110 protein-coding genes, 2 pseudogenes and 1 riboswitch are annotated in these 107,506 nt (G+C 68.2%); of the genes and pseudogenes, 58 read left to right on the forward strand and 54 right to left on the reverse strand.

Annotated elements, in window-relative coordinates:
- Window positions 1-299: 299 nt before the first annotated feature.
- Window positions 300-1,583: a thymidine phosphorylase gene (locus NM1_RS05325; RefSeq protein ID WP_211339384.1), complete on the reverse strand. Its 1,284-nt coding sequence runs from the start codon at window positions 1,581-1,583 to the stop codon at window positions 300-302.
- 186 nt (window positions 1,584-1,769) lie between these two features.
- Here NM1_RS05325 and NM1_RS05330 point away from each other — a divergent pair, with 186 nt between their 5' ends.
- Entirely contained in the window at window positions 1,770-2,042 is a 273-nt protein-coding gene (locus NM1_RS05330) for a hypothetical protein (RefSeq protein WP_147288938.1), read from the forward strand.
- A 70-nt stretch (window positions 2,043-2,112) separates the two neighbouring features.
- Here NM1_RS05330 and NM1_RS05335 read toward each other — a convergent pair whose 3' ends face one another.
- Window positions 2,113-2,520: a cytidine deaminase gene (locus tag NM1_RS05335; protein WP_068014689.1), complete on the reverse strand. Its 408-nt coding sequence runs from the start codon at window positions 2,518-2,520 to the stop codon at window positions 2,113-2,115.
- A 309-nt stretch (window positions 2,521-2,829) separates the two neighbouring features.
- Between NM1_RS05335 and sdhC the strand changes: the two genes are divergently transcribed.
- The 5 genes from sdhC to NM1_RS05360 all read left to right on the forward strand — a co-directional run bounded on the left by sdhC (window position 2,830) and on the right by NM1_RS05360 (window position 6,624).
- The gene (sdhC, locus tag NM1_RS05340; protein ID WP_084519179.1) at window positions 2,830-3,231 is read left to right on the forward strand and encodes a succinate dehydrogenase, cytochrome b556 subunit; all 402 of its coding nucleotides are present in this window, start codon (window positions 2,830-2,832) and stop codon (window positions 3,229-3,231) included.
- A 1-nt stretch (window position 3,232) separates the two neighbouring features.
- Window positions 3,233-3,664 (forward strand): succinate dehydrogenase hydrophobic membrane anchor subunit, encoded by a 432-nt coding sequence (locus NM1_RS05345; RefSeq protein ID WP_068014528.1) that lies wholly within the window; start codon window positions 3,233-3,235, stop codon window positions 3,662-3,664.
- Window positions 3,665-3,698: 34 nt separating this feature from the next.
- The gene (sdhA, locus tag NM1_RS05350; protein WP_068014693.1) at window positions 3,699-5,465 is read left to right on the forward strand and encodes a succinate dehydrogenase flavoprotein subunit; all 1,767 of its coding nucleotides are present in this window, start codon (window positions 3,699-3,701) and stop codon (window positions 5,463-5,465) included.
- Window positions 5,465-6,238, forward strand: a complete 774-nt coding sequence (locus NM1_RS05355; RefSeq protein ID WP_068014530.1) for a succinate dehydrogenase iron-sulfur subunit — start codon at window positions 5,465-5,467, stop codon at window positions 6,236-6,238. Before sdhA ends, NM1_RS05355 begins: the two co-directional genes overlap by 1 nt.
- A 203-nt stretch (window positions 6,239-6,441) precedes the next feature.
- Window positions 6,442-6,624 carry a type II toxin-antitoxin system VapB family antitoxin gene (locus NM1_RS05360; protein ID WP_068014532.1) on the forward strand — a complete coding sequence of 61 codons (183 nt, stop codon included), beginning with the start codon at window positions 6,442-6,444 and terminating at the stop codon, window positions 6,622-6,624.
- Window positions 6,625-6,649: 25 nt separating this feature from the next.
- Here NM1_RS05360 and NM1_RS41920 read toward each other — a convergent pair whose 3' ends face one another.
- The gene (locus NM1_RS41920) at window positions 6,650-7,585 is read right to left on the reverse strand and encodes a hypothetical protein (protein ID WP_147288939.1); all 936 of its coding nucleotides are present in this window, start codon (window positions 7,583-7,585) and stop codon (window positions 6,650-6,652) included.
- A gap of 254 nt (window positions 7,586-7,839) precedes the next feature.
- Between NM1_RS41920 and NM1_RS05370 the strand changes: the two genes are divergently transcribed.
- Both NM1_RS05370 and NM1_RS05375 read left to right on the forward strand, forming a co-directional pair.
- Window positions 7,840-8,424, forward strand: coding sequence for a DUF4396 domain-containing protein (locus NM1_RS05370; RefSeq protein ID WP_068014536.1), 585 nt, complete (start codon window positions 7,840-7,842; stop codon window positions 8,422-8,424).
- Between the two features lie 190 nt (window positions 8,425-8,614).
- A complete protein-coding gene (locus tag NM1_RS05375) occupies window positions 8,615-9,514 on the forward strand; it encodes a phenylalanine 4-monooxygenase (protein ID WP_068014538.1) in 900 nt (299 codons plus the stop codon).
- Between the two features lie 52 nt (window positions 9,515-9,566).
- Here the strand turns inward: NM1_RS05375 and NM1_RS05380 are convergent, their stop codons facing one another.
- Window positions 9,567-10,202, reverse strand: a complete 636-nt coding sequence (locus tag NM1_RS05380) for an acyl-CoA-like ligand-binding transcription factor (RefSeq protein WP_068014541.1) — start codon at window positions 10,200-10,202, stop codon at window positions 9,567-9,569.
- Complete coding sequence (locus NM1_RS05385; RefSeq protein ID WP_084519194.1) at window positions 10,192-11,754, reverse strand: MFS transporter; 1,563 nt, start codon at window positions 11,752-11,754, stop codon at window positions 10,192-10,194. The genes NM1_RS05380 and NM1_RS05385 overlap by 11 nt, the downstream gene beginning before the upstream one ends.
- Before the next feature lie 313 nt (window positions 11,755-12,067).
- Between NM1_RS05385 and NM1_RS05390 the strand changes: the two genes are divergently transcribed.
- From NM1_RS05390 to NM1_RS05400, 3 genes are all read left to right on the forward strand, one after another.
- The gene (locus tag NM1_RS05390; RefSeq protein WP_068014543.1) at window positions 12,068-13,369 is read left to right on the forward strand and encodes a D-alanyl-D-alanine carboxypeptidase family protein; all 1,302 of its coding nucleotides are present in this window, start codon (window positions 12,068-12,070) and stop codon (window positions 13,367-13,369) included.
- A gap of 91 nt (window positions 13,370-13,460) precedes the next feature.
- Entirely contained in the window at window positions 13,461-13,661 is a 201-nt protein-coding gene (locus tag NM1_RS05395) for a hypothetical protein (RefSeq protein ID WP_068014545.1), read from the forward strand.
- Window positions 13,662-13,779: 118 nt separating this feature from the next.
- Complete coding sequence (locus tag NM1_RS05400; protein ID WP_246011085.1) at window positions 13,780-14,685, forward strand: aminoglycoside phosphotransferase family protein; 906 nt, start codon at window positions 13,780-13,782, stop codon at window positions 14,683-14,685.
- Between the two features lie 82 nt (window positions 14,686-14,767).
- Here the strand turns inward: NM1_RS05400 and NM1_RS05405 are convergent, their stop codons facing one another.
- On the reverse strand, window positions 14,768-15,235 hold the full coding sequence (locus NM1_RS05405) for a DUF6194 family protein (RefSeq protein WP_068014550.1): 468 nt from the start codon (window positions 15,233-15,235) through the stop codon (window positions 14,768-14,770).
- A 62-nt stretch (window positions 15,236-15,297) separates the two neighbouring features.
- Here NM1_RS05405 and NM1_RS05410 point away from each other — a divergent pair, with 62 nt between their 5' ends.
- Window positions 15,298-16,020 (forward strand): MerR family transcriptional regulator, encoded by a 723-nt coding sequence (locus NM1_RS05410; protein ID WP_068014551.1) that lies wholly within the window; start codon window positions 15,298-15,300, stop codon window positions 16,018-16,020.
- Between the two features lie 35 nt (window positions 16,021-16,055).
- Here NM1_RS05410 and NM1_RS05415 read toward each other — a convergent pair whose 3' ends face one another.
- Window positions 16,056-16,274 carry a hypothetical protein gene (locus tag NM1_RS05415; RefSeq protein ID WP_068014553.1) on the reverse strand — a complete coding sequence of 73 codons (219 nt, stop codon included), beginning with the start codon at window positions 16,272-16,274 and terminating at the stop codon, window positions 16,056-16,058.
- Between the two features lie 165 nt (window positions 16,275-16,439).
- On the opposite strand from NM1_RS05415, the gene NM1_RS05420 reads away from it, so the two are divergent.
- The 3 genes from NM1_RS05420 (at window position 16,440) to NM1_RS05430 (ending at window position 19,392) form a co-directional block, all read left to right on the forward strand.
- Window positions 16,440-17,360, forward strand: coding sequence for an NADP-dependent oxidoreductase (locus tag NM1_RS05420; protein WP_211339375.1), 921 nt, complete (start codon window positions 16,440-16,442; stop codon window positions 17,358-17,360).
- Window positions 17,361-17,552: 192 nt separating this feature from the next.
- On the forward strand, window positions 17,553-17,822 hold the full coding sequence (locus tag NM1_RS44575; protein WP_373864023.1) for a response regulator transcription factor: 270 nt from the start codon (window positions 17,553-17,555) through the stop codon (window positions 17,820-17,822).
- Between the two features lie 265 nt (window positions 17,823-18,087).
- Entirely contained in the window at window positions 18,088-19,392 is a 1,305-nt protein-coding gene (locus tag NM1_RS05430; protein WP_169814196.1) for a pentapeptide repeat-containing protein, read from the forward strand.
- A 14-nt stretch (window positions 19,393-19,406) separates the two neighbouring features.
- Here NM1_RS05430 and NM1_RS05435 read toward each other — a convergent pair whose 3' ends face one another.
- Window positions 19,407-19,895 (reverse strand): DUF2867 domain-containing protein, encoded by a 489-nt coding sequence (locus NM1_RS05435; protein WP_084519182.1) that lies wholly within the window; start codon window positions 19,893-19,895, stop codon window positions 19,407-19,409.
- 137 nt (window positions 19,896-20,032) lie between these two features.
- On the opposite strand from NM1_RS05435, the gene NM1_RS05440 reads away from it, so the two are divergent.
- Window positions 20,033-20,350, forward strand: a complete 318-nt coding sequence (locus NM1_RS05440) for a hypothetical protein (RefSeq protein WP_068014561.1) — start codon at window positions 20,033-20,035, stop codon at window positions 20,348-20,350.
- A 55-nt stretch (window positions 20,351-20,405) separates the two neighbouring features.
- Here NM1_RS05440 and NM1_RS05445 read toward each other — a convergent pair whose 3' ends face one another.
- Window positions 20,406-20,702 (reverse strand): HNH endonuclease, encoded by a 297-nt coding sequence (locus tag NM1_RS05445; protein ID WP_068014699.1) that lies wholly within the window; start codon window positions 20,700-20,702, stop codon window positions 20,406-20,408.
- A gap of 164 nt (window positions 20,703-20,866) precedes the next feature.
- Here NM1_RS05445 and NM1_RS05450 point away from each other — a divergent pair, with 164 nt between their 5' ends.
- On the forward strand, window positions 20,867-21,259 hold the full coding sequence (locus NM1_RS05450; protein ID WP_068014701.1) for a hypothetical protein: 393 nt from the start codon (window positions 20,867-20,869) through the stop codon (window positions 21,257-21,259).
- Window positions 21,256-22,059 carry an LLM class flavin-dependent oxidoreductase gene (locus tag NM1_RS05455; protein WP_068014563.1) on the forward strand — a complete coding sequence of 268 codons (804 nt, stop codon included), beginning with the start codon at window positions 21,256-21,258 and terminating at the stop codon, window positions 22,057-22,059. The genes NM1_RS05450 and NM1_RS05455 overlap by 4 nt, the downstream gene beginning before the upstream one ends.
- Before the next feature lie 13 nt (window positions 22,060-22,072).
- Here the strand turns inward: NM1_RS05455 and NM1_RS05460 are convergent, their stop codons facing one another.
- Both NM1_RS05460 and NM1_RS05465 read right to left on the reverse strand, forming a co-directional pair.
- The gene (locus NM1_RS05460; RefSeq protein WP_068014564.1) at window positions 22,073-22,573 is read right to left on the reverse strand and encodes a cupin domain-containing protein; all 501 of its coding nucleotides are present in this window, start codon (window positions 22,571-22,573) and stop codon (window positions 22,073-22,075) included.
- Window positions 22,574-22,761: 188 nt separating this feature from the next.
- Entirely contained in the window at window positions 22,762-22,965 is a 204-nt protein-coding gene (locus NM1_RS05465; RefSeq protein ID WP_068014703.1) for a cold-shock protein, read from the reverse strand.
- 479 nt (window positions 22,966-23,444) lie between these two features.
- Between NM1_RS05465 and NM1_RS05470 the strand changes: the two genes are divergently transcribed.
- Window positions 23,445-23,861 carry a MerR family transcriptional regulator gene (locus tag NM1_RS05470; protein WP_246011087.1) on the forward strand — a complete coding sequence of 139 codons (417 nt, stop codon included), beginning with the start codon at window positions 23,445-23,447 and terminating at the stop codon, window positions 23,859-23,861.
- 131 nt (window positions 23,862-23,992) lie between these two features.
- Here NM1_RS05470 and NM1_RS05475 read toward each other — a convergent pair whose 3' ends face one another.
- Entirely contained in the window at window positions 23,993-24,175 is a 183-nt protein-coding gene (locus NM1_RS05475; RefSeq protein WP_068014566.1) for a hypothetical protein, read from the reverse strand.
- Between the two features lie 394 nt (window positions 24,176-24,569).
- On the opposite strand from NM1_RS05475, the gene NM1_RS05485 reads away from it, so the two are divergent.
- On the forward strand, window positions 24,570-25,106 hold the full coding sequence (locus tag NM1_RS05485) for a hypothetical protein (protein ID WP_147288940.1): 537 nt from the start codon (window positions 24,570-24,572) through the stop codon (window positions 25,104-25,106).
- 16 nt (window positions 25,107-25,122) lie between these two features.
- Here the strand turns inward: NM1_RS05485 and NM1_RS05490 are convergent, their stop codons facing one another.
- The 4 genes and pseudogenes from NM1_RS05490 to NM1_RS05505 form a co-directional block, all read right to left on the reverse strand.
- On the reverse strand, window positions 25,123-25,494 hold the full coding sequence (locus tag NM1_RS05490) for a hypothetical protein (RefSeq protein ID WP_246011096.1): 372 nt from the start codon (window positions 25,492-25,494) through the stop codon (window positions 25,123-25,125).
- A 122-nt stretch (window positions 25,495-25,616) separates the two neighbouring features.
- Entirely contained in the window at window positions 25,617-26,651 is a 1,035-nt protein-coding gene (locus NM1_RS05495; protein ID WP_147288941.1) for a hypothetical protein, read from the reverse strand.
- Window positions 26,652-26,850: 199 nt separating this feature from the next.
- Window positions 26,851-27,054, reverse strand: coding sequence for a DUF397 domain-containing protein (locus tag NM1_RS05500; protein ID WP_068014574.1), 204 nt, complete (start codon window positions 27,052-27,054; stop codon window positions 26,851-26,853).
- Window positions 27,051-27,929 (reverse strand): annotated as a pseudogene (locus NM1_RS05505) (helix-turn-helix domain-containing protein). The gene NM1_RS05500 and the pseudogene NM1_RS05505 overlap by 4 nt, the downstream one beginning before the upstream one ends.
- A gap of 220 nt (window positions 27,930-28,149) precedes the next feature.
- On the opposite strand from NM1_RS05505, the gene NM1_RS42925 reads away from it, so the two are divergent.
- Genes NM1_RS42925 through NM1_RS05530 form a run of 4 tightly spaced genes read left to right on the forward strand, consistent with a single transcriptional unit; the run spans window position 28,150 to window position 31,260 of the window.
- Window positions 28,150-28,518, forward strand: a complete 369-nt coding sequence (locus NM1_RS42925) for a hypothetical protein (protein ID WP_169814197.1) — start codon at window positions 28,150-28,152, stop codon at window positions 28,516-28,518.
- Window positions 28,515-29,150 (forward strand): DUF3558 domain-containing protein, encoded by a 636-nt coding sequence (locus NM1_RS40815; protein ID WP_169814198.1) that lies wholly within the window; start codon window positions 28,515-28,517, stop codon window positions 29,148-29,150. The genes NM1_RS42925 and NM1_RS40815 overlap by 4 nt, the downstream gene beginning before the upstream one ends.
- Before the next feature lie 2 nt (window positions 29,151-29,152).
- Window positions 29,153-30,541: a hypothetical protein gene (locus NM1_RS41925; protein WP_157123846.1), complete on the forward strand. Its 1,389-nt coding sequence runs from the start codon at window positions 29,153-29,155 to the stop codon at window positions 30,539-30,541.
- Complete coding sequence (locus NM1_RS05530; protein ID WP_068014585.1) at window positions 30,538-31,260, forward strand: ESX secretion-associated protein EspG; 723 nt, start codon at window positions 30,538-30,540, stop codon at window positions 31,258-31,260. Before NM1_RS41925 ends, NM1_RS05530 begins: the two co-directional genes overlap by 4 nt.
- 79 nt (window positions 31,261-31,339) lie before the next feature.
- Here NM1_RS05530 and yhjD read toward each other — a convergent pair whose 3' ends face one another.
- Entirely contained in the window at window positions 31,340-32,350 is a 1,011-nt protein-coding gene (gene yhjD, locus NM1_RS05535; RefSeq protein WP_068014587.1) for an inner membrane protein YhjD, read from the reverse strand.
- 36 nt (window positions 32,351-32,386) lie between these two features.
- Window positions 32,387-33,412, reverse strand: coding sequence for a tryptophan--tRNA ligase (gene trpS, locus NM1_RS05540; RefSeq protein ID WP_068014589.1), 1,026 nt, complete (start codon window positions 33,410-33,412; stop codon window positions 32,387-32,389).
- 177 nt (window positions 33,413-33,589) lie between these two features.
- Here trpS and NM1_RS05545 point away from each other — a divergent pair, with 177 nt between their 5' ends.
- A complete protein-coding gene (locus tag NM1_RS05545) occupies window positions 33,590-35,755 on the forward strand; it encodes a phosphocholine-specific phospholipase C (RefSeq protein WP_084519186.1) in 2,166 nt (721 codons plus the stop codon).
- On the opposite strand, the gene NM1_RS05550 is transcribed toward NM1_RS05545, so the two are convergent.
- Together NM1_RS05550 and NM1_RS05555 are read right to left on the reverse strand one after the other, a co-directional pair.
- On the reverse strand, window positions 35,742-36,848 hold the full coding sequence (locus tag NM1_RS05550; protein WP_211339376.1) for a serine hydrolase domain-containing protein: 1,107 nt from the start codon (window positions 36,846-36,848) through the stop codon (window positions 35,742-35,744). The genes NM1_RS05545 and NM1_RS05550 overlap by 14 nt on opposite strands.
- Window positions 36,849-37,310: 462 nt before the next feature.
- Window positions 37,311-38,243 carry an oxygenase MpaB family protein gene (locus NM1_RS05555; protein WP_068014593.1) on the reverse strand — a complete coding sequence of 311 codons (933 nt, stop codon included), beginning with the start codon at window positions 38,241-38,243 and terminating at the stop codon, window positions 37,311-37,313.
- A gap of 108 nt (window positions 38,244-38,351) precedes the next feature.
- Here NM1_RS05555 and NM1_RS05560 point away from each other — a divergent pair, with 108 nt between their 5' ends.
- A complete protein-coding gene (locus tag NM1_RS05560; protein WP_246011098.1) occupies window positions 38,352-38,987 on the forward strand; it encodes a TetR/AcrR family transcriptional regulator in 636 nt (211 codons plus the stop codon).
- Between the two features lie 89 nt (window positions 38,988-39,076).
- On the opposite strand, the gene NM1_RS05565 is transcribed toward NM1_RS05560, so the two are convergent.
- From NM1_RS05565 to NM1_RS05575, 3 genes are read right to left on the reverse strand one after another with little or no spacing between them, the layout of a single operon-like run.
- On the reverse strand, window positions 39,077-39,553 hold the full coding sequence (locus tag NM1_RS05565) for a barstar family protein (RefSeq protein ID WP_246011100.1): 477 nt from the start codon (window positions 39,551-39,553) through the stop codon (window positions 39,077-39,079).
- Window positions 39,554-39,573: 20 nt separating this feature from the next.
- Entirely contained in the window at window positions 39,574-40,059 is a 486-nt protein-coding gene (locus NM1_RS05570) for a guanyl-specific ribonuclease (RefSeq protein ID WP_068014598.1), read from the reverse strand.
- Window positions 40,056-40,892 carry an exodeoxyribonuclease III gene (locus NM1_RS05575; protein WP_255286163.1) on the reverse strand — a complete coding sequence of 279 codons (837 nt, stop codon included), beginning with the start codon at window positions 40,890-40,892 and terminating at the stop codon, window positions 40,056-40,058. The genes NM1_RS05570 and NM1_RS05575 overlap by 4 nt, the downstream gene beginning before the upstream one ends.
- A gap of 285 nt (window positions 40,893-41,177) precedes the next feature.
- Here NM1_RS05575 and ephH point away from each other — a divergent pair, with 285 nt between their 5' ends.
- Window positions 41,178-41,996, forward strand: a complete 819-nt coding sequence (gene ephH / locus NM1_RS05580; protein WP_246011104.1) for an epoxide hydrolase EphH — start codon at window positions 41,178-41,180, stop codon at window positions 41,994-41,996.
- A gap of 81 nt (window positions 41,997-42,077) precedes the next feature.
- On the opposite strand, the gene NM1_RS05585 is transcribed toward ephH, so the two are convergent.
- The 6 genes from NM1_RS05585 to NM1_RS05610 all read right to left on the reverse strand — a co-directional run bounded on the left by NM1_RS05585 (window position 42,078) and on the right by NM1_RS05610 (window position 47,745).
- Window positions 42,078-43,328, reverse strand: a complete 1,251-nt coding sequence (locus NM1_RS05585) for an acyl-CoA dehydrogenase family protein (protein ID WP_068014600.1) — start codon at window positions 43,326-43,328, stop codon at window positions 42,078-42,080.
- A 24-nt stretch (window positions 43,329-43,352) separates the two neighbouring features.
- Window positions 43,353-44,222: an SDR family oxidoreductase gene (locus NM1_RS05590; protein WP_068014601.1), complete on the reverse strand. Its 870-nt coding sequence runs from the start codon at window positions 44,220-44,222 to the stop codon at window positions 43,353-43,355.
- A 38-nt stretch (window positions 44,223-44,260) separates the two neighbouring features.
- Window positions 44,261-45,136, reverse strand: a complete 876-nt coding sequence (locus NM1_RS05595) for a MaoC/PaaZ C-terminal domain-containing protein (RefSeq protein ID WP_068014603.1) — start codon at window positions 45,134-45,136, stop codon at window positions 44,261-44,263.
- Window positions 45,133-45,567: a type II toxin-antitoxin system Rv0910 family toxin gene (locus NM1_RS05600; protein WP_068014604.1), complete on the reverse strand. Its 435-nt coding sequence runs from the start codon at window positions 45,565-45,567 to the stop codon at window positions 45,133-45,135. The genes NM1_RS05595 and NM1_RS05600 overlap by 4 nt, the downstream gene beginning before the upstream one ends.
- Window positions 45,568-45,691: 124 nt before the next feature.
- Entirely contained in the window at window positions 45,692-46,897 is a 1,206-nt protein-coding gene (locus tag NM1_RS05605) for a lipid-transfer protein (protein WP_068014606.1), read from the reverse strand.
- Window positions 46,898-47,100: 203 nt separating this feature from the next.
- The gene (locus NM1_RS05610) at window positions 47,101-47,745 is read right to left on the reverse strand and encodes a TetR/AcrR family transcriptional regulator (protein WP_068014607.1); all 645 of its coding nucleotides are present in this window, start codon (window positions 47,743-47,745) and stop codon (window positions 47,101-47,103) included.
- Between the two features lie 349 nt (window positions 47,746-48,094).
- Here NM1_RS05610 and NM1_RS42930 point away from each other — a divergent pair, with 349 nt between their 5' ends.
- The 13 genes from NM1_RS42930 to NM1_RS05675 all read left to right on the forward strand — a co-directional run bounded on the left by NM1_RS42930 (window position 48,095) and on the right by NM1_RS05675 (window position 60,376).
- The gene (locus NM1_RS42930; protein WP_169814199.1) at window positions 48,095-48,556 is read left to right on the forward strand and encodes a nuclear transport factor 2 family protein; all 462 of its coding nucleotides are present in this window, start codon (window positions 48,095-48,097) and stop codon (window positions 48,554-48,556) included.
- The gene (locus NM1_RS05620) at window positions 48,553-48,981 is read left to right on the forward strand and encodes a nuclear transport factor 2 family protein (protein WP_068014609.1); all 429 of its coding nucleotides are present in this window, start codon (window positions 48,553-48,555) and stop codon (window positions 48,979-48,981) included. The genes NM1_RS42930 and NM1_RS05620 overlap by 4 nt, the downstream gene beginning before the upstream one ends.
- Window positions 48,982-49,043: 62 nt before the next feature.
- Window positions 49,044-50,312 carry a beta-ketoacyl-[acyl-carrier-protein] synthase family protein gene (locus NM1_RS05625; RefSeq protein ID WP_068014611.1) on the forward strand — a complete coding sequence of 423 codons (1,269 nt, stop codon included), beginning with the start codon at window positions 49,044-49,046 and terminating at the stop codon, window positions 50,310-50,312.
- Window positions 50,309-51,574, forward strand: a complete 1,266-nt coding sequence (locus NM1_RS05630) for a beta-ketoacyl synthase N-terminal-like domain-containing protein (protein ID WP_068014613.1) — start codon at window positions 50,309-50,311, stop codon at window positions 51,572-51,574. Before NM1_RS05625 ends, NM1_RS05630 begins: the two co-directional genes overlap by 4 nt.
- A 5-nt stretch (window positions 51,575-51,579) precedes the next feature.
- Complete coding sequence (locus NM1_RS05635) at window positions 51,580-51,852, forward strand: acyl carrier protein (protein WP_068014717.1); 273 nt, start codon at window positions 51,580-51,582, stop codon at window positions 51,850-51,852.
- Window positions 51,842-52,636, forward strand: coding sequence for an SDR family NAD(P)-dependent oxidoreductase (locus NM1_RS05640; protein WP_068014615.1), 795 nt, complete (start codon window positions 51,842-51,844; stop codon window positions 52,634-52,636). The genes NM1_RS05635 and NM1_RS05640 overlap by 11 nt, the downstream gene beginning before the upstream one ends.
- Before the next feature lie 28 nt (window positions 52,637-52,664).
- Entirely contained in the window at window positions 52,665-53,573 is a 909-nt protein-coding gene (locus tag NM1_RS43490; RefSeq protein WP_068014618.1) for an aromatase/cyclase, read from the forward strand.
- Complete coding sequence (locus tag NM1_RS43495) at window positions 53,570-54,505, forward strand: MBL fold metallo-hydrolase (RefSeq protein ID WP_068014620.1); 936 nt, start codon at window positions 53,570-53,572, stop codon at window positions 54,503-54,505. Before NM1_RS43490 ends, NM1_RS43495 begins: the two co-directional genes overlap by 4 nt.
- 14 nt (window positions 54,506-54,519) lie before the next feature.
- On the forward strand, window positions 54,520-56,103 hold the full coding sequence (locus NM1_RS05655) for a class I adenylate-forming enzyme family protein (protein ID WP_068014622.1): 1,584 nt from the start codon (window positions 54,520-54,522) through the stop codon (window positions 56,101-56,103).
- Window positions 56,100-56,798, forward strand: coding sequence for a dienelactone hydrolase family protein (locus tag NM1_RS05660; protein WP_068014624.1), 699 nt, complete (start codon window positions 56,100-56,102; stop codon window positions 56,796-56,798). Before NM1_RS05655 ends, NM1_RS05660 begins: the two co-directional genes overlap by 4 nt.
- A 12-nt stretch (window positions 56,799-56,810) precedes the next feature.
- Window positions 56,811-58,352, forward strand: coding sequence for an acyl-CoA carboxylase subunit beta (locus NM1_RS05665; RefSeq protein WP_068014625.1), 1,542 nt, complete (start codon window positions 56,811-56,813; stop codon window positions 58,350-58,352).
- Between the two features lie 23 nt (window positions 58,353-58,375).
- A complete protein-coding gene (locus NM1_RS05670) occupies window positions 58,376-58,573 on the forward strand; it encodes an acyl-CoA carboxylase epsilon subunit (protein ID WP_068014627.1) in 198 nt (65 codons plus the stop codon).
- Window positions 58,574-58,600: 27 nt separating this feature from the next.
- Window positions 58,601-60,376: an acetyl/propionyl/methylcrotonyl-CoA carboxylase subunit alpha gene (locus NM1_RS05675; RefSeq protein ID WP_068014629.1), complete on the forward strand. Its 1,776-nt coding sequence runs from the start codon at window positions 58,601-58,603 to the stop codon at window positions 60,374-60,376.
- Window positions 60,377-60,575: 199 nt separating this feature from the next.
- Here NM1_RS05675 and NM1_RS05680 read toward each other — a convergent pair whose 3' ends face one another.
- Window positions 60,576-61,631, reverse strand: a complete 1,056-nt coding sequence (locus tag NM1_RS05680; RefSeq protein ID WP_068014631.1) for an Lrp/AsnC family transcriptional regulator — start codon at window positions 61,629-61,631, stop codon at window positions 60,576-60,578.
- 108 nt (window positions 61,632-61,739) lie between these two features.
- On the opposite strand from NM1_RS05680, the gene NM1_RS05685 reads away from it, so the two are divergent.
- Genes NM1_RS05685 through NM1_RS05695 form a run of 3 tightly spaced genes read left to right on the forward strand, consistent with a single transcriptional unit; the run spans window position 61,740 to window position 64,258 of the window.
- A complete protein-coding gene (locus tag NM1_RS05685; protein ID WP_068014633.1) occupies window positions 61,740-63,308 on the forward strand; it encodes an MFS transporter in 1,569 nt (522 codons plus the stop codon).
- A gap of 36 nt (window positions 63,309-63,344) precedes the next feature.
- Window positions 63,345-63,764, forward strand: a complete 420-nt coding sequence (locus NM1_RS05690) for a DUF4267 domain-containing protein (RefSeq protein ID WP_068014635.1) — start codon at window positions 63,345-63,347, stop codon at window positions 63,762-63,764.
- Window positions 63,765-63,808: 44 nt separating this feature from the next.
- Complete coding sequence (locus NM1_RS05695) at window positions 63,809-64,258, forward strand: anthrone oxygenase family protein (protein WP_169814200.1); 450 nt, start codon at window positions 63,809-63,811, stop codon at window positions 64,256-64,258.
- A 2-nt stretch (window positions 64,259-64,260) separates the two neighbouring features.
- Here NM1_RS05695 and NM1_RS05700 read toward each other — a convergent pair whose 3' ends face one another.
- The 4 genes from NM1_RS05700 to NM1_RS05715 form a co-directional block, all read right to left on the reverse strand.
- The gene (locus NM1_RS05700) at window positions 64,261-65,256 is read right to left on the reverse strand and encodes an AraC family transcriptional regulator (RefSeq protein WP_068014639.1); all 996 of its coding nucleotides are present in this window, start codon (window positions 65,254-65,256) and stop codon (window positions 64,261-64,263) included.
- A gap of 402 nt (window positions 65,257-65,658) precedes the next feature.
- Window positions 65,659-66,861 carry an MFS transporter gene (locus NM1_RS05705; protein WP_246011186.1) on the reverse strand — a complete coding sequence of 401 codons (1,203 nt, stop codon included), beginning with the start codon at window positions 66,859-66,861 and terminating at the stop codon, window positions 65,659-65,661.
- A gap of 616 nt (window positions 66,862-67,477) precedes the next feature.
- Window positions 67,478-68,695: an NADP-dependent isocitrate dehydrogenase gene (locus NM1_RS05710; RefSeq protein ID WP_068014641.1), complete on the reverse strand. Its 1,218-nt coding sequence runs from the start codon at window positions 68,693-68,695 to the stop codon at window positions 67,478-67,480.
- 396 nt (window positions 68,696-69,091) lie between these two features.
- Complete coding sequence (locus NM1_RS05715) at window positions 69,092-70,585, reverse strand: MFS transporter (RefSeq protein ID WP_068014643.1); 1,494 nt, start codon at window positions 70,583-70,585, stop codon at window positions 69,092-69,094.
- A gap of 134 nt (window positions 70,586-70,719) precedes the next feature.
- Here NM1_RS05715 and NM1_RS05720 point away from each other — a divergent pair, with 134 nt between their 5' ends.
- The 3 genes from NM1_RS05720 (at window position 70,720) to NM1_RS05730 (ending at window position 74,332) form a co-directional block, all read left to right on the forward strand.
- Window positions 70,720-71,379 (forward strand): TetR/AcrR family transcriptional regulator, encoded by a 660-nt coding sequence (locus NM1_RS05720; RefSeq protein ID WP_068014645.1) that lies wholly within the window; start codon window positions 70,720-70,722, stop codon window positions 71,377-71,379.
- Window positions 71,380-71,451: 72 nt separating this feature from the next.
- Window positions 71,452-71,562, forward strand: a riboswitch (SAM riboswitch).
- A gap of 253 nt (window positions 71,563-71,815) precedes the next feature.
- A complete protein-coding gene (gene metX, locus NM1_RS05725; protein ID WP_068014720.1) occupies window positions 71,816-72,928 on the forward strand; it encodes a homoserine O-acetyltransferase MetX in 1,113 nt (370 codons plus the stop codon).
- Window positions 72,929-73,396: 468 nt separating this feature from the next.
- A complete protein-coding gene (locus NM1_RS05730; protein ID WP_068014647.1) occupies window positions 73,397-74,332 on the forward strand; it encodes an EamA family transporter in 936 nt (311 codons plus the stop codon).
- 147 nt (window positions 74,333-74,479) lie between these two features.
- On the opposite strand, the gene NM1_RS05735 is transcribed toward NM1_RS05730, so the two are convergent.
- Window positions 74,480-74,725, reverse strand: a complete 246-nt coding sequence (locus NM1_RS05735) for a DUF3017 domain-containing protein (RefSeq protein ID WP_068014722.1) — start codon at window positions 74,723-74,725, stop codon at window positions 74,480-74,482.
- Window positions 74,726-74,848: 123 nt separating this feature from the next.
- Between NM1_RS05735 and NM1_RS05740 the strand changes: the two genes are divergently transcribed.
- Window positions 74,849-75,325 (forward strand): tRNA (cytidine(34)-2'-O)-methyltransferase, encoded by a 477-nt coding sequence (locus NM1_RS05740; RefSeq protein ID WP_068014649.1) that lies wholly within the window; start codon window positions 74,849-74,851, stop codon window positions 75,323-75,325.
- A 25-nt stretch (window positions 75,326-75,350) separates the two neighbouring features.
- Here the strand turns inward: NM1_RS05740 and NM1_RS05745 are convergent, their stop codons facing one another.
- From NM1_RS05745 to NM1_RS05780, 8 genes are all read right to left on the reverse strand, one after another.
- On the reverse strand, window positions 75,351-75,563 hold the full coding sequence (locus NM1_RS05745; RefSeq protein WP_373864021.1) for a DUF167 domain-containing protein: 213 nt from the start codon (window positions 75,561-75,563) through the stop codon (window positions 75,351-75,353).
- 599 nt (window positions 75,564-76,162) lie between these two features.
- Window positions 76,163-77,206, reverse strand: coding sequence for a DUF4349 domain-containing protein (locus tag NM1_RS05750; protein ID WP_114699507.1), 1,044 nt, complete (start codon window positions 77,204-77,206; stop codon window positions 76,163-76,165).
- Between the two features lie 58 nt (window positions 77,207-77,264).
- Complete coding sequence (locus NM1_RS43500; RefSeq protein ID WP_211339377.1) at window positions 77,265-78,923, reverse strand: glycoside hydrolase family 19 protein; 1,659 nt, start codon at window positions 78,921-78,923, stop codon at window positions 77,265-77,267.
- A complete protein-coding gene (locus NM1_RS05760) occupies window positions 78,920-79,231 on the reverse strand; it encodes a hypothetical protein (RefSeq protein WP_147288942.1) in 312 nt (103 codons plus the stop codon). Before NM1_RS05760 ends, NM1_RS43500 begins: the two co-directional genes overlap by 4 nt.
- A 183-nt stretch (window positions 79,232-79,414) precedes the next feature.
- Window positions 79,415-82,780, reverse strand: coding sequence for an error-prone DNA polymerase (locus NM1_RS05765; protein ID WP_068014656.1), 3,366 nt, complete (start codon window positions 82,778-82,780; stop codon window positions 79,415-79,417).
- A gap of 79 nt (window positions 82,781-82,859) precedes the next feature.
- Window positions 82,860-83,612: an MBL fold metallo-hydrolase gene (locus NM1_RS05770; RefSeq protein ID WP_068014658.1), complete on the reverse strand. Its 753-nt coding sequence runs from the start codon at window positions 83,610-83,612 to the stop codon at window positions 82,860-82,862.
- A gap of 16 nt (window positions 83,613-83,628) precedes the next feature.
- Window positions 83,629-84,444: a fumarylacetoacetate hydrolase family protein gene (locus tag NM1_RS05775; RefSeq protein WP_114699535.1), complete on the reverse strand. Its 816-nt coding sequence runs from the start codon at window positions 84,442-84,444 to the stop codon at window positions 83,629-83,631.
- Window positions 84,445-84,578: 134 nt separating this feature from the next.
- Window positions 84,579-85,907 (reverse strand): alpha/beta hydrolase family protein, encoded by a 1,329-nt coding sequence (locus NM1_RS05780; protein ID WP_246011116.1) that lies wholly within the window; start codon window positions 85,905-85,907, stop codon window positions 84,579-84,581.
- Window positions 85,908-86,012: 105 nt separating this feature from the next.
- On the opposite strand from NM1_RS05780, the gene NM1_RS05785 reads away from it, so the two are divergent.
- From NM1_RS05785 to NM1_RS05800, 4 genes and pseudogenes are all read left to right on the forward strand, one after another.
- Window positions 86,013-86,627: a TetR/AcrR family transcriptional regulator gene (locus NM1_RS05785; protein ID WP_068014660.1), complete on the forward strand. Its 615-nt coding sequence runs from the start codon at window positions 86,013-86,015 to the stop codon at window positions 86,625-86,627.
- 103 nt (window positions 86,628-86,730) lie between these two features.
- Window positions 86,731-87,693: pseudogene (locus tag NM1_RS05790) on the forward strand (SDR family NAD(P)-dependent oxidoreductase); the annotation flags it as partial.
- Window positions 87,694-87,914: 221 nt separating this feature from the next.
- Entirely contained in the window at window positions 87,915-88,817 is a 903-nt protein-coding gene (locus NM1_RS05795; protein ID WP_068014664.1) for an alpha/beta fold hydrolase, read from the forward strand.
- 210 nt (window positions 88,818-89,027) lie between these two features.
- Window positions 89,028-89,759 (forward strand): MerR family transcriptional regulator, encoded by a 732-nt coding sequence (locus NM1_RS05800; protein ID WP_068014666.1) that lies wholly within the window; start codon window positions 89,028-89,030, stop codon window positions 89,757-89,759.
- Between the two features lie 194 nt (window positions 89,760-89,953).
- On the opposite strand, the gene NM1_RS05805 is transcribed toward NM1_RS05800, so the two are convergent.
- From NM1_RS05805 to NM1_RS05820, 4 genes are all read right to left on the reverse strand, one after another.
- Window positions 89,954-90,871 carry a ferredoxin family protein gene (locus tag NM1_RS05805; RefSeq protein ID WP_068014668.1) on the reverse strand — a complete coding sequence of 306 codons (918 nt, stop codon included), beginning with the start codon at window positions 90,869-90,871 and terminating at the stop codon, window positions 89,954-89,956.
- 49 nt (window positions 90,872-90,920) lie between these two features.
- Window positions 90,921-91,481, reverse strand: a complete 561-nt coding sequence (locus tag NM1_RS05810) for a YdeI/OmpD-associated family protein (RefSeq protein ID WP_068014670.1) — start codon at window positions 91,479-91,481, stop codon at window positions 90,921-90,923.
- A 27-nt stretch (window positions 91,482-91,508) separates the two neighbouring features.
- The gene (locus NM1_RS05815; protein ID WP_068014731.1) at window positions 91,509-92,276 is read right to left on the reverse strand and encodes an alpha/beta fold hydrolase; all 768 of its coding nucleotides are present in this window, start codon (window positions 92,274-92,276) and stop codon (window positions 91,509-91,511) included.
- Window positions 92,277-92,357: 81 nt separating this feature from the next.
- Window positions 92,358-92,792: a tautomerase family protein gene (locus NM1_RS05820; RefSeq protein ID WP_068014672.1), complete on the reverse strand. Its 435-nt coding sequence runs from the start codon at window positions 92,790-92,792 to the stop codon at window positions 92,358-92,360.
- Between the two features lie 81 nt (window positions 92,793-92,873).
- On the opposite strand from NM1_RS05820, the gene NM1_RS05825 reads away from it, so the two are divergent.
- Window positions 92,874-93,389, forward strand: a complete 516-nt coding sequence (locus tag NM1_RS05825; protein WP_068014674.1) for a winged helix-turn-helix transcriptional regulator — start codon at window positions 92,874-92,876, stop codon at window positions 93,387-93,389.
- Between the two features lie 152 nt (window positions 93,390-93,541).
- Window positions 93,542-94,243 carry a class I SAM-dependent DNA methyltransferase gene (locus NM1_RS05830; RefSeq protein ID WP_068014676.1) on the forward strand — a complete coding sequence of 234 codons (702 nt, stop codon included), beginning with the start codon at window positions 93,542-93,544 and terminating at the stop codon, window positions 94,241-94,243.
- Window positions 94,244-94,256: 13 nt separating this feature from the next.
- Here the strand turns inward: NM1_RS05830 and NM1_RS05835 are convergent, their stop codons facing one another.
- Both NM1_RS05835 and imuA' read right to left on the reverse strand, forming a co-directional pair.
- Window positions 94,257-95,828 carry a DNA polymerase Y family protein gene (locus tag NM1_RS05835; RefSeq protein ID WP_068014677.1) on the reverse strand — a complete coding sequence of 524 codons (1,572 nt, stop codon included), beginning with the start codon at window positions 95,826-95,828 and terminating at the stop codon, window positions 94,257-94,259.
- Between the two features lie 177 nt (window positions 95,829-96,005).
- Entirely contained in the window at window positions 96,006-96,731 is a 726-nt protein-coding gene (gene imuA', locus NM1_RS05840) for a DnaE2-dependent mutagenesis accessory factor ImuA' (protein ID WP_068014679.1), read from the reverse strand.
- A 249-nt stretch (window positions 96,732-96,980) separates the two neighbouring features.
- Here imuA' and NM1_RS05845 point away from each other — a divergent pair, with 249 nt between their 5' ends.
- Window positions 96,981-98,111 carry a serine/threonine-protein kinase gene (locus NM1_RS05845; RefSeq protein ID WP_068014681.1) on the forward strand — a complete coding sequence of 377 codons (1,131 nt, stop codon included), beginning with the start codon at window positions 96,981-96,983 and terminating at the stop codon, window positions 98,109-98,111.
- On the opposite strand, the gene NM1_RS05850 is transcribed toward NM1_RS05845, so the two are convergent.
- Window positions 98,112-98,750 (reverse strand): response regulator, encoded by a 639-nt coding sequence (locus NM1_RS05850; RefSeq protein WP_068014733.1) that lies wholly within the window; start codon window positions 98,748-98,750, stop codon window positions 98,112-98,114.
- 109 nt (window positions 98,751-98,859) lie between these two features.
- Here NM1_RS05850 and NM1_RS05855 point away from each other — a divergent pair, with 109 nt between their 5' ends.
- Window positions 98,860-99,393 carry a GrpB family protein gene (locus NM1_RS05855; protein WP_211339378.1) on the forward strand — a complete coding sequence of 178 codons (534 nt, stop codon included), beginning with the start codon at window positions 98,860-98,862 and terminating at the stop codon, window positions 99,391-99,393.
- A gap of 27 nt (window positions 99,394-99,420) precedes the next feature.
- On the opposite strand, the gene NM1_RS05860 is transcribed toward NM1_RS05855, so the two are convergent.
- Complete coding sequence (locus tag NM1_RS05860) at window positions 99,421-100,857, reverse strand: ATP-binding protein (protein ID WP_084519192.1); 1,437 nt, start codon at window positions 100,855-100,857, stop codon at window positions 99,421-99,423.
- 121 nt (window positions 100,858-100,978) lie between these two features.
- On the opposite strand from NM1_RS05860, the gene NM1_RS05865 reads away from it, so the two are divergent.
- Together NM1_RS05865 and NM1_RS05870 are read left to right on the forward strand one after the other, a co-directional pair.
- Window positions 100,979-102,712, forward strand: a complete 1,734-nt coding sequence (locus tag NM1_RS05865) for a PspC domain-containing protein (protein WP_084519193.1) — start codon at window positions 100,979-100,981, stop codon at window positions 102,710-102,712.
- Window positions 102,705-102,911, forward strand: coding sequence for a hypothetical protein (locus NM1_RS05870; RefSeq protein WP_068014685.1), 207 nt, complete (start codon window positions 102,705-102,707; stop codon window positions 102,909-102,911). Before NM1_RS05865 ends, NM1_RS05870 begins: the two co-directional genes overlap by 8 nt.
- 64 nt (window positions 102,912-102,975) lie before the next feature.
- Here NM1_RS05870 and NM1_RS05875 read toward each other — a convergent pair whose 3' ends face one another.
- Together NM1_RS05875 and guaA are read right to left on the reverse strand one after the other, a co-directional pair.
- On the reverse strand, window positions 102,976-103,446 hold the full coding sequence (locus NM1_RS05875; protein ID WP_114699509.1) for a guanyl-specific ribonuclease: 471 nt from the start codon (window positions 103,444-103,446) through the stop codon (window positions 102,976-102,978).
- Between the two features lie 144 nt (window positions 103,447-103,590).
- Entirely contained in the window at window positions 103,591-105,177 is a 1,587-nt protein-coding gene (guaA, locus tag NM1_RS05880) for a glutamine-hydrolyzing GMP synthase (protein ID WP_373864022.1), read from the reverse strand.
- A gap of 274 nt (window positions 105,178-105,451) precedes the next feature.
- Between guaA and NM1_RS05885 the strand changes: the two genes are divergently transcribed.
- A complete protein-coding gene (locus tag NM1_RS05885) occupies window positions 105,452-106,249 on the forward strand; it encodes an alpha/beta fold hydrolase (protein ID WP_068014742.1) in 798 nt (265 codons plus the stop codon).
- Here NM1_RS05885 and NM1_RS05890 read toward each other — a convergent pair whose 3' ends face one another.
- Window positions 106,250-107,380 (reverse strand): GuaB3 family IMP dehydrogenase-related protein, encoded by a 1,131-nt coding sequence (locus NM1_RS05890; protein ID WP_068014687.1) that lies wholly within the window; start codon window positions 107,378-107,380, stop codon window positions 106,250-106,252.
- Window positions 107,381-107,506: the final 126 nt, after the last annotated feature.

Consider the following 107,506-nt stretch of genomic DNA (forward strand, 5'->3'; position numbering starts at 1 on the left):
GGAACCGATGTGCGGCAGCGCTTCACGCACCCTCAGCACGTTTTACGCACCGCTGCCAGCGCTGCGCGGGGTGCGGACGCAGATGCGGAGTGCGTGCGCGGGAGCGGGGGTGCGAGGAGAGTTGGGCGCCTCGGGTGTAGGCGAGCGTCGGCAAGCTCGCCCGGCGCGGCCCCTGTGCGGGGCAATGCTTCACGCACCCATCGCGCATTCGCGCACCCGCTGCACGGGGTGCGAGGAGATGCGCGGGGTGCGAGGAGATGCGCGGGGTGCGAGGAGTTGGGGTGCCTCCAATGGGAGGGCTAGGGGGCTATGCGGTCGAGGATGGTGGGTGTGGGGTGGGAGGGGGTTGGGCCGATGGTGTAGGCGGCGGTGAGGGCGGCGAGGGACGGGGGGAAGGCGTCGGGGGTGTCGGTGTGGAGGGTTAGTAGGGGCTGGCCCGCGGTGATGGAATCGCCTGGCTTGGCGTGCATTTCGATACCGGCGCCGAATTGCACCGGGTCGCCCTGGCGGGCGCGGCCCGCGCCGAGGCGCCAGGCCGCCAGGCCGACGGCCATGGCGTCGAGGCGGGTCAGGGTGCCGGACTGTTCGGCGGTCACGGTCTCGGTGTACTTCGCGCGCGGCAGCGGAGCGTCGGGATCGCCGCCCTGCCCGGCGATCATGGCGCGCCAGTGGTCCATGGCCCGGCCGTCGGCGAGCGCGACCGCTGGGTCGACATCGTGAATCCCCGCTTGCGCCAACATTTCCCGGGCCAGTGCGACAGTCAGCTCGATGACATCGGCCGGGCCTCCACCGCTCAGCACCTCCACGGATTCGGCCACCTCCAAGGCGTTTCCGGCGGTGCGACCGAGCGGAGTATCCATCGCGGTCAGCAGCGCGACGGTACGCACGCCCGCATCGGTGCCCAATTCGACCATGGCCGTGGCCAATTCACGCGCGGAGTCGAGGTCCTTCATGAATGCGCCGCCGCCGACCTTGACGTCGAGCACCAGGGCCGCGGTCCCCTCCGCGATCTTCTTGCTCATGATCGAACTGGCGATCAGCGGAACCGATTCCACGGTCCCGGTGACGTCACGCAGCGCGTACAACCGCTTGTCGGCGGGCGCGAGATCCGCACCCGCCGCACAGACGACCGCGCCGATCTTCGGATCCGCCAGCATCTCCCGCATCCGCGGCACCGTGATATCGGCCCGCCAGCCGGGAATCGACTCCAGCTTGTCCAGCGTGCCGCCGGTGTGGCCCAGCCCGCGCCCGGACAGTTGCGGGACGGCCGCTCCGCAGGCGGCGACCAGCGGCGCCAGCGGCAGCGTGATCTTGTCCCCCACCCCGCCGGTCGAGTGCTTGTCGACGGTCGACCGCGGCAGATCGGTGAAATCCATCCGCTTGCCCGACTCGATCATCGCCCGCGTCCACCGCGCGATCTCCCGCCGCGTCATCCCCCGCAGCAGTATCGCCATCGCCAGCGCCGACATCTGCTCGTCGGCCACCTCGCCCCGGGTGAATGCGTCCACCACCCAATCGATCTGGTCGTCACCGAGTTCACCACCGTCGCGCTTGGCCGCGATCACCGACACCGCCGAATGCACACTCGCCATGCCCTAAGCCTGTCAGACGGCGGGCTCCGCCGCCCGTATCCGCGGCACGAAAGGCGTGCGCGAACAGGGACGGGGTGCGGGAACACCAATCCTCGGCCGAGTCACCGCCGACACGCGGTAGCTGCCGATGCGCTCCGGTAGCGTCGCCGTCACTGTCGGAGCGACGAAGGGGGACGCATGACCAGTCCGGATATGCAACGGCGAGTAGCCAGGATCGAGGGCCGCGTGACGGACATCGAGGTCTCGCACAGTGATTCGCTCTACGTACTGAAGAGGCACGCCATCAAGAGCGACATTGTCGAAGCACGCTTGGTCACCGGCATCAACAATGTGGGGCGTGATGTCGCCTCGATCATGCGGCACCTGGGCGTCCGGCCCATCAGATTCCAGGAGCTGGCCGTACCCACCGATACAGAGATCGACGCGGTGTTCGAAGAGGAGAACTCCTGAGGTCGCGATGCCACCGGGAGGGGATCGAAACCCTCCAAAAGTTGCCAAAACCTCGCCAGGGTGCCGAAATTCACATCTCCTGCTGCCCCGCCGCCAAATCGTCGGGCCCGAAGGCATAGGGCAGCAAACTCCCGAGAGCGACCGGACCGTCTCGATGATCCACCAGCATTTCCGCACCTCCATGCTCGTAGAGCACCTGCCGGCACCGACCGCACGGCATCAGGATCTCGCCGCGCGAATCGCACACGGCAACGGCCAGCAATCGCCCGCCGCCGGTCGCGCACAAGTTACCCACGAGTACACATTCGGCGCAGAGGCCCAGGCCGTATGAGATATTTTCCACATTGCAGCCGCTCACAATTCGACCGTCGCGGGTGAGAGCGGCCGCGCCGACCGGAAACCGCGAGTAGGGTGCATACGCATTCTGCATAACTCGAGATGCATTGCCTCGCAACACATTCCAGTCAATTTCCGGCATATCGGACCTCCGCTCGAACGAGTCGAACATGACCGTAGGAAAGGCACTACGGGCCCGTCAATTCATCAGGCAAGGCAAACCTAACTAATTGGAATGCGACCAAACGCACGCCACGCCGAATTAGTTCCGCGAATCGCCGGGGATTAGAGTTCCCCTCAGATCGGTTCAGGTTCCCGGCGGCGGGCCGGCCACCGCCTCCGGGGTGTCGGCTAAGGGTACGAGCTGGTGTTTTCCAGATCCAATGGCTCGATTGCCCGTGCGCCGAAACCGCGACCGGGTCCATCAACGACGTTGGAGGCACCGCACTCTATGACCGCCACACTGGAAGCTCCGGCACAGCCGAAGCGGAAGACGCTGTACCGCGGCGACCCGGGCATGTGGTCCTGGGCGCTGCACCGAATCACCGGCGTCACGATCTTCTTCTTCCTGTTCGTCCACGTGCTCGACACCGCACTGGTGCGAGTCAGCCCGGACACCTACGACCAGGCGATCGAGACCTACAAGAACCCGCTCGTGGCCCTGATGGAAATGGGCCTCGTGGTGTGCGTGCTGTTCCACGCGCTCAACGGCATCCGCGTGATCCTGGTCGACTTCTGGTCGAAGGGCCCGCGCTACCAGCGCCAGATGCTATGGATCGTGCTGGCGATCTGGATCGTGGTCGCGGGCGCCGGCGTTGGCCGCCAGTTCTTCTACCTGTTTACGGAGCACTGATATGACCGCGCCTGTTCTCGGTAAATCCCACGACATCCCGGCCAGCCTCGCCGCCCCGAATGCGCCGCGGCGCACCATGGGCAACAACTTCGAGAAGTACGCCTGGCTGTTCATGCGCTTCTCCGGCCTGCTGCTGGTCGTGCTGGTGCTCGGCCACATGTTCATCATGCTGATGATCGACGGCGGCGTGCAGCGGCTGAACTTCGCCTTCGTCGCGGGCCGCTGGGCGAGCCCGTTCTGGCAGCTCTGGGACCTGACCATGCTGTGGCTGGCCCAGCTGCACGGCGGCAACGGCCTGCGCACGGTCATCGACGACTACGCCCGCAAGGACTCGACCCGGTTCTGGCTCAAGACCCTGCTGGTCATCTCGATGATCCTGATCATGGGCGTGGGCAGCTACGTCATCTTCACCTTCGACCCCAACATCAGTTAGGAAAAGGTCGCCAACAATGAGTGAATCCCGACCGATTCAGGAGCACCGGTACGACGTCGTGATCGTCGGCGCCGGTGGTGCGGGGATGCGCGCGGCGATCGAGGCCGGTCCCCGGGCCCGCACGGCCGTGCTGACCAAGCTGTACCCGACTCGCAGCCACACCGGCGCGGCCCAGGGCGGCATGTGCGCCGCGCTGGCCAACGTCGAAGAGGACAACTGGGAGTGGCACACCTTCGACACCGTCAAGGGTGGTGACTACCTGGTCGACCAGGACGCCGCGGAGATCATGGCCAAGGAGGCCATCGATGCCGTGCTCGACCTGGAGAAGATGGGCCTGCCGTTCAACCGCACGCCCGAGGGCAAGATCGACCAGCGCCGCTTCGGCGGCCACACCCGCGATCACGGCAAGGCCCCGGTCCGCCGCGCGTGCTACGCCGCCGACCGCACCGGCCACATGATCCTGCAGACGCTGTACCAGAACTGCGTCAAGCACAACGTGGAGTTCTACAACGAGTTCTACGTGCTCGACCTGGTGATGACCGATACCGAACGCGGCCCGGTCGCCACCGGCGTGGTCGCCTACGAGCTGGCCACCGGCGAACTGCACGTGTTCCACGCCAAGGCGATCATCTTCGCCACCGGCGGTTCCGGCCGCATGTACAAGACCACCTCCAACGCGCACACGCTGACCGGCGACGGCATGGCGATCGTGTTCCGCAAGGGACTTCCCTTGGAGGACATGGAGTTCCACCAGTTCCACCCGACGGGCCTCGCGGGGCTGGGCATCCTGATCTCCGAGGCGGTCCGCGGCGAGGGCGGCATCCTGCGCAACTCCGACGGCGAGCGGTTCATGGAGCGCTACGCCCCCACCATCAAGGACTTGGCGCCGCGCGACATCGTGGCCCGCTCGATGGTCAAGGAGGTCCTGGAGGGCCGCGGCGGCGGTCCGAACAAGGACTACGTCTTCATCGACGTGACCCACCTCGGCGAGGACGTGCTCGAGGAGAAGCTGCCCGACATCACCGAGTTCTCCCGCACCTATCTGGGCGTCGACCCGGTCAAGGAGCCGGTGCCGGTCATGCCGACCTGCCACTACGTGATGGGCGGCATCCCGACCCGGATCCGCGGCGAGGTGCTGCGCAACAACACCGACGTCGTCCCCGGCCTGTACGCCGCCGGTGAGTGCGCGTGCGTGTCGGTGCACGGCTCGAACCGCCTGGGCACCAACTCGCTGCTGGACATCAACGTGTTCGGCCGCCGCTCGGGCATCGCCGCCGCCGAGTACGCGCAGCGCGCCGAGTTCGTGGATATGCCGGAAGCGCCAGCCGACTACGTGCAGGGCTGGCTGGCGAACCTGCTGTCGGACCACGGCAACGAGCGCGTCGCCGACATCCGCACCGACCTGCAGGCCACCATGGACGCCAACGCCGCGGTGTTCCGCACCGAGGAGACGCTCAAGACGGCGCTCACCGACATCCACGCGCTCAAGGAGCGCTACGAGCACATCACCGTGCAGGACAAGGGCCGCCGCTTCAACAGCGACCTGCTCGAGGCCGTGGAGCTGGGCTTCCTGCTGGAGCTGGCCGAGGTCACCGTGGTGGGCGCGCTCAACCGCAAGGAGTCGCGCGGCGGCCACGCCCGCGAGGACTACCCGGACCGCGACGACACCAACTTCATGCGCCACACCATGGCGTACAAGGACGTCGAGCCCGGTGAGCACGCGAAGCTGATCGCCGACATCCGCCTGGATTTCAAGCCGGTCGTGCAGACCCGCTACGAGCCGATGGAGCGTAAGTACTGATGACCGCTGTGGCAGAAGCCCCCTCAACGCAGAAGCCGGCCCCCGTTCCCGACGGGTCGACCATGGTCACCGTCAAGGTGGCGCGGTTCAACCCGGAGGACGACAAAGGCGCGCACTGGGATTCGTTCCAGGTGCCGGTGCTGCCGACCGACCGCTTCCTGAACGTGCTCATCTACATCAAGTCCTACCTGGACGGCACGCTCACCTTCCGGCGGTCCTGCGCGCACGGCGTCTGCGGTTCCGACGCCATGCGCATCAACGGCGTCAACCGGCTGGCGTGCAAGGTGCTGATGCGCGACATGCTGCCGAAGAACGGCAAGACCCTCACCGTCACCGTCGAGCCCATCCGCGGCCTGCCCGTGGAGAAGGACCTCGTGGTGAACATGGAGCCGTTCTTCGACGCGTTCCGCGCGGTGAAGCCGTACCTGATCACCCACGGCAACGAGCCCACCCGCGAGCGCATCCAGAGCCAGGCCGACCGCGCCCGGTTCGACGACACCACCAAGTGCATCCTGTGCGCCTGCTGCACCACCTCGTGCCCGGTGTACTGGAACGACGGCAGCTACTTCGGCCCGGCCGCGATCGTGAACGCGCACCGCTTCATCTTCGACAGCCGCGACGAGGCCGCCCGCGACCGCCTCGACATCCTCAACGACGTCGAGGGCGTGTGGCGCTGCCGCACCACCTTCAACTGCACCGACGCCTGCCCCCGCGGCATCGAGGTCACCAAGGCCATCCAGGAGGTCAAGCGCGCCCTGCTGTTCGCGCGCTGAGGACAACCCCCAGGCCAAACCCGAAGGCCGCCTTCCTCTTCCCGAGGAAGGCGGCCTTCGCCGTGCGTGGCAGCCTCACCCGTCACGACACGGACAACGACACGCACACAAGGGCTTCCGGATCGATCCGAAGTACGTGCCGCGCCGAATACTTCGATGTTCGAGCCCGATTTCTCCCGAAACAGCAACGGTCCGGGGGCCTGATGAAGACCACGATCAACTTGAACGATGCTGCCCTGGCCTTGGCCGCACAGCATTTCGGAACGATCTCGGTGACCGACACAGTGAACGCCGCCCTGGTATACGTCGCCGAACGCCGCCGCCGCATCGACCGCCTCGCCGCCGACCGCCCCGGCTACGGCTCCGAATTCACCCGCTCCTGGTGAACCGAACCGATCGATAGCGGCGAGATCATCCGGCAATACCCGGGCGGATCGCATCCGGACCCGCCACGAGCTGCTCGATCCGCTTGATCAGGTCACCGGCGAGGACCGAGATGAGGATGAAGACGGCATACAGCTTCACCGTCTGAACCCCCGCAACCCACAGCCAGCCGCCCCGCCGATGCGGCCGCAGGTCGCCGGAAGCGACGGTCCAGATCCCACACTGCGCTACGGCCCAGGCAGCAACGAACACGATCGTCGTCGCATAGTTGAACAGATCATCCGGCTTGCGGTTCTGCCATACCGCAACACCCACCAGCACCAGCCCGATCAGCACGAGCAGCAGCGTGAGTCTGGTCGCCCAGATCACCTGTACCAGCCGATCGGATACCCCTACGCGCGCCGACGAGCTCGCCGCACGAGTGAAGATCGCGCGCAATCTCCCTCCGCCCGCTTCGCCGAGTTGCGCGAGGAGCTTGCTCACGTCGTCTCGCCGCTCGTTCCACCATGTCGATGCGAAACGGGCGACCTCCCGAGGTGGCCGGGCGAAGCCGCGGTAGTACAGCAGGCCGCGGACCTGAGAGCGATGCCGAAGAAAGCCCCGTCCGTGGATATCGTCCCGCTCGACAACTCGACCGCCGCGCTGAAACTTCTGCCAGCGCAACAGTTTACGCACCTCACGGCCTGAGCGCTTGATCCTGCCGGGCCGGTGAAGATGGCATCGCTGCCACTCCCCGAACGAGAGATTTCGACATGGATGGCCGGTGGTTGTGTGGGGGTAGTCGCAACGGACGGGCCAGGCGGTGCCACGCGACCACCAGACCATCGCGGCAAGCACCGCGGCGATCAGCGGAAGCACGAGGGCAAAGGTCAGCGGCCACGGAATTGCCCACGGGCTCGCGACATCGAGCCACTTACCGAAAACCCCCAACAGGCGCCTGAGGTGGTTCAGAACCTCGCCCATGTCGCGATCTTACGGATCCGACGGTGCACCCGTGCGCCGAACGGCGATTTCAACTCGCGTCCCGCACGCTCAATCACGTATCTGCGCAAGATATTTGGCCTCAGCTCGGTCGACCTCGAGCCGGGGGTTCGATTCAGAGTCAGCTGCACTCACGGGCAAGGTTCATCACGCGGCGTCCGATCCGGTCGCGAAATCCACATCCACGCCGATCTCGAACACTTGACACTATACCCCCCTAGGGTATTCTGTTCGTTATGCAGAATGAGCACTCGGGACACGGCGATCATGAGCGGCACGGGATTGCGGGACAGCATGCCCATGGTGGGCAACGCCACGGCACCGATCCGCATGCGGGGCACTCCATGACCGACCATTCGGCGCACGGCGGACCCATGCCGACCAGTTGGAAGATGGCGGCGCAGGCAACGCTGCACTGTTTGACGGGGTGTGCCATCGGTGAGGTGCTCGGCATGGTGATCGGCACGGCGCTGGGCTGGGGGAATGCGCAGACGATGGTGCTGGCGATCGTGCTGGCCTTCGCGTTCGGTTACGCGTTCACCATGCGCGGGGTGCTGCGGGCCGGGCTGACCCTCGGTGCCGCGTTCACCACCGCACTGGCCGCCGATACGGTGTCGATCACCGTCATGGAGATCATCGACAACGCCGTCATTCTCATCGTCCCGGGCGCCATGGACGCCCACCTCGACACCGTGCTGTTCTGGGCCACCCTCGCGTTCGCGTTCGCCATCGCCTTCGTGGTCACCACCCCCGTGAACAAGTGGCTGATCGGCCGCGGCAAGGGCCATGCGGTGGTCCACTCGCTGCACGGCCACCACTGACGCGCCGCACGACCACCGGTCTGCCGTTACCCGAGCCGCGAACCCGCCCCGCCGAAACCCGCCTCGCCGAACAGTCGGCGAGGCGGGTCTTTTGCTGCCGACCCGGCCGATGACCGAAAATACCTAGTCAATTTGTGTAGCTGGCTGGATGTTTGTTGTCGGATCAGCGCAGCGGTGCTTGCCTGGAGGCATGTTCAACGAAGCTCAGCTGTACTCCCCGGTGACCACCGGGACCGACGGTGACGTGACGGTGCACCTGAGCGACGAGCATCCCGGTGTGAACGACCCGGACTACCGGGCCCGCCGCAATGCGATCGCCGCCCAGGCGCTGGCGTACCGGCCCGGGGAACCGACACCGCGCATCGAATACACCGACGAGGAGCAGGAGGTCTGGCGGATCGTCTCCGCCGAGCTGGCGCGCAAGCACCGCACCTACGCCTCGCACGAGGTGCTGGAGGGGGAACAGCGCCTGGACCTGCCCGCCGATCGAATTCCGCAACTCGACGAGGTCTCGGCAAAGCTGGTGCCGCTCAGCGGATTCCGCTATGTCCCGGCCGCCGGGCTGGTACCGCTGCGGGAGTTCTTCGGATCGTTCGCCGATCGAATCTTCCACTCCACCCAGTACATCCGGCATCATTCCGCGCCGTTGTACACCCCCGAACCCGATGCGATCCACGAGGTCATCGGGCACGCGAACCAATTGGCGAGCCCACGGTTCGCCGCCATCTACGCCGAGGTCGGCGCCGCGGTCGCGCGGCTGGAGACCGACACCGCGCTGAAATTCCTGGCCGATGTCTTCTGGTTCTCGATGGAGTTCGGCGTGGTCCGCGAGAACGATGAAATCCGCTGCTACGGAGCCGGATTGCTGTCGTCGTTCGGCGAGATCGAGGAGTTCCGGCACGCCGAACTCCGCCCACTGAACATCGTCGAGATGGGCACGCGCACCTACGACATCACCCACTACCAGCCCGTATTGTATTGCGCGGACTCGGTTTCCGAGATCGAGGACGTGGTGGGCGGGTTCTTCTCGACCATGACCGACGAGACGGTCGCCCCGCACCTCGGCGGGACGACCGTCGATCAAGGGTGAATCGAGCACGGCCGCCTCGCCGAACCGACTGAGTTAGTCGGCGAAACCGCTGTCACTCAATGGTTTCCGGTTTCTCCAATGGCGGGAGCGGCATGCCGTCGGCCAGGAAGTCGATGACCCGCATGATGGTCTCCCGGTCGAACGGATCCCGATCGAGCAGGGCGGCCAGGGCGGCGCCGGTCAGGGCGCCCGCGAATGCCCGCACCTCGATATCGTCGGGCGAGCGGCCGGTCCGGGCGGCGGTCATCTCCGAGACCAGCTGCACATTGCGCTCGAGTTCGCGGGCGAGCGCGCCGCGCAGCTCGGGCACGGAGCGAATCAACGCCGTTCGCTGCTGTTCGAAGGCGAAGTCCTCGTCGCTCAGGGAGGAGAAGGTCTCCAGGGTGGCGTCGCGAAACGCCTCCAGGATCGACAGTTCCTTGGGCTGCCGCTCCAGTGCCTCGATCATCACCGGGTCCACGTCGTCGGCGAGCACCAGCTCTTCTTTCGAGGGGAAGTAGCGGAAGAACGTGCTCGGCGAGACCTCCGCGGCGTCGGCGATCTGTTCCACGGTCGTCTCGTTGTAGCCGTGTTCGCGGAACAGCCGGAACGCCTCGGTGCGGATGGTGCGGCGGGTGCGCTCCTTCTTCCGCTCGCGCAGGCCCGCCCGCGGAGGCGCCTCCGCTACTGCCTTCGAATCAGCCGACATGCCCAGATTCTCCCGCACCGGCCGCCTCCGGTGTGCCCGGCATCGCCGTGCGGGTGACGATCGCCGCGAGCAGGGCGGCGACCAGGCAGATCGCGGCGCACACCCACAGCATCGCCCCCATGCCGCTCACGAACGCCGACTGCACATGTCCGAGCATCTGCGCATCGCCCAGCTTGTGTGCCACCGCGACACCGGCGTTCACCCCGTCGGATACCGGCTCGACGTCGTATCCGCCCAGCTCGGAGCGGTACTGTGTGGCCAGCACCGTGCCCAGGACCGCGACACCGATGGTGCCGCCGGCCTGCCGCAGCGCCTGCATGAGCGCCGATCCGGACCCGGACCGCTCCGGCGTGAGCTCCCCCATCGCCATGCCCATCGCCGCGGGCATCACGAAACCCATGCCCGCGCCGAGCACCGTGATCCAGGCGGCCGTGTACCCGTAGCCGCTGTCCGCCGAGGTCAGAGCGCCCAGCCCCAGTCCGATCGCCAGCACCGTGAAGCCCGCGGTGAGCACCACCCGCAGACCCAGCTTGGACAGCAGTTTGTCCGCGATCCGGGTGCCGACGACCAGCCCACCGATCAGCGGCAGCAGCCGCAGCCCGCTGCCCAGCGAGTCCGCGCCGAGCACCGCCTGGAAGTACTGCGGCACCGTGAAGAACATCCCGAACATGGCGAACTGCACCAGGATGGAATAGCCGGTGCCCCAACGGAATCCGTGGGCCGCGAACAGTCCCAGATCGACCAGCGGATGCCTGACCCGCCGCTGCCACAGCACGAAGGCGACGAGTACCACCACCCCGGCCGCGACGCTCGCCCAGGCGATGCCGTCACCCCAGTCGCGCTCCCCGAATCGGATGAAACCGTAGGTGAGCGCGAGCATTCCGCCCGCCGACAGCACCACGCCGAGCAGATCGATGCGGAATCGGTTGTCGCTGCGGGATTCCGGCACCAGGGCGGAGACCGCGATCAGCCCGACGATCACCAGCGGCACGTTGAGCAGGAACACCGAACCCCACCAGTAGTGCTGCAGCAGCCAGCCGCCGACGATCGGCCCGAGCGGCAGGCCGATCGCCGTCGAGGTGACCCAGATCGTCAGCGCCCGTTGCCGTTCCGCCTGGCCGGGGAACATCGCGGGCAGCACGGACATCGACAGCGGCATCATCGCCGCGGCCGCGATACCGAGCACCGACCGTGCGGCGATGAGCTGCCCGGACGACGTCGCCAGCGCACACCACAGCGATGCGGCGCCGAACAGCGCGAGCGCGCCGAGCAGGAACTTCTTGCGGCCGTAGCGATCTCCGAGGGCGCCCGCCGGGAGCATGAACCCGGCCAGCGCCAACGTGTACGCGGTCGTGAACCATTGCAGCGCCGCGGTATTCGCGTTCAGATCGACCGCCATCGTCGGCAGCGCCACCACCAGCACCGTCGTGTCCAGGCCGATGGTCAGCATCGCGAAACCGAGGGCCGCAAGGGCCAGCCAGCGCGACCTGCCGCCGCCCGCACCTGTCGCGGTGGTCTCGGCCGTCCCGACCTCACCCGCTCGATTCACCATCCGAATCCCCTCCCACTCCCACATTCCCGGCGCGTTCCACGCACACCATCCCGGCGCGATCCACGCACACATTCCCGGCGTGCTTTTGGCCGGGATCGACCAGTGGATTCCGGCCAAAAGCACGCCGGAAAAGCAAGCGGGCCGTCCCCGCTTGTGCTCGTTTTCATGACATGTCCACTCATTTGGTTGCTACTCGTTTTTGATAGTAGCTCTCATTTTGGACTGAATGTCAATATCCCGCCCTGTCACAGTGGGGACGCTTCGCAGCGCGCCGGTCCGCCGCCGCATAAGCTCCGATGTGATGAGTACGTGCATGTCCCGGCGCCTGAGCCGTCCCGGATCGTTCGCGGCCGCCGCGCTGGCAGCCGCGCTCATCGGCGCCACCGCCCTGACCGGCATCGGCGCCGTCGGCTCCCCCGCGGCGTCCGCCACGCCCGCGCCCACCACGGCACCGTTCGCCACGCCGAACACCGACGCCTGCCCGCAGAAGACGGCGCCGCCGCCGGCGATCGACAGCTCCGAGGTCCCGGAGCCGGGTGAGACCGCGCCCGCACCGCTGCCCGTGCCGTCGTCGCCGATCGGTGGCGACAAGCTCGGCGCCTGCGGCGTGGTGCTGCCGGACGGCGCCGGGCCGGTGCCCCCCGACATCTCCGCCACGGCCTGGGTGATCGCCGATCTCGACACCGGACGCGTGCTGGCGGCGAAGGATCCGCACGGCCGCTACCGCCCCGCGTCGACCATCAAGGTGCTGCTGGCCGCGGTCGCGCTGCGCAGCCTCGACCTGAACAAGGTGGTGGTCGGTACACAGGAGGACGCGAACGCCGACGGCACCCGCGTCGGCATCGGCGCGGGCGGTCACTACACCAATCGGCAACTGATGCAGGGGCTGATCATGGCCTCGGGCAACGATGCCGCGCACGCCGTCGCCACTCAGCTCGGCGGCGAGAAGGCCACCGTAGCCAAGATGAACGAGCTGGCGGAACGGTTGCACGCCTTGGACACTCGCGCCGCGACCCCGTCCGGCCTGGACGGTCCCGGCATGAGCACCTCCGCCTACGACATGGCCGTGCTGTTCCGCGAGGCCATGACGATCCCGACCTTCGCCGAGCTGATCCACACCGAGCAGATCGACTTCCCCGGCTTCCCCGCCAACCCCCAGATCCCCGGCGACGAGGACCATCCCGGCTTCCCCATCGCCAACGACAACCGCCTGCTCTACGACTACGAGGGCACGCTGGGCGGCAAGACCGGATACACCGACGATGCCCGCCAGACCTTCGTCAACGCCGCCGAACGCAACGGCCACCGGCTGGTCGTCACGCTGCTGCAGGCCGACGTGCGTCCCATCCGCCCGCCCGAACAGGCGGCGCGGCTGCTGGACTACGGGTTCGCGCTGGCCTCCGACGCGAGTGTGGGTTCGCTGCCGGACGGCAGCGCCGCCTCCTCGAATACCAATGTGGCCATTGCCTCACCGCCGCCGCGGGATTCGGGTGCCGCGGCTCCGGCGCAGGACCACAACGAGAACCTGCTGACCGTGCTGATCGTCGGCGGCCTGGCGGCCGCGCTGGTGCTGGCCGTCGCCGCGTGGCGGCTGTCCGGCAGGCAACGCCGGTAGAGCCCACCTCGTTTGATGCCCGGAGGTCCGGGAACTCGCGTAACGAGCCGCTTGCCAGGCTCACGCAGAGAACCGGAAAGAGGAGAACCTGATGGCGAACCCGAAGAATCCGGGTCAGTTCGGCAATCGACCGGACACCACCAAGCAGGCCCACAAGGGTGGCCGGGCCAGCACGGGCAGCTTCGGCCAGGCGCACAGCGCCGACCCTTCGGAGGCAGGCAAGAAGGGTGCCGCCGCCCAGCCGACCGAGGCCAAGTCCCGCGGCGGGCAGCACAGCCACTCCGGACGCTGATCCGGTGTGAAGAGCCTTGGGGAGTGTAAACCCCTGCTCCCCAAGGCTTCTGGTGTGTCAGGCCGACCCGCCGGAAAATCCGGTGCCGTGATCGACCTCGCTCGGTATGGTCCCGGGGGTGATCGACATTCGCATTCCGGATGGATTGATCGAGTCCCAGTTCACCTACGCGGGTGCCGGTGGCCGAGCGTTCATCGCCGCTCTGCCCGCACGGATTCCGGAGTTTCTGCAGCGGTGGGAGCTGCGGGTCGACGGGCCCCCGATGCACGGCATGGCCGCGCTGGTGCTGCCCGTACTGCGGGCCGACGGCACCGCCGCGGCACTCAAATTCCAGCACCTGAACGAGGAGAGCGAGGGAGAAGCGGCCGCGCTACGACTGTGGGACGGTGACGGTGCCGTGCGCCTTCTCGACTCCGACGGCGATACGGGCACGCTGCTGCTGGAGCGCCTCGACTCCGACCGCATGCTGTCGACGCTGACCGATGCGGGAAAGGAACAGGGCCGCAAGGCCGTTCTCGTCATCGCCGAACTGCTCGCCCGGCTCACCGCCGTCGCGGCGCCCGCCGGGATGCGACGGCTCGGCGACATCGCGGCGCAGCTGGTGGCAGATCTGCCGGGAGCGCTGGCGGCGGTCGACGACCCGCATGATCGTGCACTCCTCGAGCGGTGCGGCGGCGCGGTGCGCGAGGTTCTGGATGAACCCGGCGACCGACTGCTGCACTGGGACCTGCACTTCGAGAATGTCCTGGCATCGAATCGGGCGGCCTGGCTCGCCATCGACCCGAAGCCGCTGGCCGGAGACCCGGGATTCGAACTCCTCCCTGCCATCGACAACGGCTTCGACGCCACCGAGGTGCGGTGGCGGTTCGACGCGATGACGGATGTGCTCGGGCTCGACCGGGAGCGGGCGCGGGCCTGGACGCTGTCGCGGGTGCTGCAGAACTGCCTCTGGGAGATCGAGGACGGTCGCCCGCTGGTACCCGACCACCTGGAGATAGCGCGGCAGCTATCGATGGCTCGGTGACCCTGCCGCCCGGTCAGCCGCCGCGACGACAGAGTCCACCAGGCCGCGGAATCGGCTCTGGCACAAGGGGGTCCGTTGGCGCCTAGTCCTTCGATTCGGCGCGGCGCCGGTACCGTGACCGGGCTCGGTCATGGGCGGTGCGGAGCAGGTCTCGCGCCGGGGCGTCGGTGGTCGGGCCGGGGTTCACCACGGCGAGCCAACCGGCGCTTGCGTAGACGGGGTGTGGGAGCACCGTGTCGGTGGCGCTCGAGTCGGTGGTGACGGTCTCGCGGGGCGTGTGGCCAGTCCATTCGGTGAAGGCTTCCTTGCCCGCGCTGATATTCACGCGGAAGGCACCGGGGCGGTTCAGGCGGGATGCGACGTCGTCGGGGTAGTCCTTGGTCACGATCGTCGCGAACGGCTGACCCGTGGTCGGGACCTGACCGTCGGGGGCGTAGTAGAAGAACACATCTCCCCAGGCGATCTCGGGGGTACCGTCGCCGGGCCCCGGCCGGAGCGTCAGCACTCCGCCGAGGGCCTCGATGAACTCGATGATCTCGTCGATACTCATGCATTCCAGCGTTACATTGAAGTGCTTGTGGAGACTTGTGACCAGAATGCGGAGGTCAGCGCGTGGTAAGTCGCAACTCGGCCCATTTGCGGACCATCGATGTGGCGCACCGCGCGGGGTACTCCGTCCAGCAGATTCGCAACCTCGAGCGCGACGGTGTGCTGCCGCCCGCGACGCGCACTCCCAGCGGCTACCGGATCTACGACGAGTCCCATGTGCGCTCCGCGCGGGCCTACCGGGCGCTGGCCGCGGGAACCGGTCCGGTCGAGGCCAAGGACATCATGCGCGCCGCGCACACGCGCCCGGTCTCGGGCCTGCTGGCCCTGCTGGATGCGGCGCACGCGCGGCTCGACCGGGAGCGCCGCGATCTCGCCGCCGCGAAGACGGCCGCCCGGGCGATCGCCGAGGAGCCGATCACCGATGTGCGGTCGTCGGACGCGATGAGCATCTCGCAGCTGGCCGAGGCGCTCGGGGTCCGCGCGTCGACGCTACGACACTGGGACGCCGTCGGATTGGTCGTGCCCGGCCGCGCCGACCACGGAACCCGCAGTTACACACCGGATGACGTCCGCGACGCCCGGATCGTGCGTCAACTTCGATTGGCGGGCTACCGCATCACGCAGCTGCAGGCGCTGCTACCGGACCTTCGAGATACCCATCGCCGAGGCGGCATCTCGGCGGGCCTGCAGGCCCGGGACGCGAGCATCCTGGCGCGATCCCGGGCCCTGCTGGCGGCGGCATCCGAACTCGATGCCATCGTCGCGTCGGCCGGGCAGCAGGAGTGACTGCCGGTCGCGGAATCTCGGCCCGCGAACCGCCCTCAGAAGCAGTAGGGGAACTTGCACCGCGACGGATCCGGCGGTCCGAATATCGCGGCGATGATCCCGTTGATGGCCGCGTCGGCCCCCGCCGATCCGGTGTTGATGGCCACTTCTCGCGCGGCGGCGGGCTTGTCGGCGGCGACCGCGACATCGGCCGACGCCACGGGCGCGCCGATCGTCAGGCCGACGGCGGCCACCAGGAGAGCCTTCCGAATCATACTGCTACCTTTCGTCTTTCGGTTGGTTGCCGCCCGCACCCTATCGATGACGACGAATGTCGGCATTCCCGTCGGCGGTTGGTGTGGCTACACGCACATCCGGACCACGATGCCGTCGGCTGGAACAGAGTGTCGGTCTTCGAGGTTCGATCCACCATGGCGACAATGCGAATGATCAGTCAGCGCACCCTCGGCGGGCCCGAGGTGCTGGAGATAGTCGAGGCCGAGCGGCCCGTCCCCGGCCCCGGCGAGGTGCTGGTGCGGGTGCGCGCCGTCGGCGTCAATCCGGCGGACCGCAAGGTGCGTTCCGGCTTCGTGCGACTGTTCGGCGATCCGCCGTTCACCCTGGGGCACGAGTTCAGCGGCGAGGTCGCCGAGGCGTCCGGGACCTTCCGGCCCGGTGACCAGGTGTACGGCTGGGTGACGCCGCCGCACGGCGCCTACGCCGATTACGTTGTCGCACCGGAGAGTTCGATCGCCGCCAAGCCGTCGAGCATCGATCACGTGAGCGCCGCCGCCCTGCCCATCGCCGGGTTGACCGCCTGGCAGGCGCTGGTGAAGGTGGGCGAGGTGCGGGACGGGCAGCGCGTCCTCGTGCACGGCGCGGCCGGCGGGGTGGGGCATCTCGCGGTGCAGATCGCCAAGTCCCGCGGCGCCCACGTGATCGGGACCGCCCGCGCGGCCAAGCACGACTTCCTGCGGGAGTTGGGCGCCGACGAGCTGATCGACCACACGACGGAGGACTTCACCCGCGTCCGCGACGTGGATCTGGTGCTGGACACCGTGAGTGGCGACGTCGGACTGCGCTCGCTGCCCACGCTCCGGCCCGGCGGCGTGGTGATCGACGTGGTGGGCATCGGATTCGACCGCACCGCCGTGAAGGAGCAGGCGGCGGCGAGCGGGGTGCGGTTCATCGAGTACAACCTCGAACCCACCCCGGACGACCTCGCCGCCCTCGCCGATGCGGTGGACCGCGACGGGCTACGCCCCTCCGTCGATCGGACGCTCCCCCTGACCGAGGCGGCCGAGGCGCACGAGTTGGGCGAGAGCGGCAAGGTGCGGGGGAAGGTCGTGCTGGTCCCCTAGGCCGAGTCGGGCGGAGCGCGGATGGCAGCTCCGGCCGTCTCGTCGGCACCGGAATCCGTTGCGGGCGTGCGGTAGTCACATCGCCGCCGGATTCGACGTCCGACGTGGCCGGTCCCCCGTTCCTCGATCGGCAACGGCAGCGCATGCAGCAGACCGGCGGCCCCGGCGGCGCGGGCGAATGCGCTTGCGGCACTGACCGATCGGGAGCACGATGTGCTCCGGCAGGTCGCGGCGGGGCGATCCAACGCCGAGATCCTTCACGTCGGTGTCGCGACGGTCAAGACGCACGTCAGGCGCCTGCTCACCAGGCTGTCGGCTCGTGATCGTGCTCAATTGGTCGTTCTCGCATACGAAACCGTCGTCGTCCCGAGGTGGGCCCCTCGAGTGAGGTGTCAGGTCCTCGGATTCCGGTGGGCCGCACTGCTCATCGGCCAGGAGATCGAAACCCTTTCTCCCGCTTGAGGATTAGGCGATGGCACGACCGACGAACGATTGAGCCGGATCTCCCGACCAGGGGTTCCCTCACAGATCGCACCGTAATCGTATACCGTCGGGTCAGCTGTCCGAACAGGTCGGTTCAGCTGTCCGAGCGAGAGGGACGGCCATGGCGTTCTGGCGGCGGTCTTCGAACAGGCCACCCGGCACAGAATCGGGCGACGAACAATCGGCGGGTACGAACCTTGCGGGCGCGGACCTCACGGGCCAGGACCTCACCGGCAGGGACTTGATGGGCGCGAACCTCACCGGCGCGCGCCTCGGGGGCGCCGACCTGCGGAACGCGGTACTCGACCGCGCCGACCTGACCGATGCCGACCTGACGGGCGCCAAGATCGACGGTGCCGACCTGCGCAGCACCAAGCTGGAGGGCGCGAACTTGACCGGCGCGGACCTGCGCGGCGCCGATCTGCGGGGCGCGAACCTGACGAACCAGCTTCTCAGCGGCACGGAACTGAGCTTCGCGGATATGACGGGCGCGAAGCTGACCGGCGCGGACCTGCACGGCGCGAAACTCATGAAGACCAACCTCACCGGCGCGGACTTCACGGATGCGAACCTCACCGACGCGAACTTGAACAGCGCGACGCTGACGAAGGCGATTCTCAGCGGTCAGGTCCTGCGCGATACCGTTCTGAGCCTGGCGGACCTCAGCGACGCGGACCTGACCTACACCGACCTGACCCGCGCGGAACTGCTCGCCACGAAGCTTTCCGGCGCCCGGCTGGCGGGCGCCAAGCTCGCCGGTCTGGACCTGATCGAAACCGACCTCGGCCACGCCGACCTCACCGGCGCGGACCTGACCGATACGCAGCTACTCGACGCACAGTTGACCGGTTCGAGGCTCAACGACGCGAACCTGTCCGGCGCGAACCTCGCGGGAGCGAACCTGGTCGGCGCGGATATTTCCGGCGCGAATCTGGTGGGCACGGATCTCAGCGGCGTGACATGGGACTCCGGGGCGCCCAGTCGAGTGGCCGAAAGTACTGTGCCACAGGAAATTCCGTGGCTCAGCACGGAGGATTTCGACAAGACCCGCTCCGAACATGCTTTCCTGTCCCTGCACGAAGCGTCGCGAAGAACGCTGGGGGTCCCCCTCGCCACCGAGCACGTCACCACCGCGCACCTGGCGCTGCAGGCCGGGATAGGCCGGTACTTCGAGGCTCTCGATCGCCCGGACCAGCCCCTGGCGATGCTGCTGCTGGCCGGGACCTACGTCACCCAGCGTGGGCCCGTACACGTCATGACGCCGGATGCCGCGACCGCGGACGATTACCGGCAGACCTTCGAGCCGGTACTCGCGGCGCTCGGCATTCCCACCGAGCGGGTGCCCGCGACTCGGACACCGACCGCCGAGAAACTCGTCCTGATCGGCACCCACGGGGAATTCGCCGCCGTCTGGTCACAGGCCGCAGCGCCGTCGATGGACCCCGACACCCAGTGCCTAGCGGTCGTCATCCAGCCGAAGGCGCGCTACCTGTTCGACGAATTCATGGGTCGCTACGCGCGCCTGCTGACGATCGGCGACGAGGGATAGCCACGCCCCGAATGTCATTCGGGCAGGCGGCTCGGTAGTTCACGCGGCGCCGCGCGGCCCAGCAGGTACGGGATGGCGAGATGGTGGAAGGGTTTCACGGCGGCCCAGATCGGGCGGGCGATTCGGCGGTCGAAGCGCACGAAGGTCGCCCACGTGACCGTCGAATCACCGGTCATCACAATGTTCTGCGCAGCCATGATTCGCGAATGCGATTCGAGGACAACGAAATTGGCTCCTCGATTCGCGATCCGCCACCCGAGCACGTGCTCGGGCGACGATTTCGGGCCCAACCGAAGACCCAGCACCAGCCTCCAGCCCAGCTGCAGGAATCCTCGCATCGCGGCGGGTGCGTGTTCGAATACCTGCCGCGCCCATTGTTCGGGCGTCCGCTGCGAACTCGACGCACTCACGTCGAAAGCCGAGGCATAGTCCGCGGCCGCGACGATATCGCTCTCCGGTGCATCCCGCGGTACGTCCACACGCCGAGCGCGCTGCGCTGTCATCGTTTCCACCTGACCCGAGTCATTGTTTACGACACAATGTAGTAGAAAGCCGGGCATGCGGCAAGGATCTACAGCCCAGTAACACTTCGGCTACCTCCGTCCGATGTGTCGAGCATCACGCATTCAGGAGGTTCGAAATGTTTTCCACGAAGCGACTTGCCGCAGGTGCCTTCGTTGCCACCGCGGCTGCGGCCACCGCCCTGGTCGGCGGCGGCGCGGCACAGGCCGACGTGCCGGTATGGGAGGCCAATTGCCACGTCTACAACATCTTCAACACCGGCGGAATGTCCACGTGTGAACTGCCGACCTGGCACCAGGTAAAACTCACCTGCGTCGCATGGCCCGTACCGTTCCTCTACTGGAAATACGGCCCGGCACACTACGGCCAGAATCAGTCCTGGGCCAGCTGCGATTCATTGAACGCGCTGGTGGGAATCGAGGTCATTCAGGCGTAATTCGAGGGCGCACGAGAAGGCCGAGCTGGGTTTCTTCCACCAACGACTTTCGCCGCTAAGCGAACCGGGTGGTGAGTTCGGCCGCGATCTCGTACTGGCGCACGAGGAACGAGCGTTCGTCGAGTTTCTTGCGGCGCAGCCAGCCGGTCACCTCGGCATTGCACTTGCTGGCATTGCACGGCCCGCACGCGGGCACGACATTGCCGAGCGTGTAGCGTCCGCCGCGCGAAATGGCCTGCACGCAGTCCTTCTGCAGCGAGGTGACCGGGGAGCCGCAATAGGCACAGCCACCCCAGGACGCCTTGAGCGCGTCCCACTGCGCGTCGGTGAGGTCGTGGGTGACGCGCGCCATCCGCTTCTTGCGCTTGCGCGCGGCGCGAACCTGTTTGCTACCGCCGGTCGGCACGGGGTGAGAATACGCGTCCCGATGGTCGATGGGCCGGAGGCCGAGCTGCGCCGATGAGTTTCAGGTCGCTTCCTCGTCTATTCCTCTGGATAGACGGGAGGATTCCGACCATGGCCGTGATCGAGGACGTCGGCCCGCTGGGGGCCGAGTTGGAGCGCTCGTACCGGGTCTACGTGCGGGGCAGGTTGAAGTTCCGCGTCAAGCAGATCGTCTACGTGGCGTTCTCCCTCGACGAGACCGTGATGGAGTTCGCGTTCCCCAAGGAGGAGCGGGCGACACTCGTCGCGAACGAGCCGCACAAGTTTCAGCTGCCGTCGCCGACGGACATGCGCTTCAACTGGATCCGCTCCGACCTCGCGGCCCTGGACCCGATCGAGGCCCGGGAACTCGTCGTCGACGCGTGGCGCATGGTCGTCCCCAAGAAGCTCTCCCGCGCCTACGACCTCGCGCATCCCCACGGGCCGCTCCGAGGCCCGGACCCCCAGGGAAGGAAACGGCCATGACCAGACCATTTCGATTCGGGGTCGTCGCCCCGCTCATGACCGACCCGGCGACGTGGCGGGACCGCGTGCGCCGCATCGCCGACAGCGGCTACTCGACGCTGCTGGTGCCCGACTTCCCGCTCACGCAGCCGGCGCCCGGCCCCATGCTGGCCACCGTCGCGGCCCAGACCGACCTGCGGGTGGGCTCGTGGGTGTACGCCTCCCCGTTTCGCCCACCCTGGCTGACGGCGTGGGAAGCGCACTCCCTGTCGCTGCTGACCGACGGCCGTTTCGAGATGGGCATCGGCACCGGCCGACCGGGAATCGATGACGAACTCCGCGACAAGGGGATGCCCCCGGTACCGTCGAGCGAGCGGCTGACGCGGATACGTGAAACCGTCAGGGCCCTAAGAGATTTCGACGGCCCCGACCGCCACACGCCCGTGGCGATGGCGGTATACGGGCCGAAGGGCCGAGCATTGGCGGCCGAGGTCGCGGATACGGTCACCTTCCCGCTGCTGTATCAGACTCGGGCCGAAGTCGCCCGTCTGGCAAAGGATTTCCGCGCCGACCCGAAGATCGAGCTGGCGCTCGCCGTGCCGGTCATCGGCGACTCGGTCGCACCGCACATGGCGCCGCCCGACGCCGACACCGCCGCGGTGCACGCGGCGGACGCCCCGACCGCGCTTCCGGATGATCCGGCGGCCGCCGCCGAGGAGATCCAGCGGCGCCGGGAGGAGATCGGCTTCTCGTACTTCATCTTCGGTGCCGACTTCGCCGAGCGGTTCGCTCCGGTCGTCGCCCAGCTCGCCGGGCGGTAGTCGGGGTCGGGACTCAGTCGCGTGCGAGTTCCTCGCGCCACATCGGGCTGTCGACGTAGTGATTGTCGTACAGCTCGGAGCTGTCGCGGATCTCCTGGACGGTCGCCTCACCGCGGTACACGCGCTCCAGCAGCCGGTAGTAGTCGAAGCGGTGCAGGCCGGGAGTGAAGACCACGAGCAGTTCGGCGTCGCTGGCCGGTGCCGGGGCGAACGCGTGGGGCACGGTGGGCGGCACGGTCAGGAAGTCACCCTGGTCGAGGCGGACGACCTCATCACCGAGGAGGAACCGCACGGAACCCTCGAGTACCAGGAACATCTCGGTGGCCTTGGTGTGAAAGTGTGCGGGCGCCCCGGGCGAGCCCTTCGACAACGTGGCCCTGTTGGCGGTGAGCGCACCGCCGGTGTCACCGGCGTCGGCGAGCAGCGTGATGAGGCTGAGCGCGCCGTCCTGGACCGTCGCGGCGGTCTCGGATCGAACGAGAACGGGGGCGGTGTGCTGCGCGGGACCGGTCATCGGGAACTCCTGGAGGCTTCGGCGGCGATTCGCACCGCACTGTCCTGTGTGTCGATAAGGCGACGACGCCGGCCCACCAGGTGTGACATCGACGGTCGGTCAGGCCGTCGTGGTTCCGCCGCCCGCGGCGAGGGCAGAAATGCGGAAGCCCGCGCGGATCGCGCGGGCTTCGACGATGTTGCGGGCGCTCAGATAGCGCGGACGCCCTGGGCCTGCGGGCCCTTCTGGCCTTGGCCGATCTCGAACTCGACCCGCTGGCCCTCATCGAGGGACTTGAATCCGGAGCCGGAGATCTCGGAGTAGTGGACGAAAACGTCGGGGCCGCCCGCATCCTGCGCGATGAACCCGAAACCCTTTTCGCCGTTGAACCACTTCACGGTGCCTTGTGACATGTACTTTTCGTGACTTCCTGTCGTGAGGCGGGCGATCACTGCAACAACCCGTCCTCGACACTCAGCATGCCACACCCCTCGGCCGTGTCGCCCCTCGGCTACGTCCCCAACCTGGGGAAACGGGAGTTCTCGAGGAGGACACAGAAATTCTGCAGTCGTGACTGTAGATATTCGTCAAGCGTCGGGCTAACTTATGTGGTGTTGGCAGAGTACGAAGTGTCCAGATGGCACGGGAGATGATGAACTACCCGTGGAGGTAGAACCGGCGGGCGCGGCCACGGGACCGGCGAGTATCACGGTCCCGCCGCCCGCCGGACCAGAACACGAAATTTGCTGCAAAGAAGGAAGTACTGGTCACCGCGTGCAGAGAAGGGAGTGGTTTCCCGCCGGGTCGCCCGCGATATGTGGTGCGGGCGTTCCCTCGGCGTCAGGTGACAAATCCGACACTAGTTTGTTCCCCCCTCGTGCCCCGGTGCCGCGTGACGGCGCCGGGGCCTTCGCCGCATGGAGGCTGCACGATTTCTGAATCCCCGACCACGGACGAGAAGTTCGACGACGACGAGTACCCCGCCTACACCATGGGCCGCGCCGCAGACATGCTCGGCACCACGCAGGCCTTCCTGCGCAGCCTCGACGAGGCGGAACTGATCACCCCGCAACGGTCACCGGGCGGGCACCGCCGCTACTCCCGCCGCCAGCTGCGCTTGGCCGCCCGCGCCCGCGAACTGGTCGACCGCGGTACCCCCCTCGAGGCGGCCTGCCGCATCATCTCCCTCGAAGACCAACTCGCTGACGCCCAGGCCATCAACGCCACACTCACACCACATAACCAGGCAGACGACCCGAACGACTCCGCCCCCACATCCGACCGCACCCCGGGCAGCGACGGTTCCTGACCAGTCGATGTAGCTCCCAATCTTGATCGGCGGCAGTGCCCGGATCAGCGCCATCATCGGGACGCAGTAGAAGCTGGTCGGCGGCGCTCCGTGGCTTTCGGTGCACACGACATGGGAGGGGCCAGGCGGGCTCAGTCGGAATTCGTGTCCTCATCGCCGACGACGTGCTGGATCGCGTCGATCCGGTCCTGTACCACCTCGGCGCGCGCCACCAGCTCGACCCGGTCGGGTTCGGTGAGGCTCTCGGCACCGAGCTTCTCGAAAACGCACGAGAGCGCCGACCGTAGGTCCTCCAGCTTGTTGTCCGACTCCACGAGCCCTCACCCTACGTCGGTCGACTAGTCGTCTACGGGCCGATGCGGAGGTATCCACTGGAATTTCTTCCGGATGTGCGACGACATCTTCTGGTCCAGCCGCGCATGCAGCTGTATACACCCGCAGTCTGCACAGAGGTAGGCGTCGAACCCGACCTGTCTGACCAAAAGGGCGTCCGCAGAACGTAATCCGCCCTGCGCTTCGTACTCGCCCTTGTACACCTCGTCGGCGCCGCACGCGCTACAGCGGCCATAGCGCATATCCTCGTTCCCCATGGCAACAGCGTAGGAGGGGGTCGAGACGCCGAAATCGTTTCGACCGATGTCGTTTCGATCGAAACCGGACCGCCACCTGGCGTCGGTGTTCCATTGCCCGGGAAGAAGTGAGCGCAACGTGACGACGAAGAATGCCATCGCCGCCCTGGCGGTTGGGGTCCTGCTGACCGCGGCGGGGTGCGGGCTGCTGGACCGTTCCGGCGGCACCACGTCGGATGCCAAGTGCGCGTCGACATTCGACCTGTCTCCCGCGAAGGAGAACCTCGGTTCGCGGGTCAGCTTCAAGGAGAAGGCCAAGCAGGCCAGCGAGGCGGCGGCGCCGACCACGTTGAGCGACATCACGCGCGCTGCCGGTTGGAACGCCGACTGGGACCGCATGGTCGACATTCCTCAGAACACCAAGACCGACCAAATCGACGCTCTTGCAGGAACTTCGGGCGTCTGCTGGAAGAACTCCCCAAAACCGCGAAGCTCCGACGGTGACGGCCCGCAGCGCGGGTACTACTTGTTCCTCGAGGGAAATCAGCCCCTCCAGACAATCGACTGGAGCTACAACTTCGACCAGGTCTTCGCCCTCGACAAAGGGAGCGCGCTGACTCCGGACACCGCACTGACCCCCGTCCCCGGCCAACACCCGCAGCTGCGCCCCGCGTAGATCTGCGGCAAGTCACCTAGTAGATGTAGCTTCCGATCTTGATCGGTGGCAGTGCCCGGACCAGCGCCATCATCGGGACGCAGTAGAAGCTGGTCGGCGGGGCGCCGCGGCTTTCGGAGCACACGACATGGTTGGTTTTGTCGACATACGTTGCGGCGGTTTTCTCCCCGTCGCGGTAGGAGTTCCAGACCAGGCCGTCGGGCTCCGGCACGTAAGGGCATTCCGCGGGAGCCTTTCCCCGGCACGGCCCTTCGACACCCCACGGTCCGGCCGGATACGCGTTCGCAGCCGGTGCCAGGGCGAGCACGGCGAGACCTCCGGCGGCCACCGCTGTCGATACTCGGATTACCGCTTTGGTCGCGAATTTGCGTGCGCTGGTTGATTTCACGGGCTCCGACCCTAGCAGCGGGTTTCGCGCGCCGGACTTGGAAATTCCCCGTCACGGGAATGGGTCCCGAGTTTCGGTAGCGGGAGCCGGGCGGGTTCGCCGCCCGACTCCACGAGACCAGGTCAGTCCGGTAATTGTTGATACAGCCGCACAACCTCGGCGGCCGTGGCGCGGGCCGCATCGCAACCACCGGCCTCGACGCCGACGCTGATTACCTCGGTCTTGCGATTGTGAACACCCTTGACCGGAGCCCAGTGCGGATCGGTGCCGACGTGAATCTGGCACCCATCGGCCCACCGGGTGCCTCGGCCACCCGGCTCCTCGAGCGAGGGAAGGCCCGCTATCCGTGACGCTATCTCTTCCGATCCCGGACTTCGCGTGATCGCGGCGTCCGAGACGTAGGAGAAGTCGATGTGCCGGGTGGTCGAGTTGACTCCGTAGTCCAGGAGCATTTGACAGCTCCAAGGCGTCGGCAGGGAGTTCACCCACGGGTTCGGATGATCCTTCCCGATCACATCCACCACGGCGCAGGGATCGAGTTTCGCCAGCTTCGTGTTGACGTTGGCATGCTTCGACTTCGCTCGGAGCGGGCGCTCTGTGAGATGCGGGATGGAAGCTGCCGCAATGGATGTCGCCTCGGGACACAGGTCGACCTTCGGGCCCCGTTCCATGAGGTCGCCCTTCGTCGCGACCGTGAAATTGAGGACGATCTTGTCGTCGAAAGACAGGCTGGCACTACAGAAATCACCCGAATCACGCACGCGCACAGGGGTTTCACCGAACATCACCGGAGGACCGGATCTCCAAGTGGCGTTGCCCGGGATCATCGCCACGTCGATTTTCGTGATCCTCTTGGCCCCCATCGGAGTCCGGTAGGCCGCCGAGCAGCGGGCGAATTCCCCATCGGCACCGAAATAGCCGGGTGTTCCGATGTCCTCCACCGCAGTCTCGTCCAGGAAACCGCATGGGTCCAGGGGACGTAGCCTATCGCGGTAGGCCAGCGCCACCTTGGTCTCTCGGTCGAGAAACTCCGGATAAGGCTGTCGCACAACCGAAGTCGGACCCTCAGTTGCGTTCGACGCCCCGGACGAACCGATTGAAGACGAACCAGATGAACATGAGACGGTGGCAATTCCCGCGCACACCAGCGCGACCACCCCGAGTAGTGTCCTCCGCACTCGACGGACACTACTGGCCCGTTCGACACTCTCCTATCGACCGTGAAGATTGGCGCGAAACGCCTGGACCGGATTCACGCCAGCTGTTCGCACGCACCGAAATACCTGATAGATCGACCCTCGAGCGTTCCGGATCTACTGACAGGCGGAGCCGACTCTACTGACGGCCGAAGTCGACTCAGCGGTCGAAGCGGCCGTTGTCGAGAGCGGTGGTGAAGCCAGACCATTCGTCAGAGGTGAAGACCAGCGCGGCACCCGAGGGGTTCTTCGAATCACGCACAGCGACAAGGTCATTGGGGAGGAAGGCGGCTTCGACGCACTCTTTGTCGCCCCCGCTGTAGGTGCTCTTGAACCACTCGGCACCGGCCAGATCAACTATCACGCGTACTCCCTCGCTATCTGCCGAAGTAGGTTCCGGCTGGCCACCTCGTCCAATGCCTGGTGGTGAAGGCTCTCGTACGCCCGATGGTACCGCTGTACTACATGATCTTTCTCCAAATAAAGATCGCCTGCGAAGTTCTCGACCTACACCACCGGCGGCTCGACCGGCTGCCCCCTACCGTCCGTGCCGAAGTCGAGAAGGACGAACGGGCCGACAGCCACTCCTAGCGGGAAGCCAGCGCTGAACGGCAGGACTCGCAGGTTGATGTTCGACCGCGTGCCGATGTCGGCAAGATGTTTGGTCTGCGCAGCCATAACCCTCGGGCCGCCGACCACGCTCCGCAGGGCCGACTCCCGCAGAACGACATCAAGACACATCGGTTGAGCCTTGCGAGTGATCCTGATCTGCCGACGCATACGCAGCCGCACACGTCGTTGGTGCTCTTCCGGACTGTCGTCCGGGTACACGGCGTGGATCAAAGCGCTTGCGTAGGACGGAATTTGCAACAACCCAGGCACAAGTTCGGACTGGTAGGTGGTCAGGCTGTGCGCCGCCGCTTCCAGTCCCACGTAGAAGTCGAAATTCGCGGGGATCAGATCGCCGTACTCATGCCACCAGCTAAGAACATTCCCCTGCGCAGCAAGCACTTTCATGGCCGCCGTCTGATTGACGTCGAACTCGTAGATCTTGCACAGCGCATCCAGGTCGGCCTCGTGCAGATGGGCGACCATTCCCTTCTCGATACGCTGTAGAGTGCTCGCGCTGCGCTGGATCAGCGCAGCGGCCTGGTGCAGTGTGAGCCCGCACTCCTCCCTCCCGTTACGCAGGTATCGACCGAGTTGCCGCCGCGGCAGCGTGGATCCGTATTCCGACATGCCCGCCTCCCTCCAGGTTTGTTATGGACCCCGCAAGCAGATCACCGCGCCAACCCCCACGACCCCACCACCGCGGATTCTCATTCAACTACCGCATAACACCAGGAAGCATTGCATTTTCCGCCCCACTCGGACGTCAAATCCGCAACTTGGGGGAACCAATCGCCCTGACAGTGCGTCCAGTAAGGTAGGCGACCAAGCACGAAGGGAGGGCCTGTCGATGGACGTGGGGCAGTCGACGGCAAACGGGCTTTACCAACAGGCCGTAGCGGGGACGTTCCAGATGGAGGAGGGGGCGGCGCAACGCTGCGCGGAGGTCTATCAGCGGTTTGCCCTGTCGTTGGACAAGATGGTCATCGATTCGGGCTACTTACAGCGACTCGACGGGTTTGGTGGCTTCAACTCCGCACTGAACTTGCAGCGAGGATTCGAAGGCAAAGCCGTAAAGCTGACCGAGGCCCTCAGCGGACTCCAGGAAGCTGCTCTGCGAATGGCGGCGGCGTACCTGCATGCGGGCGGACGCATCGAGGAGGCAGAAAGCATGAACAAGCAGGCAATTGCGGCGGCTGCGGCAGGACTCCCGAAGTGAAGCGCATCAGACAGAGCGGATGTTTCGCGGCACTAGCAGCTGCGGCTGTGTTGGTGACTGCCGGATGCACTTCTGACAACGGCGACCCCACTGACACAGCTAGCGAATCGGCGAGCGCCACGGCAGGGACGAGTGCCAAAGCATCGCCACGCGCGCCGCAACCGACTCTTACCGCCCCATCGCTACAGCCTCCGCCACAGAAGCAGTACGGACGACCGGATGTCGCCTTCGACCCATGCACATGGATACCTGATGACGTAATCGCACAGGCAGGCTTCGATCCCAGCAGCAGGAAACGCCACGATCGTGTCGCCGAAATCACCTTCCTCAACTGCGATTTCAGTTCGAAGACCCGCAATCTGAGCGTCATATCGGGCAACGCCACTTGGGACGAGGATCTTCAGAAGAACCGCGCATGGATCGAGCCGATCACCATCAACGGCCGAGAAGCGATGTGGGTGCGCGATCCTGGCCTCGCACGCGGATGTGACATACACCTGCGTACAAAGGCCGGGTTCGTCGATCTGGGCACGACAGTGCTCCTCGGTGGCCTTTCGGAGGGTGTACAGCCCTGCGACGGCTTGCTCGATATCGCCACTGCTATCGAGCCGACGATCGGCAAGGACAACTGATCATGACCGCCGATAATCAACCTCTTGATCCCCAGCAGGCCACCTTGGGCCTGCTTTTGGGAGCTGACCCTGCGGCTGCACGCAGCATCCAACAGTCGCAACAGACTCAGCAGGGCTCACAGCACATGCAGAGCCAGCTCGGACATACCGGCACCGACGACGACTACATCACGGACATCGAACACTGGGATGGCATCTCGCACGAGAAAATCCACACTGATGCCATCAGCATGAAGCCCGACGCGATGCACACGACCGCCAAAGAATGGGGAAAGATCTCCGCTGGCCTGGGTGGCGCACTCTTCGGCCTCAATCTCTCCATCCAAAAGGCACTCTCCGAAGGCATGCAAGGCAAGACCGCCGATGCCGCCCTCGATGCCGCGAAGAAGTTCGTCCAACAAGGGACGGATGTGCAGGAAGTGATCAAGGCAGTCGGCCTCCGGATCGATACTGCAGCCTACGGCGCCGAGGCGGTCAAGCGGTCCGTACCGCCGCCCCCAGCAACAGGTTCGGGCACCACACCGGTCTCGGTAGGCAGCGAAGCCGCTGCGGTACTGCCCCTCCTCGGCATCCAAACACCCGAGTCCGCAATAGCAGGCGGCAAGGATGCGGAGAATCTTCGCCAAGAGGCCATCGCCGCCATGCGTTCCAACTACGACCCCACCTACGGCCCCGCAGGTCGCGGTGTCCCCACCTTCGTCCCTGTGGACTCCCCCGGCGGGAGCGGCCCCGACACCGGCGGCTGGATTCCCGGTACCGGCGGCAACGGCGATGGTGGAACCGGTGGTACGGGCGGAACCGGTAGCGGCACAGGCGGTTCCGGGGAGCAACCGGCCGCCGGTGAGCAGCAGCCGAACGAGACCGATGCGGCGAGTACAACTTCTGCTGGAGACTCCACGAATTCTGCTGGTAGTCAAGGTAATCAGGCCAACTCCCAGGGCCAACAGGGAACCAGCACCACACCGGCCAGCGCCAATCCGTCGACCACAGCCGCGGGCCTCGGTGGCGGAGGTTTCGGCGGTGGCGGCAGTGGCCGTGGCGGCTCCGGTGGGTCCGGCGGTGGTGCGGGCGGAGCAGGTGGCACCGACAAAGGCGGCCCCGGGCGCAGCACTACCGGCGTTCCCGGCACCGGAAATCCTGCTGCCGCAGCGACTTCCGCCCAGGGCATGGGCAAGGCGGGCACCCCGGGCATGGGTGGCATGCCCATGGGAGCCGGAGCGGGCGCGAAGAAGAACGAGGACGAGTCCGAGCGTAAGACCCCGGACTACCTCGTCACGGATCGCGAGGAGGAGCTGCTGGGGATCCGCGATCGTACCGTCCCGCAGGCGATCGGGGCGGATATCCCTGCGGCACAGTCCCATCCGGACAACGGTGAGGGCCGCCGGGGGTGAAGTGGGAGTTCACCCCGGACGAGTTCATGCACCTGTGGAACGAGACCGGTAAGGACCGGTACCCGTTCCCGCTGAAGTTGATCTCGTCCGTACGCTGGCAGAGCGACTTCTCGAGACTCGCCCAGGACCTCCGCGAGCGGCTGCCCCTCCGGGGCGACCCCGACCTGTCCGCGGTGCTGCAGGTGGCCGCGAATCCGGCTGTGTCGCTGGTCATCGTGGGCAAGCGGCGGCGCCCGGTGCGCGCCTACGGCGCGATCGACACCACGGTCGGCGTCACCATGGTCCAGCGCCCGGGCCTCACCGACGACTTCGGCGGCAATGTCGTGGTCGAGGTCGGCACCCCGGCGATCGTGCCCAAGGTGTTCGCGGCCGTCCTCGGCGACGTCCCCCCGGGCCGCCAACCCGCCATGGTGGAGAGCTTCGACAAGATCCGAACCAGCCTCGAATCCTGGACGGGCACAAAGGAATCCACCACCGACCGCATGCGCCGCCTACTCCGCTCCCCCCGCATAGGCTCCGGCCACATAGAGGTCCTCCGCGGCCTCCAAACCCCCCGCCCGCTCCCACCCCAATACCTCAGCTGGTTCGACGTGGAAGGCGACGGCCGCTACGTCCACCGCCAACAACACAACGACTTCCACATAGAACCCTGCTCCCAGCAAACCATCCGCCGCGAACTGGCCCGAATGGCACGACAGGATCCGACACAGCCGGACTGACACGGACAACAGCCTTCGGTGTGCGCCGGTTCTCGCTCGCGGATATCGAACGCACCCTGGCCCGCATCCTGCCCGCGGCTCAACCCTTTCGGCGTATCCGCACCAGCGCCCCCAGCACGGCCCCCACCCCGAACAGCGCCGCACCCGTCCGGGCCGTCATCCCCGCCGCCATCCGCGGGGCGATGACAGCCGGTGCGGGAGCGGGGATTTCGGGCTCGGGTTCGTTCTCGCTGGCGGTCGCCGCCCAGGCGGTGGCGAAGAGGATGATGCGGGCGGTGATGTAGGCGAAGACCATCAGACCGACGATGGGGCCGAAGGCTACGCCCGCCGGGCTGGTCAGCACGGACTTCAGATAGAGGCTGGCGATCTGCTTCCAGATCTCGAAGGCCAGCGCGGCGAGCAAGGCCGCCTTCGCCGCGCTCAGCAGCGTCACCGGCTGCCGGGGCAGGCGGGCGATGATCCACGCGAAGACCGCCCACGTGGCCAGGATCGCGAGCACCAGCGACACTATCGTGAGCAGAACGCCCACGCCGGGGGCGTTTTCGAGGTTGATCAGGGCCAGCAGATCCTTGCCCAGGCCGCTGCCCGCCAGCGCCGACAGGCCCAGCGACGCCACCATCGCCAGACCCAGGCCCAGCAGCGCGAGCAGGTCCGACACCTTGGTGCCGACCCAATTCCCTTCCGGCGCTTTCTGTTCCCACTGTTCGGTGAGCGCCGCCCGCAGATTGGCCATCCAGCCGAGCCCGGCGTACAGGGCGCCGACCAGGCCGATCACGCCGACGCTGGTGCGCGAGTTGATCGCCTGATCGATCAGATCGGTCAGCTGGCCGCCGAAGGAGCCCGGGATGTTCTCGACGATCTTCTCCTGCACTTCGCGCAGCAGATCCGGGTTGCGCGACAGCACGAATCCGGCCACCGCGAAACCCACCATCAGCAGCGGAAACAGCGACAGCACAGTGAAATACGTGATCCCGGCGGCGAAGTAGTCGCCGCGCTGACGCTGATATCGACCGCCGGCGCGGATGGCATGGTCCAGCCACGGCCGCGCCTGGACCTCACGTTCGATGCGCGTCTTGACCTTGCCGAACAACCGTCCTCCCGGAACCCGGCCCCGCGAGGTGGACGGTCAGCGAGCCAGGAAGCCCACCCGCTCGTACACCTGCGCGAGGGTGTTGCCAGCGATTTCCCGAGCGCGTTCGGCTCCGGCGCCGAGAATGCGGTCGAGTTCGCCTTGGTCGTCCAGATACTCTTGCACCTTCGCCTGCAATGGCGTGACAAATTCGACCAGTGCGTCGGCCACATCGCCCTTGAGGTCGCCGTAACCCTTCCCCGCATAGTCCTGCTCGAGGGTGACGACCGGCGTATCCGTGAGCGACGAGAGGATTACCAGGAGATTGCTCACACCCGGCTTCTTTTCGGGGTCGTAGCGGATCTCGCGCTCGGTGTCGGTGACCGCGGACCGGATCTTCTTCGCCGAGACCTTCGGATCGTCGAGCAGGTTCAGCAGACCGGCGTCGGTGGCGGCCGACTTGCTCATCTTGGAGGTCGGATCCTGCAGGTCGTAGATCTTCGCGGTGCCGGTGACGATGTGCGCCTCCGGGACCACGAAGGTCTTCTTGTAGCGGGTGTTGAACCGCTGCGCCAGGTTCCGGGTCAGCTCCAGGTGCTGGCGCTGGTCCTCGCCGACCGGGACCTGATGCGGCCGGTACAGCAGGATGTCGGCGGCCATCAGGACCGGGTAGGTGAACAGACCGACGGTCGCGTTGTCGGCGCCCTGCTTCGCCGACTTGTCCTTGAACTGGGTCATCCGGCTGGCCTCGCCGAAGCCCGTGATGCAGTTGAGCACCCAGGTCAGCTCGGCGTGCTCGGGCACCTGGCTCTGCACGAACAGCGTCGAGCGCTTGGGGTCGATGCCCAGCGCCAGCAGCTGCGCGGCCGCCCGCTTGGTACGGTTGCGCAGTTGCTTCGGATCCTGCGGAACGGTGATCGCGTGCATGTCGGGGATGAAGTAGAGGGCGTCGTAGTCGTCCTGCAGCCGCACCCAATACTGCAGTGCGCCAAGGTAGTTGCCGAGGTGGAAGGAATCGCTGGTCGGCTGGATCCCGGACAGGACCCGCTGCTTGCGTTCACCGGACGTGGCAGGACTCGACATGCTCAGATCTTCGCATGCCGGGGATGGCGGACCGTCGGCACCACCTGACCACGGTCCGCTAAGGTTCAGCAAATAGCTAAAATCATGGTCACACGTCCAGAAACAGCAATGTCGAGTTCATTTCCCGATCGTGCCGCGATTACCCAGCGTCCGCGTGTCGCTGGTGCACTGCCGCGCATGCCCAGCCTCTCCCGGCGACATCTGCTCGGCTCGGCGATCACGCTGGCCGCCGGCTCGGCCACCATGTCGCTGCTGCCGCCCTCGCTGCATCGCGCCATGGCGGCGCCCGTGCCGCCGGGCGGGCTGGGCGCCATCGAGCACGTGATCCTGCTGATGCAGGAGAACCGCTCGTTCGATCACTACTTCGGGAGCCTGCGGGGCGTGCGCGGATTCTCCGACACCGTGCCGCTGCGACTGCGCAACGGCGCCTCGGTCTTTCAGCAACCGATCTCCCCCGCACCGAACCGGCCCCGATCAGCGGGCGAGGGCGTCGCGAACCTGACGGACGAGGGCCTGCGCGACCTCCCGGCGGACGGTTCCGGAGCGGCCCTGCCGTTCTCGCTGCGGCAGGCAGCGGGCCAGGCGGGGCGGCCCGACAGCGATATCCAGTACCTCGACAGCCTGAACCACGAGTGGAACGGCAGCACCGCGGCGTGGGCGCAGGGGTGGTGGGACGGCTGGATTCCGGCGAAGACCGCGGCGACCATGACCTACTACGAGCGCCGGGATCTGCCGCTGCAGTACGAGCTGGCCGACACCTTCACGCTGTGCGACGCCTACCACTGCTCGCTGTTCGGCGGGACCAATCCGAATCGCAACTACTTCTTCACCGGCACCACCGGCTACGAGCCCGGCACCGAGCGGCGCGCGGTGGACAACGACGCCTACGACGCGGACCATCCCGGCTACGACTGGACCACCTATCCGGAACGGCTGGAGGCCGCGGGCATCTCGTGGCAGATCTACCAGGAGTGGGACAACTTCACCGACAATCCGGTCGAGTACTTCGTGCCGTTCAAGCGCATCGGGGCCAAGCTGCTGGCCGAGGTCGAGGGCGGCTTTCCGACGACGGAGAAGTTCTACGAGGCGCTGCGGGAGAAGCCGCCCGAGGAGCAGCAGCGGCTGCTGGGGCAGTTGCATGCCGCGCGGGCGAAGCTGAGTCCGGACGAGCTGAGCCTGTTCGACCGGGCGATGTATCGCAGTGAACCGGATACGTTGCTGCAGCGGGTCGCCGCGGATCTCGAGGCACGGCGGCTGCCGAAGGTCAGCTGGCTGGTGCCTCCGGAAAAGTACAGTGAGCATCCGTCCGGGTCGACGCCGCTGGGGAGCGCCGGGCTGATCTACCAGCTGCTGGATATCGTCGCCTCCGATCCCGAAACCTGGTCCAAGACAGTCGTTCTCATCAACTTCGACGAGAACGACGGGTACTTCGACCACGTGGCGTCGCCGGTGCCGCCGGAGCCGGGCGAGGGTGCGGACTGGTACGACGGCAAGGCGATCGGGCTGGGGCCGCGGGTCCCGATGACGGTGGTATCGCCATGGACCATCGGGGGTTTCGTCGATTCCGAAGTGTTCGACCACACGTCGGTACTGCGGTTTCTGGAGCGGTGGACGGGGGTGCGCGAGCCGAATATCAGCGAGTGGCGTCGGACCGTGTGCGGGGATCTTAGTTCGGTATTCGATTTCACGGACGCGGGCGTGCCGCCGAAACTTGCTGAACCCGAGGCGGTTTCGCAGCCCGTCGATAGATGGAAACCCTCGCCGCCGAGGTTGCAGGTGCTGCCGGAACAGGAGCCCGGCTCGCGCCCCGCACGACCGCTCCCGTACCAACCGGCGGTCTCCGCCGCGCTGTCCAAGTCGACGCTGGAGGTCACACTGACCAATACCGGTGCGGCACCGGCACATTTCGCCATCTACCCGTTCGGCGGCGAGGCTACGACCCCGCAGCACCTCGACGTCTCCGACGAGCAGACCGAGAAGTTCGCCGTGGACGGCGTCTACGACCTGTCGATCCAGGGGCCGAATCGGTTCTGGTTCGAGCTGCGCGGAACGGCCCGCGGCGCCGCCTCATGCATCGAAATCGCCACGGCGCCATCTGGTTCCGATGTGAAGCTGACACTCACCAACCACGCCGAGCGCCGAGTGGCTCTGCTGGTGGCTCCACTGCGCTACGACGGCACCCGCCAACGCATCGACTTGGTCGGCGGGGGAAGCTTGACCCTCGACTGGCCCACCCGAAACGGTTGGTACGACGTGGAAGTCACGGCGCTCCGCGACCCCGACTTTCGCCGCCGGATCACGGGGCGGGTAGAGAACGGGATGCCGGGCGTCAGCGGCGACTGATCCCGCCGCCCGTCGCGGCCGCGGTCAGGTCCGAGAGTCGTTGTGCGGTAGTGAAATCGGGGGTGAGGCGGGTCTTGGTCATGGCGAAGGAGATGCCCGTGGCGATATCGGCGTAGACATAGCTGCCGCCGCCACCGACCCAGCCGAAGGAGGTGGGTGTCTCCTCCGGTCGAGTGCCGAGACGGCCGAGCGGATAGCCCAGGGCCAGCCGCGCGTGATTGCCGAAGACCTGGTCGATGCCCTCGAAGGCCACCGCCGTGGCCTCCTCCAGCTGGTGTGCGTCTATGAGCCGACCGTCGAGGAACGCGGCGTTCGCGGCGGCCATTCCCCGCGCGGTGAAGGTGCCGACCGATGGGATGTCCGCTTGGAGGATGTCGGGACTGTTGCCCATCGCCGCGGTCGGCTGCATCTCCCAGGGCGCGAGCACGGTGTCGGCGCCGGGTGGTGTGACCGGGTGCGGTGCGGCGTCTTCGAGCCGTGCCAGCCGGGACAGATCCGTATGGGGCACACCGAAATACAGGTCGCCGTCGAGGCCCAGCGGCGCGGCGACCCACTCGTGCAGAAGTTGCCGCATCGGTCTGCCAGTGGCTCGCCGCGCTATTTCGCCGACGAGGAAGCCGAAGGTGAAGGAGTGGTACCCGGTCCGGGCCCCGGGACGCCAGCGCGGTTCGGCGTCGGCGATCGCGGCGCAGACCCGCGACCAGTCGGTCAGGTCGGCCGGTCCGATATCTCGAGGCATCGCCGGAACTCCGGTCGAGTGCGTGAGCACATGGCGAACGGTCACGGACTCCTTACCGTGGGCGCCGAACTCCGGCCACACCTCGACCACGCGCGTGTCGTACGCGACGGCGCCGGTCCGGACGAGCAGGTGAGCGATCAGCGCGGTCATGGCCTTACTGCTGGAGAAGCTGAAGAACGGGGTCTCCGGCGTCACCCGTCGCCCGGTCGCGCTATCGGCGACGCCCGCAACAGCATCGACAACGAGAGCGCCGTGCCGGTACACGGCCACCTGCACACCGGCCTCGGCTCCACTATCGACGAGTTCCTCGACCACACCCTGAACCCGGCGCTGCAACTCGGATATCTCGGTCACCAACTCGCCCCCATGTCGCGGGTCTGGCTGAACGCCGCAAGCCTACCGACCTCCGTTCACGCACCCCGCATCCGTTCCCGCACCCACTACAACGCTTGCACGGGGTGCGAGAAAGCGCACGGGGTGCGTCAATCCCGCCAGCTGGGCGACACGGGCACCACCCGCTCACGCACCCCGCGTTCACCCGCTACAACGCTTGCACGGGGTGCGTGAATGCGCGGGGGTGCGTGAATTCGTCAAGCCGGGCGACAGCGCTCAGAGGCGGAGGGAGACAGGCGCGTCCCGCCCTTTCCTATTCCCGGCACGCTCTGTCTTCTATTCCCGGCACGCTCAGTCTTCTATTCCCGGCACGCTTTTGGCCGGGATCCGCACCGCACGTAGGGATTCCGGCCAGGAGCATGCCGGAATTGCGGAGTAGCGGCACGCTCCCCGACGTGGCGACGAACGTGCACTCCGGGCGCGCTACCCCGCGTGGCGTTGGGCGTGGTTGAGGGGGTTTATGCCGGGCATGCTGGGGCGGCCGGATTTCACCAGGGCGTGTTCGCGTTTGGTGAGCATGCGGTAGACGGGGGCGCTGGGGCCCGCGAGGGTTTTGCGTAGCGGACGCGGGGCGAGGGGGAAGGTGAAGTGTGCCGTGCGGACGCCCTGGGCGAGGGCGCGGTGGGCCAGTTCTTCCCTTGTGCCCCAGTTGATTCCGTACATGTCGCGGATGCGGGGTGGCAGGCTGCCCTGGATCAGGAGGAAGACGCTCGAGGTGACCTGGTGCAGGGGCATCGGCATGGGATAGGGGACCTGTTTGCCCGCCAGGTAGGCGCCGACCAGGCGGGCCTCGTCGGTGAGGTGGAGTTCGTCGGAGGCCAGGTAGTCGTCGAAGTAGCGGCGGAAGGCGGGGTAGCTCGCGGGGGCGGCGTCGCGCGGCATGCCGAACAGTTCGCCCCAGCGCACGTAGTCCTGATAGAGGTCCTCGCGCTCGGCGGCGGTCAGCTTGCGGACCAGCAGGTCGTACATCACCTCGGCGGAATCGAAGGTGAAGGCCATCGTCATGAACATCAGATGGGGGTTCGCGGCGGAGTACCCGCTGCCTGCGGGATAGTGCTTACCGGCATCCTCGGGAAGCGAACCCTCCACTCGCACATGCTTTTTGCGCGTGAACGCCAGCGCCCGGTCGGCCTCCTCCCGGCTGCCCAGGAACACCGCCTCGAACAGACGGCCGGTCAGCGCGAGCCGGGTGTAGGGCGTGGTCCGGTGCTCGGTGTTCTCGGCGGTGCCGACATAGAGCAGCGGATGGACCGCACCGACCACCAGCGCGCGCTGCCCATACGTGAGCCCCACCGCCCGCTTGCGCATGACCCGCCGAATCATCGAGTCGTCGGAGAAGTAACCGGGATCGGGCATCGTCGCCTCCTCGTCCAGAAGATCTGGCAATAGAATCCACCAGAATTACCAATCTGGCAAGAGATGGCACCAGAATTGTCGGCCATCCGCCGTGACACAATCGGGGGCGTGGCGGCGCAGCGGACGTACGGCGGGGTTTCGGCGGAGGAGCGCCGTGCTCAGCGGCGGGCCGCGCTGCTCGAGGCCGCGCTGGAGATCATCGGTACCCAGGGGCTGGAGAAGCTCACGGTGGCCGGGTTGTGCGCCCAGGCGGGGCTCAATGAGCGTTACTACTACGAGCAGTTCGACAGCCGTGATGCCGTGCTCATCGCGCTGTTCGACGGGATCGCCGAGGAATTGGCCGGGGCGATCGTGGTGGCGCTGCAGACCGCGCCCGACGACACCCGCGGCATGGCGCACGCGGCGATCGCCGCCGGGATCCACGTGCTCACCGACGACCCGCGCAAGGCCCGGGTGGCGGCGATCGTCAGCGCCGCCACCCCGGAGCTCCGCTCGCGCACCCTCGAGACCATCCGCTCGTTCGCGAATCTCGTTGCCACCCAAGGCATCGACTTCTACGGACTCACCGCCCCCGATCCCGACCCCGCGATCGGCTTCCGTGCCACCTACCTGGTCGGCGGCCTGGTCCAGACCTTGACCAGCTGGCTCCAGGGCGACCTACCGATGTCCCGCGCCGAGCTCATCGACCACACCACCGACGTCTTCGTCCTCCTCGCCGAAGACCTCGCCCACCGCCTCCGCTGAGCCGCCCCGGCTTCCCGCACGCCTTGCATGCTCACGCACGCCCTGCAGGGCACTGAAAGGAGTGCTGGAACCAACAAGGGGTGCGGGGATTACAGGGTGAGGGGGGCGGCGTCCAGGGGTGGTTTGCCCTGGAGGACTACCCGATAGGTGGTGCCGTAGGAGGACCAGGTGACGGCGGCATCGCGCATGGCCTCGGTGAACCATTCCAGCTGATTGGGCTGATCTGCCAGCAGCTGGTCCGAATCTCGGATCACGGCAACGTATCCCGGGGCTTCACCGACGAAATCGGAGAGGTCGCGGAGGCATTCGTCGAAGGCGTCCTTGTTCTCACCGAAGTAGTACGGGAATTGGAAAGCCGCGGCGAACTCGTCGAAAACACCTGCGGTGGTGCGCATCTTGGACCCCCGCAGTTCGCGGACGACGTAGTCGGCGGGTGCTTGGTAACGGACACTGCTGAATTCACCGTCCCCGACCGCCAACGACCCCAGCGCCGGGCCTGGCACGGGGCGGGTCTCCCCTGCCGCCGGGGCGGCTTCCGCACCGGACAGGAACTGCGACAACGTCATCGGCGTGCTCATCGGCGCCCTCACCGCATCCTCGTGAACGTCTTGTAGTGGTCACCGGTGTAGTAGGCCGAGCCGTCGCTGCCGGTGACTATGCGTTCGGCATCGCGGGTCTGGCCGCGCTTCTTCGGGTTCACGTCCCATTCCTTATAGGTGATCGATTTCCCGTAGGAGTCCGTTTTCGACAGTGTTCCATCGCGATTCATCCACTGGTCGCCGCCCTTGGTGCCGGGCGCACCCGCCGAATCCGGCCAGCGACCGGCATCGATCTCCTGCAGTGTCTGGTAGGCACGGTCGGGGACGCCCGGCGCGCGGCTGGTCACGGGCGCGGCAGAAGCATTGCCCGCCTTGGTAGTTGCCTTGGCCGTGGCGCTCGCGGTGCCCGACTTCGAGACCCCGGAGCCGGAATCCGTACCGCCGCGCAGCGCGAGCACACCCGCGACCACCACCGCCAGCACCAGTCCGGCCAGCACCAGCAAGGTGCGAATCCGCTTGTCGGACAGGTTCATCGGTACTGAACCGTCACCGGGGCGTGATCCGACCAGCGCAGCGCGTACTCCGGTGCGCGTTCCACCACGGCCTGTTTGGCGCGCGCCGCCACCTCACCGCGGGCCAGCTGATAGTCGATGCGCCACCCGGCATCGTTGTCGAAGGCGCGGCCGCGGTAGGACCACCAGCTGTACGGGCCGGGAACCCCCGGATGCAGCGTGCGCACCACGTCGACATAACCGGCGGCGAGTATCTCGTCGATCCAGGCGCGCTCCCCCGGCAGGAAGCCGGAGTTCTTCACGTTGCCCTTCCAGTTCTTGATGTCCAGCTCGGTGTGCCCGATATTCCAGTCGCCGCTGATCACGAAGTCGCGGGTCTGCGACTTCAGATGCGCGCCCAGTTCGCCCAGGAAGCGATACTTCTCGTCCTGCATCGGCGTGTCGGCCTCGCCCGTGTGCACGTACACGCTCGCGACGCTCAGCTCGTCGAACTCGGCCTCGATATAGCGGCCGACCCCGTCGAACTCCGCGCTACCGAACCCGATGCGCACCGCGCGCGGCTCGCGCCGGGACAGGATCCCTACCCCCGCGCGGCCCTTCGTCCCCGGCTCGGCGTGCGCCAGATGCCATCCGGATTCGAGCGCCGGCGCCAGCGCCTTCCGGGTCTGCTCGTCGGTTGCCCGGGTCTCCTGCAGGCAGATGATGTCCGCCTCGGTGACCGCCAGCCACTCGAGCATCCCCTTGCCCGTCTTCCCGGTCGCGGCGCGCACGCCGTTCACGTTGATCGTCGAGATCGTGCAATAGGAGGAGTAATTGTCCGACTGGGCCGCGGAGAACAGTTCGTCTGAGTGCACACCTCACGATATCCCGGCACCGCGGCGCGGGGGCGGTTGCTGTGCCGTGCCTAGCCCGAACGGGTCGAATCGTTCATCGACAACCTGAACTGTCCGCGCGTGGTGCTCGGCGGAATCGGCCGGCTGTGTGGGATGCCGCTGTCGGGCGACGCAACGCCCATTTGTCGGCCCTGCGGTAGCGCTGCGGACCGTACAATTCAGGGCATCACACTCCCTGCGGACATCGAGGTCCAGGAAGGGGTGACGACGATGACGTCCGGCACCGCGCACTCCACTGTCCCGCTCATGCCGATGCAAGCCCTGCACACAGGATCCGGGGATCCGCTGTTGCTGCTGCACGGATTCATGCTCTCGCCACACTGCTGGGAACAGGTGGCGTTCCGGCTGTCCAGCACGTGCGAGGTGTACGCTCCGGCGTTCACCGGGCACTGGGGCGGGCCCGCATTGCACGGCTGGTACCTCGACATCGATGTCCTGGCCGACCGCGTCGAGGCCCAGCTCGACGAATTGGGTTGGCGCACATGTCATATCGCGGGCAATTCGCTCGGCGCCTGGGTGGGTTTCGAGCTCGCCCGCCGCGGCCGGGCGCGCACCCTGACCGCTATCGCACCGGCCGGCGGCTGGAATACGCCGTCGCTGCTGCAGTTTCGGGTGGGGCTGAAGTTCCTGTCGCTGGTGCCGGTGGTCGAGATCGGCAAGCGGCTGCCGCCGTTGATCCGATTGAGCGCTCCCGCAAGGCAATTGGTCTCGATGCTGTTGAGCAAGAACACCGCGGCGGCGACCCGGCGCGGTATCGAGGCGGCGATCACCTCGGCCCTGAACTGTCCCGCGATGCTGCCGCTGCTGGCCGGTGGGCTGCGCATGCCCGACCTGGAGGACCTGTCGACGCTGCCGACCCCGGTCCGCCTGCTGATGTCCGAATTCGACCGGGTGATCCCGACTCGCTCGTTCGCCAGGCGTTTTCTGCGGGAGCTGCCCGACTCCGCCGACCGCATCATGGTGCACGGCGTCGGTCACGTCCCGATGCTGGAGGCGCCCGATCGGATCGCGACGCTCATCGCCGAGCACATCTATGCCAGCCGCACGCATCTGCGTGCGGTGTGAGGGAGGTCGGCGGATCGGTCACACCCCTCGGCGCCGATCCGCCGACCGACTCGCCGACGTGATCGTGCGCGGAGGTGCGGGTCAGCCCAGCAGGCCCTTGGCGATGTGCGTGACCTGGATTTCGTTGCTGCCCGCGTAGATCATCAGCGACTTGGCGTCGCGGGCGAGCTGTTCCACGCGGTACTCGGTCATGTAGCCGTTGCCGCCGAACAGCTGGATCGCCTCCATGGCGACGTCGGTGGCGGCCTCCGAGCAGTACAGCTTGATGGCCGATGCCTCCGCCAGCGTCGGCGGCTTACCGGCGCGGGCCCGCTCGATGGAGTTGAACACCATGTTCTGCACGTTGATTCGCGCCACCTCCATCTTGGCGAGCTTGAGCTGCACCAGCTGGAAGCGGCCGATCTCCTGGCCCCAGAGCTTGCGGCTCTTGGCGTAATCGATGCAGAGCCGGTGGCATTCGTTGATGATGCCCAGCGCCATGAAGCCGACGCCGATGCGTTCGGCGGTGAAACTCGAACGGGCGCTTTCCCGTCCGTCGCCGCCCTTGTGCTCCTCGGTCTCGCCCAGCAGCCGATCCCGGCCCAGCCGGACGTTGTCGAAGAAGAGTTCGCCGGTCGGCGAGGCGTGCAGGCCCATCTTCTGGAACGGTTTGCCCTGGGTGAAGCCCTCCATGCCCTTGTCGAGCACGAACGTCAGCACCTTGCGGTCGCGCTTGTCCACGCTCGCGTCGCGCTCATCGAGCTTGGCGTAGACGATCACCGTGTCGGCGTAGGGGCCGTTGGTGATGAACGTCTTCTGCCCGTTGAGGATATAGTCCTCGCCGTCGCGCCGGACGTAGGTCTTCATGCCGCCGAACGCGTCCGAACCGGAGTCCGGCTCGGTGATCGCCCACGCCGCAACCTTTTTCATGGTCACGATGTCCTTCAGCCACCGCTCCTGCTGCGCGAGCGTGCCGCGCGACATGATGGTGGTGGCTCCGAGACCGATGGACACGCCCATCGAGCTGACCAGACCCATGCAGACCCCGGAGAGCTCGCCGATCAGCACCGCCATCAGCGATTCCTGCCCGCCGAAGGGGCCGCCGCCGGAGGATTTGGCCTTCTTCTCGCCGGATTCCTCCCCCTCGGCCTTGGCGCGCTGCTTGGCCAGCAGCTTGTCGATCGCCTCGGCGCCCATCGCGTCGATCCCGAACTCCGCGAACAGTTTCCGGAGAATCGGATAGGGCGGCATCTCACCGCTCTCCAGGGCGTCGAGATGCGGGCGGACCTCCTTGGCGATGAAGCCCCGCACCGCGTCGCGGATCAGTTCATCGGTCTCGGACCATTCGAACATCGTTGTTCTCCAATAGGTTTCGGGCTACGGCAGGCGAGCGGCGATATCGTCGATCAGCCAGGGACCCTCGGTCTCGATGGTCTTGACATCGTGCCAGCCGGCCAGCTCGGAGATGGCCTCGCCCTGCACCGCGAACACCTTGCCGGTGATCGGGCACTTGTCGCTGGCCAGATAGGCCACCAGCGGGGAGATATTGGCCGGGCTGAAGGCGTCGAACTCGCCCTCGGGCACCTCGGCGGCGAAGATCGCGCCCATGCCCGGGGTGGCGAGGGTCAGCCGGGTGCGCGCCATCGGCGCGATCGCGTTGACCCGCACCCCGTAACGCTCCAGTTCGTCGGCGGCGACCAGGGTCAGCGCGGCGATACCCGCCTTCGCCGCACCGTAGTTCGCCTGGCCTGCATTCGGCACGGTGACGCCCGAGGCGGAGGCGGTGTTCACGACCGCGGCGTTGGGCTGGTTACCGGCCTTGGACTGGTCCTTCCAGTACGCGGCCGCATGCCGCAGCAGGTTGAAGTGCCCCTTCAGGTGCACGGCGATGACCGCGTCCCACTGGGACTCCTCGAGCCCGGCGATGAATCCGTCCCGGAGAATACCCGCGTTGTTGATCACGATGTCGAGCTTGCCGAACTCCGAAACGGCCTGATCGACAAGGTCTTTCGCGCCGTCCCAGGTAGCGATGTTCGCGGTGTTGGCCGCGGCCTTCCCGCCCGCGGCGGTGATCTCGTTCACCACCTCCTGCGCCGGGCCGACGTCGGCGCCCTCACCGGCGTTGTCGCCACCGAGATCGTTGACGACCACCGCCGCGCCCTCGGCCGCGAACAGCAGCGCGTGCTCGCGCCCGATGCCGCGCCCGGCGCCGGTGATGACGGCGACCTTGCCTTCCAGTGCGCCCATATGTGTTGTCTCCTTCGTTCGTCCGTCGCTACCGGAGGTCAGTCCGCGATTTCGGCAAGGCCGTCACTCAGCACGACGTCGTCTCCCCGCACCGTCTCGAATGCGTATGTAGTTATCCCGTTGCCCGACTTCACCTTCCAGATCCGGGTCTCCAGATCGTCGCCGGGGAAGACCATTTTCGCGAAGCGCACCGCGAATCGTTTCAGCCGGTTCGCATCCGAGCCGCCGACCTCGGTCAGCACCGCCCAGGAGGCGAAGGCCATCGTGCACAGGCCGTGCGCGATGATGCCGGGCAGCCCGGCCTCCTTGGCGACCTCCTCGTCCAGGTGCAGCGGCACCGGGTCGCCGGAAGCCGGTGCGTAGCGGTAGGTCTGGTCGTCGTCGACGTGCTGCGGCACCGTGGCGACCGGATCCTGCGACCGCAGGCTCTCGTCGAACTTGTGCTCGGGCGCCTGCTCCCCGACCGTCTTGCCCGCATCGATGTTCCGGAAGAACGCCGTCAGGTACTGCTCGTTGACGAGTTCGCCTGCCTCGTCGCGGCTTTCGATGTGAATGGCGATCGTGCTGCCGTTGGACCGGCCCGCATAGCCGATCGCCCGGGCTCGCGACACCAGCGTCTCGCCGGGCCGGATCGGGCGATGGAAGTGGAAGTCCTGTTCGCCGTGCACCACCCGGCCGAAGATATCCATCGGCGCCACGTCGATGACCGGCACCATCATGGCGTCGAACACCGGCACGATCGCGAAGATCGGCGGGGCCACGTCGCCGTCGCGGTGGGCCGCGATGGGATCGTTGGTGGCGGCGGCGTATTCGGCGATCCGCCCGCGCAGGACCTCGAAACGCTCGTCGTCACACCAGGTGTTCAGGCCGGAGTCGTCGAATTCGACGACCCGGCCCTCGGTGCCCGTACTCACTTGGCCGCCAGCGCCTCGAGCTGCTCGAGGGACTTCTCGAGCTGCTTCATGCCGTCCTTCTCCACGGCCTTGCCCAGCGCGCCCTTGATGAGCGCACCCTCGAAGTCGCCGTTCACCGCCAGCTCGCTGCCTTCGTCCGCCGCGGTGATGGTGAACGTGAATTCCACCTTGACACCGGCCATTCCGGTCGCGGTCAGCGTCAGCTTGCTGGGCGCGTCGACGGCGGCCACGCTCCACTCGAACTTGTTGGCCATGCCGAGCATGACGACCTTGGCGACCAGCTTGTTACCCACCTCGAGGGTGGCCGGCGGCTCCTCCATCCACCGCTCGTGAATGGAGAACCAGTCACCCCAGGTGTTGGGATTGCCCACAACCGCCCACAGGGCATCAGGCGCGGCAGACAGCTTCTTGGTGTATTCGATGTGTCCCATGATGTTTCCTCTCGTCATTGAGCACCAGGCGGCTTCTACCGCCATCCCGGCAAGTCGCGGAGCGCACCTTCATCCCCGGCAAGTCGCGGAGCGCACCTTCATCCCCGGCATGCTTTGGCCGGGGTCAGCGATCGGCCCGCTGGTACGCCGTCACGATCGCCGCACCGCCCAGCCCGATGTTGTGCTGCAGTGCCGCAGTCACATTCGGGACCTGGCGCTTGTCGGCCGTGCCGCGCAGCTGCCATGTCAGTTCGCTGCACTGCGCCAAACCCGTGGCGCCCAAGGGATGTCCCTTGGAGATCAGGCCGCCGGAGGGGTTGACGACCCACTTGCCGCCGTAGGTGGTCTGGTCGGCGTCGAGCAGCTTTCCGGCCTCGCCCTCGCCGCACAGGCCCAGCGCCTCGTACAGCAGCAGTTCGTTGGCCGAGAAGCAGTCGTGCAGCTCGATGACCTGGAAATCCTCGGCGCCCAGACCGGCCTGGTCGTAAACCTGCCGTGCCGCTTGGACATTCATGTCGTAGCCGATGATGCCCTTCGCCGTGCCGTCGAAGGTGGAGGCGAAGTCGGTGGTCATGGCCTGCCCGACGATCTCCACGGCCTGGGCTGCCAGGTTGTGCTTGTCGACGAACGCCTCGGAGGCGAGGATCGCCGCGCCGGAGCCGTCGGAGGTCGGCGAGCACTGCAGCTTGGTCAGCGGGTCGTAGATCATCCGCGCGTCCAGGATGTCCTGCATCGAATACGCGTCCTGGAACTGCGAATACGGGTTGTTGACCGAATGCTTGTGGTTCTTGTACCCGATCTTCGCGAAGTGCTCGGCCGTGGTGCCGTACGCCTTCATATGCTCGCGACCGGCCGCGCCGAACATCCACGGCGCGGGCGGGAACAGCACCTCGGAGATCTCGGCCAGCGCCATCATGTGCTTGGCCATCGGCTGCTCGCGGTCGTCCCAGGTCGAACCGAGCGATCCGGGCTGCATCTTCTCGAACCCCAGCGCCAGGGTGCAGTCGGCCAGGCCGCCCCGAATCGCCTGTGCCGCAAGATATAAGGCGGTGGACCCGGTCGAGCAGTTGTTGTTGACGTTGACGACCGGGATGCCGGTCATGCCCAGCTCGTAGACGGCCCGCTGGCCCGAGGTGGATTCGCCGTACACGTAGCCGACGTAGGCGTGCTGCACCTGATCGTAGGAAATCCCCGCGTCCGCAAGCGCTTTCGTGCCCGACTCGCGCGCCATGTCCGGGTAGTCCCAGTCGCTGCCGTCCTCGTTCTTGCGCCGCCCCGGCTTCTCGAACTTCGTCATGCCGACGCCGACGACGTAGACCTTGTTCGCCATCGAACTCCTCACATCCGGCCGCCCACCTCGATGGGCGGCATGCGCCGATCCAGCGGATCGAACCTGGAAACAAACATACAAGGCTGTATGTAACTTGACAAGAGGTCGCGTCCTCCCCACGCATGGGTGAGGAGCGCGGCACAGACGGGGTGAGGGGCGCGCCGGTAACAGCGATGCGGTGGTGGGTCAGCGAAGGCGAGACGTCAGGTGGTGGAGCGCAGGCCCGACAGGGTGGATTCCGCGGCGAGGCGCAGGTGCGCCGCGGCCCGCTTCCAGCGCCGTAGCGCCCGATCGGAATCCGGATCGATGAAGTTGGAGACCAGGATTCCGCGCAGCGCGTCCATCGCGGTGTAGACGAAGTCGCGCGCGATCTTCCGGTCGACCTCGTCCGGAACCATCTGGGCCACCGCGGTCAGCACGGCGTTGTTGACGAACGGCTCGACCTTCGCCATCTCGGCGGCCAGCACCCGGTCGACGCGCCCGGCGACCCACAGTTCCATCGCGGCGACGAACAGCGGGCCCTGGTGCAGCTCCCAGAGGAACTCCAGGACGGCCGCCACCGGATCGCCCTCGGCGCGGAAGCGGCCGAGTTCCTGCATGGCCGCGTCGGTGCGGCGCTGGGCGAGATGGCTGATGGCCGCCACGACGAGATCCGTCTTCGACCCGAAGTGGTGTACCTGCGCGCCGCGGGTGACGCCCGCACGCTCGGCGACCCGGGGCGTCGTGGTGCCCGCGTAGCCGTATTCGACCAGGCAGTCGATGGTCGCGTCGAGTAGCCGGACGCGCATCTCACTGCTGCGCTGCTCCTGTGTGCGACGCTGTGGTTTCGAGACTGCGGGCCTGGCCATTCCGGGAATTCTACACTTACGTACAGATCTGCACGAAAATCATAGGAGCCGCTCGCCGATCGCCCTGTGCCACAACATCTTATGCGTCGGCACGGCGCGAGCAATCCGAGGCCGCCCGTTTGCCCGGCGCGGGCGGGTCGGTGACCGCATCCGCAGCCGACCGACTTCGACGAATCAGCACACAATTCCCCGGACTGCGAACAAAAGTGCCGAACAGGCGAACCGGAGTGCAATCACATTGCCACCGCCACAACCGGCTACATACCGTGTGAATTGTCGATCGAGCCAGGGGGACCGCATCGACTTCGGTTTCGAAAATGTTAACACAATTCCCACGGGGCGGTACGAGATGGCAACAAAAACATCGACGGCGGGAAGAATCGATCCCGGCGCGACGGACTACGGCCTATGGAACCGGTTCTATGCCGACCATATGGCGGCGCTCGACGCGGGCGATGTCACGAACTGGTCCGCGGACTTTCTGCCGGAGGCCGTCTTTACCGCGAGCGGGCTCGAGAATCCGTTGCGCGGGGCCCGGCAGATCGAGGAGGCGGCGGCCGCGGGCCATGCGGCGCGGACGAAGTCCGGCGTCCGGCACCGGCATCTGGTCTCGATGCTGCGGATCGAGCCGCGCACCCCGACCCTCACCCGGGCGACCAGCTACGTGCTGGTCATCGAATCCCGGGTCGGCGGCGGGTCCGAGATCTACGCCAGCACGCTCTGCGAGGACCTGCTGGTTCGCCGCGACGACCGCTGGCGGATCCGGTACCGCCGCGTCACCCGCGACGACAAGCCCTGGGAGCGCGCATGACCGCCACCGCGGCCGCCGTCCGGCCGGCGGCGCTCACCGCGAACATCGAGCAGTTCTACGCCGACCAGGTGCAGGCACTGGACCGCGGTGACTTCGCGGCCTACGCCGCGACATTCGTCCCCGAGGCGGTCTTCCGCATAGCCGGTCTCCGCACCTTGCTCGGGCGGGCACAGATCGTCGACCACAGCCGCACACTTCGGGCAGAACGGTCGGCACGCAATGCGGTGCAGCGCCACTACATGTCCAATTATTCGGTCGAGTCGACGGCGGCGGGGGTGCTGGTGCGCGCCATTGTTCTCACCGTCGAGTCCGCGCCGGGGCAACCGGCCCGACCGACCGGAATTATTTCGTGTGAAGACATTCTCACCCTCGATGCCGAGGGGCGATATCTGGTCGAGTTGCGGACCGCAATGCGCCTCGCGTAGCTCGCACTGCCACCTTTCCACCGCCGGGCCCGAATTCCGGCGCGGTTGATTCAGGAGTCCTAATGTCAAACCTCCGCAGAGTCGTCGTCACGGGTATCGGTGTGGTTGCACCGGGTATGCCCGGACGGAAGAATTTTTGGAATCTCATCGCCGGCGGGCGCACCGCGACCCGGCGGATGACCCTCGTCGATCCGACACCCTTCCGCTCGCAGGTCGCCGCCGAGGTCGACTTCGACCCGCTGATGTGCGGACTGAGCCCCGCCGAGACCTCGCGCATGGATCGGGTCGGCCAGTTCGCCCTGGTCGCCGCGCGCGAGGCGCTGGTGGACAGCGGCCTCGAGTTCGACCGCACCGATCCGTGCGATACGGGGGTCGTGGTGGGCACGGCCGTGGGGTCCACGCCGGGGCTGGAATCGGAGTACGTCCGGATGAGCGACCGGGGGCGGCTGTGGGAGGTCGCCGAGCGCGAGGCGTCTCCGAACTACTACTCCTATTACATCCCCAGCTCCATCGCCGCCGAGCTGGCGATGGAAGTCGGTGCGCAGGGCCCGGTTTCGGTGGTGTCCAGCGGTTGCACCTCGGGGCTGGACTCGGTCACGCACGCGGTCGAGCTGGTCCGCGAGGGCACGATCGAGCGGGCGGTGTGCGGCGCCTCGGACGCGCCGATCTCCCCGATCACCATCGCGTGCTTCGACGCGATCAAGGCCACCACGCCGCGGTTGGAGAGCCCGGAGCGCGCGTCGCGGCCGTTCGACCTGTCCCGCAACGGATTCGTGCTCGGCGAGGGCGCGGCCATGTTCGTGATCGAGGAACTCTCGGCCGCGGTGCGGCGCGGGGTGCCGATCTACGGCGAGATCAGCGGATTCGCCGGGCGGTGCAACGCGTACCACATGACCGGGCTGCGCCCGGACGGCGCCGAGATGGCCGACGCCATCACCTCCGCCCTGCGTCAGGCCCGCGTCGCGCCGACGGATATCGGCTACATCAACGCGCACGGGTCCGGCACCAAGCAGAACGACAGGCACGAGACCGCCGCGTTCAAGCGCTCCCTGGGCGACCACGCGTACCGCACGCCGATCAGTTCGATCAAGTCGATGGTCGGACATTCGCTGGGCGCCATCGGCTCCATCGAGATCGCCGCCTGCCTGCTCGCCCTCACCAACGATCTGCTGCCCCCGACCGCCAACTGGACCGCGCGCGATCCGGAGTGCGACCTGGACTACATCCCGGGCGAGGCGCGACCGGCGGCGTTGGACCACGCCCTGACCGTCGGCAGCGGCTTCGGCGGTTTCCAGAGCGCGATGGTCATCTCCCGGGTGGGTGCGCGATGAGCGCCGTCATCACCGGGCTGGGCGTGATCTCGCCGTTCGGGCTCGGCGCCGAGGCGTACTGGTCGGCGACGCTCGAGGCCGCCAATGCCGTCGCGCCGATCACCCGGTTCGACGGCGGGCGCTACGCGACGGGCGTCGCGGGCGAGCTGACGGAGTTCGAACCGCGGGCGCACCTGCCCGCCCGGCTGCTGCCGCAGACCGATCGGGTCACCCAGTTCGCGCTGGTCGCGGCCCAGGAAGCGCTCGACGACGCGCAGCTGTCCCCCGACGATCTCGCCGGATACTCGGCGGCGGTGGTCACGGCCAACAACGGCGGCGGCTTCGAGTTCGCGCAGAAGGAGATGCAGGCGCTGTGGGCGCAGGGGCCCGACCACGTCAGCGCCTACCAGTCCTTCGCCTGGTTCTACGCGGTCAACTCCGGGCAGATCTCCATCCAGCACGGAATGAAGGGGTCCGGCCGGGCGCTGGTCGCCGACGATGCGGGCGGCATGGAGACGATCGGACAGGCGCGGCGGCAATTGCGTTTCGCCACAGCAGATTCCGGCGTCGACGGCTGCCGGATCGTGCTGGCGGGAGCGGTGGACACGAATGCCTGCCCCTGGGGTTGGTCGGCCTACACCAGCGCCGGGCTGATGACCGCCGGAGCCGACCCGGACACGGCCTACCGGCCGTTCTCCCCCGGCGCCTCCGGATTCGTCTCCGGCGAGGGCGGCGCGCTGCTGACCGTGCAGCCCGACCGAGCATCCGACGGCACGCGGCCGCACCGCCGGTACGCCGAAATCGCCGGATTCGCCTCGACTTTCGATGGCCGGGGCGCGCCCGGAGCGGGGCTCGAACGGGCGATCCGCAGGGCGCTGGCGGATGCCGAAGCGGGTCCCGAGGAGGTCGACGTGATCTTCGCCGACGGATTCGGCACCGCGGACATGGACGAGCAGGAGGTGCGGGCGATCACCGCCGTCTTCGGCGCCGGAACCGTGCCCGTCACGGTGCCCAAGGCCGGAATCGGCCGTGTCGGTTGCGGTTCCGGCGCGCTGGACATCGCCACCGCGTGCCTGGCACTGCGGGCCGGTGTCATCCCGCCCACCCGGGACTACCCGCGCTCGCTGCGGGCCCGGGACCTGGACATCCCTACCAGCCCCGTCCCCGCGGACCTCGGTGCCGCACTGGTACTCAGCCGCGGGCGCGGCGGCTTCAATTCGGCGACCTTGCTGCGCAGGCCGAGCAGCGCTGTCGCGGTAGCGAACTCGGCCACGAAGAGGTGAATCACATGAAGGACGACACCATGCACAGGGAAATTCTCGCGACGGTGCTGCGGCAGGTGGCGGGTGACGACGCCGCCATCGAGGTGGCCACCCTCGACCAGGCCGGTGACGAAACCCTGTTCGAGGACATGGGTTTCGACTCCATCGCACTGCTGGAGGTGCTCAACCGGCTCAAGCGCGAGCACGGCATCGCGCTCGACGACGATGTGCTCGAGCAGGCCAAGTCCCCGGCCCAGCTGGTCGCGGCGATCGACGAGGAGCGCCGAAATGTCGCCTGACACGAACGGACAGGCCCGGGTCGCGCTCATCTCCGGTGGCACCAGCGGCATCGGCCTCGCCACCGCCACCCGGCTCGGCACCGCCGGGTATCGGGTGTTCATCTGCGGGCGCAACGCCGACCGGCTCGCCTCCACCCTCGAGGATCTGCGCACCCTCGGCATCACCGCCGACGGCGTCGGTTGCGATGTGCGCGACGAGACCTCGATCGAGGCGTTCATCGCCGCCGGAGTCGAGCGCTTCGGCCCGGTCGACACCCTGGTCAACAATGCCGGAATCCCCGGCGGCGGGGTGACCAGCGGACTGTCGAGCGAGCTGTGGGACACCGTGATCAGCACCAACCTGCGCAGCGTCTTCCTGATGTCGAAGTACGTGCTGACCACGGGGCGGATGCAGACGCTGCCCGCCGGACAGATCATCAATATCGCGTCCACCGGCGGCAAGCAGGGCGTGGTGCTCGGCGCGCCGTACACGGCGTCCAAGCACGGCGTGGTCGGCTTCTCCAAGTCGCTCGGACTGGAGCTGGCGGGCACCGGGATCACGGTGAACGCCGTCTGCCCGGGCTATGTCGAAACGCCTATGGCACAGCATGTCCGGAGCAACTACTCGAAGATCTGGGATATCGAGGAGTCGGCGGTGCTGACGAAATTCGAGGCCAAGATCCCGCTGGGCCGCTACACCACCCCCGACGAGGTGGCCGGGCTCGTCGAATTCCTCACCACTCCGCCCGCCGCCGCCATCACCGCGCAGGCGATCAACGTCTGCGGCGGCCTGGGCAACTACTGACCGGCACCTACCGATCGAGGACAATGCCATGGACACAACACATTCCATCGAGATCGACGCCGACTCCGGCACGGTCTACGACCTGCTGGCCCGGGCCGAGTACTGGCCGGAGCTGTTCGCTCCCACACTGCGAGTCGAATACCTGCACCGCGCACCGGATTCGGAGATGCTGCGCATCTGGGCCCGGGCCGGTGACGACGTCAAGTCGTGGACCTCGGTGCGGGAACTGGATCCGGCGGCGGGCCGCATCACCTTCCGCCAGACCGCCCCGCCCGCACCGATCGCGGCCATGGCGGGAACCTGGACCATCGAGCCCGTCGCCGACGGCAAGACGAAACTGCATCTGGCACACACCTTTTCCGCCGTCGGCGACGAGGCCTCGGTGCTGGAATGGATCGAGCAGGTCACCGACGAGAACAGCCGCACCGAACTGGCGGGGCTGAAGGCGCTGGCCGAGCGGCACAGCGAGACCGCCGAGGTGCGGACGTTCTCCGACTCGATCCGCATCGCCGCCGACCCGAAGGCCGTTCACGAATTCATCTGGGACGCCGAGCGGTGGACCGAGATGCTGCCGCACGTCAAGGCGATCGATGTGCGCGAGTACGGGCCGGGCGTGCACGCGCTGACCATGACGACCCGATCCAGCGTCGGCGAGCACGACACCATGTCGATCCGAATCACCGACGGGCACAGCCGGATCGAGTACAAGCAGCTGAACCTGCCGCCGCTGCTGGATCTGCACCTGGGCAGCTGGACGATCGACGCCTCCGGCGCCGACACCGTACTGACCTCCTCGCACACCGTCCGGCTGCGGCCCGAGCACGCCACCGCGGAACTGCAGGGCGCGAACCTGGACAAGGCGCGAGATGCGTTGAGCACCAACAGCATGTCGACGATGCGCATCGCCAAGCAGCGATTGGAGAGCGAGCACTCGTGACCGGACTCGCGACGGCCGCACTGCCCGCGGCCCCCACCCTGGTGGAGCTCGCCCCCGGCGTATTCGCCTACCTGCAGGAGCATGCGGGGTGGTGCGTCAACAACTGCGGCGTGATCGCGGGCCCGCACGGCACGACGGTGATCGACACCTGCGCCACCGAGACACGCACGCGGGCACAGCTGGCCGCCGTCGCCGCGCTGGACGTCGCGCCGATCACCGAGCTGGTGAACACGCACTTCCACGGCGACCACGTCTTCGGCAACTGCTTCTTCCCGGAACGCACGCGCATCGTGGCGCAGCAGCTGACCCGGGACGAGATCGCCGAGAACGGCACGGCGCTGACCGGGCTGTGGCCCGAGGTCGACTGGGGTGCGGTGGCGGTGCGGCTGCCGGACATCACCTTCGACGGGCGGCTCACCCTGCACGACGGGGACCGCGCCATCGAGCTGATCCATCTCGGCCCCGCGCATACCCGCGGTGACACCGTGGTGTGGCTGCCGCGGGAGCGGGTGCTGTTCAGCGGGGACCTGCTGATGTCCGGGGGCACACCGTTCTTCCTGATGGGATCGCTGGACGGGATGCGGCGCGCGGTGGAGGCGATGCGGGAGCTGCGGCCGCGGGTGATCGTGCCGGGGCACGGTCCGATCGCCGGGCCCGAGTTGCTCGAGGCGACCACCCGGTACCTGGACTGGGTGGGGTCCATCGCCGCGGTCGGGTACCGGGCGGGCCAGCATCCGCTCGATGTCGCGCGGCACGCCGATCCGGGCACCGAGTTCGCCGGGTGGTGCGATCCGGAACGCCTGGTCGGCAACGTGCACCGCGCCTACGCCGAACTGCGTGGCGGTGCGCTCGGCGAACCCCTGGACGTGGTGTCCGTCTTCGGCGAGATGGTCACCTTCAACGGCGGCGCCCTGCCGCACTGCGCCGCCTGATACGGAGACGAAAGATGCACAGCGACAGCACAATCGAGCTGAACGGGACGATACGTCACCCGAATCCGGGCAGTTCCTGGATCAGCGGCGAGCCGGCCCCGGACACTACGCCCGGCACCGTCGACGAGCTGCTCACCGAGGCAGCGCGCAGCCACGGGCAGCGAACGGCGGTGCAGACCGATTCGTCGGTGCTCACCTTCGCCGCGCTCGACGACCTGGCCGACGCGGTGGCACGGGCGCTGCGGGACAAGGTGGGGTCGCGCCGGGTGATCGGCATCGTCGCCGATCTGGACCCGGCCTTCCCCGCCTACTACTACGGCGGCATTCGCAGCGACAACGTTGTCGCGCCGATCAATCCGCTGCTTCCCGCACCGGCGCTCGCGCACGTGCTGGAGCTGTCGGCACCCGCCGCGGTGCTGGTCTCCGACCGGGGTTTCGAACAGTTCCTGGCCAAGGCGCTCGGCGATGAGCGGCTCAAACCCGTACTGCACGAACCGATCCGGCTCGATTCGGGTTGGCTGGTGCGCACCGGTTTCGAGCGTGGGTCCGGGCTGCCCGACGACGCCGCCGCGCTGATGTTCACCAGCGGCTCCACCGGTCCGGCGAAGGCGGTCTGCTACAGCCACGCGAATATTCGCGCCAACGCCGAACAGCTCGCCGCCGCACACGGTCTCGCCGACAGCGGCGGGCTCGCGCACAGCCGGCCCATCTACTACCCGATGCATATGAACGCGTCGGTGCGGGTGGGCACGCGGCAGATCCTCGCGGGGCATCGGAACGTGTGGGAGTCCGTGGTCGTCGCGGATCAGCTGCGCGCCACGCACCTGTACTCACTGCCGGTGCGGCTCGAGCAGCTGGCGGCCGACCCGCGGTTCGGCGACACCGAGCTCCGGCACCTGACCATGATCGGCTCCGGCAGCACCGCCCTGTCGGCCCGCGCGAACGCGCGCATCCGATCCACCCTCGGAATGCCCTGCTGGCAGGGGTACGGCCTGACCGAGACCACCTCGCTGATCAGCACCGAGCGGGCCGGGGCGGAGCGCATCGGATCGGTCGGCGCCGCCGTCGGCGGGATCTCGGTGCGGATCGCGCCCCTGGACAGCGCGACACCCGACCCGGTGCCGACCGGAACGCCGGGACAGATCTGGGCCCGCGGCCCCGCGATCATGCTCGGCTACTACGACGGCACCGCGATCCACGGCAGCCCCGGAACCTGGTTCCCGACCGGCGATTACGGCAGCCTCGACGCCGACGGCCTGCTGACGGTCACCGATCGGATCCGGGACCTGGTCCACCGCGACGGCGAGGTGGTCTCCCCCTCGGCGGTGCGGCGCGCGCTGGAGTCGCATCCGGGTGTCGAAGAATGCGAGGTGGTCGGGGTCCGGGACGGCGCCGCGGTGCGCCTGGTCGGCTTCGTCAATGCCGCGGGCGGTTCCACCGGCCTGCTCGAAGAGCTACGCGACACCTATTCCGAAGCAGCACAATTGAACTCGATCGAACTGGTGGAGCGGCTGCCACGCCTGCCCAACGGCAAGGTCGACCGATCCGCACTGTCCGACATCGCACGAGCCGACATCGCACGAGGAGCAGCGCAATGAACCAGACCCGGATCGACACCCCCACCGGCGCCGTCGAGGCCGAACTCGTCCGCCCCGACGGTCCCGGCCCCTGGCCGGGCGTCGTCGTGGTGCACGACGTCATGGGCCTCAACGACGACGTCCGCAATATCACCCGCACCATCGCCGAGGCCGGATATCTGGCCGTGACGCCCCGGCTGTTCGACGGCAGCGGGCCGCGCTGCCTGGTCGGAATGTTCCGCGACTTCAACCGCGGTCAGGGCATGACCTTCGACCGCATCACCGCGGCCCGGGAGTTCCTGAAGGGGCAGACCGACTGCACCGGCCGCATCGGCGTGGTCGGCTTCTGCATCGGCGGCGGCTTCGCCCTGGCCACCGCGACCGACGGGTTCGATGCGTCGGCGCCGTTCTACGGCAATCTGCCCAAGGATATGAACGAGGCGCTGCGCGGCAGCTGCCCCGTGGTCGGCAGCTACGGCCGACGGGACCCGTCACTGATGGGCGCCGGAGACAAATTGTCGAAGGCGTTGTCCCACAACGATGTTCCCCACGATGTGAAGACCTACCCCGGCGTCGGGCACGGCTTCGCCAACCACTGGAACGCCGGACCGATGACGCCGCTGCTGCGGGTCACCGGCTTCGGGTTCCAGCAGCAGGCGGCCGACGACGCGTGGCGGCGGGTGTTCGAGTTCTTCCATACCTACCTGAAAGCCTGAGAGGGAGAAGCCGTGTACCCAGCCGTCGCCGAGCTGACCGACCTGCAGCGGTCGGTGCAGAGCAATACCACCGCGGCCACCGCGCGCCAGCACGACCAGGGCAAGTCGACCGCGCGCGAGCGCATCGACATGCTGCTGGACAAGGGATCTTTCACCGAGGTCGAGTCGCTGCGGCGCGGCCTCGGGTCCGGATTCGGGATGGCCGGGCGCCGGCCGCACACCGACGGCGTGGTGACCGGATGGGGTACGGTCTTCGGCCGCACCGTCTTCGTATACGCCCAGGATTTCCGCATTCTCGGCGGTGCGCTCGGCGAGGCGCACGCCGAAAAGATCCACAAGGTCATGGATCTGGCGGCGTCCACCGGCGCTCCGCTGGTCGCGCTCAACGACAGCGCGGGCGCCCGGATTCAGGAGGGCGTGGCCGCGCTGGCCGGATTCGGCGGGATCTTTCGCCGGAATGCCCGGTCCTCCGGGGTGATTCCGCAGATCAGCGTGATGCTCGGGCCGTGTGCGGGCGGCGCGGCCTACAGTCCGGCGCTGACCGATTTCGTGTTCATGGTGCGCGGCATCGCCCAGATGTTTCTCACCGGGCCGGACGTGGTCGCGACGGTCACCGGGGAGCGGGTCACGATGGAGCAGCTCGGCGGCGCCGACGTGCACGCACAGCGGTCGGGGGTGGCGCATTTCGCCTATGACGACGAGCAGACCTGCCTGCACGACGTGCGGCTGCTGCTGTCCATGCTGCCCGCGAACAATCACGAACAACCGCCCGTCGCACCGTGTTCGGATCCCGCCGACCGGCGCAGCGATGCGCTGTACGAGATAGTTCCGGCCGACGGCAACCGGCCCTACGACATGCGCGCGGTGATCGAGGAGATCGTCGACGACGGTGTCTTCTTCGAGGTGCAGGAGCAGTGGGCGGCCAATGTGGTCTGTGTGCTCGCGCGGCTCGACGGGCACGTGGTGGGAATCGTTGCCAGCCAGCCGAGTTCGATGGCGGGCGCGCTCGACATCGCGGCCGCCGAGAAGGCCGCGCGTTTCGTCCAGACCTGCGACTGCTTCAATATCGCGATCGTGACGCTGGTCGATGTGCCCGGATTCCTGCCGGGTGTCGGGCAGGAACACGGCGGCATCATCCGGCACGGCGCCAAACTGCTGTCCGCGTACTGCAATGCGACGGTGCCGCGGGTATCGGTGGTGCTGCGCAAGGCATTCGGCGGCGCCTACATCGTGATGGACTCCCGGTCGATCGGTGCGGACCTGGCGCTGGCATGGCCCACCAACGAGATCGCCGTCATGGGCGCCGAGGGCGCGGTGGAGGTCGTGTGCCGACGCGAGCTCGCGGGTGCCGATGATCCGGAGGCACTGCGGGAGGAGCGGATTCGCGAATACCGCTCGGAGCTCATCCATCCCTATTACGCGGCCGAGCGCGGCCTGGTGGACGAGGTGATCGACCCCGCCCAGACCCGGCCGATGCTGATCCGCGGCCTGGCGATGCTGCGCTCGAAACATGCCGATCTGCCGTGGCGCAAACACGGCAATCCCCCGCTGTGATCGTCGGAAAACGGAGAGACTGTATGAACGACAATGGAATCGGGATTCGAATCGAGAAGGGCAATCCCGACGATGTGGAGATCGCCGCGCTCGTCACGGCACTGCTGCTGGCGACGGCGGAGCCCGCGGAACCGAGCGTGCGTCCGGCGCCCGCGCTGTGGTTGCGGCCGCGACGGCGCGCCGTCTTCGTCACCGCGAACAGCTGGTGCCGGGCGGCCTGACCGCCGCCGACCGAGGAGGGGCCGACCGTGCGAAAAGTATTGGTAGCGAACCGGGGCGAGATCGCGGTGCGGGTGATCCGGGCCGCCCGGGACGCCGGAATTGCGAGTGTCGCGGTGTATGCGAAGCCGGATGCCGAGGCACCGTTCGTGCGACTGGCCGACGAGGCGTTCGCGCTCGGAGGCCGGACGTCGGCGGAGTCGTATCTGGTGTTCGACAAGATTCTCGACGCCGCGGCGAAATCGGGGGCGGATGCCGTTCATCCGGGTTACGGGTTTCTTTCGGAGAACGCCGATTTCGCGCAGGCGGTGCTGGATGCGGGGTTGACGTGGATCGGGCCGTCGCCGCAGTCGATCCGAGACCTCGGGGACAAGGTGACCGCGCGGCACATTGCCGAGCGGGCTGCCGCGCCGATGGCCGCGGGCACCAAGGATCCGGTGAAGAACGCGGACGAGGTCGTCGAGTTCGCCGAGCAGTACGGCGTGCCGGTGGCGATCAAGGCGGCCTTCGGAGGTGGTGGGCGCGGGATGAAGGTGGCGCACACCATCGCGGAGATTCCCGAACTGTTCGAATCCGCTACGCGAGAAGCGTTGGCGGCGTTCGGGCGCGGTGAGTGCTTCGTGGAGCAGTACCTGGACAGGGCGCGTCACGTCGAGGCGCAGGTGCTGGCCGATCAGCACGGCAATGTCATCGTCGCCGGTACACGTGACTGTTCGCTGCAGCGGCGGTTCCAGAAGCTGGTCGAGGAGGCGCCCGCGCCGTTCCTCTCCGACGAAGTCCGCGCCGAGATACACGCGAGCGCGAAGCGGATATGCCGCGCGGCCGGATATTACGGCGCGGGAACGGTGGAGTACCTGGTGCAGGGCGAGACCGTGTCGTTCCTCGAGGTCAACACGCGTCTGCAGGTGGAGCACCCGGTCACCGAGGAGACCTCCGGAATCGACCTGGTGCGCTGGCAGTTCCGCATCGCCGACGGCGAAAGGCTCACGATCAGCGAGGATCCCGCGCCGCGCGGGCATTCGATCGAGTTCCGTATCAACGGCGAGGACGCGGGCCGCAACTTCCTGCCCGCCCCCGGTCCGGTGACCGTGTACAAGGAACCGACCGGCCCCGGCGTGCGGATGGATTCCGGTGTGGTGCAAGGGAGTGTGATCGGTGGACAGTTCGACTCCATGCTGGCCAAGCTGATCGTGACCGGCGAGAACCGCACGCAGGCGCTGGAGCGGGCGCGGCGGGCGCTGGCCGAGTACGAGATCGACGGCCTGGCAACGGTGCTGCCGTTCCACCGCCACATCGTCTCGAACCCGGCGTTCATCGGGCATACCGCGGCCGACGGCTCCGAAACCTTCGACATCTACACCAAGTGGATCGAAAACGACTGGGACAACCCGATCCAGCCCTACACCGCCGGACAACCCGCCGACGACGAAGACCCGGCACCGCGGCAAACGATGGTCGTCGAGGTCGGCGGCCGACGACTCGAAGTGTCCCTTCCGAACGAGCTCACCGCCCGCAGCACCGCCGCGACGCCGAACAGCGTCGTCCGCATGAAACCCAAGTCCCGCACCAGATCCGGCGGAACTTCCGCCTCGGGAAACGCCGTCACGGCCCCCATGCAGGGCACCGTGGTCAAGGTCGCCGTCACCGAGGGTCAAATCGTAGAAGCAGGCGACCTCATCGTCGTCCTGGAAGCCATGAAAATGGAAAACCCCGTCACCGCCCACAAACCCGGCACCATCACCGGCCTCACTGTCGAGCCGGGTGCCGCCATCACCCAAGGCACAGTTCTAGCCGAAATAATCTGAGCACCAATAGATTCCGGCCAAGAACGTGCCGGAAATGATGGAGGCACAGCCATCACGTTGCCGACATGCCACTCCCCTCATTTCCCGGCATCCCACCCCTTCATTTCCCGGCATGCCACCCCCTCATTTCCCGGCACGTCACCCCCTCATGTCCCGGCATGCCACCCCTCATTTCCCGGCATGCTTTTGGCCGGGATCCTCACCCCGCGGCGGGCTCACCCGGCGCGGCGGAGGGCACTGCCAGCCGGAGGCCGTTGCGTAGTGCGCCCGCCTGCTTCACCGTGCGGATCACCGGGGAGGTCTCCACCATCGTGAGGCCTTCCAGGAGGCGGACTTTCGTGGTGATGAAGGCGTACAGGTCCTCGGCGGTGCGGCAGACCACCGAGGCCAGGAGGTTCGCGGTGCCCGTGATCGCCACGACGAAGGGCACTTCCGGCTGGTCGGCCAGTAGTTGCCCGCCCTCGGCGAGGTGCTGCGGATGCACGGTCAGCCAGAGATACGCCAGCGACCGGAACCCCAGCAATTCGTAGGCCAGGTCGATGTCGAAGACCAGGGTTCCACTCGCCACCAGGGCGTCCAGCCGCCGCGCGGTGCGGCCGTGGGAGCGGTGCGTGGCCTGCGCCAGGCGCGCCACGCTCGTCCGGCCGTCCACCGCAAGCAGATTCAGCATCGGCAGATCCTCCGGCAGCACCTCGGTCCGCCCGCGCGGCGCCGCCGGCGGCGGGGCCGGCATCTGCGCGGACAGCTCGCCGAACTGCGCGTCGGTGAGATGGTCACCGTAGGCCTGCCAGTCGGCCCCCTTCGTCTTACCGAACCGGTGAATCCATTCGTGTGCGTAAACCCGGTCCACCGCACGGGTTTTCGGCAACCGGTTCAGCAGCAGCGACTCGCGGTCCTGCATCGTGCGGCAGTGGATGTTGCAGATGATCTCCGAACCGCCCGCCGCGATCGACACCCAGGACACATCGGCACGCCGCGCCAGCGTGGCACAGATCTGGTCGGCCGATTGCGCGCTGCACCGCAATCGCAGCGTCCAGGTGCTCTGCGCGGTGTCGTCACCGCCGACCAGGCCGCTGATGCGCAGGATCCCCTCCGAGACCAGCCGCCGGTAGCGACGGCCGATCGTCTGCTCCGATGCGCCCAGGACCTGCGACAACACCGTCACGGGAGCCCGGTGGTAAATCGACAGGCATTGGATGATCTTCATATCCAGCTCGTCGAAGTCGATGGAATTTCCCAGATCTATCTGGTTCATGGAATTAATCCTCATTCTGAGGCCAGAACCTGTCAATGGTCCGGCGCGGCCGGGAGCATGAGCGACGACAACGACGTCACGGGCACAATCCCATTCGAAGGAACTGAGATGCGGAAATGGGTTCCGCTCGGCGCCGTAGCGCTGGGCACACTGATGTTGCTGATCGACGTGACCATCGTCAACGTCGCAATCCCGCAGATGGCCACCGATCTGGACGCCGGGCTGGCCGATCTGCAGTGGGTGGTCAACGCCTACGCGCTGGCGCTCGGCGCCGTCCTGCTCGGCGCCGGCGGGCTCGCCGACCGCCTCGGACACGTCAAGATCTACGTCTACGGCCTGGCGGTCTTCGCGATCGCGTCCCTCGTCGCCGGGCTCGGGACGAATCTGCAGGTGGTCGTCGGGGCGCGGGCGGTGCAGGGCATCGGCGGCGCCGCCATGCTGGCCACCAGCATCGCGCTGCTCAACGCCGCCTACACCACCGGCAAGGATCGCGGGATCGCCTTCGGCGTCTGGGGCGCCACGGCCGGTGCCGCGGGTGCGGTCGGTCCGGTGCTCGGCGGGGTGCTCACCGAGTGGCTGTCGTGGCGCTGGGTCTTCTTCGTCAACGTGCCGGTCACCGTGCTGGCCATCGCACTGTCGTTGCGCGCCTTCGCGAATGCGGGCGGCGACCGGCAGCGCAAGCTCGACGTCGCGGGCATCGCGACCTTCACCCTGGCGGCGGCCGCGGTCACCTACGGGCTGATCGAGGCGGGCCCGCGCGGCTGGTCCGATGCCCTGGTGATCGGCTCGTTCGCGGTGGCGGTGCTCGCGCTGGCCGGATTCGTAGTGGCGGAAATGGTTGTCGCACAGCCGATCCTGGAGCTGCGGCTGCTGCGCAATCGCGAATTCGCCGGAATCCTGCTCGGTTCCGGGCTGCTGAACTTCGCCGCATTCGGGTATCTGCTCTACACCGCGCTGTGGCTGCAGGACGACCGCGGCATGAGCCCGATCTCCGCCGGACTGGCGGGAGCGGTCGCGCTGGCGCTGGCCGGATTCGTGGTCAGCGGGGCGATCGGTCGACATCTGCACGATTCGAATCCGCGCTGGATCATCGGCGGGGGGCTGGTGCTGATCGCCATCGGCGCTGCGGCGCAAGGCATTCTGACTCCCGACTCGAGCTGGGTCCGGCTGCAGGCGGGCCTGGTCATCGCGGGCTGCGGTGTCGGCCTGGCCACGCCGATCCTGGTGTCGAGCGCGATGTCGGCGGTCCCGGTATCGCGCGGCGGGATGGCCGCGGGCGCGGTGAACACCGCACGACAACTGGGGCTGGTGTTCGGAATCGCGGTGCTGGGCACCGTCTTCCAGAACCGGGCCGCCCACGTGCTGAGCGACCGCGGCCTCGGCGGCGACACCGGCGAACTGGCCCGCACGATCGCGTCCGGCGGCGGCGGTCAGGTCGTGGCACAGACCCCCGAGGCGCAGCGCGGCGCGCTGGCCGAGGCCGTCCACGCCGCCTTCGCCTCCGGCCTGAACGTCACCCTGCACACGGCGGGACTGGTCGGGCTCGTCGGCGCGATAGTCACCGTCGTGCTGATCCGGCACCGCACCCACGCCGAACCGGAGAACGCGGCCACCGCCGCGGTCGAGAACACGCCCGAACCGACCGGCGCCGACCTGCCCACCGCAACGCGCGCCTGATCCCGCTCGCTCACCGATCGACAAGGAGTCACCGTCATGGTTTCGCTTTCCACCACCCGGCTGCAGGCGTATCCCGTCGCAGCCCGAGTAACGCTGGTACTGGCCGGCATCTTCAGCATCGTCGTCGTCGCCTTCGGATTCATCGGCCTGTTCGCGCAGTCGAACATGCTGCCGCCCGAGGACGCGGTCACCTCGGGGGTGCAGTTCTTCGGCGCCCTCATCGCGGTCCGTAATATCCCGCTCGGGCTGGCCGCGCTGTATGTCATCTTGCGCCGCGACCGCATCGATCCGACGCTCGTCCTCGCGCTGTCCGGTATCGTCCAACTCGGAGACGCGGTGATCGGGCTGGTCAACGGACTGCCCAGCATGGGGATCTCGGCCGGTATCGGGGCGATCCTGTACGCGGTTGCCGCAGTGTATGTCTCGGGCGCGCGTCGCGGCGGGGCCCGGGGCTGAGATCCGAGTTGGCACCATGGGAAATGGGGTGGGCCGTGTATACCGTGTCGATCGCACTGTCACTGCTGACATCCGGTCTGTTCGCCGGGGTCTCGCTCGGGATCGCGGCCAATCGCAGCCTGGCGCGGCTCAGCCCGCCCGCCTACGTGGAGTACTGGCAGGCCGTCAATCGCGACTACGGACGATTGATGCCTGCCGTCTTCGCCGTCGGACTCGGCTCGACGTCCATGGTGCTGATACTCGGCCTGAACCGGCCGCCGCTGGCGGTGGCCGGTGGCGTCATCGCGCTGGCCGCGCTGCTGGTGACCATCGCCCTGACGCTCACCGTGCTGGTTCCGCTGAACATCCAGGCCGACCGCTGGGCCGGTCCGGAGTTCCCGGAGGGCTGGGCCGGCGCCCGCGACAAATGGCGGCACTACCACGCCATCCGCACGGGCGTGGCGCTCGCCGGATTCGCCGGGGCGGCGCTGGTGCCGCTGAGTCAGCTGGCCTGACGTCAGCTCGCGCAATTTCCGCACACCGGTGCCTCCGGCCCGGCGGCGACGCCGTCGGGCAGCGTGGCGGGCCGGATGCGGCGATAGTCGCTCGGTGCCCGGCCGAATTCCCGCTGAAATGCGATACCGAGGCCGCGGGCGGTGCGAAACCCGCAGAGCTTCGCGATCTGGTCCATGGTCAGAATGTCCTGATTCGGATCGGACAGAATGTTCTTCGCGAACGCGACCCGCATGCGCCGCAGCACCGACATCGGCGGTTCGCCGTCGTCGAACAGTTGGAACAGGCTGCGTCGCGAAATATTCAGCGCCGCGGCCAGATCCACGGCCCCGAATTCCGCATTCGACAGGTTCTCGCGCATCACGCGCAGGGCCTGCACCCGGCGCGCGGGCACGGTCTCGGTCAGGGCGAGTTCGTGGGCGAAGGCGTTGCGGACCACCAGATCCACCAGGCTCACCAGAAAGGTGCCCGCCGCCTGTGGATCTTGCCGTTGCCCGCTCAGTAACCGCAATGCCGCCTGCGCGAACAGTTCGACCAGTCCGGCGTCCACGGGCAGCGCGGTGAAACAGGACCGCCGCAGAATTTCGGGGTCGACGGTCAGCCGGCCGGCATCGATGTCGACGAACAGCATGTGGTCGTGGGACGGGCGCAGCGTGCTGCGCGGCTGGTCGTTGAACTGCAGGATCACCGAGCGCGGCGCGATCTCGCGGCGGTCCGAGCCGAGGTCGACGATGTGCGGCGCATTGCCGGTGAGCATCAGCTGCACCCGGCCCGAGTCGACGGTGTCGGTCCGCCGCCGGTCCATGACGAAGACGCCCTCGTCCATTTCCCCGGCGACGACTCCGGTATCACCGAACCAGCTGGCGGTGTAGTCCGCCGCGAATGTCCGATCGCCGCGAATTTCGGGCATTCCGCTCGCGCCGTAGCGCGTGAGCCTGGTCAGTTCGTTCCAGTGGTCGAGCCGATCGGCGGGTTCGGTGTCGCGATTGTGAATTCTCATCCGGAAGATCGATCCCTCCGGTTTACCAATCGGTTCTCTGCCGTGCATGCTTCCTCCCCAAAGTAAGGCCACAGCAATCGTTTTGATTGATTGATCGGGATCGACCGTCTCCCGAGCGAGGACACCCTTGTCGCCAGCACGGTCTGATTTCTTATCTGTCGAGACGCAGACGATATTAACAAACTCCGGGTTTGTTCTCCGCCCCCAAAAAAGGTGCTGATGTGCACTGGATCACTATTGGTCGGCGGTTCAAATAACAGGGGCCGTCGGGTAATTGAATTGAAAAGAAAGAAACCCGACCGGGCTCACACCGACAGCAGATCTCTCGGCCTCGGGCAGGACCGGCGCGGCCCTGCGGCAGACGAGCGCACCGTCACCACGCGGAGCCCCGCCCACACAACCTCAGGCCGCGCTGCGCGTCGAAGCCTCCCCACGGCGAGCGAGCCACACGGTGACCGTGAACAGCAGCACCCCCGCCACGGCCAGCCCCGCGCCGACAACGGCCGGAGCGGTATACCCGAGGCCCGCCGCGATCACCAGGCCGCCGAGCCACGCGCCACCGGCATTGGCAATGTTCAATGCGGCGTGATTGAGGGCGGCGGCGAGGGTCTGGGCGTCGTGTGCCACATCCATGAGCCGGGTCTGCAGGCCGGGGGCCAGCGCCGCGCCCGAGGCGCCGACCAGGAAGGCGGCCACGCTGACGGTGTACGGATTGTGCGCTGCCGCAACGAATCCGGCGAGAATCACGACCATGGCCACCAGCGCCACGAACACGGCGCGATCCACGCCACGATCGGCGAGCACGCCGCCGAAGATGTTCCCGGCGATCATGCCGAGGCCGAACAGCGCCAGCACGATCGGCACCAGGCCCACCGACATTCCCGCCACGTCGGTGAGCGTGGTGGTGATGTAGGTGTAGACGGCGAACATCCCGCCGAACCCGACCGCGCCGACCAGCAGCGTCAGCAACACCTGGGAGCGGCGCAGCGCGCCGAGTTCCGTGCGCGGATCGGTGACGCGGATTCCGGTGAGTTCCGGGACGAATTTCGCGATGGCGAGGACGGTCGCCAGGCCGATGACCGCGACCACCACGTAGGCATTGCGCCACCCCAGATGCTGGCCGAGCCAGGTGGCGGCGGGAACGCCGACAACGTTGGCGGCGCTCAGACCCAGCATAACGGCGGCAACCGCCTTGGCGCGCTGCCCGATCGGCGCGAGTGTCGCCGCCGCCAGCGACGCCACCCCGAAGTAGGCGCCGTGCGGCAGCCCGGAGACGAACCGCGCCGCCATCAGCGTGCCGAACGAAGGCGCGAGCACCGTCGCGACATTTCCCAGGGTGAACGCCACCATCAGCGCGATCAGCAGCTTCTTACGCGGCATCCGTGCGCTCAGCGCGGCGATGACGGGCGCGCCCACCACCACCCCGAGCGCATAGGCCGACACGGCGTGCCCGGCCGTCGGCTCGGACTCCCCCATGGCGTGCGCGATATCAGGCAGCAAACCCATGGTGACGAATTCGGTGGTGCCGATGCCGAACCCGCCCAGCGCCAGCGCCAGCATCGCGGGGATGTGCCACCGACGCTCGGGGAGATCGACGACGGGTATGTCGGCGACGGGAACATCGGCACTGCCGCGCGGGGGCAGGGCCGGAGAGGTGGACGAGGTCTGGGAGGAGGCCGCGGCGGGCTCGAGTACGGAGGCCACGACCCAGCGCAACACGGCGGCGAACGCCCGCGCATCCCCGATCAAACGTGATCTCACTCACCAGCGCGAAATGTCGGAGTCGGCGCTGTCACCGGCGACAATCAGCACACGGGCGAGCGGTATCGAGTCACGGTGCCGGACAACAACTTTCCACAAGAAGTCGGCAAATGCCGCGACCACGATCCGGCCGCGCTGTCACGGAGATCACGACGGGGTACGCGAGGCGACCACCGGCACACTCACAACCCGGCCGCACCCTCAGTTGTCCGCTCCATCCCCCGCACGCGCCGACACGTTGCCGCACGCCTTACATGTTCCGGCACCCGCTACAGCGCCATGCAGGGAGTGCGAGAACACGCAAGGGGTGCGAGAGGGCTGGGGCACAAACAATTCGGGCACCCGCGGCCACCGGGGTCGGTGGGGGCGGGTGCCCGGTTGTCACTTTCTTCGTCATCCCGGCGTGCTTTTGGCCGGGATCTCGGATTCCGGCCAAAGCGCGCCGGAATGACGGGAGGAACTACCGCAGCTCGCGCGCCAGGTTGGCGTCGAGCACACCGAGGAACTCCTCGGTGGTCAGGTAGCCCTGATCGCCGCCGACCAGCAGCGCCAGGTCCTTGGTCATCTGGCCGTCCTCGACGGTCTTGATGACGACGTCCTCGAGGGTCTGCGCGAAGCCGATCACCTCGGGGGTGTTGTCCAGCTTGCCGCGATGGGCGATGCCGCGGGTCCACGCGAAGATCGAGGCGATCGGGTTGGTGGAGGTCGGCTTGCCCTGCTGGTGCTGACGGAAGTGCCGGGTGACGGTGCCGTGCGCGGCCTCCGCCTCACAGGTCTTGCCGTCCGGGGTCAGCAGCACCGAGGTCATCAGGCCCAGCGAGCCGAAGCCCTGCGCCACGGTGTCGGACTGCACGTCGCCGTCGTAGTTCTTGCACGCCCAGACGTAGCCGCCCTCCCACTTCAGCGCGGAGGCGACCATGTCGTCGATCAACCGGTGCTCGTAGGTGAGGCCGGCGGCGTCGAACTCGTCCTTGAACTCGGTCTCGTAGATCTCCTGGAACGTGTCCTTGAACATGCCGTCGTAGGCCTTCAGGATCGTGTTCTTGGTCGACATGTAGACCGGGTAGTTCTGCTGCAGGCCGTAGTTCAGCGAGGCCCGCGCGAAGTCCTCGATGGACTTCTTGAAGTTGTACATGCCCATCACGACGCCGCCGTCCTCGGGCATCTTCACGACCTCGTGGACGATCGGCTCGCTGCCGTCCTCCGGCGTGAACTGGATCGTGACGGTGCCCGCCTGATGCACCTTGAAGTCGGTGGCGCGGTACTGGTCGCCGAACGCGTGGCGGCCGATGATGATGGGCTTCGTCCAGCCCGGAACCAGGCGCGGGACGTTGGAGATGATGATCGGGGCGCGGAAGATCGTGCCGCCCAGGATGTTGCGGATGGTGCCGTTGGGCGACCGCCACATCTTCTTCAGGCCGAACTCCTCGACGCGCGCCTCGTCAGGGGTGATGGTGGCGCATTTGACGCCCACGCCGTGCTGCTTGATGGCGTTGGCGGCGTCGACGGTCACCTGATCGTCGGTCTTGTCCCGATACTCGATACCGAGGTCGTAATACTCGAGATTGATGTCGAGGTACGGGTGGACCAGCTTGTCCTTGATGAACTGCCAGATAATCCGGGTCATCTCGTCGCCATCGAGTTCGACGACGGTACCTTCAACCTTGATCTTGGACATGGATCTTCGTGTCCTCCTAGGAAGGTGCTCCCATTGCACGGCCAGGTGAACACGCTTGTGAGCGGACCCTAGCTGTTCAACAGACAACGTATACGCCCCGTGTTGTCCACGGAGACTCGAGGTCTAAACAAGACAAGCGTACTGGTGCGCTGGGTCTCACTTCCAGGGGCTGTCCCATTGAGAGATAGCCTCGTCACACACCCGGACTTCTGGCAACAACCTGGTCAACGGCGAGGTTCGTTCCCGCATTCCGCCCCGTCGGACCCCTGTTCCTCGCGCGACCTGCGGCGTCGCGGCAAAGAACGCCGGAAGCCGGGGCGCGGACGCACATTCGCTGGAAGTGCGCCCGTCCCCAGCCTTCGGCGGGGTCGTTGCTCGCGTACGCGCTGTGAGTAATCAGACAGCGACTGCGGCGCGCTCGGATCCCTCGATCAGGTTCTCCGGTTTGTCCCGGATCATCAGCGCCACGATCACCGCGGCCAGCAGGAAGAACCCGGCGCCGAGGTAGAACGCGACGTCGTAGCTGTGGATCGCGGCACGCGCGGGCAGATTGTCGACGCCCGGATTGTTCTCCGCGTACCGCTGGGCCACCTGCACCGAGATGGTGGTGAGCAGCGCGGTGCCGATGGCGCCGCCGACCTGCTGCGCGGCATTGAGCAGCGCACTGGCCACACCGGAGTCCTCGGCGTCGACCTGGTGCAGCGCGGTGGTCTGCATGGCGACGAACAGCGGACCCATCCCGAGGGCGATCAGCACCATGGCGGGCAGCACGCTGGCGGCGAAGCTGTCGCCGTAGCTCAGCTGTGCCAGGTACAGCAGGCCCGCGATGCCGAGCACGCCGCCCGCGATCATCAGCGGGCGCGGGCCCAGCTTCGGCAGCAGGGCGCTGGTGATGCCCGCCGAGATCACGATGCCGACGGGGAACGGCAGGAACGCGACACCGGCCTTCAGCGCCGAGTAGCCGAGCGTGACCTGCAGGTAGTAGGTGAGATTGAGGAACATCGCGAACATCGCGATCGGCACCAGCAGCGCCACCAGGAACGAGCCGCCGCGGTTGATTTCACCCGGGATGCGCAGCGGCAGCAGCGGATTCGGCGAGCGGCGCTCGATGGCGACGAAGGCGATCAGCAGCGCCACACCGGCGATCAGCAGCCCGAGGGTGGTGCTCGCCAGCCAGCCGTCCTCGGCGGCGCGGCTGAATCCGTACACGACGCTGATCAGGCCCAGGGTCACCGTGATCGCGCCGGGCAGGTCGTAGCCGCCGGTCCGCGGGGTCGGCACGTCCTTGATCACGAAGGCGAGCGCGCCGATCAGCGCGATCAACGCCACCGGGGTGTTGACCAGCAGGCACCAGCGCCAGTCGGCGTATTCGGTGAGCGCGCCCCCGGCGACCAGGCCGATCGCCGCACCGCCGCCGGAGACGCCCGCATAGACGCCGAACGCCCGGGCGCGCTCCTTCGGCTCGGTGAAGGTGATCGACACCAGCGACAGCGCCGCCGGGGCCAGCAGCGCACCGAACGCACCCTGCAATGCGCGACCGGCGAACAGCTGCGGGCCGTTCTGGGCGAGCCCGGCCAGCGCGGACGCGGCGGCGAAGCCGACCAGGCCGACCAGGAACATGCGGCGGCGGCCGAGATAGTCGGCCATCCGGCCGCCGAGCAGCAGCAGGCCGCCGAAGATCAGCGTGTAGGCGGTCAGCACCCACTGCTTGTCACCCTCGCTGATCTGCAGATCCTGCTGGGCGAAGGGCAGCGAGATGGTGACGATGGTGGCGTCCAGCACCACCATGAGCTGGGCCAGGGCGATCACGCCCAGCGCCCACCAGCGCGCCGAGCTGCGCGGCGCGGTCGAGTCGGGGGATTCGAGGTCTGCTGTCCCGGTTTCGGGCATGAGGGGGACTCCTGTCGGAAAGAACGTGCAGCCATCGTGGCACCGTCAGACAAATGTCGTCAAGAGAAAAATGTCTGACTGCGACATATGTCGGGCTTCGTCACAATAGGACGCGAGGGCGATAGAATCGGGGCATGCTCGACTCACCGCTGCGTCCCGCCCAGCCCGGCCTGCGCGAACGCAAGAAGCTGCAGACCCGGCGGCGCATCGTCGAGGTGGCGCTGGAGCTGTGTGACGCGAACGGTTTCGAGGCGACCACCGTCGAGCAGATCGCGGAGGCGGCCGACGTCTCGCCGCGGACGGTGAACCGGTACTTCGAATCGAAGGAGGACATCGTCGTCGCCCCCATCGAGGACTGGGGCAACGCCCTCGCCGAGCAGTTGCGCCGCCAGCCGGTCATCGGCAACGAGCTGCAATCGCTGTTCGACGCCTATCTGGCGATGATGGACAGCGTCATCACCAACGACGAACCCATCTCGTTCCGGTGGTTCGAGCAGACACACCGGATCATTCGCGTCAGTCCCACCGTGCGCGCGCACAGCCTCGAATTCGTCGACAACAAGCTGCGCGCCACCGGCCCGGTGCTCGCCGAACGCCTCGGCACCACGCCCGATGCGATGCAGGTACGCATGATCAGCGGAATCTTCAACGCCATCTGCCGCACCGGCCTGGAATGCGAGCTCGACGACGTCGACAAGCGCACCGCCGAGCTGGCCGTGACCGCCGTGACCACGGCCTACGAGGAATTCGTGCGGACGTGTGCGGTGCCCTGCGCGGGAGCGCGGCGGGAGTGAGCCGCGGGGAGATTTCTCCTGCTCGACCTTGCCTGGCCCGTCGCTTATCCGATCCGCTACCATCCAAGGTCAGGTCATGAGTGCCAGCGCGAAGCCCCGGCTTGCTGGCCGGCAACCCTCCAGTTGCGGTGGGGTGCTCCGGGTGATGACCCGGCCCTCGAGAGCCGAGGGCAAGCGCGACTATCAGGAGGTCACCGAAATGTCTTGTCGCTGTTCGCTATGCGGTACCCGATAGCAGACACCGGACTCTCGGCGACCCCATTCTGGAGAAGTACATGAGCGACCCGACCGCGCCCGCGAAGTGCATGGACCCGTCAGAGCTGTACGGACGTGCCGATAACATCGGGGATGTGCGTTCCCTTGTCATGCCCTCGTACGCGGCGGCGGCGCGGTGACCGTGAGCACGGAACCGAGCACCGTAGCCGCGGCGGCACGGCTGTTGCCGCCGCCGGACGGGCGGCTCGGCACCATCGCGATCGGGGACGTGCGGCTCGAGAGCGGGGCGGTCGTCCCCGATGTCGAGCTGGCCGTGCAGCGCTGGGGTGAGCTGTCGCCCGAACTGGACAACATCGTGCTCGTCGAGCACGCGCTCACCGGGGATTCGCACGTGGTCGGGGGGCCCGACGAACTGCATTCGCTGCCGGGCTGGTGGGACGGCATCGTGGGGCCGGGCGCCGCGCTGGACACCGACGAATGGTGCGTCATCGCCACCAACGTGCTCGGCGGCTGCAAGGGCAGCACCGGGCCGGCCACGCCCGCTCCGGACGGGAAGCCTTGGGGCGCAAGGTTTCCCGAAACCTCGATCCGCGACCAGGTGACCGCCGAGGTGGCGCTGTGCGATCTGCTGGGCATCGAGCGGCTCGCCGCCGTGGTCGGCGGCTCCATGGGCGGCATGCGGGTGCTGGAGTGGATGGTCGGCCATCCGCAGCGGGTGGAGGCGGCGCTGGTGCTGGCCGTCGGGGCACGCGCCACCGCCGATCAGATCGGCACCCAGACCACCCAGATCGCGGCCATCCGGTCCGATCCGGACTGGCAGGGCGGGAACTATCACGACACCGGGCGGGCGCCGACCGCGGGCCTCGGGATCGCGCGCCGCATCGCGCACCTGAGCTACCGCACCGAATTCGAGCTCGACCACCGCTTCGAGAACCACGCGCAGGGCGACGAGGACCCCCGCGACGGCGGGCGCTACGCGGTGCAGAGCTACCTGGAGTATCAGGCGAAGAAGCTGGTGCAGCGCTTCGACGCCGCCACCTACGTGCTGCTGACCGAGGCGATGAACCGGCACGATGTGGGCCGCGGGCGCGGCGGGATCGCGGCCGCGCTGGCCGCCACCCCGGTGCCGTGCATCGTCGGCGGCGTCGACTCCGACCGGCTGTACCCGCTGCGCACCCAGCAGGAGCTGGCCGATCTGCTGCCCGGCTGCAAGGGCCTCGAGGTGGTGCACTCGCGCGACGGGCACGACGGCTTCCTCACCGAGACCGAGGCGGTCGGCAAGCTGCTGGTGGAGACGATGGAACTGGTGCGGACGGCGCGGGCGGGGCGCTGAGCGGGTTCCGCCGCGCGGGCCGTCGGAGACGCGGGCCGGAGCAAGCTGATTCATGCGCGGGATGCTCCGGAATGCCCGAGATCACAGTTCGCGGGGCGGACCGCCACGCGCCGAACGACATTCAGCAATACGCCCGTTAACAAACCGTTTCCTTGGCTATCTACCGTTCGGGTCGTGAGATACGGTTACCCCGTGGGACACGGTTGCACTGAGCCTCGGCCTTCGCGCGAATACCTCGCGGCCGCACGGCATTTCGTTCCTCATTGTATTCCGGAGTCGACTCCGGTCTGATCCTTCGCGCCCGTGGTCGCACACCACAGGCAATCCGGCCGCGGACCCACGGGACCGCTCGCACCACGATGCCGGGCTATCTCATATTTCCTTGCAGCACAACGCAATACATGAAGATGGTGGCCATGCCGGGCGGGGACGTCCGGTGATCCGGCCTGTCATCGGAACGGAGTCTCCGTGGCCACCTCGGCCGGCCAGCTTCCCTTATCCACCCTGCCGCGCGTCTTCGCGACCGTGCCCGCACCCGCGCTGGTGCTCGGCAGCATGATCGGCATCCAGCTCGGCTCCGCCGTCGCCAAGTATCTGCTCGAGCTGACCGGTGCCACCACGGCCGCGGGCGTGCGGCTGCTGCTCGCGGGCCTCATCGCGCTGCTGGTGTGGCGGCCCGCCCTGCGCGTGGACCGGCGCGCGCTCCCCGCGATCGCCGGATTCGGCGCCGCCATCGCGGGAATGAACCTCTGCTTCTACGCGGCGATCGACCGCATTCCGCTGGGTATGGCGGTCACCATCGAATTCCTCGGACCGCTGACGGTCGCGCTGGTGAACTCGCGGCGGCGGCTGGACGCGGTGTGGGTGGTGCTGGCCGGGGCCGGTGTCGTGCTCCTGATGCGATCCGGCGGGCCGGTGTCGTGGACCGGCGTGCTGTTCGCGGTCGCGGCCGGAATCGGCTGGGGCAGCTATGTCGCCTGCAGCGCGGTACTGGGCGAACGGACCAGCGGCAGTGACGGTCTCGCACTCGCGATGGCGTTCGGCGGGATGATGGCGCTGCCGTTCGTGGTCGCCGATGCCGGGGCGCTGCTGGCCGATCCACTGCTGCCGCTGTGTGCGCTCGGCGTCGCCGTGTTCTCGTCTCTGGTCCCGCATCTGGTCGAGCTGGAGGCGCTGCGGCGCATGCCCACCTCGATCTTCGGGGTGCTGATGAGCGCGGAACCGGCCGTGGCCGCGGGCATCGGATTCCTGCTGCTGGGCGAGGAACTCCGGATCGCGCAGTGGGCGGGAATCGGGCTGGTGGTGCTGGCGACGATCGGATCGACCAGGACGGTGCGTGGCGGCGATCCGCAGAGGTCGCGCGCAGACCACGACGCCTCTCGACCGGAGCCTGCGCTGGCCTGAGCCTCAACCCCGGTGCTGTCTCCCCTGCTCTGTGCACGCACGGCTCGCCCTCTGCAATCGGTGAGGCGGCGTGCACGGGGTAGGCAGCTGAGCGGAGGTCTCGGGTGCGGTAGTGGGAGCACACCGCCGTCCGGACCGGTGCGTCGCTCAGCCGATGCCGAGGGTGTTGATGGTGGCGGCCAGAGCGATGATGGCGGCGCCGAGCACGGCATAGGCGCCGACGTCGAACGGTTTGCTGCGGACCGCCAGCAGGCCCACCCGGACGGTCGGCAGGGACAGCCGCAGCGCCGCCGCCAGCAGCGTGGCGCCCCCGATGACGAACGCGCCGCGACGCCAGCGGTCCTGCGCCATGAACACCACCGCCACCAGCAGGACCGCCACCACGAGCAGCATCGGCAGGTGGGTGCGGAAGAACCGGTCGGCCGGGCCGGGGTGCTGTGCGGGAGTCACAGGGGCTTCGGTCACGGTTCCGATTCTCGCATTGCGGCGACGTTCGGGTGCCGAACCCCTCGTGCCATGCTGGTGGCCGTGCTCCACGTCGTGTTCTTCGAGCCTCGGATCCCACCGAACACCGGTAATGCCATCCGGCTGGCGGCCGGGACGGGGTGTCAGCTGCATCTGATCGAGCCGCTGGGGTTCGACCTGTCCGAGCCCAAGCTGCGGCGGGCGGGGCTGGACTACCACGATCTGGCGTCGGTCACGGTGCACGGCAGCCTCGCCGCCGCGTGGGAATCCATCCGGCCCGAGCGGGTTTTCGCGTTCACGACGCGGGCCGATACGCGCAATACCGATATCGCGTATCGCAAGGGGGACGTGCTGCTGTTCGGGCCCGAGCCGACCGGCCTGCCCGAGGACGTGCTCGCCGACGCCCACATCACCGGCCAACTGCGCATTCCCATGCTGCCGGGGCGGCGGTCGATGAACCTGTCCAATGCCGCGGCGGTGGCGGTGTACGAGGCGTGGCGGCAGCTGGGATTCCCCGGGGCGGTGTGAGTCAGACGTCGATGGGCGGTGTGAGTCAGACGTCGATCTCGAACCGTTTGAATCGCGACGTGACACCGGCGACCAGACGCACCGCCGACTTGGGTACTCCATAGTGACTCGCCAACAGTTCGATCGCAGCCTTGTTGGCCTTACCCTCAACGGCCGGAGCACGCACAAACAACTGCATGGTGCCATCACCGAGAACCTCGACCAACGGCCCCTTCTTACTATTCGGCTTGATAACCACCCGAACAACTTTGGACGCCACAACACCTCCCGAACGACCCAGCCCTACCCCCACTCAACCCCGCCTTCCTCACCCCGTTCTCCTCTCGCCACCGCGTCCCTCGCGCCACCGCGCAACCCGTCGCCGAGGCCCCTCGCCACCACGCACCCCGCCACCGCGGCTCTCACCACCGCGCACCCCGCCACCACGACCCACCGCTCCCATTCCCGTCGCCACAATCCCCTCGCCACCTCGCACCCCCGCCACCACGGCTCTCACCACCGCGTCCCTCGCGCCACCACACATCCCCGCCGCGCAACCCGTCCCCTCTCGCACCCCGTCGCCGCAGCCCCTCGCCACCGCATACCCCCGCCATCACGGCTCTCGCCGCCACGCACCCCGCCACCGCAACCCGACCTCTCCCATCCCGTCGCCACAATCCCCTCGTCACCGCGCACCCCTGCCACCGCAGCTCTCGTCACCGCGCACCCCGCCACTGCAGCCGTCGCCACCACGCACCCCGCCACCGCAGCCCACCTCTCCTATTCCCGTCGTCGCGGCCCCTCGGGCCGCGACGACGGGATCTCTTCCTAACGGGGGCCGGGCTTGTCCAGTGGCAACTAGGACTTCTCGGACGCATCCTCTCCCGCGTCGCCTTCCTCACTGGCATCCTTCCCAGTGGCACTGGGCTTCTCGGTGCCGCTGCTCTCAGCGCCGCTCGTCCCGGGGTCGCCCTTCTCGGGCTGATTCTCTCCCGACCCTGGTTCTGTTGCGGAAGAGGGCTTTTCGCGGTTCGAGGGCACCGTAGCCGGGCGGCGGCGGGCCCGCACGATGCGGCGGGCCACCCAGGCGAGGGCGGCCAGCAGCAGGAGGAAACCGAGCCACGGGATGGCGGCGCCGGTCGACTTCAGCGCATCCAGCAGCGAGTTCCAGCCGTCGACGATCCGGCTCCAGTAGTTGTCGGGTTCCGACCCCGGCGGCTCGTCGGTGTCGAGTTCGATGGTGAGAGTGGACAGGGCGACCTCGTCGTCGAGTTGGCGCTTGCGGGCAGTGAGGCTGTCCAGCTCGCCCTGCCGGCTCGACAGCGCGTTCTCGGCGGCGATGAGATCGGCGGTGCTGGCGGCACCGGCGACCAGCGCCCGCAGCCGATCGACCGACGCCTGCAGGGCCTTGATCCGCGCGTCGAGATCCTGCCACTGCATGGTCACGTCTTCGCGCTGGGTGGAGACGCTGGTGAGCTCCCCGACTCCGTTCAGGCCGTTGATGAACTCGTCGGTCTTGTCGGCGGGCACCCGAATGGTCAGCGTCGCACGGGGTTCGGTGGTGTCGGTACCGGGCTGCTCGGAGCGGGAGTCCACGCGGCCTTTCACGGCCTCCACCCGGTCAACGACCTTGGCGGCGCCGCCGATCGGGTCGGCGGTGGTGATATCGACGCTGCCGGTGACAACCTCCTTGCGTTCGGCCGTCACCTCCGTGGCGTTGTCTTCCTGCAGTTTCGGACTCTTCGGCGCCTGTTCGCGCAGCGCGGGCGGCGCCGCGGGCGCGGTCGCCGCGCGCCCGTCGCTCTTCGACAGCGCGTCGGAGGTGCCCTTGTCATCGGAGCCGCATCCGGCGAGCAGTGCGAGCGTCAGCAGACCGGCCGACAGAACCGCCACTTTTCTCATGGGACGCAGCGTAGCCATCCGGCGCATTTCCCACCCGCCTTCCGCGGTCCGGCCGCGCTCATCCCAGTACCGCCAGGGCTCGCTGGAAATACTCCTCGCGCGCGGCGAGACCGTTGAAGCCGCCGTTGACGGCCTGGGTGACCGCGGCGAAATCGCCCATGTCCGCGAGCGTGTTGATATCGCGGGATGTCCAGTACCACTGGGCAATTCGGAATCCGATGTCCGGCGCGGCCGCCAGTTCGGGATTACCCTCGAGATCGAGGCCCAGCGCCTCGCCCGCCGCCCGGTAGTTGCCCCTGCCGGTCAGCTGGATGGGGCCGCGGCCGTGGTAGCGGGGACCGTCACCGGGTTCGGTATTGCCGGCGGCCGTGTTCGGCTGGCCCGGGTCGTACTGGCTGAAGTAGTCGTCGTCGCCCAGTTCTTCGAAGTAGCGGAGCTGACAGCTCTCGTGAGCCAGCTGCGCCAGAAACGCGGCCTGCCGTGGCGGCGTGGTGATCCCGCCCTCGGCCATGGCGGTGTTGAGCGCGGGCAGATACTCCTGCGCCCGATCCAGCGGCAGGTCCGGCATGATCGCGACGAGTTGTTCGGCGGTGATCCCGGGCGGCGGATCGATCGCGGTGTGCGGCTGCGCGGCCGGGACTGAGGCGACCACGCCGGTTTCGGATGGCTCGCCCTGGTTATGCGGGTTCGCGGTCAGCACCGCAGCGGTCTCGGCGGGAGTGCCAGGCATGCCCCGCCCGACTGGGCCGAACTGACCGTCTTGCGCCGAAGTAGCCGGACCCGGTGCCGCCGAAGTTGTTTCATCGGATCGTGCGGTACCAGGGACCGTTGCCGCAGGCTCAACCGATTCCGCGTCCTCAGCCGCGGAGGGCGTGCTCTGTGCGCTCCCCTCGGCACTGGGTGCGCCCTCCGCGGACTCAGCCGACTCCCCGTCCTCGGCTGCGGCGAGAACACCAGAGGTGCTCCCCTCAGGCTCGAATACATCGTCAGGCGGCGGCGGTTCCGTTGGCACTTCACCGGCCCCGGGCGGAGACGCATCGGACGGAATCGGCTCATCGTCCGGTCGGCCCGAAGGCCCGGGACGCGGTTCCTCGTTCGCGGTTCCGGGCACCTCCCCCGATCCGGTCCGGTCCGCGGTTTCCGGCCCGCCGGGACGATGCACATCGGGAGTTGTCTGCCCACCCGGAGTAACGAGCGCCCCCAGACCATCGAGGATAAGCCTCGGAAAGTCGAAAGCCCTTGCCAGTTCTGCTATTTCGGCGCCGACCGCCGCGATTGCCGCCCGGCCCCGCTGGTCGGCGCGCTCGACTGCCGCCACGGCCTCGGCGATGACCTCGGCCCATTCCTGCGCGGTCTCACCCGCGACGACCGACCAGTCGTCGGCGATCCTGCACCCCGCGGCCTCGGCATCTGCCACGTAATCGAGCAGCGCCAGCGCCGTGTAGTGCAGGTCCGACAGCGCCCGGGCCCCGGCCTCCCGCAGCTTCTCGGCATGCTCGCACAGCACCTGGTGCTGCCGGTGCGCCGCATCGACATGGGCGCGCACCGCGTCGTAGGACAGGCCCTGCCAGCCGTCGCCGTCGAGGCGGTGACAGGTATCGCGCACCGTGGCCGACAGCGTCTCCAACTCCTCGATGCGGCGGTCGAGTTCCGCGCACAGCAGGTCGGCCGCCTCCAGCGCACGCCACCTCAGCACGACCGGCCGCGGCGGGATCATATCCCCGCCGCCAGTCGCCGAAGGTCGGCGGCGTGGCAGCGGTCGATCGCGGAGAACGCCTCCACTGCCTGCTCCGTATGCTCGGCGAGGCGCCGGAAGCACTCGACGCTACGCCGCACGATATCGATTGCCGCACCGGCCGATTCGCACCATTGCGGAGCGGTCTCGCTCTGCGGAATCAGGTCCGCGATCGTCACGACGGCCTCGGCCGCCGTATCGAAGACCGCACAGAAATCTCGAAACACTTGCAGCGCAACGATTCCGAACCGCAGCACCGCATCCGTATCGACAACACACGAGCCGGACATGCATCCCCCTTTGCCGTCACTTCTCCGTCCGCCGCCACGGTATCCACGCCCATTCGCGCCTGTCACGGCCCTGCACACAGCCGCACCCCCTGCGTATTCACGCACCCCCTTTCGTGCGCTGCAGGGGGTGCGTGAACACGCACGGGGTGCGTCGGCAAACCCTCCGGCTCACGCGCCCGGAGATCAGCGGAAATCGCGGGACTTCGAGGCGACCCGCAGATCCAGGCGCTGCAGGTGTTCGGCGACCACGCTGACCGCGCCCTCGGCATTCTGCACCCGGCCCCGGATCAGCAGGGCGGACGCACCCTGCGCTACGCGGCGGTAGCGGCGCCACAGGCCCACCGAGCACACTACGTTCACCATGCCGGTCTCGTCCTCGAGGTTGACGAAGGTGACGCCGGCGGCGGTCGCGGGCCGCTGACGATGCGTAACAGCGCCCCCGACAAGAACTTTCGACCCGTCGGCCACCTGAGACAACCGCGCGGCGGGGAGCGCCCCGAGCGAATCCAGGTGCGAGCGCAGGAATTCGGTCGGATAGCTGCCCGGCGACACGCCGCTCGCCCAGACGTCGGACGCCGCCAACTCCAGCTCGCTCATGCCGGGCAGGGCGGGTGCGGCGGTGGTGGCGCCGGTGCCGGGCAGCCGGTCGGTCCGTTCCCCCGCCGCCGCGCCCGCCGCCCACAATGCCTGCCGCCGGGTGATTCCGAGGCTGCCCAGCGCGCCCGCGGTGGCCAGCGATTCCGCCTGCGGCACCGTGAGTTCCACCCGCCCGGTCAAATCCAGGAACGAGGCATATGGACCCGATTCCCTTGCGGCGACGATCTTTTCGGCGAGATCGTCGCCGATGTGCCGGATCGCGGCGAGCCCGAGACGCACCTGCGTACCCCGCTGCTCCAGGGTGGCGCCGGGTCGGCTGTGGTTGATATCCGGGCCGTGCACCACCACCCCGTGCCGCCGAGCGTCGGCGACCAGCGATTGCGGCGAATAGAACCCCATCGGCTGCGCGTTCAACAGCCCGGCGCAGAACGCCGCCGGATGATGCAGCTTGAACCAGGCCGAATAGAACACCAGCGAGGCGAAGCTCTGCGAATGACTTTCCGGGAAGCCGAAATTCGCGAACGCATACACCTTTTCGTAGATGCGGTCCGCCAATTCGCCGGTGATACCGTGCAATTCGAGCATTCCCTGATAGAAGCGCTCGCGCAGCCGTTCCATCTTCTCCGTGGATCGCTTGGACCCCATCGCCCGGCGCAGCTGGTCCGCCTCCACCGCGCTGAACCCGGCCACATCGACCGCCATCTGCATCAGCTGCTCCTGGAACAGCGGCACCCCCAGCGTGCGCGACAGCGAATTACGCAGGGCCTCATGGTCGTAGACGACCTCCTCGCTGCCGTTGCGACGGCGGATGTAGGGATGCACCGAACCGCCCTGGATGGGGCCGGGCCGGATCAGCGCCACCTCCACGACCAGGTCGTAGAACTTGCGCGGCCGCAGCCGCGGCAGGGTGGCCATCTGCGCCCGCGACTCCACTTGGAACACCCCCACCGAGTCGGCGCGGCACAGCATTTCGTAGACGGCGCGCTCCTGCAGGTCCAGCTCGAACAGCTCGATCCGTTCGCCGGTGTGCTCGTGCACCAGGTCGATCATGTAGTGCAGCGCCGACAGCATGCCCAGGCCGAGCAGATCGAACTTCACCAGCCCCGCCGCGGCGCAATCGTCCTTGTCCCACTGCAAGACGCTGCGACCGGGCATGCGCGCCCACTCCACCGGGCACACATCGGCGACGGGCCGGTCACAGATCACCATGCCGCCGGAGTGGATGCCCAGATGCCTTGGCAGGCCCTCGATCTCACCGGCCAGGGCCAGCACCTCGCCGGGGATATCGGTGTGGGTCTCCTCCGCCACCCCGGTCCAGCGGCTGACCTGCTTGCTCCACGCGTCCTGCTGTCCGGGCGAAAAGCCCAGCGCCCGAGCGGCATCGCGCACCGCCGACTTGCCACGATAGGTGATCACGTTGGCCACCTGGGCGGCGTACTCACGGCCGTACTTGGCGTAGACGTGCTGGATCGCCTCCTCGCGGCGATCGGATTCGATGTCGATGTCGATATCGGGCGGGCCATCGCGCTCCGGCGACAGAAACCGTTCGAACAGCAGATCGTTGGTCACCGGGTCGACGTTGGTGATGCCGATCGCGTAGCAGACCGCGGAGTTGGCGGCCGAGCCCCGGCCCTGGCACAGGATGTCGTTCTGCTCGCAGAAGTCGACGATGTCGTGCACCACCAGGAAGTAGCCGGGGAAGTGCATGCGCTCGATAATCCCCAGCTCATACTCGATCTGGCTGTACGCCTTGGCATTCCCCGCCCGGGGCCCGTATCGCCGGGCGGCGCCGTCGAGGGCCAGTTTGCGTAGCCAGGAGTCCTCGTCGTGCCCGGCCGGGACGACGAACGGGGGCAGCTGGGGCGCAATGAGTTTCAGGTCGAAGGCGCATTCCCAGGCCAGCGCAACGGCATTGGGCACCACCTGCGGGCAGGCCGCGAACAGCCGCGCCATCTCGGCGCCCGAGCGCAGGTGCGCGCCTCCGGCGGGAGCCAGCCACCCGGCCATCTCGTCCAGGCTCTGCCGGGCCCGGATCGCCGCCAGCGCCATCGCGCGGCGGCGCTGCGCGGGAGCGGCGAAATGCGCTGCGGTAGTGGCTATCACGGGCAACCCGGCGCTGTCGGCGAGGGCGACCAGCCGGGCATTGCGCTCGTCGTCCTCGGGAACGCCGTGGTGGGTGAGTTCCACGGTCACCCGGTCCGGGCCGAAGCGTTCCACCAGATCCCGCAGCGCCGCCGCGGCCTCCGCATCACCGTGCCGCAGCGCCTGGCGCACATGACCTTTGCGGCATCCGGTGAGAATCTGCCAGTGCCCGCCCGCGGCCTCGGTGAGCCGGTCCAGGTCGTAGCGCAGGATCCCCTTCTCCCCCGCCGCCATGTGCGCGGCCGAAATCTCCCGCGACAGACGGCGATAGCCCTCCTGGCCCCGCGCCAGGACCAAGAGGTGCGGCCCCGCGGGATCCGGGGCACCGGCACGAGGTTCGGAATCCGACCATGCCGACTCTTTGCTCCGCCGCGCGACGTCTTCGCCATTCCCGGATGACGAAAACAGGTTTCCCGTCGACGATTCCGGCTCCCCCAGGGACAGCTCCGCGCCGAACACCGTCGGCATCCCCCACTCCCGCGCCGCCTCGGCGAACCGCACCACCCCGTACAGCCCGTCGTGATCGGTGAGGGCGAGCGCCTCCAGCCCCAGCCGCACCGCCTCCTCCACCAGGTCCTCCGGCTGTCCGGCGCCGTCGAGGAAGCTGTAGGCGGAATGCGCGTGCAGCTCGGCGTACGGCACCACCGGTTCATCGGACCGCGGGCGCGGACCCGCCCGATACTTGCCGCGCTTGTGCGACCAGGCCGGGCTGTCGCCCCCATCCCCGGGCGGATCGTCGGCGCGGCCGGGCCGCCCGGACAGCACCCGCTCCATCTCCGCCCACGTCGGCGGGCCGTTACCCCAGCCCATACACACCTCCGACCAACCCATGGTAATCGAACATATATTCGAATATACTGAGTCTAGCGGGCCGTACTTCGAGGGCAACTCACCACTCGCGAGTGGACGGCGTTTCGCCGCACCCCTGGAGCCGTCCCGGCTCGACATCGATGGACGGGCCGTGCCCGGGGACAAGCGTCCGGGCCGGTTGGCCGCACAGCCGCACGGCGCTGTCGCGGGTGCGGGTTTCGTCATGGTTGAACACCGTCGGCAGCAACTGCGGTCCGGTATCACGAAGTAGGGGGTGCCCGGTGACCAGCGCGTCGCCGGAGAACAGGACAGCTTCCGACGGCAGGAGGTAGGCGGTGTGGCCGCTGGTGTGGCCGGGGGTCGGTATCGCGACGAGGCCGCCGGGCAGCGCCGCCAGGGTCGTGGCGTCGCCGGTCGTCGCGGAGGGGATCGCCATACCGACGTGGCCGTGAATCGCGCGCAGGGTGTGCGCGACCCAGCGGCGCCCGCGGCGGGTGGTGAGCTGCCTGACCATTCCGGCAAGGGTGATCTGTTGCAGGTATTCACGTTTGGCGTGCCGGACTTCCTCTGCACCGGCGTAGACGGGCATCCCCACCCGTTCGACGAGCGCGGGAATCGCCCCGATGTGATCGAGGTGAGCGTGGGTGATCAGCACGGCGGCGATATCGGTGAGCCGATGGCCGATCTGCCGCACCGATCCGAGCACGTCGCCGGTATCGGCGGGATACCCCGCATCGATGAGGGTGACGCCGGAGCCGTCGCTGACCAGAGCCCAGTTGACGTTCGTGCCGGCCACGACGTGGACGGAGTCGGAGACCTGCTCGATTTTCACGGGTGTGCTTCTCTCACTACAGAATCCGATGTTCTATGACGCCGATGCCGTCGATCTCCAGTCGCAGATCGTCGCCGGAGACCGGCCAGCGGCCCAGCTCCATGCCGCTGCCGCCGGGCAGGGTGCCCGAGGACAGCAGTTCGCCAGGGTAGAGCTGCTCGCCGCGGGACACGTGGGCGATCGCCTCGGCCATGGAGTACCGCATGGCGTGAGTTCCGGTGCGCGAGACCACATTTCCGTTGACGGACACCGTGGCGGTCAGGCTGTCGAGACGGTCGGCGATCGCCGGTCCCGCCACCGCGGTGGCCGACATCGATGTGGCGAAGTGTTTGGACCGTTGCGGCCCGAAACCGGAGCGCATTTCGGCCAACTGCTTGTCGCGGGCGGAGAAGTCGTTGACCACGACCACCGCCGCGATCGCGGCCGCAGCCTGCTCGACGGTGGCATCGCGCAGCGGCTCTCCCAGTACGACGCCCAGTTCGAGCTCGAAATCCAGTGCCCGGCTGTAGGAAGGGGCAGCGATCGGAACCCCGGACGGCACGATGGTCAGCGCATTGGACATGTAGTAGATCGGCTGGCGATACCACAGCGGGTGCGGCCGAAACGCCGGGAAGGTGCGCCGGGTCAGCGCCTCGTAGGCCCTGGCGACCCGGTAACCGGCGGGCACGAAACGCTTGGCCAAGCCGCGAGCGGCGTCGACGGCGTGCTTCTCGAAGATCATGAAGTCGCGGAAGGACACCGGGCACACCGGCAGCACCGTGGCCCCGTCGGCCAGCCCGAGGGTGTCGTAGCGGGCGATCTCGAAATCCGCGGTGAACGCATGCGGAGTCATGACAATGCCTGTCGGACCGCCGGGTTCGCCGTAAGCGCGCCAGCCTTCACCGATGTCGATGTGCGTATCGATACGACGTTCGCCGCGGTTGAGAACGCGCCGCAGCCGCGGCAGCGGCCGCGTCGAACCGGTGCTCAGCACGCCGCGCCGGGGGCGGCCAGATGGTCGGCGAGGAACCGCGCCGTCAATGCCGACCAGTGCTCGGCATTGCCCATGGCGCAGTGGTCGTCATCGGCGTAAAGCACCAGTTGCGCGTTCGCGGCGTCGATGGCGATATCGATCGAATCCCGGGTGCTGACCAGCGTGTCGCGAGCCCCGTTGATCACCAGCAGCGGGATCTCGATCCGGCGGCACAGCTCGGTCAGCGACAGGTTCCGCAGTCGCCGCGCAAGATCCGCGGTGTTCCCGGCCCCCAGGGTGTTGCTCAGGGTCGACACCATGATCTCCGGCATCCCGATCGAATTGAGCGGGCCGAAGCTGCGATGGGAGAGCGGCCCGTTGGCGACGGCGACCTGCAACCGAGGATCCGTCGCAGCCATGCGGACGGACCAGTAGGCACCGAAACTGAAGCCCACCATGCCGATTCGGTCGCCATCGATGCGGGGATCGGCGACCAGGTAATCGATGACCTTCGAATAGATCCCCTCGGAAGCCGGTGTCAGCGGCCGTTCGTAGGAGTAGGTGCCGGGCATCTCCATCACAAAGGTGCCCATACCGTTGCCGCGTTGGGCGAGGAGGGGAATCGCCATCTCGGCCAGCGTGCCCTCCAGTCCGTTCGTGGCCAGTAGGGTCGGCACTGCGGCGGCGCCCACCGGAAGCATGAGGAACCCACGCACCCGATCACCGCCGCCGATCGGGATCTGTACCGCTTCGATGATCATGCCCATCGCGGGTGCCAATGCGAGCAGCAGCACCTCGCACAGGCGGTGGGATCGTTCGTACGCGCGCAACCGCTGCGGGCTCCAACCCGGCCACGCGGCGACGAACTCGTAGGTCAGCGCCTTGATCAGGCCGTCCAGCGCGACAGCGGCATCGGTGGCGTCGGGGTGTTCGGCGCAAAACCGTTCGACCGCAGCGGGATCGGCCACGGTCCCGCGGTCGGCGAGAATGGTCACCGCCGGTGCGAGGAGTTCCCCGAGGGCACCCGGGTCGAACTCCTGATCGAGCAGTTGGTGTGCCCCGGGGCCGCCCAGTCGCAGGAGCGCCGCATCGGCGCGGGCGAGGTGCTCGGCGGCGAAGTCCTCCCAGTAACCGGCCCAGCGAGCGTCCTCGAACGACCGGCAACCGGCTAGCTCGGCGCCGAACCGGTCCCGATGGATCCCACCCAGATGGCCGAACCTGTCGGCGAACAACCGGGGCAGGAAGGGGGCGACGCCCCGACGGCGGGCCGCGTGTTCGGTGGTGTGGGTCATCGCGCACGCGCTGACCGTCAGGCGCTGCGCCAGTTCCAGCAACGACGTCACTGTCTCGCCTCTCACTCCGTATCGCAAATTGCAGAATCTACTGCTTTAACGAGAGTAGGCATGCCAGACGATCAAAAGCAAGAGGTTCTGCTTTAACATGGTGGGGTGCCCGGAGCCGAGAACGTCGCGCCGCAGCGCCGACCCGGAGGTCGCGCGGCGAAGGTCAAGGAAGCCGTCCACCGCGCCGTACTCGAGGCCGTCGACGAGCGTGGCGTCGATCAAGTAGGCATCCCTGACATCAGCCGCCGCGCCGGCGTGCGCGACAGCTCCATCTACCGGCGCTGGGGGACCCGCGAGAATCTGATCCTCGACGTCATGCTGACCGCGAGCGAGCGCACACTGCCGCTGCCCGATACCGGCACCCTGCACGGCGACCTTACCGCCTTCGCTACCGCACTCATCGGCTACCTGGACACCCCCCTGGGCCACGGTCTCGCCCGCGCGCTGGCCTTCATTCCTGATTCCGAGGAGATCACCCAGGCACGAGATACCTTCTGGGACAGGAGATATCATGTCAACAAGGTGATGATCGAGCGCGCCGTGGCCCGAGGTGAGCTCCCGCGCGGCACCGATGCCCGCGTCGCCATCGAACTACTCATCGCGCCGATCCACTTCCGCCACTTCCTCACCCGCCGCCCGGTCGACGCCGAGTTCGCCGACCACCTCGCCACCCTCGTGATCCGCGCCCTGCAACCCGGCACCGGCGAGGAGGATCGATAGCACCCTGGCGGCGTAACTTACTATGGAGTAAGTTCGAGTCGAATCGACGCGCAAGGGAGCAGCGATGACCGACAACCACGCAGGCGGCGGGCCCGTGGACGCCGTCGAACCGGGCTATCTGGCCCGTCGGCGCGCCCGCCGGGACCTGACCGGCAGACATGTCCTGATCACCGGCGCCTCCTCCGGCATCGGCCGATCCGCCGCGTTCGCGGTCGCCGAGCGGGGTGCCGTGCTCTTCCTGCTCGCCCGCCGCGGCGACGAGCTGGCGGCCGTGGTCGACGAGATCCGGGCCGCGGGCGGCGAGGCCCACGGCTACCAGTGCGACGTCACCGACTCCGAATCCGTCGAGCACACCGTCAAGACCATCCTCGACGAACACGGCCACGTCGACATGCTGGTCAACAACGCCGGCCGGTCCATCCGCCGCGCCGTGCACCGCTCCACCGACCGGCTGCACGATTTCGAGCGCACCATGGCGGTGAACTACTTCGGCGCGGTCCGGATGACGCTGGCGCTGCTGCCACAGATGCGCGAGCGCAAATTCGGCCACATCGTCAACATCTCCAGTGCGGGCGTGCAGGTCGCCACCCCGCGCTTCGCCGCCTACCTGGCCTCCAAGGCCGCACTGGACAAGTTCGCCGAGGTGACCGCGGCCGAAATGCTCGCCGACAACGTCACTTTCACCACCATCCACATGCCGCTGGTGCGCACGCCGATGATCGCGCCGAGCGGCAAGCAGGGACCGTCGGAGTCGCCCGAGTGGGCCGCGGCGACCGTCGTGCGGGCCCTCACCGAGCGGCCGAAACGCATCGACGTGCCGATCGGCACGCTGGCCGAGTACGGCACCCTGTTCACCCCGCGCCTGAAGGACCGCATCCTGCACCGCTACTACCGCGCGCTGCCGGATTCCGCCGCCGCCAAGGGCGAGGCCCCGCAGGATGAATCCCCCGACTCGGAAGCCCTTGTCCCCCAACGCGAACCCCGCCGCAATTCCACGGCCGCGGGCCGGGTGACACGTACCGCCCTGCGCCGCGCCGCCCGGCTGGTCCCCGGCACCTATTGGTGAGCGAGGCCGCACCGGTAGGCCGATGCGACAGACGGGAACGACAGCGGCGACATGTGCGCCGAGCGCGGTTCGCTGTGCGGCACAAGTAGCAACTCGAGCGACACTGCGGCGAAAGCCGCGCTGCGGCACCATCGGTAACAGACAGCGTTGACCAGCACATTTCGGGTATCGCGACGCAGAGGGTTGACCCTGACGCTGCGTCAGGGTTGGAGGCTGGTCGCATGACGAACGACAGCATTTCCACGGAGCGGCTCGCGCCGCCGATCGGAGGGTTCCAGAAGATCGGCGGCCGCCGTATTTTCGTACATCGAGCGGGCAGCGGCGGACCGGCCACCGTATTCCTGCCCGGCGCGAGCGCGGTCGGACTGGACTATTTCGGTGTCCAGCAACAGGTTTCGCAGTTCACCACCGCCGTGCTGTACGACCGCGGCGGCACGGGATACAGCGATTCGCTGCCCCTGCCGCGCACCGCCGCCGAGGTCGCCGCGGAGCTGCGCGAGCTGCTGCGTGCCCAGAACATCTCCGCGCCATACGTTCTCGCGGCGCACTCGCTCGGCGGCCTCTACGCGCATCGGTTCGCACAGCTGTACCCGCAGGACGTGGCGGGCATGGTCTGGCTGGACACCCTGCACCGCGACTGGGACGACTTCGTGCCGCCCGCAGCGAGTTTCGCGGCGACCGAGCGGATGGCGCCGGATCCGGAGCAGCTCCGGCAGATGCGCCCGGCCCTGCACGAGATACACGCCGAACTGCTCGCGGACTACCCGGAACACATCCGGCAACCCCTGGTCGACGCCAAGGTGAGCGACGAATGGTTACGGGTCGGCGTCGCCGAGCGTTCCGCCCTGACCGCACTGGCCACCGAGCTGCGGGCGGGACCCGGCATCCCCGACGTGCCGTCGGTCGCGCTCACCGTGACGGGCGACGACCCCGCCCAGCACGCGATGACCTCGCAGGAGATGCACGACGCCAAGACCCGCATGGACGCGGCGCTGGTGGGCGGGGTCTCGCACGGGGAACAGCGCATCCTCACCGACACCCTCCACCACCGGCTCTGCTTCGACCGCCCCGACGCCGTGGTCCACGCGATCCGCGACGTCATCGACCGGGTGGCGCGCCACTGACCTCGACTGCCCGCCCCCTGTGTTCGCGCCCCCGCCAACTCCGCGGCGCATCGCCCCTGTACCCCCGCCAACTCCACGGCGCATCACCCCCGTACCCCGCCAACTCCACGGCGCATCACCCCCGCACCCCCGCCAACTCCGCACGCTTCACCAGCGCACCATCCCCTTAGACTCGGCACCGTCGTATTTCACGAAGACCCGAGGGGAACGGTGCTCACGATCGGACAGCTCGCGGCGGCCGCGGGCGTGACCGTGCGCACCGTTCGTCACTACCACCAGGTCGGACTGCTGCCCGAGCCCGAGCGCGATGCGTCCGGTTACCGCCGCTACAGCGCGCAGGCCGCGGTGGATCTGATCCGGATCAGGACGCTCGCCGACGCCGGTGTTCCGCTGGCCCGTATCGATGCGCTGCTGCACGCCCGGCCGACCGAGTTCGACGCGGCCATCGCCGACATCGACGCCGAACTGCAGCGCAAGATCGACCAGCTCACCGAATACCGCGGCCGCATCGCCGACCTGGCGAGCGGTGAGAGCCTCGTGCTGCCGCCCGAGGTGGTCGCCATCCTGAATCGGATGCGCGGGCTCGGGGTGAGCGAACAGCGGGTGCTGCTCGAGCGCGACTCGTGGATCCTGCTGCAGGCACTGGACCCGCAGGCCGTGCCGCAGCGGATCCGGGACAAGACCGCGGGCCTCGACGACCCCGAGACGCTGCGCCTGTATCTCGCCTGCGATCAGGCGGTCGACTGGGACCCGGACGATCCGCGCCTGGACCGGCTCATCGACGACCTGGACGCCTGGGAGATCGAACACGAGGGTGATAAGCCGGAAAGCCCGCAGCTGATCTCGTCCCGGATCTCCGAGGCGTCACCGGCATGGCAGCGCATCATCGATGCCCTCGCCCACCGCGCCGAGCGCCGCCGAACCGCCGGGCGTCGCCGCTGAGATCGTGTCCGCCTGTCGGTGCACACATCCTGGCCGGTGTGGCGAACCTGTCGTACGACCGGGCGTTGTCGGCAACTCGGCGGCGAGGTCGGGCCGGTTCGGTCCCGCAGCTTCCAGGCATTGCAGGGTGCGTGAGTGATGCATGAGAGCTGTTGCCCCACAGTGTGACTCACGGCTACAGGATAGGGGTGGCGTCAGACGAGTTCGCGGGGTGGATCGGCGACGACCGCGGTGGCGGGTTTGGGCGCGGCGCCGCAGCTGGCCTGGCGGGGAGCGTGGGCGACGGTGTGGGCCGTCACCTGCCAGCGGCGGCCGTCGCGGTGTGTGACCAGGGCGGCTCCGGCGAAGGTGGTCGGGTCGCCGATCGGCGCATCGCTCGCCGCGGGCGACGCCACGGTGAGGTCGTCCGCCGCGGCCGGAATCCGTTCGCGCACCGCGATTTCCGCGACCTGCTCGACCGGGGTGTAACAGCTGCGCCCGCGAAATCCGTCCAGCGATATCGCGTTGCGGTCCGCGGCCGCCACCGCCGCGACGGCGCCGTCGCCGTCCACGCGGCCGTAGGTCAGTCCGGTGGGCAGCAGGACCACCGCGGGGGCGAACCGGTGACCGCCGGTGTGCGAGCACTCCCAGACCCGGTCCGGATGGGCGGCGGCCAGCCGGGCCGCGATCGGGCGACCGAGCCGCGCGCAGCACAGGTCGCGCTTGCCGTGCGCGCACACCAGCACCGGATCATCCACCGGCACACCGATTCCCGGCGCCGGACCGTTCAACAGGTGCAGGTCGAGGTCCAGCAGCTGCTTCAGATCGGTGATCTCGAGCCGTTCACACCAGGAACCCTGCGGCCGGGAGCTTGCAAGGAGAACCGTTCGCGCACCGGTAGATTCGTTGCGGCCCGGTCGTCGGATCAGAGTCGGGCGCACCCTGGCGGCCTTGGTGTGCGCCGCCAACTCGGCGGTGATCTCGGGTCCCAGAACTTCGTCACCGATCACATCGCGCCCCCACGCCCCTGGGTGCTCGACACACAACCATCCGGTGACATGAGTAGCGCTGCCCGGCAACGGAATATCCGCCGCCGCGGCGGCCGAACACGACAGGCCCTCGAATCCGGTCACACCGGCCTCCCGCGTCGCGTCGGGCTCCAGACCGACCTGGCCACGCTCATCAGAACCGTTGCCCCGCAGCCAACTTGCCGATGATCTGCTCCAGCCGCCGCGCCCGCGTCTCCGGCCGCACGGCGTTGCCGAGGTGATAGCCGATCGCGGCTCGGGACTGGGCGTCGAGGGTTTCGAAGAAGGCGGCGGCCTTCGGGTCGGCCGCCAGCGCCTCGATGAAATCCTGTGGCAGCCTGCGCCCGTAGGCATTGGCCCAGCGGCCGTCGAGTTTGGCCCGCTCGATCTCCGCATGCCCGGCCGGATGCATCAGGCCCTGTTCGATCAACTCCTCCACCAGGCCGATATTGCGCTGCGACCAGGGACTGCGGCGGCGGCGCGGGGTGAAGCCGACCATCCAGTAATCGTCGTCCAGCGAACGGGCCTGACCATCGATCCAGCCGAAACACAGCGCCTGGCGTAACGCGCCCGCGTGATCGAGGGAAACCACCCCCGAACCCCGCTTCGCGAACTTCAGCCAGACGCCGTCGACGGCGGCGTGGTTGGCCTCCAGCCATTCGCGAAACGACTGCTCATCGGGGAAGAACAGCGTCGGACGATCCAGGGTGGACATCGTTTTACTGTAGAAGCACCGGGCGCGTCAGTGGCCGAGGAACGGCAGCGTCGCCTCGACGAACTGACGGTAGCGGTCGCGGTGGATGCTGTGGCCGCAGTCGAAGGCGCGGACCGTGCAGCCGGGGACCGCGGCGCGGAACATCTCCAGCTTCTCCGGGTCGACCATGCCGCCCGGGCCGCCGCGCAGCATCAGGGTGGGCGCGGTGATCTCCGGCAGCCGATCCCACCACTCCGGATTCGGCTTGCGGAACTGCTCCAGCGCGAGCCGGGTCATCGACCGATCGAATGCCAGCACGGCCTGCGGGTGCCGGATCAGGCTGCTGGTGGCGTGCCACAGCTCGGGCACGGTCGGCAGGCGGCGAGTGAGGGTGACCTGCTCGTCACCGGATCGCAGCGGCAGCGGCTGCTCCTCGATCACCAAGCGCCGCACCAGTTCCGGACGCTCGATCGCCACGCACGACACCGCATATCCGCCGAGCGAGTGCCCGACCATGTCCACGGTGGTCAGCCCGAGCCGGTCGCACAGCCGCAGCACGTCCGCGCCGAATTCTTCGAACCGGTAGGAGGCGGTGTGCGCGCTGCGGCCGTGGCCACGTAGATCCGGGATGATCACCCGCCGCCCCAGCCGCACCAGGCGCCGGGCGAACCGGTCCCAGGTGTGCCCGTCCCCGCCCATGCCGTGCACGAGCAGGACGGGAACATCCGACAGCGGGTGCGCGGCGGACGACGGACCGGAGTCGCGATAGGCGATCGACACGCCGTCCAGCGGCACCCGGGTAACGATCGACTCCACGATCTGCCAGGGTACGGGTTCGGCGAGCACGCCGCCGCAGGTTGTGCGCGGCACCATAGGTGAGCCGGGGCCGCGCCGCTCTCACCCCGCGGAGACGAGGGCGGCGATGTCCTCGATGCGCACGATCTCCCCGCGCGCTCCCCAGTTGCCCTCCGGAACCTCGTTGATGTGCACCCACGCGGTGGCGGCCTCGCTGAAACGAGCCGGATCCTCGTCGGCGTCCGCGAGCACCCGGGTGACCCGCCGCACGATGTCGCGGCGCTTGTCGTCGTTCATGGAACCGGCCGGAACCCCCACTCGCACCACGTATTTCGGCTTCTCCCCGGCGGGCAGCTGCCGACCGCCCACGAACCAGGCGTCGATCTCGTTGACCACCAGCCAGGAGATGGACCTGGCCGCCTCGGTGTCCGGCGCGCCCTCCGCGAGCATCACCTCCGATACCAGTCGGCCGCCGATCTTCTCGCGGCGCTCCTGGTCGAGCGAGTCCTTGGGAACGAACAACTCTACGAACGGCATCGGTTAGTCCTTTCATTGAACTCTGTCCTCGACAACCGTACGCCCAGTGAGTTCAATGAATCAACCCTCTAGACTGAGGGCATGCAACGGACCAGCTTCGCGGAGATGCACTGCTCGATCGGGCAGTCCCTGGAACGCATCGGGGAATGGTGGACGCCGCTGATCGTGCGGGACGTCTACCTCGGCCTGCACCGGTTCGACGACATCGCCGAGAACCTCGGCATCTCCCGCAACCTGCTCACCCGGCGGCTCGAGACGCTGGTCGCCGACGGCATCGTGGAGCGCCGGGCCTATCAGGAGCGGCCGCTGCGGCACGAGTACCACCTCACCGAGGCCGGCCTCGAACTCGTGCCGGTACTGATGGCGCTGATGGCCTGGGGCGACAAGTGGGCGACCCCGCCGGGCGGGCCGCCGGTGCGGCTGGTGCACCGGGAGTGCGGGGCGGAGTTCACACCGCAGGTCTGCTGTTCGGAGTGCGGGAAACCGGCGACCGCGACGAACACGACCGCCCTGGCCGGGCCCGGCGCGGCGTCCGGGCCGGGAACTCGGGTGCTGGCGCGCCGTAGCAGCGTGGGGCCTACTGGTAGCGAGTCCTGAATCAGGGCAAAGGCATTCGCGGGCACAGTTCCTGTCGCGACGAGCGCAGATCCGGCCGGCGTCGTGTGGTCGAATGTGCAGGCGGCGGGCGTGCACGTAGATCATCGAAAATACTTGGCAGATACCCGGCCCGGCGCGCGATACTGCCGCCCATGCCGACCTTCGCGGATTTCGACCGACGCAACTATCGCACCGTCGACGTCGCCACGGGCTACGACGGGTGGGCGCCCACCTACGAGCAGACCGTCATGGACGAGATGGACCTCGCGCTGCTGAACCGGCTGCGCCGACCGGACTGGGGCCGGGTGCGCCGCGCCGCCGATCTGGGCTGCGGCACCGGGCGCACCGGCGCGTGGCTGCGCGAGCGGGGCGTGGCGCACATCGACGGCGTCGACCTGAGCGAGGGCATGCTCGCGCGTGCCCGCGAGCGCGGTGTGCACGCCTCGCTCGCCCAGGGCGATGTCCGCGACACCGGATTGGCAAGCGGCACATATGATCTGGTGATCTCGTCACTGATCGACGAGCACCTGCCCGACCTGGCGCCCTTCTACGCCGAGGCGCGGCGGCTGACCGCGCCCGGCGGCACCTTCGTTCTGGTCAGCTACCACCCGCAGTTCATGATGGCGACCGGCATGCCGACCCACTACACGCCCGAATCCGGTGAGCCGCTGGCGATCAGCACCCACCTGCACCTGTTCAGCGAGCACGTGACCGCCGCGGTGGCGGCGGGCTGGCACCTCGCCGAATCCGCCGAGGCCCTCATCGACGATGCCTGGCTCACCGCCAAACCCAAGTGGGAGCACCTGCGCGGCTATCCCTTCACGATGGCCTGGGTGTGGACCCTCTCCCGGTAATCCCTTGTAGGAGTTACTCGTAGAGGCCCTCTACATGCCAGGTTCGGTCGTAGCCGAGCAGGAGCAGGACGTTGACGTCGGCGTCCAGGAGTATCTGAGCGCGGGCCCTGCTGTCGCCGTCGCCGGTCCACCAGCGCTCGTCGAGCAGCCAGGGGCCCGCCCAGCCGGTGACATCCCAGTGTTTGCCACCCCAGCGCAGCCGGTCCGGGTCGGCGGTGAACAGGCCGCGGTCGGTGATCCAGACCGGGGTGCCGTCGGCGGTCTCCAGCACCACCTCGGGGTGGTTGACCAGCACGACGGCGGGCGCGGGCTCGGGCAGCCGCCCCGGCCAGGGCAGCGCCGGATCGGCGGCGGGGACCTGCTCGTCGCCGAGCGCGATCAGGGTGACGCGTTCGGCCGGGCCGCGACCGCCGCTGAGCACCCCGATCCGCACCGCCTCCCCGCCCAGCAGCCCCTGCACCCGCACCAGGGCGCGCCGGGCCCGCTCGTCCCCCTCGCCGACCCCGCCCCACAGCCCGAGCTGCAGCGCACCCGCCGCCACCACCTCCACCGGCTCCAACCGCAGCAGCGTGATGGGCGCGGTGGGTGCCGCGCCGCGGTGCGTGAGCCAGCCGTCGAGCTGCCAGCGGACCCGGTCCGCCGTGCCCTCCGGGGTGAGTGGTTCGGCGCAGCGCCAGATTCTCGAAAGTCGTTCACCGGCGGCGGTTTCCGCCGTTACCGACAGGCGCGTGCAGGCTACCGATGCGGCGGACAGTCGCGCGTGCAGCCGGGTGGCCAGCAGGCGCCCGGCGAATGCGGCCGCGTCGACGCGGTCGATCGGCGGATCGCAGCGGTACTCCACCGTCAGCTCCGGGGCGGGCGGGCGCGCGGACGGCAACCGCTCCGGCTCCGCCCGGGCACAGCGGTGCGCGCGAATCGCGTCGGCGCCGAAGCGGGAGGCGACCTCGGCGGGGGTCAGCGCGGCGAAATCACCGATCCGGCGCAATCCCAAGCGGTGCAGCAGATCCACCAGATCGGCGCGCTCCGGCGCCGCCAGGCTGGGCTCGACGGCGAGCTCACCCACCGGCAGCGGCGCCAGGAACCGCGCACCGGATCCGGGCGGCACGAGGGCGGCCCGGCGGGCGGCGAGCACCGCCGTGGACAGCTCGTCGGCGATGCCGATCTGGCACTCCACCCCGACCGCGGCGACCGCGTCGACGAGCCGCTCGGCCGCCGCCTCCTCGGATCCGAAGAACCGGGCGGCACCGCGCGCGGCCAGCACCAGCAGCCCGGGCCGCAGCACCTCCACACCGGGCACCGTCGCATCCACGGCCGTCACCGCCGGTTCGAACAACCTGGCGTCGCGGTCCGGATCGGATTGCGCCACAAACAGGTCCGGGCACCGCGCCTGCGCCTCCCGCCGCTTCAGCCCGCGCTGCACGCCCGCGGCCCGCGCCACGGCCGAACACGCCACCACCCGATTCGCATGCAGCACCACCACCGGCCGCGTGGGCGGAACATCGGCCACCGCGGCCGCCGCGGCGGCGGGCCAGTCCGGGCACCACAGCGCCAGCACCCGAGAGTCGCGCCGCGCACTCAGCCGCATCGGCGGGCCGCCCGGACACGATGCCACCGGGCAACGCCATCGGAAGGCCGGGGTCCGGTGTGCCGACGGACGACACCCGACCGCCGACCTGGCTTCGATCGCTCTGGGAGGCCGTTCATTTCACGCAAGCCTCCGAATTGCCCCGCGCTCGGGCGCAACCGGCACGCGGCAGGCCGTTCACGAGGCGGCCTCGCGCACGGTCTCCAGCCGCTGCGGCCGACTCGCCTGCGCCGCAATCCATTCGACGCGGCCGTCCCGGGAACTCAGCTCGAGGCGACCCGTGCGGGGCGGGGCCGAGCGCCCGCGCACGCGGACGTCCAGGCGCAGGGTGCGCAGGCGGCCGCAGCCGCGACCCAGGCCGTCGTAACCGGCGATGCGGGTGTCGATGCGCAGCGTGGACCCGCTCCAGGCGCCGCCGGTCACCACGAGCGTGGATCCCTTGCTGCGGGCACGCGCGGCGAGCACGCGAGTGCGACTGGGCGGCACCGACAGACCGCCCAGTCCTAGAACCACCAGATCCAGACCATCGAGCAACACCGCAGCGACCTCCACGGGATCCGGTCCGGGATCGGGCACCACGGCCAGCCTCCCCAGTTGAGCGCCCATCTCGGCGGCGGCGAGCAGGCCGAGCCGGGGCAGACCGACCACCGCGGCATGCCCGCCACCGCCGGTCACCGCGGCCAGCAAACCGGTCAGCAGCGAACCCGACCCCGCGTACTCGACCACCGAGCCCTTCGCCAGACCACCCTCCGGCAGCAGCTCCACCAGCGGCGACGGCACCGGTAGCAACTCCCGCCGCAGCGGCGGCCGCGGCGCCGCCCCCGCACCGCGCGCCGGAACGGCCGCCATCCGCCGACGCAGATCCGCCAGCCGCTCGGACTTCGCTTCTCCAGCCGAATCCATCCTCGACCACCTATCTCCCACCGAGTGGACTCCACCGTCCGGCCGCGCCGCCCGCACGAGCGACCCACCGGCCGATGCGACACCGGAGCCCGCCGACCCCAGCACCGATCCAGCTATCGATACGACTCGAATATACGTTCGACTCATCTTCAGTAGAACCCCACCCCCCAGCCACGTCAAGCGGCACTCGCACGAATCCCTGAGTTCCGAAGCAGGCCAGTCAGGACGGTTTTCCGCTATCCTCGCGCCGTGACCGAACGCGCCCGCCCTTTCGTAGGCCCCGACTATCTGGTCGCCGGCCGCTACCGCCTGCAATCGAAGCTGGGCGGCGGCGGCATGGGCGCCGTGTGGTTGGCACACGACCGGCTGCTCGACCGCGATGTCGCCATCAAACAGGTGCTTTCCACGGCCGGACTCAGCGAGGAGGAGGCCGCCGCGGTCCGCAACCGGATCGTCCACGAGGGCCGGGTCGCCGCGAAGCTGTCGCACGAGCACGCCGTCGCCGTCTACGACGTAGTGCTCGAGGCGGGCGAGCCGTGGCTGGTGATGGAGTACCTACCCTCGCGCAGCGTGGCGAAGGCGCTCGCGCTGGCCGACACCCTGTCACCGATCGAGGTGGCGCAGATCGGCGCGCAGGTCGCCGATGCGCTCGCCGCCGCGCACAGCGCCGGTATCACCCACCGCGATATCAAGCCGGGCAATATTCTCGTCGCCGACCGCGGCGCCGAGGTGGGCAAGGTGAAGCTCAGCGACTTCGGCATCTCGAGCGGCACCGGAGATCCGCACGACGAGCTGGACGACGCGATCACAGGTACCCCGGCCTACCTGCCACCGGAGGTGGCGCGCGGCGCCCGGCCGACCGAGGCCAGCGACGTATTCTCCCTCGGCGCAACGCTGTACACCGCGATCGAGGGCCAGCCGCCCTACGGCTTCGACGACGACAGCGACGTGATCGTCGAACGCGCGGCAATGGCGCAGATCATTCCGCCCAGCCGCAGCGGCACGCTCACCGCGGCACTGCTGCACATGATGGAGCCCGCACCGCAGCGCCGCCCGACCATGACCGAGGCCCGCGACGAAATCCTCACCGCCGCTTTCGGTCCCGGCACCGGGCCCTACATCCTCGGCGCCCCGGTCCGCACCGAGGACGGCACCATCCCGGCGTGGGCGGCCCGCAACTCGGCCGCGGGCCTGCGCAGCCCGCACTCCACCCCGCTGCCGCGTCCGCCCCGCGCCACCGCACCGAGTGCCGCTGCGCCGCAACAGAAGCTGGGGCTCAACGTCTCGAATCTCGGCCCGAACGCGGCCCCGCTGGCAATCGCGGTGGGCCTGCTGATCGGCCTGCTGATCCTGATCGTGATTCTCGTAGCGGCGCTGTAATCAATCGATCCGGCGGCGATGCGCCCAGCGCGTGAGGGCATTGCGGTTGGACTGCTGGGTCTTGCGGAGCACGTTGGAGGCGTGGGTCTCCACGGTTTTCACGGAGATGAACAGGGTTTCGGCGATTTCGCGGTAGGTGTAGCCGCGGGCGAGCAGGCGCAGCACCTCCAGCTCGCGCGGGGTCAGCGAGTCCAGCTCGGGGTCGAGCGGCGGCTCCGGAGCGGGCGAGCGGCCGGTGAACGAGTCCAGCACGAAACCCGCCAGGCGCGGGCTGAACACCGCGTCGCCGCCGGCGACGCGCCGAATGCCGTCGGCCAGTTCGGATCCCGAGATGGTCTTGGTGACATATCCGCGGGCGCCCGCGCGGATCACCGCGATCACGTCCTCGGCGGCGTCGGACACGCTCAGCGCCAGGCACACCGGGCCCTGATCCTCGATGCCCTGCAGCACCGCCACCCCGCCGCCGTCGGGCATGTGCACATCCAGCAGCACCACATCCGGTCCGGCCGTCTTGATTCCGGCGATGGCCTCGGACACGGTGCCGGCCTCCCCGATCACGTCCATATCGGATTCGCGGCTCAACTCCGCCCGCACGCCGGACCGGAACACGGCGTGGTCGTCGACCAGAAAGACCCGGATACTCACTGCTCTCCTCACCTCGGGCACACCGACAGCGGGGGACACCGCCCATTCATCGGTACCACACCGTAGACCGGTCCGCCGCGAACCAGGTCATACGATGCCTCGAGTGCATATTCGAGTGGTTTCCTACGATGCCGACTGGCCGCGGCAGGCCCGAGCCGCTATCGCCGAACTGAACACGGCACTGCCCGGCCTCTTCCGCGATATCGAACACATGGGCAGCACCGCGGTTCCCGATCTCCCCGCCAAACCGATCATCGATCTGATGGCCTCGGTGCGCGATCTCGACGCCGCCATCTCCCGCGAGCACACCCTCGCCGCCCTCGGCTACTTCCGCGAGGACAACGGCATGAGCAACCGCCTGTTCTATCCGCGCACCGGCGCCTCCGGACAGCGCACCCACCACCTGCACGTGGTGCGCGCCGAGGACTGGGACGACCAGAACGAGCGCATCCTGCGCGACTTCCTGCGCACCCATCCCGGCGCGGCCGCCGACTACGCCGCGCTGAAACAGCAACTCGCCGTAGAACTCTCCGACCCTTTGGAATACACCCGCCGCAAGACCGACCTGATCCAGCAACTCGTCGACCAGGCCCGCACCGACCTCGGCCTCCCGCTAGTCGACGTCTGGGAAGAGTGAATCCGCAGGAGTTACCTACTGAACCCCTCACTCGTCCTCCAGCGAGCGGACATCTTCCGATGTGGTCGCTCTGCCGAGCCGAACCATGGGCAGCCCCGTATCAGGGCTGCGCTCAGGCTCCCCACCTTCGGCCGAGTTGGGCCCGCCCGACACGTCGCCACCTCGCTCGAGGTCCGGCGGGCTGATCTCATCCGGCACCGGTCCCTCTACAGGCTCCTGGCCCTCGGCGTCGTTGCGGGGCAGGATGATCCGGACCTCGGTGCCGCGGCCCGGGGTGGACTGGATCTCCACCGTGCCGCCGCGGCGCTCGATGCGGGCGCGGATGGACCTGGCCAGGCCCTGCCGGTCGGCGGGGACGTCCGCCGGGTCGAAACCGGAGCCGCGGTCGCGGACGAAGACGCTCACCTGATGCGGCTCCACCTCGGCGAACAGGTCGATGGTGGGGACGCCGGCGTGTTTGGCGGCGTTCACCAGCGCCTCCCGGGTGGCGCCGAGCAAGGCGGTGAAATGCTCTCGGGGCAGGCCGAATCCGGTCTCGCCCGGATCCATCGACACATCGCCGACGGTCACCGGTGGCACCTTCACCCCGTACTGGTCCTCCACCTCGCCCGCGATGGTGCGCAGCGCGGCGGCCAGGCTGGACTGCGCCGGCACGGTGTCCTCGAACAGCCACTTGCGCAACTCGCGCTCCTGGCCGCGGGCCAGCCGCATCACCTCCTGCGGGTCACCGGCCTGCCGCTGGATCAGCGCCAGCGTCTGCAGCACCGAATCGTGCAGGTGTGAGGCGATCTCCTCGCGCTCCTCGTTGCGGATGCGCGCGCCGCGCTCGGCGTTCAGCGCGCGCACCATGCGCAGCCACAGCGGCACCGTCAGCAGCCCGACACCGATCAGCGTCACCGCGACCGCGATCATCGCGGAACCCAGGGAGCTCAGGTTGATCCGGCCCAGCACCACCACGCCCAGCCCGACCACGATCAGCGTCGCCCCGGCCAGGATGCGCGTCCAAGTGAGCACGCTCGGCCGTGCGGGCAGGCCGAGCATCGATCGCGGCCCCTCCGCGTCGAACTCCCGCCACACCAGCGCCGCGCCGACCGCGACCACGATGATCGGCCCCACCACCCGGGCGGCGGTGCCGCTGAACACCCACGACATCGAGACCGCCAGCGCCAGCCCGAGCAGGATCAGGCCCACCGCCTGCCGCCGCTCCGAGACCGACGGCGGCGGGGCGTCCCCACCGGAGGGCGTGAAGATCCACAGCATCGAGTAGGCCGCGATACCCGCGCCCATGAGCGCGGACAGCAGAACGAACGCCAGCCGCACCTTGAAGACGTCGACCCCGAGATGGTCGGCGATACCGCCCGCGACCCCGCCGACGACCCGGCCGCCGGAGCGCCGCTGCAACCGCGGGTACAGCGGCGCCGGGCGAACTCCGCGCGCATCGAACGCGGGCGTGGACGGATACATGCCTTCGATACTGGCACGGCGCCCCGACAGCGACCATCGGGAAACACCCCCATTCACAGCTCAGGGATGGCGCGCTGACCGGGCCCACCGGAGTTCAGGACGCTTTTCAGGGTGAACCCGGATGCGGTCCGGGCCCACCGGTCGCCACCATGGAACCCATGACCAGAGCGAGCGGCTGGGCCGGCGGGACCGGCCGGACGGGTTCAGCGATCAACTCCATCACCTGTGGCGGACGCGCCCCGTGCGGCTGCCGCGGCAGGGCCCGATCGCCGGCGTGGCCGCCGGTTTCGGGCACCGCTACAACGTGGACCCGGTGCTGGTGCGGGTCGCCTTCGTGGTGTCGTCGCTCTTCGGCGGCGCCGGCATCGTGCTGTATCTGGCGGCGTGGCTGCTGCTGCCCGCGGCCGGAGACCAGGTCTCGGCCACCGAGGGCCTGTTCGGCAAGGGCCACAGCTCGCAGTCGCCGACCAAGACGGTGGTGCTGATCGTGGCGCTGGCGATCGCGGTCACCACCATGGGCCCGGTCGGCGTGGGCCTCGGCGGCTCCGGCCTGATCAGCTTCGTGCTGATGCTGGCTGGCTGGTGGCTGCTGTATCTGCGCCAGACCGAACCGCCCGCCGACGGCTCCGGTCCGCTGCTCGCCGACGGCGGCATCGCCTCGACCGGCTACCCGGGCACCATGTACCCCGGCGGATCCCCGTGGGCGGGCCCCATGTACGGGCCCTACACCACCCTGCCCGACCACTACGAGCCGGACCCGATAAAAGACGCTGCCGCGCCGGGTAATTCAGCCACCGATGTGATTCCGCGCGATGGAGATACCGCGGTGCTGCGCGCGGACGCCCCCACCGAGACGGTGGATACCGATGCGGCCCGGGGGAACTCGGCGAGCGACACCGCCGCGGTTACGCAGGACGGAGATACCGCGGTGCTGCGGACGGACGCGCCCACCGAGACGGTGGATACCGGTGCGGGCCAGGCGGCTTCGGCGGGCGACACCGATGCGGTCCCGCAGGACTCTGCCGTCGGGACCGAGAGTTCCGGCACGGAGGTGATGCCGGGGAAGGACCGGCCCTCCGCTGACGGACCCGCGGGGCCGACCGGCAAGGCCGAAGGGGCGCAACCGCGCGCGACCCGGACTGCCGAATACCCCAGGCCCGCAGCCGGTCCGGTTCGCCCCGGCCCCACCCCGCCCGGCTGGGATCCGCTCGGCGTGGCCCCGATGTCGTGGGATCTGCCCGATCCGACCCCGCACCGCCCCGTCGCCGTGCAGGCGCCGCCGCCGAAGCGTCCCCGCTCGCGGCTCACGCCGATGGTGATCGGGCTGGCCCTGCTGGCCGCGGCCGCCGCCGCAGCCGTCGCCGCCGCGGGGGTGGACTGGATGACCCCGGGACGCATCGGCGCGGTGGCGCTGGCGGTGGTGGGCCTCGGCCTGCTTCTCGGCGCGTTCCTGCGCCGCGGCTACGGGCTCATGGTGGTGCTGGCGCCGCTCGCCGGATTCGTGATCCTGGCGTCGATGGTCGGCCCGGTCGAATTCGACCGCGGCGCAATGGGAGACCACGTCTGGACCCCGACCACGGTGGCCGCCCTGGAGCCCGAGTACCGGGTGAACATGGGCTCGGGAACGCTGGACCTGCGCTCGCTCGCGCTGACCGAGAACAAGACCGTGAACGTCTCCGTGCGCATGGGCGAGTTCCGGGTGCTGGTGCCGGATTCCATGCGACTGCAGGCGAATTGCACGTCCAATCTGGGCGATGTGCAATGCCCCGAGGGACTCACCGGCCCCGCCGACGGCCCGGTGCTCACCCTCGATGTCGATGTCCAAGCCGGAGATGCGGAGGTGAAACGTGGCTGACAATTCGGAAACCCGTCGGGGACCGTCCTTCTCGCTACTACTGGCGGGGCTGCTGGCGCTGCTCGTGAGCGTGTGGGCCTTCATCGGCCCGTCCTCGTGGCCCGAGCACAGCATCATCCCGATCGGCTGGATCGTGGTGGCGGTCGCGATCGTGGTGGGCATCGCGCTGGTGATCTCGCCGCGCAAGAAGAAACGCTGAATTCACAGCAAACAGTAGGGGCTTGGATCCGAGTGGATCCAAGCCCCTACTGCTGCAGCCGGAGTCAGCGCATCCTGGTGAAGCTGCGATAGTGATCGCCGGTGTACCAGGCCGATCCGTCGCTGCCGGTGACGATCCGCTCGGCATCGCGAGATTGCCCGGGCTGCTTGGGATTGACGTCCCATTCCTTATAGCCGATCGGCGCGCCGCCACCGTCCGTGGCGGGCAGCTGTCCCTCGCGATTGCTCCAGGTGCCGCCGCCCTTCGTGCCGGGAGCGTTGGCCGCATCGGGCCATTCCCCCGCATCGATGAGCTGCAACGTCTGCCACGCCCGATCCGGAACGGAGTCCGCGACCAGCTGAATCTCGGCCGCGCCCACCGCCGTCGACGTCTCGGCCGCGACACCTCCGGGCGCGCTCTCGGCGCCAGGCAGCAACATCACGGTCAACGCCGCCAGCACCGCCATGCCGAGCGCGGCCAGCCCCGCAAACGGCCTGGCCCACAGCCCCTTCGAGCGATCGGATTCCTGCGTCATCGGCTACCTCCCCATCACTGGCCGAGCCGAACGACCCGGCGACTCACCCGAGCACCGAGCGCCACACTGACACGAAACCCTGAACCGCCGCGACACGAAACCCCACGACAGCCTTGCAACCGAATGAAATCTGTTGCCCCGCGCCTACTCCCACTCGATGGTGCCCGGCGGCTTGCTGGTCACGTCCAGCACGACCCGATTGATCTCGGCCACCTCGTTGGTGATCCGCGTCGAGATCCGCTCCAGCACCTCGTAGGGCAACCGGGTCCAGTCCGCCGTCATGGCGTCCTCGCTGGTCACCGGCCGCAGCACGATCGGATGCCCGTACGTGCGCCCGTCCCCCTGGACGCCGACGCTGCGCACATCGGCCAGCAGCACCACCGGGCACTGCCAGATCTGCTTGTCCAGCCCAGCCGCGGTCAGCTCCTCCCGGGCGATGGCATCGGCCTGGCGCAGCGTGTCGAGCCGGTCGCGGGTGACCTCGCCGACGATGCGGATGGCCAGACCCGGCCCCGGGAACGGCTGGCGCGCAACGATTTCCTCGGGCAGGCCGAGCTCGCGGCCGACGGCGCGCACCTCGTCCTTGAACAGCAGCCGCAGCGGCTCGACCAGCTCGAACTCGAGGTCCTCGGGCAGGCCGCCGACATTGTGGTGGCTCTTGATGTTCGCGGTGCCGGTGCCGCCGCCGGACTCCACCACATCGGGGTAGAGGGTGCCCTGCACCAGGTATTCGACGGCGGGAGCGGAGCCCTCTGCGGTATCTCCGGAGGTCTCCTCGACGATCCGCGCCACCGCGTCCTCGAACGACCGGATGAATTCCCGCCCGATGATCTTCCGCTTGTCCTCCGGGTCGGTGACGCCCTTCAGCTCACCGAGGAACTTGTCCACGGCGTCGACGGTCATCAGCTTCGCCCCGGTCGCGGCGACGAAATCGCGCTGCACCTGCTCGCGCTCCCCCGCCCGCAGCAGCCCGTGGTCGACGAACACACAGGTCAGTCGATCGCCGATGGCACGCTGCACCAACGCGCCCGCGACCGCCGAATCCACACCGCCGGACAGCGCGCAGATGGCGTGCCCGTCGCCGATCTGCTCGCGCACCTGCGTCACCAGCAGGTCGACGATATTGGCCGAGGTCCACGAGCCGGGGATACCGGCGATCTCGTGCAGGAACCGGCTCAGCACCTGCTGGCCGTGCGGGGAATGCAGCACCTCCGGGTGGTACTGCACACCGGCCAGCCGCCGGGCGCGATCCTCGAATGCCGCCACCGGCGCACCCGCAGTGGTGCCGGTGACCTCGAAGCCCTTCGGCGCGTCGGTGACCGCGTCGCCGTGACTCATCCACACCGGATGGACGGTGGGCAGACCGCCGTGCAGCACGCCGCCGTCGATGTTCACCTCGGTACGCCCGTACTCCCGCGTGCCGGTGTGCGCGACGGTGCCGCCGAGCGCCTGCGCCATCGCCTGAAAGCCGTAGCAGATGCCGAAGACCGGAACGTCCAGGTCGAACAGCCGCGCGTCCAGCTGCGGCGCTCCCTCGGCGTACACGCTGGACGGGCCGCCGGACAGGATGACCGCGAGCGGCTCGCGCGCGGCGATCTCCTCGACGGTCGCGGTGTGCGGAACCACCTCGGAGTAGACGCTGGATTCGCGCACCCGCCGCGCGATCAGCTGCGCGTACTGCGCCCCGAAGTCGACGACGAGGACTGGTCGCTGGGTTTCTGCCACGCGCACAGTTTAGAGAGCGCGTTGCCGCCCCCTGTGCCCGGGCGAACCGGCCGCCGCGACCACACGCTTCCCACCACCGGAAAGTCTCGTGACCCGACCACGGCCGGACCGCCGGTCTCGCGTTTGCGGTCGTCGGCCGCCACACGAATCCTCATGCGCCCCAACGGCCGTGCCCGGCGAACCGGCAGCACCTCGGTTATTCGCAAAGATCACCGAGCGCGGCGGAACTGCGACCGCAACCCGGCCGTGCGCCGGGTCCGATCCAGCTATCCTCGTGCTCGTGCCATTCGCCCGTGCGATCGATGCCGAGATCCATTACGAGGACAGTGGCGGCGACGGCCCGGTGGTACTCCTCGGGCACGAATTCTTCATGGACCGAACGATGTTCGCGTCGCAGGTTGCCGCGCTGGCCCCGGAGTTCCGCATCGTCGCGTGGGATGCGCGCGGGCACGGCCGCACCCGTGACAAGGGACTGCCGTTCACCTACTGGACCGCCGCCCGCGACGCCCTGACCGTGCTGGACCAGCTCGGCATCGAGCGGGCCGTCGTCGGCGGCACCTCGCAGGGCGGATTCAGCGCCATGCGGACCGCACTGCTCGCCCCGGAGCGGGTGGCCGCGCTGATCCTCATCTCCACCGAGGCGCACGGCCCGACACCGCAGGAGCTGGAGACCTCCCGCCGATTCCTGGACCGGTGGTACGAACCCGGCGTGCGGCGGGCCCTGGCCGACCATCTCGCGCAGTGGCTGATCGGCGACGACCCCTGGTACCGCGCGGTGTGGACCAAGCGCTGGCTGGCCCGCGATCCGCAGGCCACCGAGCTGGCCGCCGGCTGCCTGCTCGGCCGCGATTCGATCCTGGAGCGACTACCCGAGATAACCTGCCCCGCGCTGGTGATCCACCCCCTGCGCGCAGGCGTCCCCCGCGCCCACGCGGCGGATATGGCCCGCGGCCTGACGAAGTCTCGCTACCTGGAGATAGCGGGCGCCCGCCAAGCGGTGAACATGACGCATTCGGTCCAGGTGAACACCGCCATCCGCGGATTCCTCCGCGACACGATCGTCTCCCGCACCGGCTGACTAGCGCACGGTCAGACCGACCCGCTGGAACTCCTTGAGCTCGCAGTAGCCTGCCTTGGCCATCGAGCGGCGCAGGCCGCCAACGAGATTCACCGAGCCCCACGGGTCGCTGGACGGGCCGTAGAGCACCTGCTGCAGCGTGGGCCGCTCGTCCTCGTCGGCGAACTTCAGCAGTGCGCCGCGCGGCACCGACGGATGCGCGGCCGCCGACGGCCAGTACCAGCCGCGGCCGGGCGCCTCCTGCGCCAGCGCCAGCGGCACGCCCAGCATGGCCGCATCGGCACCGCAGGCGATGGCCTTGGCCAGCTGCCCGGACGACACGATGTCGCCGTCCGCGATGACGTGCACGTACCGCCCACCGGTCTCGTCGAGGTAGTCGCGGCGCGCGGCGGCGGCATCGGCGATCGCGGTCGCCAGCGGCACGCCGATACCGAGCACCTCACCGGTGGTGGTGGCGCCCGGGGTGGAGCCGTAGCCGACGATCACGCCGGCCGCGCCGGTCCGCATCAGGTGCAGCGCGGTGCGGTGATCGCTGACCCCGCCGGCCACCACGGGCACGTCGAGTTCGGCGATGAAGGTTTTCAGGTTCAGTGGCTCGCCGTCCCCCACGTGCTCGGCGGAGATGATGGTGCCGTGCACGACGAGCAGGTCGACCCCGGCCTGCACCAGTGCGGGGGTGAGCGCGCGCGCATTCTGCGGGCTCACCCGCACCGCCACCGTCACGCCCGCGGCCCGCACCTGAGCCACCGCGGCGGCCAGCAGGTCCGGCTGCATCGGGGCGGCGTGCAGCTGCTGCAGCAGCGCGACCGCGGCCTCGGTGCCCTCCTTCTCCGACACCTCGAGCAGCTGATCGATCCGCGCGGCCACATCCGCGTGCCGCGCCCACAGCCCTTCGCCGTTGATCACGCCGAGCCCGCCCAGGCGGCCCAGTTCGATCGCGAACTCCGGAGAGACCAGCGCGTCGGTGGGATGCGCCACCAGCGGGATGTCGAATCGGTAGGCGTCCAGCTGCCAGGCCAGCGACACCTGCTTCGACGAGCGGGTGCGCCGCGACGGAACGATGTCGACATCGTCCAGTTCGTAGGTACGCCGGGCGGTCCGACCCATGCCGATCTCGACCATGTCGCGCACTGGTTGTTCTCCTTCATGTGTGTAATGCCATGCCCCGGGCACGGCACAGCACGGCGCCCTGACCAGTATTCCCACCGGCGGACGCTCCCATACTCCCAGTTCCTGTCACAAGACATGGATTCGGGG

The organism is Nocardia mexicana NBRC 108244, assembly GCF_001613165.1.
Taxonomy (GTDB): Bacteria; Actinomycetota; Actinomycetes; order Mycobacteriales; family Mycobacteriaceae; genus Nocardia; species Nocardia mexicana.

Bases quoted from the DNA above. Each gene is read 5' to 3' on its own strand.
- NM1_RS05830 (WP_068014676.1), top strand. From the start codon at position 93,542: ATGCCGACCTTCGCGGATTTCGACCGACGCAACTATCGCACCGTCGAC.
- NM1_RS05430 (WP_169814196.1), top strand. From the start codon at position 18,088: ATGGGCGCGAACCTCACCGGCGCGCGCCTCGGGGGCGCCGACCTGCGG.
- ephH (WP_246011104.1), top strand. From the start codon at position 41,178: ATGCCGATGCAAGCCCTGCACACAGGATCCGGGGATCCGCTGTTGCTG.
- NM1_RS05335 (WP_068014689.1), bottom strand. From the start codon at position 2,520: ATGCCGGAAATTGACTGGAATGTGTTGCGAGGCAATGCATCTCGAGTT.
- NM1_RS05765 (WP_068014656.1), bottom strand. From the start codon at position 82,780: ATGGGCTGGGGTAACGGCCCGCCGACGTGGGCGGAGATGGAGCGGGTG.
- NM1_RS05875 (WP_114699509.1), bottom strand. From the start codon at position 103,446: ATGACGCAGGAATCCGATCGCTCGAAGGGGCTGTGGGCCAGGCCGTTT.
- NM1_RS05700 (WP_068014639.1), bottom strand. From the start codon at position 65,256: ATGAGAATTCACAATCGCGACACCGAACCCGCCGATCGGCTCGACCAC.
- NM1_RS05865 (WP_084519193.1), top strand. From the start codon at position 100,979: ATGCGGTCCGGGCCCACCGGTCGCCACCATGGAACCCATGACCAGAGC.
- NM1_RS05715 (WP_068014643.1), bottom strand. From the start codon at position 70,585: ATGCCCGAAACCGGGACAGCAGACCTCGAATCCCCCGACTCGACCGCG.
- NM1_RS05630 (WP_068014613.1), top strand. From the start codon at position 50,309: ATGAGCGCCGTCATCACCGGGCTGGGCGTGATCTCGCCGTTCGGGCTC.
- NM1_RS05415 (WP_068014553.1), bottom strand. From the start codon at position 16,274: ATGATTCGGAAGGCTCTCCTGGTGGCCGCCGTCGGCCTGACGATCGGC.
- NM1_RS05720 (WP_068014645.1), top strand. From the start codon at position 70,720: ATGCTCGACTCACCGCTGCGTCCCGCCCAGCCCGGCCTGCGCGAACGC.
- NM1_RS05760 (WP_147288942.1), bottom strand. From the start codon at position 79,231: ATGTCCGGCTCGTGTGTTGTCGATACGGATGCGGTGCTGCGGTTCGGA.
- NM1_RS05390 (WP_068014543.1), top strand. From the start codon at position 12,068: ATGTCCCGGCGCCTGAGCCGTCCCGGATCGTTCGCGGCCGCCGCGCTG.
- NM1_RS05605 (WP_068014606.1), bottom strand. From the start codon at position 46,897: ATGGCGAACAAGGTCTACGTCGTCGGCGTCGGCATGACGAAGTTCGAG.
- NM1_RS05360 (WP_068014532.1), top strand. From the start codon at position 6,442: ATGAAGACCACGATCAACTTGAACGATGCTGCCCTGGCCTTGGCCGCA.
- NM1_RS05600 (WP_068014604.1), bottom strand. From the start codon at position 45,567: ATGGGACACATCGAATACACCAAGAAGCTGTCTGCCGCGCCTGATGCC.
- NM1_RS05610 (WP_068014607.1), bottom strand. From the start codon at position 47,745: ATGGCCAGGCCCGCAGTCTCGAAACCACAGCGTCGCACACAGGAGCAG.
- NM1_RS05810 (WP_068014670.1), bottom strand. From the start codon at position 91,481: ATGTCCACCCTGGATCGTCCGACGCTGTTCTTCCCCGATGAGCAGTCG.
- NM1_RS43490 (WP_068014618.1), top strand. From the start codon at position 52,665: ATGGACACAACACATTCCATCGAGATCGACGCCGACTCCGGCACGGTC.
- NM1_RS43500 (WP_211339377.1), bottom strand. From the start codon at position 78,923: ATGATCCCGCCGCGGCCGGTCGTGCTGAGGTGGCGTGCGCTGGAGGCG.
- NM1_RS05820 (WP_068014672.1), bottom strand. From the start codon at position 92,792: ATGCCGTTCGTAGAGTTGTTCGTTCCCAAGGACTCGCTCGACCAGGAG.
- NM1_RS05345 (WP_068014528.1), top strand. From the start codon at position 3,233: ATGACCGCGCCTGTTCTCGGTAAATCCCACGACATCCCGGCCAGCCTC.
- NM1_RS05825 (WP_068014674.1), top strand. From the start codon at position 92,874: ATGCAACGGACCAGCTTCGCGGAGATGCACTGCTCGATCGGGCAGTCC.
- NM1_RS05405 (WP_068014550.1), bottom strand. From the start codon at position 15,235: ATGAGTATCGACGAGATCATCGAGTTCATCGAGGCCCTCGGCGGAGTG.
- NM1_RS05450 (WP_068014701.1), top strand. From the start codon at position 20,867: ATGGCCGTGATCGAGGACGTCGGCCCGCTGGGGGCCGAGTTGGAGCGC.
- NM1_RS05860 (WP_084519192.1), bottom strand. From the start codon at position 100,857: ATGTATCCGTCCACGCCCGCGTTCGATGCGCGCGGAGTTCGCCCGGCG.
- NM1_RS41920 (WP_147288939.1), bottom strand. From the start codon at position 7,585: ATGGGCGAGGTTCTGAACCACCTCAGGCGCCTGTTGGGGGTTTTCGGT.
- NM1_RS42930 (WP_169814199.1), top strand. From the start codon at position 48,095: ATGGCAACAAAAACATCGACGGCGGGAAGAATCGATCCCGGCGCGACG.
- NM1_RS05670 (WP_068014627.1), top strand. From the start codon at position 58,376: ATGAACGACAATGGAATCGGGATTCGAATCGAGAAGGGCAATCCCGAC.
- NM1_RS05545 (WP_084519186.1), top strand. From the start codon at position 33,590: ATGCCCAGCCTCTCCCGGCGACATCTGCTCGGCTCGGCGATCACGCTG.
- NM1_RS05680 (WP_068014631.1), bottom strand. From the start codon at position 61,631: ATGAACCAGATAGATCTGGGAAATTCCATCGACTTCGACGAGCTGGAT.
- NM1_RS05835 (WP_068014677.1), bottom strand. From the start codon at position 95,828: ATGCGGCTGAGTGCGCGGCGCGACTCTCGGGTGCTGGCGCTGTGGTGC.
- NM1_RS05685 (WP_068014633.1), top strand. From the start codon at position 61,740: ATGCGGAAATGGGTTCCGCTCGGCGCCGTAGCGCTGGGCACACTGATG.
- NM1_RS05420 (WP_211339375.1), top strand. From the start codon at position 16,440: ATGCGAATGATCAGTCAGCGCACCCTCGGCGGGCCCGAGGTGCTGGAG.
- NM1_RS05660 (WP_068014624.1), top strand. From the start codon at position 56,100: ATGAACCAGACCCGGATCGACACCCCCACCGGCGCCGTCGAGGCCGAA.
- NM1_RS05455 (WP_068014563.1), top strand. From the start codon at position 21,256: ATGACCAGACCATTTCGATTCGGGGTCGTCGCCCCGCTCATGACCGAC.
- NM1_RS05330 (WP_147288938.1), top strand. From the start codon at position 1,770: ATGACCAGTCCGGATATGCAACGGCGAGTAGCCAGGATCGAGGGCCGC.
- NM1_RS05635 (WP_068014717.1), top strand. From the start codon at position 51,580: ATGAAGGACGACACCATGCACAGGGAAATTCTCGCGACGGTGCTGCGG.
- NM1_RS05570 (WP_068014598.1), bottom strand. From the start codon at position 40,059: ATGAACCTGTCCGACAAGCGGATTCGCACCTTGCTGGTGCTGGCCGGA.
- NM1_RS05460 (WP_068014564.1), bottom strand. From the start codon at position 22,573: ATGACCGGTCCCGCGCAGCACACCGCCCCCGTTCTCGTTCGATCCGAG.
- NM1_RS05740 (WP_068014649.1), top strand. From the start codon at position 74,849: ATGCTGGTGGCCGTGCTCCACGTCGTGTTCTTCGAGCCTCGGATCCCA.
- NM1_RS05445 (WP_068014699.1), bottom strand. From the start codon at position 20,702: ATGGCGCGCGTCACCCACGACCTCACCGACGCGCAGTGGGACGCGCTC.
- NM1_RS05555 (WP_068014593.1), bottom strand. From the start codon at position 38,243: ATGCCCGATCCCGGTTACTTCTCCGACGACTCGATGATTCGGCGGGTC.
- NM1_RS05465 (WP_068014703.1), bottom strand. From the start codon at position 22,965: ATGTCACAAGGCACCGTGAAGTGGTTCAACGGCGAAAAGGGTTTCGGG.
- NM1_RS05690 (WP_068014635.1), top strand. From the start codon at position 63,345: ATGGTTTCGCTTTCCACCACCCGGCTGCAGGCGTATCCCGTCGCAGCC.
- NM1_RS41925 (WP_157123846.1), top strand. From the start codon at position 29,153: ATGACCGCCGATAATCAACCTCTTGATCCCCAGCAGGCCACCTTGGGC.
- NM1_RS05385 (WP_084519194.1), bottom strand. From the start codon at position 11,754: ATGGTGAATCGAGCGGGTGAGGTCGGGACGGCCGAGACCACCGCGACA.
- sdhC (WP_084519179.1), top strand. From the start codon at position 2,830: ATGACCGCCACACTGGAAGCTCCGGCACAGCCGAAGCGGAAGACGCTG.
- NM1_RS05795 (WP_068014664.1), top strand. From the start codon at position 87,915: ATGACGAACGACAGCATTTCCACGGAGCGGCTCGCGCCGCCGATCGGA.
- NM1_RS05655 (WP_068014622.1), top strand. From the start codon at position 54,520: ATGCACAGCGACAGCACAATCGAGCTGAACGGGACGATACGTCACCCG.
- NM1_RS05620 (WP_068014609.1), top strand. From the start codon at position 48,553: ATGACCGCCACCGCGGCCGCCGTCCGGCCGGCGGCGCTCACCGCGAAC.
- NM1_RS05775 (WP_114699535.1), bottom strand. From the start codon at position 84,444: ATGACTCCGCATGCGTTCACCGCGGATTTCGAGATCGCCCGCTACGAC.
- NM1_RS05440 (WP_068014561.1), top strand. From the start codon at position 20,033: ATGTTTTCCACGAAGCGACTTGCCGCAGGTGCCTTCGTTGCCACCGCG.
- NM1_RS05710 (WP_068014641.1), bottom strand. From the start codon at position 68,695: ATGTCCAAGATCAAGGTTGAAGGTACCGTCGTCGAACTCGATGGCGAC.
- NM1_RS05435 (WP_084519182.1), bottom strand. From the start codon at position 19,895: ATGACAGCGCAGCGCGCTCGGCGTGTGGACGTACCGCGGGATGCACCG.
- NM1_RS05735 (WP_068014722.1), bottom strand. From the start codon at position 74,725: ATGCTGCTCGTGGTGGCGGTCCTGCTGGTGGCGGTGGTGTTCATGGCG.
- imuA' (WP_068014679.1), bottom strand. From the start codon at position 96,731: ATGGATTCGGCTGGAGAAGCGAAGTCCGAGCGGCTGGCGGATCTGCGT.
- NM1_RS05395 (WP_068014545.1), top strand. From the start codon at position 13,461: ATGGCGAACCCGAAGAATCCGGGTCAGTTCGGCAATCGACCGGACACC.
- NM1_RS05585 (WP_068014600.1), bottom strand. From the start codon at position 43,328: ATGTTCGAATGGTCCGAGACCGATGAACTGATCCGCGACGCGGTGCGG.
- NM1_RS05355 (WP_068014530.1), top strand. From the start codon at position 5,465: ATGACCGCTGTGGCAGAAGCCCCCTCAACGCAGAAGCCGGCCCCCGTT.
- NM1_RS05590 (WP_068014601.1), bottom strand. From the start codon at position 44,222: ATGGGCGCACTGGAAGGCAAGGTCGCCGTCATCACCGGCGCCGGGCGC.
- NM1_RS05625 (WP_068014611.1), top strand. From the start codon at position 49,044: ATGTCAAACCTCCGCAGAGTCGTCGTCACGGGTATCGGTGTGGTTGCA.
- NM1_RS42925 (WP_169814197.1), top strand. From the start codon at position 28,150: ATGGACGTGGGGCAGTCGACGGCAAACGGGCTTTACCAACAGGCCGTA.
- NM1_RS05375 (WP_068014538.1), top strand. From the start codon at position 8,615: ATGTTCAACGAAGCTCAGCTGTACTCCCCGGTGACCACCGGGACCGAC.
- trpS (WP_068014589.1), bottom strand. From the start codon at position 33,412: ATGTCGAGTCCTGCCACGTCCGGTGAACGCAAGCAGCGGGTCCTGTCC.
- NM1_RS05750 (WP_114699507.1), bottom strand. From the start codon at position 77,206: ATGAGAAAAGTGGCGGTTCTGTCGGCCGGTCTGCTGACGCTCGCACTG.
- NM1_RS05370 (WP_068014536.1), top strand. From the start codon at position 7,840: ATGCAGAATGAGCACTCGGGACACGGCGATCATGAGCGGCACGGGATT.
- NM1_RS05640 (WP_068014615.1), top strand. From the start codon at position 51,842: ATGTCGCCTGACACGAACGGACAGGCCCGGGTCGCGCTCATCTCCGGT.
- NM1_RS05380 (WP_068014541.1), bottom strand. From the start codon at position 10,202: ATGTCGGCTGATTCGAAGGCAGTAGCGGAGGCGCCTCCGCGGGCGGGC.
- NM1_RS05565 (WP_246011100.1), bottom strand. From the start codon at position 39,553: ATGACGTTGTCGCAGTTCCTGTCCGGTGCGGAAGCCGCCCCGGCGGCA.